A 115,343-nucleotide genomic window follows, 5' to 3' on the forward strand; every position below is an offset into this window, starting at 1 on the left:
ACCTTCCCGGCTTTCCATGCTTTTGTCTCCTGAAGCACTGCTGAAGTGGTGAATGCTGTCGCGTGACGACGATGACGCCGTCCGCCCCGGTGACGCGCGGTGAGGTCGAGGTGGCAGACGCTGTTGGCGCTGCCGGCGCGATTGGCACGGATCGCACGGGTCGCACGAATGGCGCGGGCGGGACCTCCGGTGCTTTTGGCACCTCGGCCGCGGGGGTTCAGCCAATACTCGCCGACGGGGATTACGTCTCGCTGACGAAGGGCCTGCCTGTCGCTGATATCGCTGATTCAAGCGACGGAAAGCTTCTCTTCGTAACAATAGCGCGTCACACAGAATTGACGTTTACGTTAACGTAATTTAAGTGACGAATCGAGTGGGGATGGCCCTGATTCAAGCCAGTCGCCCCCTGTGTGCCGTGTGCCGTGTGCCGTGTGCCGTGTGCCGTGTGCTCGGGTGCTCGGGTGCTCGGGTGCTCGGGTGCTCGGGTGCTCGGGTGCTCGGGTGCTCGGGTGCTCGGGTGCTCGGGTGCTCGGGGCTCTGGGCTCTGGGCTCTGGGCTCTGGGCTCGGGGCACCAGACGCTGATCGTGAGTTCAACGCTGCGGACGCGCAAAAACAAAAGCCTCAGACATTCTCATGTCCGAGGCTTTTACCGTCTCGACGTCGCGACGCACGTTTTTTCAACGCTTGCCACAACGCTTTGACTGACATTGCACGGCGCGCGGGCCGTACAACGCCGGAATTTACTTCTTCGAGCGCAGCTTCGAGATCGCAGCGAGTTGTGCCATCGCTTCGGCCAGTTCGGCCTGAGCAGTTGCGTACTCGATGTTCGATTCCTTGTTCGACAGCGCTTCTTCTGCACGGCGCTTGGCTTCGTTAGCCTTCGCTTCGTCCAGATCCTTACCGCGGATGGCGGTGTCGGCGAGCACGGTCACCGTGCCCGGTTGCACTTCGAGAATGCCGCCTGCGACGAAAACAAAGTCTTCGTTACCTGCTTCGTCCTCGATGCGCACCGCACCCGGCTTGATACGCGTGATCAGCGGCGTGTGGCCGGGCAGAATACCCAGCTCGCCGGCTTCGCCGGGCAGCGCCACAAAGCGCGCCTTACCCGAGAAGATTTCCTCTTCCGCGCTGACGACGTCTACGTGAATGGTTGCCATAATCGCTCCCGTTGAGTGTGATGAAGCGGCAGGCGCGCCAGTCCGGACGTTGCCGTCCTCGCTTCGCTACCCCGCCCCGCAACAGTCACCTGCCGGACTTCGGTGGTGTCTCTCGCGAGACCCCGCCGTTGCCCGGCACTCAACCGTTTACTGCATCTTCTTGGCTTTTTCGAACGCTTCGTCGATCGTGCCAACCATGTAGAACGCCTGCTCCGGCAGGTGGTCGCACTCACCGTCGACGATCATCTTGAAGCCGCGGATCGTTTCCTTGAGCGGAACGTACTTGCCCGGCGAGCCCGTGAACACTTCTGCCACGTGGAACGGCTGCGACAGGAAACGCTGGATCTTACGCGCGCGGGCCACGGCGAGCTTGTCGTCCGGCGACAGTTCGTCCATACCCAGAATCGCGATAATGTCGCGCAGTTCCTTGTAACGTTGCAGCGTCGATTGCACGCGACGGGTCACCGTGTAGTGCTCTTCGCCAATCACGTTCGGGTCGATCTGACGCGAGGTCGAGTCGAGCGGATCGACTGCCGGGTAGATACCCAGCGAGGCGATGTCACGCGAGAGCACGACGGTGGCGTCCAAGTGACCGAAGGTGGTTGCCGGCGACGGGTCGGTCAAGTCATCGGCAGGCACGTACACGGCTTGCACCGACGTGATCGAGCCGGTCTTGGTCGACGTAATACGCTCTTGCAGCTTACCCATTTCTTCAGCCAGCGTCGGCTGATAGCCCACGGCCGACGGCATACGGCCGAGCAGTGCCGACACTTCGGTACCGGCCAGCGTGAAACGGTAGATGTTGTCCACGAAGAACAGCACGTCGCGACCTTCGTCACGGAAGTGCTCGGCCATCGTCAGACCGGTCAGCGCCACGCGCAGACGGTTGCCCGGCGGCTCGTTCATCTGGCCGTACACCAGCGCGACCTTGTCCAGAACGTTCGAGTCCTTCATTTCGTGGTAGAAGTCGTTCCCTTCACGGGTACGCTCGCCCACACCGGCAAACACCGAATAACCGCCGTGTTCCTTGGCGATGTTATTGATGAGTTCCATCATGTTCACGGTCTTGCCCACACCGGCGCCACCGAACAGGCCCACCTTGCCGCCCTTGGCGAACGGGCAGATCAGATCGATAACCTTGATGCCGGTTTCGAGCAGTTCCGTCGACGGCGACAGCTCGTCGAATGCCGGAGCCTTCTGGTGAATCGAACGGGTGTGTTCCTTGGCGATCGGACCGGCTTCGTCGATCGGACGGCCCAGCACGTCCATAATGCGGCCCAGCGTCGGCTTACCGACCGGCACCGTGATCGGCAGACCCGAGTTTTGCACCGTCATACCGCGGCGCAGGCCTTCGGAGGAACCCAGACAGATGGTACGGACCACGCCGTCGCCCAGCTGTTGCTGGACTTCGAGCGTCAGTTCCGAACCTTCCATGGTGAGCGCGTCGTAGATCTTCGGCATGCTGTCGCGCGGGAACTCCACGTCGATAACGGCGCCGATGCACTGTACGATCTTGCCTTCAATCAAAGCAGTACTCATCGCTTTTCCTTTAGATACTCAAATTCATTTCGCCTTACGGCGCATCGGCCCGTGCCACCGCTTACACTGCGGCGGCGCCACCCACGATTTCGGACAGTTCCTTCGTAATCGCTGCTTGACGGCCCTTGTTGTAGACCATCTGCAATTCACCGATCACGGTCTTTGCGTTGTCCGACGCGGCCTTCATGGCCACCATGCGGGCGGACTGTTCCGACGCCATGTTCTCTGCGACTGCCTGATACACGACAGCTTCGACGTAACGCACCAGCAGGGCATCGACGACCGTCTTCGCATCCGGTTCGTAGATGTAGTCCCACGAATGCTGTGCCGGCACCGCGCTCGCTTCTTCCGATTCGCCTTCGAGCTTCTCGGGCAGCGGCAGCAGTTGCTCGACCACGGCTTCCTGCTTCATCGTGTTGACGAAGCGGTTATAAGCCAGGTACACGGCGTCCAGCTTGCCTTCGGCATACGCATCGAGCTGCAACTTCACAGCGCCGATCAGCTTGTCCAGGTGCGGGGTGTCGCCCAGTTGCACGACATGCGATACCACCTTCGCGCCGATACGGTTCAGGAAGCCGAAGCCTTTGCTACCGATGGCGGTAGCCTCGATCTTCAGACCCTGTGCTTCGATTTCCTTCAGCTTGTTCACCACGGCACGCAGCACGTTGGTGTTCAAGCCGCCGCACAGGCCCTTGTCCGTCGTCACCACGATGATGCCGGCGGCTTTCGCGTCGGCATGCTTCACCATGAACGGGTGGTGGTATTCCGGATTCGCCTGGCCCATGTGCGCCGCGATCTGGCGCACCTTGTCAGCGTACGGCCGGGCATGACGCATGCGTTCCTGCGCCTTGCGCATCTTCGACGCGGCCACCATTTCCATGGCCTTGGTGATCTTGCGCGTGTTTTGCACGCTCTTGATCTTGCCGCGAATTTCCTTCATTCCAGCCATTGCTTACTCCTTGTCTCGGCGCGACGTTCGTTGTTGCTTGAACATCGCGCCTTCCCGGGTCCGTTGAATAGTTACCGATTCAACCGGATTAGTAAGCGCCGGTCTTCTTGAAGTCCTTGATCGCAGCGTGCAGGGCAGCATCGTCGTCCTTCGAGAGATCTTTGGTCTCTTCGATACGACCGATCAGCGCGCCGTGGCTGGTCTTCAGAACTTCGCGCAGACCCTTTTCGAACGGCAGAACCTGAGCGATTTCGAGATCGTCCAGATAACCGTTGTTGGCGGCGAACAGCGACACGGCCAGTTCCCACACTTGCAGCGGCGCGAATTGCGGCTGCTTGAGCAGTTCCGTCACGCGGCGGCCGCGCTCGAGCTGCTTGCGGGTCGCTTCGTCCAGGTCCGAAGCGAACTGCGCGAACGCAGCCAGCTCACGGTACTGTGCGAGGTCGGTACGGATACCGCCCGACAGCTTCTTGATGACCTTCGTCTGCGCAGCACCACCCACACGCGACACCGAGATACCGGCGTTAATTGCCGGACGGATGCCTGCGTTGAACAGGTCGGTTTCCAGGAAGATCTGGCCGTCGGTAATCGAGATCACGTTCGTCGGAACGAATGCGGTCACGTCACCGGCTTGCGTTTCAATGATCGGCAGTGCCGTCAGCGAACCGCTTTGGCCCTTGACGGCGCCGTTCGTGAACTTCTCGACGTACTCTTCCGAGACGCGAGCGGCACGCTCGAGCAGACGCGAGTGCAGATAGAACACGTCACCCGGGTAAGCTTCACGGCCCGGCGGGCGGCGCAGCAGCAGCGAGATCTGACGATAGGCCCAGGCTTGCTTGGTCAAGTCGTCATAAATGATCAGCGCGTCTTCGCCGCGATCGCGGAAGTATTCGCCCATCGTGCAACCGGAGTACGGTGCGATGAACTGCATGGCGGCCGAGTCCGAAGCGGTGGCGGTCACGATGATCGTGTACTCCATCGCGCCGTGCTCTTCGAGCTTGCGCACCACGTTCATGATCGACGAAGCCTTCTGGCCGATCGCGACGTAGACGCAGGTCACGCCCTTGCCCTTCTGCGAAATGATCGTGTCGATGGCCACAGCGGTCTTACCCGTCTGACGGTCACCAATGATCAGCTCACGCTGGCCGCGGCCGATCGGCACCATGGCGTCGATAGCCTTCGTACCGGTTTGCAGCGGTTGCGAGACCGACTTACGCCAGATCACGCCCGGAGCAATCTTTTCGATTGCGTCGGTTTCCTTCGCGTTGATCGGACCCTTGCCGTCGATCGGCTGGCCCAGTGCGTCAACGACGCGGCCCTTCAGTTCCGGACCGACCGGCACTTCCAGAATGCGGCCCGTGCACTTGACGGTGTCGCCTTCCGAGATGTGCTCGTATTCGCCCAGAATCACGGCGCCGACGGAGTCGCGCTCGAGGTTCAGTGCCAGACCGAACGTGTTGCCCGGGAATTCCAGCATTTCGCCCTGCATCACGTCCGACAGGCCGTGAATGCGGCAGATGCCGTCAGTCACCGAGATCACGGTGCCTTCGTTACGGACTTCGGCGCCGCTATCGAGACCTTGAATCCGGCTCTTGATCAGTTCGCTGATTTCAGAGGGATTGAGTTGCATATGTGCTCCTGATATTCAATTCTTGCCGTCGCAGGCGTATCGCGCCGGCCTCAGGCCGTCAGCGACGTCCGCATAGCCGCCAGGCGGGCGCGCACCGAAGTGTCCAGCACCTCGTCGCCAACCACCACACGCACGCCACCGATAAGCGACGGGTCTACCGTCACGCTCGGGTTGAGCTTGCAGCCGAACTTGTGCTCGAGGCCCTTGACCAGCGAGGTCAATTGCTCGCCTTCGAGCGGGAAGGCGCTTTCGATCGTGGCGTCTGCCGAACCGGCAGCAGCGTTCTTCAACGCTTCGAACTGTTCGGCGACTTCCGGCATGGCTGCCAGACGGCCGTTCTCGACCACAGCGGCGACGAAGTTGCGCACTTCGGCGTCGGTCGATTTCACGGCGGCGGTCAGCACGTCGACGACTTGCGACGGCGAGACCTTCGGATCGTCGGCCAGATTGGCCACTTCGGGCAGCGCTGCCACTTGCGCCAGTTCGCGCACGAGCTGCGACCAGCGATTCAGATCGCCGGACTTGGCCACGCGGAACAACGCTTCGGCATACGGACGAGCGATGGTTGCGAGTTCGGCCATGATCAGAGCTCTGCCTTGAGTTGGTTCAGCAGGTCGGCGTGGGCCTTGGCGTCAACTTCACGCTTCAGAATCTGCTCGGCGCCCTTGACGGCCAGACCGGCAACTTCTTCGCGCAGCGTCTCACGAACCTTGACGGCCTGATTCTCGGCTTCTGCCTTGGCGTTAGCGATGATGCGAGCCGCTTCAGCCTGCGCCTGAGCCTTGATCTCTTCAGCCACTGCCAGTGCACGCTTTTCGGCGTCGGCGATACGCTTCGCGCCTTCGTCGCGGGCTTCCGCGAGGGCTTGCGTGGAGCGCTTGTTGGCGGCTTCGAGTTCAGCCTTGCCCTTATCGGCGGCAGCCAGACCGTCAGCGATTTTCTTCGCGCGTTCGTCGATAGCCTTGATCAGCGGCGGCCACACGAACTTCATCGTGAACCATGCCAGGATCAGAAACACGACGGTTTGCGCGAACAGAGTTGCGTTTATGTTCACGGTGTTTCCTTTCGGTGATGCGAGTCGATTGGCAAAACAGCGCGCCCCATTGTGCCAGCTGGCTTGGGCGCGCCGTTCTTGTCCAGTTGGCCGCGCGGGTCAATGCGCGACCGGCCGAAAGAAACTTAAGCGAGGCGCGACAGCAGCGGGTTCGCGAAGGCGAACAGCATGGCAACGCCCACACCGATCAGGAATGCAGCGTCGATCAGGCCGGCCAGCAGGAACATCTTCGTTTGCAGCGGGTTCATCAGCTCGGGCTGACGGGCGCACGCTTCGATGTACTTACCACCCATCAACGCGATACCCAGACAGGCGCCGATAGCACCCAGACCGATGATGATGCCGATTGCAATGGCGGTCAGACCCTGGATGTTGGCGATGAAAGCTTGCATGATTACTCCTTTTGGTTAGAGACTTGAAACTTTAAATTTGAAAAACTGGAAAAACCGAAAAACTTAATTTCCGCAACGACCGATCAGTGATGGTCGTGCGCCTGGCCGATATACACCAGCGTCAGCATCATCATGATGAACGCCTGGAGCAACACGATCAGGATGTGGAAAATCGCCCATGCGGTGCCGGCAATGACGTGACCGACAAAACCCAGCACCGACGCATCCGCGCCAAAGCTCCAGATACCGCCCAGCAGAGCGATCAGCAGGAACACCAGTTCGCCGGCGTACATATTGCCGAACAGTCGCATACCGAGCGACACGGTCTTGGCACAGAATTCGATGATGTTGAGCAGCAGGTTCGGGATCCACAGCAGGAAGTGGTTACCGAACGGTGCAGTGAACAGCTCGTGCATGAAGCCGCCTGCGCCCTTGATCTTGAAGCTGTAGAACAGCATCAGGATGAGCACGCCGACGGAGATACCGAGCGTGCCGTTCAGGTCGGCCGTCGGGACGATGCGGTGATGCGTGATGATGGAGCCCAGACCCACCCACTCGATCACCTTCGACGGCAGATCGACCGGCAGCAAGTCCAGCGAGTTCATGAGCGTGACCCAGACGAACACGGTCAGCGCGAGCGGAGCGATGAAGGCACGATTGCCGTGCACGATGCTCTTCGATTGGTCTTCGACCATTTCCACGAGCATTTCGACCGCCGACTGGAAGCGGCCCGGAACGCCAGCGGTTGCCTTGCGTGCGGCCATCCACAACACGAAGCAGCCCAGAACGCCCATCGCGATCGACCAGAACATCGTGTCCCAGTTGATGATCGAGAAATCGACGATGCTAGTCTGAGTCGAGCTCGCAAGGTTTTGCAGGTGGTGCGAAATGTACTCCGACGGGTTCGGAGCGTGGCCGGCTTCTACTGACATAGCGATCAAACACCCAATTATGAAAATCCGCACACGGTAGCGTGTCGACGCGTGAGCGGTATTTCCACCGCTACTTCAGTGCCATCGCAAGCCAATAGACCTTGAGCGTAAGCACAAAGGTGACCAGCAGCGCGACCCAGTGAACCCCGGGAAATGCGAACGCTACCGCCACCAATAACGCAATCGTCGTTGCTACCTTGATCGCCTCTCCCGTCACCAATGCGCCAACGGAGAGACGATCACCTGAAATTCTTAGCCGCAGCGCAAATAACGCGCCCGGGATCCAACCTATCGTTCCACCCAGCAGGGCGGATATCGCCGCGTTTTTTGGCGACGCCGAGAGTATCCACCAGGCCAGTGCCGCAATCAGCGACAACAGCACCTGGGCTCCCACCACCCTGAATGGAGTCACACGGGATGCGCGCCCCACATCGGGACCGAACAGGCGCTCGGCCTGCGCACGCGTGAGCGGAACGATGACTTCTGGCTGCTGCTCGTCGTCCCAAGCCTCTGATGTTGCATGTGCCGGCGCTTGCGGTTTCGGTTCCAAGTTCGACCGTGTTTTATCGGTCATCTCGTTGCCTCCCCGCCCGACTCGTGCAAACGAATGGGCTCTTCAAGCAGTTAAACCCGCGAGATTTTACGGGAAATTACGAAGCTCAGTCAATCTAAACGCGCAACAAATTCGCCGAAACTGCACAGTGCATGCTTCGATTTGGCGCCAACTCTCACGGAGCGCAATTTTCCTCATGGTGCAGCGCGGCATTACGCGCAAACGCCGCACAATCCCCGCAACTGACCTACGTTCCGCGCGCGATCAAACCCATTTCAGTGCAACGAACCCAATGAGCAGTGCCAGCAGATAAAACGGAATCGAAAGGTAGTGAAAGTGCCACCAGATTTTTTTCGATTTCGCCATGCGCAATGCAATCAGGTTCGCCAGCGATCCCACGGCAAGTCCGAAGCCGCCCACCGCCACACCGTGAGCCAGCGCCGGCCAGTTCTGCGTGTACTCCGCGAGCAGGATCGCTGCGGGAACGTTACTGATGAATTGTGACAACACCGCCGCCGCGCCATAGGCCATCGCCCCGCTGGTGAAATCCAGATGTCCCAGTGCGGTGCGCACGAACGGTAACGCCGCGGCCCCCCGCAGCACCACGAACATCAGCACGAAGATCGCGAGCAACAACCAGTCGATGCCGAGCACCGTGTTGCGACGCGCGATCAGCAGCACCACGGCCACCCCTGCACACGCCCACGCGGCGAAGCCGTGATCGGCGAGCGTGACGAAAGCGACGAACAGCGCCAGCGCCGTCCACAGCAACGGCCAGCGCACATCGTGTCGGGGGCCCTGCCGCTGGAAATGCAACGCACGTGAATCAAACGCAAACGCGCACACCGCGAGCAGCAACGCCATGAGCGCGAACGTAATCGGCGTCATCATCACGACGTACGCGCCGAATCCCATGCCGCTGCTTTGCCAGAGGAAGAGGTTCTGCGGATTGCCGAGCGGCGTAAGACTGGAGCCGGCGTTGACCGCCAGCGCGAGGAAGATGATCAGTCGCTCGATGCGTACCGGTGCGATCCGCGCGAGCGACTGCGCGAGCGGCACGACGGCAAACAGCGCGACATCGTTGGTGAGCTGCGTCGATAACGCCGCAGCGAACGTCACCATCAGCAATGCCAGGCGACGCTCCGTGCGAAACGCGCGCAGCAACCGTTGTGCGAGCCAGTCGAGAAAGCCGCTCTGATCGATCGCACGCGTGAGCATCAGCAATCCGGCCAGCGTCAGGATCGTGTGCCGATCGATGCGCCCGAACAGTTCGCCAACGCTCGCCGGTTTCGCGATCTGAAGCGCGACGAATGCCGCGAGCAGAATGAGCAGCACCCTGTCGTCGCGCACACGTTCATACGTTACGCGCAACGCACGCGTGATGCTCGACATGGCGCCAGTCGCGCTCACGGTATCGGCAGAATCGCCCGGATCGCTCACGGCAAGATGATCAGGATACCGAAATTATTAGATTGACTCGGCGCGAATGCGCGCGAGAATGCCGTCGAGCGCGTCGAGGCTGCCGAAATCGATCGTCAGTTGCCCGGCGCCTTTACGGCCGACTTTGATCTTGACGTTCGACGCGAGCAGGTCCGACAGTTCTTCTTCGAGTCGCGTCACGTCACGCCCGCCCTCTTCCGCCGAACGACGACGAATGCCATCGCCTTGCGGCTTGAGCGATGCGTTCACGATGCGCTCGGTGTCACGCACCGACAAGCGCTTGTTCACGACCTGATTCGCCAGCGTGATCTGCGTGGCCGCGTCGACGGAGAGCAACGCGCGTGCGTGCCCCATATCGAGATCGCCGGCGAGCAGCATCGTCTGCACCGGGTGAGCGAGATTGAGCAGACGCAGCAGGTTCGACACTGCGCTGCGCGAGCGTCCGAGCGATTCTGCGGCCTGCTCGTGCGTGTAGTTGAATTCGCCGAGCAGACGCTGAATGCCCTGCGCTTCTTCGAGCGGATTCAGGTCTTCGCGCTGAATGTTTTCGATGAGCGCCATTGCGGCGGCGGCTTCATCGGGTACGTCGCGCACGAGGACCGGAACTTCGGTCAGCCCTGCGATACGGGCGGCGCGAAAACGCCGTTCGCCCGCAATAATTTCGTACTTCTCACCATCGACACGACGCACGAGGATCGGCTGCATCAGCCCCTGCGCGCGAATACTCGCGGCGAGCTCCTGCAACGCCCCTTCGTCCATACGGGTACGCGGTTGATACTTGCCTGCCTGAAGGCGTTCGAGCGGCATCACCGAAGGTGCGCCTTCGGCACTCGCCTCTGCTGCACCGTTGTGGTTATCGGCGTGTGCGCCCAGCAGCGCTTCGAGGCCGCGGCCCAGGCCCTTTTTTTTCAGTGCGTTGGTCTTGGTCGCCATGACAATGCGTTCCTGCGCGAATGCGCCTTACATAGTTTGAATGCGCGCGATCATTTCCGCGCCGAAGTCCAGATACGCCTTCGCGCCGCGCGAGGCGGGATCGAAGACGACGCCCGGCATGCCGTAACTCGGCGCTTCGGCGAGTCGCACATTGCGTGGAATGATCGCGTTGAAAACCTTGTCGCCAAAGTGCGACTTGAGTTGCTCCGACACTTGTTGCTGCAACGTGATGCGCGGATCGAACATCACGCGCAACAGACCGATCACCTTAAGGTCGCGATTCAGATTCGCGTGCACCTGCTTGATCGTGTTGACGAGGTCGGACAGCCCTTCGAGCGCGAAATATTCGCACTGCATCGGAATGATTACGCCGTGCGCGGCGCACAGGCCGTTCAGGGTGAGCAGCGAGAGCGTCGGCGGGCAGTCGATGAGCACGAAGTCGTAGTCGCCGTCGACTTTCTCCAGTGCCTGCTTCAGGCGCGTATCGCGATTCTCCAGCGAGACGAGTTCCACGTCGGCACCGGCCAGTTCGCGGTTCGCCGGCACAACGTCGTAATTGCCCGACTCGGAGCGCTGTGCGCTGTTGGCCACATCGATACCGTCGACCAGCACTTCGTACACGCTCGTCTCGAGCGCGGCCTTGTCGATGCCGCTGCCCATCGTCGCGTTGCCCTGCGGATCGAGGTCGACCAACAAGACACGCTGCCCGTGCGACGCCAGTCCGGCAGCGAGGTTCACCGTGGTGGTCGTCTTGCCGACGCCGCCCTTCTGATTGGCCACGCAGAAAATTTTCGCCATGCCGATGTAGTCCTCCGATTGCTGCCGTGTTGATGCGATTGATGCAGATGATGCCGGGATGCTGCCGGCGAAAGCGAACCTGTCCTGCTGTGCGCTGCGGATGCATCCCGCTAATTCGATTATCTGAGCAAAGCTCAGTTATTGCCTGATGCTGCGTGTCGGCCGGTGTGCGATGCGCCGGCGGAAGTGCTCAGGGCGCGGCCTTCTGCGGCGTCAACACCAGTTTGTCGGTGTCGTAGCCTTGCTTGCGCAACTGGGCACGCATTTGATTCAGTGTGTCGTCGTCGATCTTCGGCGTGCGCGAAAGAATCCAGAGATACTCGCGGCTCGGCTCTCCGACAGCGGCATACTGATAGTCACCGTCGAGCACGATAACCCAGTAGTTCGCCCAAAGCCAGGGAATCCAGCGCAGCCAGTCCGGCGCGAACGTGACCTTGAAGCGTGCCGTGCCGGTACCCTGGCCGTCGGTGCGCGCAACACCGGAATCGCTCGCCCACGAACCGTCCTCCTTGCGACATTTGTTCGTGACATCGATCCTGCCGTCCGGTCGCGCGGCGTACTCCGCCGTCACGTCCGACACACATTTTCGCTCGAAGAAATTCGGGTAGCGTGCTATTTCGTACCATGTGCCGACATAGCGCGCTTTATCGATCTTCTGTACGGGACGCACGCGTGTGGTCAACGATTCCTGACCGGATTGCGCCCACGCCACCGCTGCAACCACCGACAATCCGACCATCACCGCGCCGGCCCAACGAGTCATTCGGGTCATCCCGTTACCTTTACGCGGAGCAAATGACGCTCGGCGTCGAGAAATGGCACATGCAACGCCAGGCGTTCGACGAGCTCACAGCCTTCGGGCAATGCTAACTCGCTCTCGGCGGCGACACCCTTCATCGCCCAGAAGCTGCCCCCGGGGGCGAGCAAATTGCGAGCGAGGGTGACGAAGTCGGACAGCTCGGCGAAGGCGCGCGACACGATGGCGTCGAACGGCGCAGGCACTTCCTTGCCCACGACGAGCGATTCGACGCGGCCGGTCACGACCGTCAGATTGGTCAGCTTGAACGTTGCGCGGGCTTGCGTCAGGAAGGCAGTCTTCTTATGGACGATGTCGTTCACCGTCACCTGCCAGTCGGGACGCACGATCGCGAGCACGACGCCGGGCAGTCCACCGCCGGAGCCCACATCGAGCACATGCGAAATTGGCTCACGATCCAGGCGCGGCAGGATCGACAGCGAATCGAGAAGATGCTTGATGACCATCTGTCGCGGGTCGCGGATCGAGGTCATTTGCAACGAAGCGTTCCACTTCGCCAGCAGCATCTGATAATCGAGCAGGCGCGCCTGTTGTTCGGCATCGATCGACAGACCGAGTCGGTCGATCCCATCGGCCAACAGCGTAGCCAGTTCGTTTCCGCCCGAGGCGGCATGACGCGAAGCAGTCATGAGGTCTCCGCGTCAGGCAGCGTGCTGGCCGCCGTCGTCGCCATCGGCGGCAACGCTGGCGTCGGCATTCGCTTGCTCCGGCGCACGACGGCGACCGAGTCCCTTCTTCAGGTGAATCATCAGCAACGAGATCGCGGCAGGTGTCACCCCCGAGATTCGGGATGCCTGACCCAGTGTCTCAGGGCGTTGCGCGTTCAGCTTCTGACGCACCTCGATCGACAGCCCACGCACATCGTTGTAGTCGATGTTCGCGGGCAGCACGGTGTTCTCGTTGGCTTCCTTGCGCACGATTTCATCGGCCTGACGGTCGATGTAGCCTTGATACTTCACGGCGATCTCGATCTGCTCACGGATCTGGCCGGCTTGCAGCGTATCGTCGGCCAATGCCGTTTCCGGCGCCAGACGTCCGCCCTGCACTGCCATCAACGCGTCGTACCCGACTTCCGGACGGCGCAGCAAATCGGCCAGCGAGTATTCGTGATCGATGACCTTGCCGAGTAGCGGCACGGCATCTTCCGCCGGGAACGTCTTCGGATTCACCCACGTCGATTTGAGACGTTCTGTTTCACGTGAAACAGCGTCGCGTTTGCGGCAAAACGCTTCCCAGCGAATATCGTCGACCACGCCAAGCTCGCGCCCCGCTTCCGTCAGGCGCATATCAGCGTTGTCTTCCCGCAGCGAGAGGCGATACTCCGCACGGCTGGTGAACATGCGATACGGCTCGGAAACACCGCGGGTGATCAGATCGTCGACGAGCACACCGAGGTATGCCTGATCGCGACGCGGGCACCATGCCTCGCGGCCCTGCACTTGCAGCGCGGCGTTGATCCCGGCGAGCAGACCTTGTGCGGCAGCCTCTTCGTAGCCGGTCGTCCCGTTGATCTGGCCGGCGAAGAACAGGCCGGAGATGACACGGGTTTCGAGTGAGCTACGCAGGCCGCGCGGGTCGAAGTAGTCGTACTCGATGGCGTAGCCCGGACGCAGAATGTAAGCGTTCTCCATCCCCTTCATCGAGCGCACGAGTTCGAGCTGCACGTCGAAAGGCAGGCTGGTGGAGATACCGTTCGGGTAGTACTCGTTGGTCGTCAGACCTTCGGGTTCAAGATAGATCTGGTGCGATGTCTTGTCGGCGAAGCGGTGGATCTTGTCTTCGATGGACGGACAATAGCGCGGACCGACGCCTTCGATGACGCCGGTGTACATCGGCGACCGGTCGAGCCCGCCACGAATGATGTCGTGGGTGCGCTCGTTGGTATGCGTGACCCAGCACGGCACTTGGCGTGGGTGCTGCTCGGGACGTCCGAGGAACGAGAAAACGGGGACCGGATCGAGATCCCCCGGCTGCTCTTCGAGGACGGAGAAATTGATGGAGCGGCCATCAATTCGCGGGGGCGTACCGGTTTTCAACCGCCCTTGCGGCAACTTCAACTCTTTGAGTCGAGCGGACAAGGTGATGGCTGCCGGATCGCCGGCGCGGCCACCCACGTAGTTGTTCAACCCCACGTGGATCTTGCCGTCGAGGAATGTTCCGGCGGTCAGCACGACGGCCCGGGCGCGGAAGCGCAATCCGACCTGGGTGATGGCGCCGACGACGCGCTCGCCTTCGACAATAAGATCTTCGACGGCTTGTTGGAACAGCCATAAATTCGGCTGATTCTCAAGACGATGACGGATGGCCTGCTTATAGAGAAGGCGATCGGCCTGTGCACGTGTGGCACGGACCGCCGGTCCTTTGGACGAATTCAATATACGAAACTGAATACCGCCTTCGTCGGTCGCGGCGGCCATGGCCCCGCCGAGCGCATCGACCTCTTTGACGAGGTGGCCTTTGCCGATCCCGCCGATGGAGGGATTGCAGCTCATCTGGCCGAGCGTCTCAATATTATGGGTGAGCAGAAGTGTCTTACAGCCCATGCGGGCCGAGGCGAGCGCAGCCTCGGTGCCGGCATGGCCGCCACCCACCACGATCACGTCGAACTCGGTCGGATAAAGCATCGCAATATTGCCGCTAGCGGCAAACTCTCTGGATTCGGTAATTGCGGAATTATAGCGGTATTGCGATGCATCATTTGTAACCACACAGTTGTTTCACGTGGAACGTGCGTGGAAAGCGACGGTTTTGGGGACTGTTTCACGTGAAACGTCGGCCCCGAAACCACAACCTCAGATCACTCCCTCGCCCTCACCCACCTCCGGGCAGCGAAGATTACCGGTGCCCCGACTGCGTTCCAACTTAAAGTCACTCCGTCAGGGCACCGGCAATCTCCGCCAAGCTTGCGTCCGGGCGCAACCAACGCGGTGGTCCCGTTCGTGTTTCACGTGAAACGTTTGATGGGCGGAGATGCTTTCAAGCGCGCAGCGTGAGATGCCCCCCCGAAACCACAACCTCAGATCACTCCCCCGCGCTTACCCACCTCCGGGCAGCGGAGATTGCCGGTCCCCCGACTGCGTTCCAACTTAAAGTCACTCCGTCAGGGCACCGGCAATCTCCGCCAAGCTTGCGTCCGAGCGCAACCAACGCGATGTTCCTGCTCGTGTTTCACGTGAAACGTTTGATGGGCGGAGATGCTTTCAAGCGCGCAGCGTGAGATGCCCCCCCGAAACCACAACCTCAGATCACTCCCCCGCGCTTACCCACCTCCGGGCAGCGAAGATTGCCGGTACCCCGACTGCGTTCCAACTTAAAGTCACTCCGTCAGGGCACCGGCAATCTCCGCCAAGCTTGCGTCCGAGCGCAACCAACGCGGTGGTCCCGTTCATGTTCCACGTGAAACGTCTGCCGCCCGCAAACGCCAATTTTCGAACCTCGCATCAAATCGATCGAGCCGGATGACTGCCGTGCCTTGCTCGACATTCGGCGCCGGTTGAGCGCAGATATCTCATCTCTAATCGGAGGATTCGTTAGACTTCCATCCCCACTTCCCACTCGCTGTCGACTCGGGCTGCTCCCTTGCCTCCCTGCCGTAAGTACGAACGTATCGACGTCCACTAGCCCCCTCTCGTACTCAAGCCGCCCATGCAAGCTTTGACCTGAAGATGCATTAGGAGACGGTGGCGCTTACGGGGTGGCTTGTGCTCGAAGCAAATAACCCCTCAAGTGACCGCAGCGATCGATGATGATCCGACTGCCCTTCGATAACACGATGGCTCATCGCCGGCATCCTCTTTACGTCCTGGACGACGCCGACCGGGGCTCGCGAGCGCCTTAAGTACGTTCAACGATGCGGTCGCATCAGCATCGACAGAACCGCATGAGCCGGTACCGGGCGACTTGGTTCAAGAAGGATCGGCCGGGCGCGTTACACGTGAAACGTGGGCTTACGTGACACTCGCCCCGCCTGCGCAGCCAATCCGTCCTGATCGTCGATACAGTAAGAAATCACTCGACCCACACGTTCGTTCAGCGATGCACCGGTCCACGTGAAACATGAGTTCAACGATCACCCGATGTAAAACCTGGAGAACACCCCGTTGCCCCTTGAACTAGGCATCGATCGCTCGAACGCATGGCCCTTTGTGAATCCGCAGTTCTGTCTCAGCGCGTGAGCCACCCAACCCTGTTTCACGTGAAACACAAGTCCAGACAGTTCAAGCATCGAACGTGAAGATGTAGTTCCGGCGCTTCCAGTCATCACTGGGTGACATGCAGGTTTGGAAACCGTGGACGTCGGCCCATCCGACCTTTTCGATGAGCGTTTGCGCACTACCGGGAAATGACGCTCACAAGAAGGCTGAAGCTCGCCGAGTTGCCAGGCAACTCACCCCGGAGATTTGAGTAGTGGGGATTGGGGATGCCTTGACGGAGCGACTTTAAAGTTGGAGCGCAGTCGGGGCATCCCCAACCCCCACTGCCCGGGCGAATGGGAGAATCGCGCCGCAATAGCGGGATGTGGTTCAAGCTGGAACGACGAAGCATGAACGGCCCCCCCGGTACAGCCAGTCACGAAACCGGATCACGTCCAGAAATAGCGAGGGCGCATTCCCTGGAAATCTGATTGGTGGGGATCGGCGGTACCCTGACGGAGCGACTTTAAAGTTGGAGCGCAGTCAGGGTACCGCCGATCCCCACTGCCCGGATGGATGAGAGAACGACACCGCGATACCGGCATGTGGTTTAAACCGGAAAGAAGCACGAACGGCAGCTCGTCCAGTAGCAGCGAGACGCCACCAGATCACATTCGGAAATCCCACAGCCGCACTCCCCGGAAATCCGATCAGTGGGGATCGGCGGCACCCTGACGGAGCGACTTTAAAGTTGGAGCGCAGTCAGGGTGCTGCCGATCCCCACTGCCCGGATGGATGAGAGAACGACACCGTGATAGCAGGACGTGGTTCCACGTGAAACACCAGAAGCAAAGAAACAAAACCCACCAACGCAAACTCCAAAGCAAGCCCCACCACAGAACGCCCCGTCCCTCGACGCACCGCGTTATCCACATCCCAACTCCGCCGCACGAAATCCGTTTTCAGGAATTTGCTTTTCTGTGGATAACCCTGCACGTCAATTTCACTCGATTTTCGAAAAAATCCCGCAACCCCTTATTGCGGCAGTGCGCCATGGATTTGAGTTACCCACACATATCCACAAGCAACTGTGAATAAGTGACCTAGCACACAATCGGGATAACTTTCCCGATCCGCCCAAAATAATTGGGGACGGATACCCGACGCGAACGACCGTTCGCTAACCATCGAGGGCGCCGGAAAAGAAAAAGCCCGCCGAACGGCGGGCTTTTGCATCGCTTCCACGCGAAGCCAAATCGGCCAAACCGTCAGGCCGCCTTCTTGGCCAACCCCAGGTAAGTCTCGATGACCTTCGGGTTGGTTGCCAGCTCCTGTGCAGGGCCTTCCAGCGCCAGTTCGCCCGTCTCGATGACGTAGGCATAGTCGGCGACCTGCAAGGCCGCACGGGCGTTCTGCTCGATCAGGAGCGTCGCCACGCCGGTCTTACGCAAATCGTTGATGATGTGGAAGATTTCCTTCACGATCAGCGGCGCCAACCCCAGGCTCGGCTCGTCGAGCATCAGCAATTGCGGCTTGGCCATCAACGCCCGGCCCACGGCGAGCATCTGACGCTCACCGCCCGACAGCGTGCCGGCCTGCTGCACACGACGCTCCTTGAGTCGCGGGAAAAGCTCGTAGACCACTTCCATCTGGTCCAGGAAGTTCTTCTCCCCCGCCTTCTTGCGACGATAAGCCCCCAGCAGCAGGTTGTCCTCGACAGTCATCGTGGAGAACAGCTCGCGCTTCTCCGGCACCAGACACATGCCGCGCGAGACGCGCGCCTCGATGGTCAGCGCCGACATCTCCTGACCAAGATAGGCCACGCTCCCCTTGCTCGAACCGTTGTGCGGCAACGCCCCCATGATGGCGTTGAGCATCGACGACTTGCCCGCACCGTTCGGACCGATCACGGTGACGATCTGCCCCGCGCCAACCCGCAGATGCGCCCCATGCACCGCCTCGACTTTGCCGTATGCGACGGCGAGGTCCTTGACCTCAAGAATCGCGTCTGCCATCACTCCACTCCTCCAAGGTACGCTTCGAGCACCGCCGGGTTCTTCTGCACGTCTTCCGGCAGACCCTCTGCAATCTTGGTGCCGAACTCCATCACCACCAGGTGATCGGTCAGATTCATCACGAAGTCCATGTCGTGCTCGACCAGCAACACGCTCATCCCCTCGTCCTTGAGCTTCTTGAGCAGATCGCCCAGCGCCTGCTTCTCTTTGTAACGCAGACCCGCGGCCGGCTCGTCGAGCAGCAGCAACGTCGGATCGCATGCCAACGCACGCGCAATTTCCAGAATACGCTGCTGACCCAACGCCAGACTGCCCGCTTCGTCGTACATGTGCGCGCCCAGGCCCACACGTTCGATCTGAAGCTTGGCTTCGTGCAACAGCATGGCTTCTTCGTGACGATCCAGACGCAACACGCTGGACCACACACCGCCCTGCGGACGGCGACGCAGCCCGTTCTTGTCACGCAGATACGCACCGATCGCCACGTTCTCGAGCACGCTCATATGCGGCATCAGACGCACGTGCTGGAAGGTCCGGCCAATACCGCGCTTCACGATCTCGCGCGACGGCAGACGGTCGATACGCTCACCCAGGAACGAGATCTCGCCACGCGTGGCCTGCAACACGCCGGTCACGAGGTTGAAGGTCGTCGACTTGCCGGCGCCGTTCGGACCGATCAGACCGACGATCTCGCCCGCCTTCACTTCGAACGACACGTCGTTCACGGCCACCAGACCGCCGAACTCCTTGCGCGCCTTTTCAAGCTTGAGCACCACTTCGCCCACGGCCGGCTTCGGACGATGTCCCAGCGCGTCCGCCTGCTCCGGCGCCTTCGCGACACGACGTGCCGGGAAGATCTTGCCGAAGAACGGCCACACGCCGTCGCGCGCATATTGCAGCAGCAACACCAGCAAGATGCCGAAAACGATGGTCTCGAAGTTGCCGTTCGCGCCCAGCAGCACCGGCAGAATGTTCTGCAAGTAGTCCTTGAGCACCGTCAGGATCGCCGCGCCCAGCACCGCGCCCCACACATGCGACACGCCACCGACCACCGCCATGAACAGATATTCGATGCCGTGGTTCAGGTTGAACGGCGTCGGGTTCACGGCACGCTGCAAGTGCGCGTACAACCAGCCCGAGATCGCCGCGAGGACCGCCGCGTAAACGAAGACAACGACCTTCATCCACGCAGTGTTCACGCCCATCGCTTCGGCCATCACGCCGCCGCCCTTGAGCGCGCGAATGGCACGGCCGGGACGCGAATCCAGCAGGTTCTTGATCGACACCACCGCCAGCACGACCACGATCCAGATCAGGTAGTACATCTGACGCCCGCTTGCCAACTCCAGACCGAACAGATTGATGGTCGGGATGTCGTTCAGGCCGTCGTACTTGCCCAGGAATTCGAGGTTGCCGAACAGGTAGTACAGCGCCAGCCCCCACGCAATCGTGCCTAGGGGCAGGAAGTGGCCCGACAGCCGCATCGTGATCGCACCGATGATGAGCGCGGCACCCGCCGTGATCACCACACCCACGAGCAGACCCAGCCACGGCGAAGCGCCGTAAGCCGTCGTCAGATACGCCGTCGCATAAGCGCCCAGACCGACGAACGCCGCCTGTCCGAACGACGTCATGCCGGCCACGCCGGTGAGCAGCACAAGGCCGATGGCGACAATGCTGTACAGACCAATGTAGTTGAGCAGCGTCACCCAGTATTCAGGCAAACGCACCGGCGCCGGCAGTACCGGCAACACGGCCAGCAGCACCAGGAAAATCAGGAAGTATTTGTTTTTCATTCTGTGGTCCGCCCCGGCTTATTCCTCGTCTTCTTCCACATGCTTGCTCGTGAGCGACAGCCACAGCAGCACCGGAAGGATCAGCGTGAAGACGATGACCTCCTTGTACGCACTCGCCCAGAAGGACGAATACGACTCCAGCAGGCCCACGAGAATGGCGCCGAGCGCCGCGACCGGATAGCTCACCAGACCGCCGATGATGGCGCCCACGAAGCCCTTCAGACCGATCAGGAAGCCCGATTCGTAATAGATGGTCGTGATCGGTGCGATCAGAATGCCGCACAGCACCCCGAGCACCGCCGCCAGCGTGAACGCCAGACGACCGGCCTGCACCGTGCCGATACCGACCAGACGCGCGCCCAGACGGTTCACCGCCGTCGCACGCAAGGCCTTGCCCGAGAGCGAACGATCGAAGTAGAAGTACAGCGCCAGGATCATCACGACCGACACGCCGACCACCCACAGGCTCTGCCCCGACACCATCACCGAACCGATGTTGAAGCTCGCGTCCGAGAACGCCTGCGTGCGCGAACCCTCGGCACCGAACATCACCAGCCCCAGGCCCGTGAGCGCAAAGTGCACGCCGACCGAGACGATCAGCAGCAACAAGGTGCTGGCTTCGGCGAGCGGCTGATACGCCAGGCGGTAAAGCATCGGTCCCATCGGCACGACGAGAAGCAGCGTGACGGCGATCTGCACGAGCATCGGCAAGGTCATCGGCGCAAGCGCCTTGACCACGAAGAACACGGCAATCGGGAACACGAGATATTTGCCCGCAAACACCGGCACAAGGCGACCCGCCAGTTTGCGACGCTCACTGTGACGCAGCAGGCTGGTCGTCTCCACGATGAACGTGCAGATGCCCATCGCCAGAAGCAGCCAGCTCGTCAGCGGAAACTTCTGGGTCTGGAGTGCCGCCAGCGTGAGCGCGCCATACGACACGAACTCGCCCTGCGGAATGAAGATGACGCGGGTGACGGAGAACACCAACACGAGCGCCAATGCCAGCAAGGCATAAATCGCACCCGTGGTGATGCCGTCCTGCGCCAGGATGGCTGCAATCGAAAGATCCATGCTCCTCTCACTTCGTTTGAGTACTTCTTGAACCGGCTGGCGACACAGCCGGTGTGATGCACGGTGTAGCGCGCTGCCACCCCGTTCCCCTTCAGTTCGATACACCTCGCACGGTCCCCGTGTCGCAGCGCAGCGAATTATGAATTGTATAAATCGTTATGCATTGGTAAAACCCGGGTGACTACTGAGATGACGCAATCGTCCGAGCGTTCCGACGCCTCCCGGTCTCCTCCGGAGGCGCCTTCGTGCGCCGGTCACCCGTTACTTCACGTACCTTTTCACAGACTTCTCACGGACTTCTTGCCGTACCGCGTCCTGCCCGCGCCGACCGATCCCATCCAGCCCCGCCGGCTGCCGGGATCACTCGGGCGACCAGGACAACTCAGGCAGTCTTGCGGCGACGTCGCGGCTTGGTCGGCAGCGACGGCGCATCGGCCAGCACTTCCGGCGGCAACGCTTCGCGCACCACGTCGAGCAGCCGGTAGATTTCGGCGAGCGTGTCGCGCCCGACCTTGTCTTCCAGATAGCGATAGCGCTCCTCGACCAGCGGGCCGAGCTTCTTGCACAGGGCGCGGCTCGACGGCGTCAGCGACACCATCACGCGACGCTGGTCTGCCGCCACCCGGCGACGCATGATGAGCCCGGAAGCCTCCATGCGTTCGAGCATGCCCGACAGACTGGGGCTCAGGATGCAGCACTCACGTGCGACCTGCCCGATCTCCATTTCCCCGGATTCGCTATCGTTGACGGCCCGTATGACACGCCATTGTTGTTCCGTGATGTCGTAGCAATTGAGCAAGGGGCGGAATAAGCCCATCACCGCTTCGCGCGATTGCAGCAACACCAGGGATAGGTTGCGGTGTTCGAATTCACCCGTCATGGATTTACGCTCGAAAGGATCGTCCGTTCAGCCCCCCGGCTGCGGCGATCAGGTTGGGACAATGCGGCCTCTCTTGTGCCGCTCGCAAACGCATGTCCTGCCGTCTCTTTGCGATGCGCGAAACTACCACGCTCAAAAAAAACGGGCGCGAACGCCCGTTCTTTCGGCCCGTCTGGTCAAACCGGGCGCTAGTACCGCAGAAATTTTCGATGTGACAGCGGGGCATGCCTGCATGCTATAGGCAGCCCCGACGCGCATCAGTTCGCCAATTTCCACTTGCCGTCGACGATTTGCACCATCACGCGCGAGCGCTGGTCCAGACCGTTGTGGTCGTTCTTGCTCATGTTGAAGATACCGGCAGTGCCCGGCATGTCCTTCACGTTCTCGAGCGCGTCGCGCAGCGCAGCGCGGAATTCCGGCGTGCCCGGCTTGGCCTTCTTCAGTGCGACCGGAATCGTCTTTTGCAGCAGCAGACCACCGTCCCAGGCGTGGCCGCCGAAGGTCGAGATCGAACCGGCGCCATAGGCCTTTTCATAAGCGGCCTTATAGGCGGCAGCCGACTTCTTCACCGGATTGTCGTTCGGCAGTTGCTCGACGACGAGCAGCGGGCCGGCCGGCAGGAACGTCCCTTCGCAGTCCTTACCGCAAACGCGCAGGAAGTCGTTGTTCGCCACACCGTGCGTCTGATACAGCTTGCCCTTGTAGCCGCGCTCCTTGAGCGAGCGTTGCGGCAGCGCTGCCGGCGTGCCCGAACCGGCGATCAGCACGGCGTCCGGGTTCGCGCCCATGACCTTGAGCGTCTGGCCGGTCACCGACGTGTCGGCGCGGTTGAAGCGCTCGACTGCCACGACCTTGATCTTCTTCAGATCGGCGGCCTTCTGGAATTCCTTGAGCCAGCCTTCGCCGTAGGCGTCTGCAAAGCCGATGAACGCGGCGGTCTTCACGCCGTTGTTGGCCATGTGCTCGGCGATCGCCGTGGCCATCAGAATGTCGTTCTGCGGGGTCTTGAAGGCCCACGTGCGCTTTTCGTCCATCGGCTCGACGATGGCAGCGCCGGCAGCCATCGAGATCACCGGGGTCTTCGTCTCGGCAGCAACGTCGACCATCGCCAGCGAGTTCGGCGTGACGGTCGAGCCGAGCACGGCGTCGACGTGATCTTCACTGATCAGCTTGCGCATGTTCTTGACGGCGGTCGTGGTGTCGGTCGCGTCGTCGAGCACGATGTACTGCACCGACTGACCGTCGATGGTCTTGGGCATCAGTGAAATCGTGTTCTTTTCGGGAATGCCCAGCGAAGCCGCCGGACCGGTCGCCGACAGCGACACGCCAATCTTCACCTGAGCGTTCGCAACGCCCGCGACGAGCATTATGGCCGATGCCATGCACAGCAACTTCAGTTTCATTTGGGTCTCCTCACAAAAATTTCGAATTCGTTTTTTTGATACGTCGTTGCGGTCGATGTGACGGATGCGACAGCGTTTGGACATCACCACCACCACATTAACCGACCGCTCAGTCGGTAAATTGTCGCCCATCTTACGGGCACGGATGCCAGTTCGTAAAGTGCGGTTTCCCCACGTGTGGCATCCGCCACAGCGAGCATGCCGTCATCCGCCCCGCGAGCGCAACATCAACCGCGCAAAAAGGCGTCGTAACCGGTCTTCACGATCAGCACCGCAAGCACGGCAAGAAACATCCGCCGCACGAAGCCCACGCCGTGCTTGAGCGCGAGACGGCTGCCGACCTGGCTGCCCAGCACGTTCATGACCGCCATGGCCGCGCCGAGCTGCCACCACACGTGCCCGCTCATGCCGAACAGCAGGAGCGCTGCCAGATTGGTCGCAACGTTGACGATCTTCGAGGACGCCGACGCGTTCACGAAGTCCTGCCCGAACAGGCGTACGAACAGGAACACCAGGAAGCTGCCCGTGCCAGGGCCGAAGAAACCGTCGTAAAAGCCGATGGTGCCGCCCACGGCGATTGCCATGAGGGTCACCCCCGTGCCGCCCTTCACAGGGGCGTGAACGGTGCCGAAATCCTTTTTACGCAGGGTGTAGACCGCCACGGCCACGAGCACGAACGGCAACACCTTGCGCAACACATCGGCCGGGACATGCGTGACGGCATATGCGCCGCAGAACGAGAAGACGAAGGCGGCGAGCGTCGCGGGCAGCACGATGGCCCAGCGCAACTGAATGCCGCGCGCGTAACGCAGCGCAGCCGAGGCCGTGCCCCAGATGCCGGCCATCTTGTTGGTGCCAAAGAGCAGCGGCGGCGCCGCATTCGGGAAGACGGCGAACAGCGTCGGCACGGAAATCAAGCCACCGCCGCCCACGACCGCGTCGACCAGTCCGGCCAGGAAAGCTCCGCCCGCGAGCATCAGCAAATCGCTCAGCGCCCAACTCGTCAACATACATTCCCCATACACGACACCCCGAACCACCGCCCCGCCCCGTGCTGCGCGGCCGGCCAGACGAAAACGGCGAGCATAGCGTTTTTATTCCGCATTGCGCGTACTAAAGCGGTGCGATTCTCGCAACACGGCGTAAAAGCCGGCCCGAACGCCAGTTTTGTGCGGGAAAACGGGGAAACGAAACGAGAAACGAAACGAGAAGCGCGCGAAGCGAGTTCGTTGACGGATACCAACGGAGACGTCCTGAAGCAGACGCTGCGATGAAAGGGACAGGGATGGATGCTGCTCGCCGGCATCGTGAGTGATGCGACCGTGGCGGCCATGGCGTGGCGCCGGGGGAAAGGCTTCACGAACTCGCGAAGCACAATATAAAAAGCGCTGTTGGAGTCTTCTCCAACAGCGCTTTCTTTTTTGGCGGTGCGCGTTATCGCGCTTGTTGTCTCCTCGTTCCTCGCCCCTATATCCTGCTGTGACGCGAACTGAGGGAGAGAATAAAGGAGCACCCAATGCACCACAAGTCAGCATTTACCCCTACGAATTAGGTTTTTTCTGACATTCATGCGCCAGGGTGATGAGCGGACGCCCCACAGGGGTGCATTTCCGCTCAAACGTCTTCCCGATTTCGCTCTTTTCGGGACGCCCAACCTCTCATTTATGACTGCTGCGACATCGCTCTGAAGAACCGGCTACGGGCCGTCAGTTCGCCCACCAGACCGCGCCGGAACGACAGCACGCAGATGATGAAGATCGCGCCGATGACGATCGTCACCGACTCGCCGAGCGTCTGGAACCACGTCACGCCGGTCGCCGTCGCCAGCCAGTTGCCGATATCGCCGAGCTTGTTCTCCAGCACGATGATGACTACGGCACCGACCACCGGCCCGAGCATCGTGCCCAGACCGCCGACCAGCGTCATCAGAATCACCATGCCCGACATCGTCCAGTGAACGTCGGTGAGCGTCTCGAAGCCGAGCACCACGGTCTTGGTCGAGCCGGCCAGCGCGGCGAGCGTCGCCGAGAGCACGAATGCCAGCAGCTTGAAGCGGTCGACGTCGTAGCCGAGCGAGATGGCACGCGGCTCGTTCTCCTTGATCGCCTTGAGCACCTGCCCGAACGGCGAATGCACGATACGCATGATGAGCAGGAAACCCAGCGCACAGATCGCCAGCACCACGTAGTACAGCGTCAGGTCCGAGTCGAGCGGCAACAGGCCGAACAGTGCGCCGCGCGGCACGCCTTGCAGGCCGTCTTCACCCCCGGTGAACGGCGCTTGCAGACAGAAGAAGTAGAACATCTGCGCGAGCGCGAGCGTGATCATCGCGAAGTAGATGCCCTGACGCCGGATCGCCAGCAAGCCGATCACCAGTCCCAGCACGGCTCCTGCCACCACGCCTGCAAGAATGCCCACTTCCGGCGTGAAGCCGAGATTGCGAATCGCATAGCCGGTGACGTAGCCCGCACTGCCGAAGAAGGCGGCGTGACCGAACGACAGCAGCCCCGTGAAGCCCAGCAGCAGATTGAACGCGCACGCGAAAAGCGCGAAGCACAGCACCTTCATGACGAAGACCGGATAGGCGCCGGCGAACGGCGCCACGATCAGGGCAAGCAGCAAAAGGGAATACAGCACGCGTTGTTGCATCGGTTGTTGCATTGTCCGCCCCTTACTTTTGTTTGCCGAACAGCCCAGCCGGGCGCAGCAGCAACACGATCACCATGATGAAGAACACCACGGTCGCCGAGGCTTCCGGGTAGAACACCTTGGTGAAGCCTTCGATCACCCCGAGCATCAGACCCGTGACGATCGAGCCCATGATGGAGCCCATGCCGCCGATCACGACCACCGCAAATACGGTGATGATCATCGACTGCCCCATGAGCGGCGAGATCTGGATGACGGGCGCGGCGAGCACACCGGCGAACGCGGCGAGCGCGACGCCGAAGCCGTACGTGAGCGTGATCATCAGCGGCACGTTCACCCCGAACGCTTCCACGAGCTTCGGGTTCTCCGTGCCCGCGCGCAGGTACGCGCCGATCTTCGTCTTCTCGATGATGAACCACGTCGCGAAACACACCACGAGCGAGGCGACGACCACCCAGGCGCGATAGTTCGGCATGAACATGAAGCCGAGGTTGGTCGCGCCGGACAGCGCTTCGGGTGCGTCGAACGGCTGACCGGACACGCCGTAGATCGAACGGAACACCCCTTCGAGCACGAGCGTAATGCCGAACGTCAGCAGCAGGCCGTAAAGATGATCGAGCTTGTAGATCCAGCGCAGCATGGTGCGCTCGATGACAATGCCGATGACGCCCACCACGACGGGGGCGAGAATCAGCATGACCCAATAGTTGAGGCCGAGATAATTGCCGCCCATCCAGGCGAGCATGGCCCCCAGCATGAACAACGCGCCGTGCGCGAAGTTGATCACGTTGAGCAGGCCGAAAATCACCGCCAGGCCGAGACTCAGCATGGCGTAGAACGAGCCGTTCACAAGTCCCAGCAGCAGTTGGCTCAACAGCGCCGGTAGGGGGATGCCTAGTAATTCCATCGAAATCGATTCTCTGGCAGAAAGGTCGCGACGGGACAGGCGTCCCGCCGCTATCGTTGCATCGTGACTTGTTGACTACGCGATGACGTTGCTGCGCTTACTTGAGCTTGCAGGTCGATTCGGCTTCCGTGGTGAAGGCCTTCTCACCCGGAATCGTGGCAACCACCTTGTAGTAGTCCCACGGCGCCTTCGACTCGGCCTTCGACTTCACCTGCATCAGGTACATGTCGTGGACCATCGTGCCGTCCTTACGGATGTAACCCTTGCTGAACATGTCGTCGATCTTGATCTTGTGGAGCTGCTCCATGACCTTGTCGGCGTCCGTCGTGCCGGCGGCCTGTACGGCCTTCAGATACGTCGTCGTTGCCGAGTAGTCACCGGCTTGCAGGCTCGACGGCATCTTCTTCATCCTCTCGAAGTAACGCTTGGCGAAGGCGCGGGTCTTGTCGTCCTTGTCCCAGTACCAGCTGTCGGTCAGGTACATGCCTTCGGTGTTATCCAGACCGAGCGAGTGAATGTCGTTGATGAACACGAGCAGACCGGCGATCTGCATCTTGCCCTTGATCCCGAATTCCTTCGCCGCCTTGATCGCGTTGATGGTGTCGCCGCCGGCGTTCGCAAGACCGAGCACCTGCGCCTTGGAGTTCGCGGCTTGCAGCAGATAGGACGAGAAGTCCGAAGCGGACAGCGGGTGACGCACCTGGCCGACCACCGTACCGCCGTTGGCCTTCACCACGTCGGACGTGGACTTCTCCAACGCGTGACCGAATGCGTAGTCAGCCGTCAGGAAGAACCACGACTTGCCGCCCGCCTTCACCACGGCCGAGCCCGTGCCGCGCGCGAGCGCAACGGTGTCGTACGCGTAGTGCACGCCATACGGCTGGCACTGGTCGTTGGTGAGCGCGTCGGAGCCGGCGCCGACGTTGATGTAGACCTTCTTCTTCTCGGCCGAGACCTTGTTCATCGCGAGACCGGTACCGGAGTTGGTACCGCCGATGAGCATGTCAACGCCACCACGGTCGAACCATTCGCGCGCTTTCGAGGCGGCGACGTCGGCCTTGTTCTGGTGATCGGCCGTGACCAGTTCTACCGGCTTGCCGAGCACCTTGCCGCCGAAGTCGGCGATGGCCATCTTGATGGCTTCGGCACCGCCCTGCCCGTCGATGTCGGTGTACAGGCCCGACATATCGGTGATGAAACCGATCTTCACCGTGTTGCCATCGGCATGGGCCTGCGAGGCCATTGCCGCAAAACCGAACGCAGCCGCAACGGCCAACGCCTTCATCCGCATCGTCATCTTCGTCTCCTTCGTGGATTTGATCGCCTGGGTCCATCGCCCGGCATGCGCGCTGCGCGTGCGCGCCGGGTAGCTCACCTCATACGCCCAACAACTCGTGCAGCACCGGCATCTTCGTCTCCAGCTCCGGAGCGCCGAAGCGCTCCACGATCTTGCCGTGCTCCATCACATAGAAGCGATCGGCCAGCGGAGCCGCAAAACGGAAATTCTGTTCCACCATCACGATGGTGTAGCCCCGCGCCTTGAGCGTGGTGATCATGCGCGCCAGCGTCTGCACGATCACCGGCGCGAGGCCTTCGGAGATTTCGTCGAGCAACAGCAGATTGGCGCCGGTGCGCAGAATGCGCGCGACTGCCAGCATCTGTTGCTCGCCACCCGACAGACGCGTGCCCTGACTGTGGCGTCGCTCTTTCAGGTTGGGAAACATGTCGTAGATCTCGTCGAGCGACATGCCGCGCCCGCCGTCTTCGCGACGATTGCCGCTCATGCCGATGTACGGCGGCAGCAGCAAGTTCTCCTCGCACGAGAGGCTGGCGAAAATGCCGCGCTCTTCGGGGCAATAGCCCACGCCGTGATGCGCGACCTTGTACGTCGGCAGATGAATCGTCTCCTCACCCCCGATGCGAATCGATCCCTGACGCTGACCGGTCAGGCCCATGATCGCGCGCAGCGTGGTGGTACGCCCGGCACCGTTGCGACCGAGCAGCGTGACGACTTCGCCACGCCCGACCGTGATATCCACGCCGTGCAGGATGTGCGATTCGCCATACCAGGCCTGAAGCCCTTCGACTTCCAGCGCCGGAACGTTCGTCCCGTTCTTGCGCTCGCCACCCTGATTGCCACCGTTACCGTACATAGCCGTCCTCACCCGTGGGCTCCCTGCATTTCGCCTTCCGCCGTGCCCATGTAGGCTTCCATCACTTGCGGATTCTTCGACACTTCGTGATACGGCCCTTCGGCAAGCACCTCGCCGCGCTGAAGCACGGTGATGGTGTCGGAGATGCCGGCAATCACGTTCATGTTGTGCTCGACCATCAGGATCGTGCGACCCGCCGAAACCTTCTTGATGAGCGCAGTGACGCGATCGACGTCTTCGTGCCCCATGCCTTGCGTGGGCTCGTCGAGCAACATCAGTTCGGGCTCCATAGCAAGTGTGGTCGCGATCTCGAGCGCACGCTTGCGGCCGTAGGGCAATTCCACGGTAAGCGTATGCGCGAATTCGGTGAGGCCGACTTCCGCGAGCAGCTCCATCGCACGGGCGTCGAGCTGGCGCAGCGTGCGGCTGCTGCTCCAGAAGTGGAACGCGGTGCCGAGGTTGCGTTGCAAGCCGATACGCACGTTCTCGAGCACGGTGAGGTGCGGGAACACGGCGGAAATCTGGAATGAGCGGATGATGCCGCGGCGCGCGATTTGCGCGGGCGCTTCGCGGGTGATGTCTTCACCGTTGAAGGTGATGGTCCCGGCGCTGGGCACGAGGAATTTCGTCAGCAGGTTGAAGCAGGTCGTCTTGCCGGCGCCGTTCGGGCCGATCAACGCATGAATGGTGCCGCGCGCGACGCGCAGGTCGACCCCGTTCACCGCAGTGAAGCCACGGAACTCCTTGGTGAGTCCGCGCGTTTCGAGAATGAAATCGTTGTTCGCCATGTCTCCTGCCACATTCCTGGTTGGTGGTGCGAAGCATGGGCGAATGCCGCAAGCCTGAGCATCATCGTCTGTGACAACCGCAAGGCAGACCGGTGACGCTATGGTTTGCGTCGTCGGCAGCAGGCCCCGCGTTCCCCGATGGGGCGCCGAATTCTTGGTTCGGTCGCCCATAAGGAATCGTTATTGTGTGTGGTTTGCTGCAACGCGATCATTGGGATTTGCACTAGGCTTCGCACCCTTCGAAACACGCATGCGCACACGCATTGCAGAACGTTCGGTCACATGAGGCGAGCCTGTGCGTAGCCCTTGTGCGACAAGGCTTTTGCGGCACACGCAAATGGGCGCGCGATAGCCGGAATCGATCGGCTATCGTCGCGCGCCTGCCGGCACATTAGGTATTACTACGTAAGTTTTTGGGAAAGCGGGCCAGACGTTGCGAAACACGAGGCGACGATCAGGCAACCCACCCTTCGGTTTTTTGTCGGCGCGCTTTCGTCAGATGGCACGCAAGGCCCCAGGGCGGCCAAAATTTAAGAATATCTCCAAACCCACTATCGACTCCCCATGTAACGATCACTTGGTGCCTGCCGATGCCAACCGTTGCCCCACCAACAGTAGAAATGCCACGGTTTTTTGTCGAGCCAACGGCGGCGACGCGGACACGATTCCGTCTATTCATTTCTCGATTTCGTATATCGATCCAAGTTCCGACTGGATCACATGTTCTGCGCCGACGAACGCTTCGTTAGCAGTGGCGGTCAATTGCACCATCAAGCCGATATGTTCGATGAAGGCATCTATTACTGGCTTCGGAACAAACGAATACATAGCGGCTTGGTTGCCGTCCAGTACGCGATATCGGACATACCTGAAACGACAAATCATTTCTGCTGCATCCCGGGCTCCCATCGAGCCAACTTCCCGGTTCCCGAGACATATCGAAGTCTCGCAAACAATGCGCTATTACGGCATGTCGCCCTAAATGCCGGTGACGCCGTCATCTTCTCGGAAGCCCTGGTTCACGGCACCTTCAAAGTAAAAGACTCGGGCCCCAGACGAAGCGTATTTGCGAGATACATGAACAACCACTCATATTTCAGAAGACCCGCCTCACAGCGCGAGATCAATTCGCTACCGCCCACGCCGAATCACGCCGCAGCACCAAATGCGCAAGTCTTCTCAACAAGTGGGCTCACGGCCCGACAGAAACAATTGGTCGTCGAGCCCGCCTACGCTCGGGGACACGCACCGGTCAGGAGCTGAACCCCCATGGAACCCATTAGCGTCAAGGCAATCGTTCGTAAGCACAACAGCGTCCTCTTTCTGACGAATCCTCGTGGCGAGTTGGAGTTACCTGGAGGGCGCCCGGAAGCTGGCGAATCACTTGAAACCGCGTTAGCCCGCGAATTCGAAGAGGAATGCGGTGTCGCAATAACATCGGCAACCTATGTTGGTAGCCGTTCCTGCGAGGTCGTAACCGGCAAGCGGGTATTGCTCGTGTTCTTTGCGTGCTCCATCTCATCGGACAGCCCGATACTCAGTAACGAACATACGGCCTATGAATGGATCGATGTGACCGCAGGGAAGCCGATCAACATGCCGAACTTTTACTGGATCGCCTGCGCACAACCCAAAGAGATAGCGCCGCAACCGAACCGCCCCCCGATGGCAGCCAGTCATTACCCGTTATTTACGGGCGACGATGATCGGCAACGCCTTTCGATAACGTCCGAGATATACAACGCAGCGAGCATCGAATTCCTTCGACGTTTCACACCGTCGACCGGGCACATGCTCGATGTCGGATGCGGACATGGCCAAATCACGCAATGGCTGGCAACGAACCACCCAGACGCCACGGTTATCGGCATGGACAACAATGCCGAACAACTTGCGGTGGCGAGGTCCGTTGCAATAGCAGCGGACGTCAAAAACATCACATTCGAACACGGCGACATCAATGACATCTTCAGCGTGTTCCCGCCAACTCCAACGTTCGATCTCATTACCTGTCGCTTCACACTATTGCATGTCGCGCACCGCGCGGCTGCAATAGACGCGCTAGTTCAGCTTCTCACCCCATCTGGTGTTCTGATTCTCGAAGAACCATCCTTAGAAAGCCTCTTTTGCATTCCAAACGTAGCCAGCTTTGAACGCGCCAACGCCGCAATAAGCGCGTACGGAAGGACCCAAGGCATCCGCTACGACTGTATCGACGACATTTGGTCACTGATCACAGACATGAACGTCAAGATTCAAGACGCCCGCTTTAGCCAACCGACGATCTGGAAAAAAGAGCACAAGCGACTAGTCAGCCTTTCTTTTAGTCAGTTTTCCCCACGCCTCGTTTCCGCTGGAATACTTGACGCATCGAGCTCACAAAGCATCCTGCAATCACTCGACAACGAGTTCATGAGCGACCTTGTAATCTCCGGCGGATTACGAACGCTTCAGGTTGCGATCTCGAAGCATGAGGTGTCGCCATGACACCGGAAGTTCAGTGCATTTCTCAGGGAATTTACGAGAGAATTCCTGCCGAGGACGTCGTTGGATACTATCGTCGCCCTCACTCTATTCTCGTGTGGGCTGTAGACGGCGCATCAACACTCTCTGAATCTCCATTTACGACATTCAGCGATGTTTCCGACGCGGGTTGGTTCGCGCGAAAAATTTCAGACGCGCTTCCACAACTGGCCTCCCCCTCGTTCACGACATCGAGATTGCAAAATCAACTTCGCACGATAAGGCAGCAATACTTTCTCGCTTCAGGCAAGACAACCCCAATGCATGATTGGCCCGTCGCGGCGGCGACAATTGTGGAGATCGCTACCGACATCCCCACGAAACTTTCTGTGACGATCCATCGTTATGCCGACTGCTTCGAACTGTTTCATCAGGAAAAAATTCCATCAAGTCCCAAGCACAATCGACCCGCTCCGCTCACTCACGCTTTCGACGAGTGGAAACCCCACTCAGGATTTACAGGCGACAGACTTTCGCAGTTGCGATCAAGACGGTCCCAACAACAACGCAACGAGTTCAGTTCTGCACTCACGTTGAACCCCATGAGCGCACTCAACGCTCAAAGGGTTCGCCTAACGCTCAGTACGCCCGCCCAGATTTTGGTGGGTACAGATGGCCTGTCACGCGCGTGGGACACCTATGGGCTGATGACAAAGGAAGAAGCATTGCGACTGGTAGCACAATCAGGACTAGACGCCTTGCTCAACGTCATTCGACATCACGAAGCTTCGCTCGCCTGTCGCCCAGATCGCAAGCGGAGAGACGATGCAAGCGGGATTTTTCTTTCCTTTTCCTAATTTTTTGAGCGAAATTCCCGCCATTCATTTCGTTAAACCCCTCACCGACTCTCCGCCTTCCTAGCGGCACGAATCATGTCGCTGGCGCGCTCCGCAATCATGATCGTCGGGGAGTTGGTGTTGCCGGAGGTGATGGTCGGCATGACCGATGCATCGACCACACGCAGCCCCTGCACACCGCGCACGCGCAGTTGCGAATCGACGACCGCGTTGGCATCGTCATCACGTCCCATGCGGCAGGTGCCGACCGGATGAAAGATCGTCGTGCCGATGTCGCCTGCCGCGCGCCTGAGATCGTCATCGCTCTGAAACGACGGCCCTGGCAGATACTCTCGCGGCTCGTAACGGGCGAACGCCGGCGCACCGACGATGCGACGCGTGAGCTTGATCGCATCCGCCGCCACACGCAGGTCGTCTTCCGTCGACAGATAATGCGGCGCGATGCTCGGCGCGACGCGTGCATCGGGTGAGCTCAGATGCACGTGACCGCGCGACGTCGGACGCAGATTGCACACCGACGCCGTGAACGCATTGAACTTGTGCAATGGCTCGCCGAACTTCTCCAGCGATAACGGCTGCACGTGATACTCCAGATCGGGACGTGCGACATCGTCGCGACTGCGGGCGAATGCGCCGAGTTGCGACGGCGCCATGCTCATCGGTCCACGTTGCGTGAACGCGTACTGCATGCCGATCGTCAGTTTGCCGAGCAGACTGTTCGCGGTGAGATTGAGCGTCTTCGCGCCGCGCAGCTTGTACACCGTGCGCAACTGCAAATGATCCTGCAAATTCTCGCCGACGCCCGGCACGTGCGACACCACGTCGATGCCGAAACCGCGCAATCGTTCGCCGTCGCCAATCCCGGACACTTCCAGCAGATGCGGCGAATTCACCGCACCCGCCGCGAGAATCGTCTCGACGTTGGCGAGCGCCGTGAAGTCTTCGTTGCCCCCGCGATACGCCACGCCCGTGCAGCGCGTGCCGTTGAAGAGCAGACGGCTCACGCTGGCGCCCGTGATCACCGTCAGGTTCGGACGCTGCGACGCCGGACGCAGAAAGCCCTTCGCCGCACTCCAACGCACGCCGCGTCGCTGATTGACTTCGAAGTAGCCAATGCCGAAGTTGTCGCCGCGATTGAAGTCGTCTGTCCGGGGAATGCCGATCTGCTCGGCGGCGTCGGCAAACGAGTCGAGCACGCGCCACGACAGCCGCTGCTGCTCCACGCGCCATTCGCCGCCGCTGCCGTGAAACTCGGTGCTGCCCTTGTAGTGATCTTCGCTGCGACGAAAGAGCGGCAACACGTTGTCCCAGCGCCAGCCATCGTCGCCCGTGGCGTCGGCCCACACGTCGTAGTCTTCGCGCTGCCCGCGCATGTAGATCATGCCGTTGATCGACGAGCTGCCGCCGAGCACCCGGCCGCGTGGATAGGCGAGCGAGCGGCCGTTGAGACCGTCTTCCGCCTGCGTGCGATACAGCCAGTCCGTGCGCGGATTGCCGATGCAGTAGAGATAACCGACGGGGATGTGAATCCAGTGATAGTCGTCCTTGCCGCCCGCTTCGAGCAGCAGCACGGTAACGTCGGGGTCCTGCGTCAGACGATTCGCGAGCACGCACCCGGCCGATCCGGCGCCGACGATCACGTAATCGAAGCGCTCCTGTTTGTCTGAAGGCTTATCTGTATGCAACGCCTGCTTGCTCATTCCCGCATGTCTCCGTCGATGGCGCGGCACTCGCCATGGTGCGGTGCCGGCGCTGGTGCGGCACCCGAGTGGGGTGGACCATCGCCACCCCGCGCGGGTTCATTTTTGATTTACTTCGCCACCGGCATCGTGAACTCGGCCCCCTTCGCGATGCTGTCCGGCCAACGCTGCATCACACTCTTGAAGCGCGTGTAGAAGCGAATGCCCTCTTCGCCATAAGCGTGATGGTCGCCGAACAACGAGCGCTTCCATCCGCCGAACGACTGCCATGCCATGGGCACAGGAATCGGCACGTTGATGCCCACCATGCCGATCTTCACCTGACGCGAGAAAGCACGCGCCACACCGCCGTCGCTCGTGAAACACGATACGCCATTGCCGAACTCGTGCGCGTTGATCAGCTCGATGGCCGACGCCAGATCGGGCACACGCACGACCGCCAGCACCGGTCCGAAGATTTCGTCGCGATAAATGCTCATCTCGGGCGTAACGTGATCGAACAGCGTGCCGCCGAGGAAGAAGCCCTTCTCGTGGCCCGGGACATTGAGGCCGCGCCCATCGACGAGAAGCGTTGCGCCCGCACTCACGCCCTGCCCGATATAGTCCTCGATCTTCGCCTTGTGGGCCGCCGTGACGACCGGGCCCATCTCGGAGGCGTCGTCCACGCCCGGTCCCACGCGCAGCGCCTTCACGCGCGGCACCAGTGCATCGACCAGACGATCCGCCACCTGCCCCACGGCCACCGCCACCGAGATCGCCATGCAACGCTCGCCGGCCGAGCCGTAGGCGGCGCCGATCAGCGCGTCGACCGCCTGATCCAGATTCGCGTCGGGCATCACGACGAGATGGTTCTTCGCGCCGCCCAGCGCCTGCACGCGCTTGCCGCGCTTCGTGCCTTCCGTGTAGATGTACTCGGCAATCGGCGTGGAGCCGACGAACGACAGCGCTTCGACGTCGGGGTGCGCCAGGAGCGCATCGACGGCGACCTTGTCGCCCTGCACCACGTTGAACACCCCGTCGGGCAATCCGGCTTCGCGCAGCAGATCGGCGATCAGCAGACTGGCGGACGGGTCGCGCTCGGACGGCTTGAGCACGAACGTGTTGCCGCAGGCCAGCGCGATCGGGAACATCCACATCGGCACCATCACCGGGAAGTTGAACGGCGTGATGCCCGCGCACACACCGACCGGCTGACGCAGATGCCAGTTGTCGATGCCGCCGCCAATGTTGTCGCTGTGCTTGCCCATGAGCAGGTTCGGCGCGCCGCAGGCGTACTCGACGATCTCGATGCCGCGCGTGACTTCGCCACGGGCGTCGGAGAACACCTTGCCGTGCTCTCGCGTGATGATGCGCGCGAGTTCGTCCTGATGTTCGTCGAGCAATGCCTTGAACTTGAAGAGCACGCGGGCGCGCTTGAGCGGCGCCGTCTCGGACCACGACGGCAGCGCGGCCTTCGCCGCCGCCACCGCGGCATTCACGTCCTGCACGCTCGCCAGCGCGACGCGCGCACTGACCGTGCCCTGCGCCGGATTGAAGACGTCGGCGAACCGTTCGCCGTCACCGGCCACTCGCTGGCCACCGATGTCGTGCTGCACGACGGGAATATCAGCATTGCTCATGTTCGTTCCTTTGGATTTGGCGACGTGGATCGCCGCTCGGTCATCGTTTGCCGCCCTGTCGCGCCTGTCTGCCGTCCCACTTTCTGCCTCGCTCACAAACCGATCCCCCCACCGATGCACTCACCGGCACACGCGACGATGAGCCCCAAGCGTACTGCCGCCCCTCGAAGCAATCCAATGAGAAATTATCAAAAGCAATATAAGATTCCCTTATGTTGATCCCCCGGCCTCGCCGGGGACCTCGGACCCTGCCGACCGCGCCGCCATGGAACTCGCCCATCTCCGTGCCTTTGTCGCCATTGCCCACGAGGGCAATCTCACGCGCGCCGCCCAGCGCCTGCATCTGACGCAACCGGCGGTCAGCCTTCAGGTCAAGGCGTTACAGGAAGCCTTGCGTCTGACGCTCTTTACCCGCACGGCGCACGGGCTGGCGCTCACCCGCGACGCGCAGGCGCTGCTGCCGCTGGCCGAACGCATGCTCGCTGCGCTGTCCGACTTCCAGCAAGCCGCCGGTGCACTGCGCGAAACCGTGCGCGGACGCCTTCGCATCGGCACCATCCTCGATCCCGAATTCACGCGTCTGGGCGGCTTCCTGAAGCGGCTCGTGGAGTCGTATCCCCACATCGAGACGGCGCTGCGGCACAGCATGTCGGGCGACGTGCTGCACCAGCTGGCGCGCAACGAGCTGGACGTCGGCTTCTATATCGGCACGCCCGACCCGGCGCGATTTCACGCGATCACGCTCACCCCGTTCTCCTATCAGGTGCTCGCGCCTGCCGGATGGCGCGAACGTGTCGCCCGGCGCGGTTGGCGCGAACTCGCCGCGCTGCCGTGGATCTGGACGCCGCCGGAATCGGCCCACAACCGTCTGCTCTCGGCCGTGTTCGGCGAGGCCGGGGTTTCGCCCGTCAAGGTGGCGGAAGTGGATCAGGAGCCGTCCATGCTCGATCTGGTGAAGTCCGGCATCGGACTATCGCTGGTGCGCGACTCGATTGCGCTGCGCGAAGCGCGCGCCCACGGTCTGGCGATTGCCGACAGCGTGAGCGTGCCGACCGAACTCACGTTCGTCACACTCGCTTCGCGCCGGGACGAACCCGCCATTGGGGCGGCCCTGCAACTGGTGGCGGCCGTCTGGGCCTGAGCGTCTACCGGGGGCGAAGACACCCGATAGAGGGCGGCGCAACGCCTTTCGTCCGGTTTCCACGTCGAATCAGCCCCCCTCGCGTCACCAATCCGGCGCATAATCCATGCCTGCTCAGGCCTTCGAATTCAGCGCAGTCGAGACATTAGAAAGGCCCACTTCCTCGCAAATCATTCCCATGACGTGGCACGTCCCCCCAACGACGTGCCATGTCGGATCTTCGTCAACGTTCTAGAATTTAATTCTGCTTTCAAGGAGTCGACCATGTCTGATGTGCGAATGGAACGCGATACGTTCGGTGAAATTGCGGTGCCTGCCGATCGTTTGTGGGGGGCGCAAACGCAGCGCTCGCTGCTGAACTTCAAGATCTCGACCGAGAAGATGCCGCGCGAACTCGTGCGCGCACTCGCGCGTGTGAAGCGCGCCGCCGCCGAGGTCAACAAGGACCTGGGCGTGCTCGACGCCAAGAAGGCCGACGCCATCATCAAGGCGGCAGACGAAGTCATCGCCGGCCAGCATGACGACGAATTCCCGCTCGCCGTCTGGCAGACGGGCTCGGGCACGCAGTCGAACATGAACATGAACGAAGTGCTCGCCAACCGCGCCAGCGAACTGCTTGGCGGCGTGCGTGGCGAAGAGCGTCTCGTGCATCCGAACGACGACGTGAACAAGGGCCAGTCGTCGAACGACGTCTTCCCGACCGCCATGAGCGTGGCCGCACTCGACGCCCTCGTGAACCACCTCAAGCCCAGCGTCGATCAGCTGCGCGACACTCTGCACGCGAAAGCGCGCGCCTACGACGACATCGTCAAGATCGGCCGCACGCACTTGCAGGACGCCACCCCGCTCACGCTCGGTCAGGAAATCTCCGGCTGGGTCGCACAGATCGATCACGGTCTGAAGCATGTGAACGACGCGCTGCCGCACGTGGCAGAACTCGCGCTCGGCGGCACGGCCGTGGGCACGGGCCTGAACGCACACCCCGAATTCGCCAAGAAGGTCGCCGACACGCTCGCACGCGACACCGGCCTGCCGTTCGTCACCGCACCGAACAAGTTCGAGGCGCTGGCCGCCAACGACGCCATCGTCCATGCGCACGGCACGCTCAAGACGCTGGCCGCCAGCTTCATGAAGATTGCCAACGACGTGCGCTGGCTCGCCAGCGGTCCGCGTTGCGGCATCGGTGAATTGCAGATCCCGGAAAACGAACCGGGCAGCTCGATCATGCCGGGCAAGGTCAACCCGACCCAATGCGAAGCCATGACGATGCTGTGCGCTCAGGTGCTGGGCAACGACGTGGCGATCAACGTCGGCGGCTCCATGGGCAACTTCGAGCTGAACGTGTTCAAGCCGATGCTCATCCACAACTTCCTGCAGAGCGTACGCGTGCTCGCCGACGGCGCCGTGAGCTTCAACGACAACTGCGCCATCGGTATCGAGCCGAATCGCGCCCGCATCGGCTCGCTGCTCGAAGAGTCGCTCATGCTGGTGACCGCGCTCAACCCGCACATCGGCTACGACAAGGCCGCGCAGATCGCGAAGAAGGCCCACAAGGAAGGCACCACGCTCAAGGCATCCGCCCTCGCACTCGGTCACGTCACGGCCGAACAGTTCGACGCGTGGGTTCGTCCCGAGCAGATGGTCGGCAAGCGGTAAACCGGCACCGCACTACCACCGTCTGCCCGCATGCCTATCTCGCCCCTGCCGCCGCTGCACTGCCTGATCGCGTTCGACGCCGCCGTGCGTCACGCGAGCTTCACCCGCGCGGCAGCGGAACTGAACCTCACGCAAAGCGCCGTGAGCCGGCAGATCGCGCAGCTCGAAGAGTTTCTCGGGCGCGCGCTCTTCACTCGCGAGCATCGCACGCTGCGGCTGACGGTGGCCGGACAACGCTACGCCGAGCAGATTCAGCGTCTGCTCGGCGAATGCGCCGAAGCCACGGCCGATCTCATGAAACGCCGTGGCGATCTGGAACTCACGGTCGCGTGCTCATCAGGCGTCGCCGTGCTCTGGATGACGCCGCAACTCATGCGCTTTCGCGCCGCGCATCCGGACATCAAGATCCGCGTGATCGTGAAAGACGGCATCACGTCGCTCTCCGCGTCCGAATTCGATCTGGGCGTGTACTACGTCCGTAACGATCTGCCGCCCGACTTCGCCGGGCGGCGTCTGTTCGACGAAGAGGTCTTCCCCGTCTGCTCGCCCGCCTATCTGAACGGACGCCAGCTCGCACCGGCCGATCTCGTGAGCGAAACGCTGCTCTTCATCGAAGACGGTCAGCGCAAGTGGATGTCGTGGCCCGACTGGTTCGAGCTGCAAGGCGTGAACGCTCCCAAGTTCCCGCGCATGGTCAGCGCGAACTACTATCCGCTGCTCGTGCAGATGGCCATCGAAGGCGGTGGCATGGTGATGGGCTGGCGGCACATGATCGATCCCTGTCTCGACGCCGGCCTGCTCGTGCCCGCGTGCGATGCGACGGCAAGTCTGGGCGGCGGCTACTACCTCGTGTGGCCTGCCGAGCGTCATGAGCATGCCGCAGCGCGAATTTTCCGCAACTGGATTTACTCGGAAACTCGTTTCCCATCATAGGGGTTACGTGACGTTTCAAAAGTTGCCATGCGCTGCACGCATGGCAACATGCGGAATTATCGCTTTGCCTGTCATTTTGTCTGAACTACTTTCTGTCCTATCCGCGCACGTTTTGTCAGCGGGAATGGCCGACTTTCTCTCGCACGGCCATGCCGACAGACGTGATTCGACAAAAAAGCAGGCGTATTACCGCATGACGTGAACGCAAGACACGCAACGGACGCCACCCATCCTCCGGGAGACCCAGATGCAGGCGACCTACGCAGTGCCTCAAGACAACCTGGCCCGTCAGCGCCGTCACGCGATCGTGGCGACGGTGATCGGCAACGGTCTGGAATGGTTCGACTTCACCGTCTATAGCTTCTTCGCAGCCATCATCGCGAAGCAGTTCTTCCCCACCGGCGACGACCTGTCGTCGTTCCTGCTGGCGGTCGCCACCTTCGGCGTGGGCTTCTTCATGCGCCCGGTCGGCGGCATCGTGCTCGGCATCTATTCCGACCGCGTGGGCCGCAAGGCAGCGCTCTCGCTCACCATCCTGCTGATGGCTGCGGGCACCGCCATGATCGGTCTGGCGCCCACGTACGACCAGATCGGTCTGGCCGCACCGCTCATCATCGTGCTCGCCCGTCTGCTGCAAGGCTTCTCGGCCGGCGGTGAAATGGGCGGCGCCACGGCGTTCCTGACCGAATACGCACCGCCGAATCAGCGCGCGTACTACTCCGCATGGATTCAGTCGAGCATCGGCTTCGCCGTGCTGCTCGGCGCCGCGGTGGGCACGTTCGTGACGACCGAACTCGACAAGGCATCGCTCGAATCGTGGGGCTGGCGCGTGCCGTTCATCGTGGGCATGCTGATCGGCCCGGTCGGCTTCTACATCCGTAACAAGATCGACGAAACGCCGACGTTCCAGCACGCAGAGAAGTCCGACACGCCGCTGCGCGACGTCTTCTCGCAGTACCCGAAGGAAACGCTCGCGAGCTTCTCCATGGTCGTGCTGTGGACGATCTGCACCTACGTGCTGCTGTTCTACATGCCGACGTATGCCCAGCGCGTGCTGCACCTGCCGGCCTCGGACGGCTTCACCGCCGGTATGGTCGGTGGCGCAATGATTCTCGTGTTCGCACCGGTCGTGGGACGTCTGGCAGATCGCATCGGCCGCCGTCCGTTCCTGTCGGGTTCGGCACTGCTGATTCTGGTGCTCGCATGGCCGATGTTCACGTACATCAACGTCGCGCCCGGCCTGCACTCGCTGCTCACGTTCCAGATCGTGTTCGGCCTGCTGATCGCCTGCTACACCGGTCCGATTCTCGCTGCGTTCTCGGAGCTGTTCCCGGCGAAGGTGCTCTCGACCGGTCTGTCGGTGGCCTACAACTTCGCCGTGACGATCTTCGGCGGTTTCGCGGCGCTCATCATCACGTGGCTGATTGCCCGTACGGGCAGCAACATGGCCCCGGCAATCTACGTGATCATCGCCGCCGCCATCAGCCTCGTCGGCACGCGCTTCGTCAAGCCGCTCCCGAAGGCCTGAGTTTCCCCTGAACAAGGCGCGCCCTTTCCCGGCGCGCCTTGTGCTTTTTTCCCCAAGGAATTCCCACATGTCCCCCACGACCGTTACTTTGCTTCGCGGCGGCAACGTGCTCGACGCGGCCGCCGGCCGTCTGCTCGAACGCCATGACGTCGTCATCGAAGGCAACCGCATCACGGCGGTGAGTGCCACGCCGCTCGACGTCGCAGGCGCCACGGTGATCGACGTCGCCGGCAAGACCGTCATGCCCGGCATGATCGATTGCCACGTACACGTGCTCGCATCGCATCCGAACCTCGGCACGAACGCCAGTCAGCCGAACGTGCTCACCGTGCTCAAGTCGCTGCCGATCATGCAGGGCATGCTGCATCGCGGCTTCACGACCGTGCGCGATGCCGGTGGCGCCGACTGGGCGCTGCAACAGGCCATCGAGCAAGGGGTAATTCCCGGCCCGCGTATTTTCCCGTCGGGCAAGGCGCTCTCGCAGACCGGCGGTCACGGTGACTTCCGCCCGCGTAGCGACACACTGGAGCCGTGCTCGTGTGCGTTCCGTGCGGGCGCCATCGGCCGTGTGGTCGACGGTGTCGATCCGATTCGCCTCGCCGTGCGCGAAGAAATTCAGAAGGGTGCGACGCAGATCAAGCTGATGGCGTCGGGCGGTGTCGCCTCGCCGGTCGATCCCATCGCCAACACGCAATATTCGGAAGATGAAATCCGCGCCGCCGTTGCGGAAGCGGAAGCCGCACAGACCTACGTGATGGCCCACGCCTACACGCCGAAGGCGATCGCGCGTGCCGTGCGTTGCGGCGTGCGCACCATCGAACATGGCAACCTGTGCGACGCTGAAACGGCGAAACTCATGGCCGAGAAAGGTGCGTATGTCGTGCCGACGCTCGTGACTTACGATGCGCTGGCCAAGGATGGCGCCTCGCTCGGCCTGCCGCCGGAATCGGTGGCCAAGGTAGAGAGCGTGCAACGCGCGGGCCGCGAATCGCTTTCGATCTATCGTGACGCAGGCGTGAAGATGGGCTTCGGCTCGGACCTGCTCGGCGATATGCACAAGTACCAGTCCGACGAGCTGACGATTCGCGCCGACGTGCTCGGCGCCGCCGAGACGCTGCGCTCGGCAACGGTGATCGGCGCGGAGATTCTGAATCGCGTGGGCGAACTCGGCGTGATTGCGCCGGGCGCGCTGGCCGACGTGCTGGTCGTCGACGGCAACCCGCTCGAATCGATCGACGTGCTCACGGGTCAGGGCGAAGCGATTCGCTGGGTCTTCAAGGACGGTAAGGTCGCAAAACAGCCGTGAAATCGCGATCGCGTCGCAATAACGCCGCACTCACCTCGCGGTAAGGCCACGGTTATCGCGAAGCGCGACAGATCTGTCGGACGATGAAAAAACGCCACGATGCCATGCACATCGTGGCTTTTTTTTGCGCCATCCCCATGGGAATCGACTCTACGCAGCGTGCGCAAAATGTAAAAGCGACACACACACCGAGAGGACTAGTCTCGCCTCATAGAGGCTGAAAACAGGGTGCTCGCCATGACGATCGCTTCGCTAGTCCTTTTCCCCGAACGCCGCATCACTTCGCGGTTCGACATCGCCCCTGCGTTGAGCGACTGGCACGCCGTGAAAGTCAGGCAGCAAGACGTGACACCTCTGGAGGACGGTAGCGATGCCGCGTCGCTGGAGGGGCTTCGCAAGTCCATCCTGAACGAACTGGGTGAGATGGCGACAACGTGGCGATCCATGGGAGCGGCACTGAGTGTCGATATCAGCGATACGTCGTTGCCGGAATCCTTCGGCCCGATCAACGACCTCGCTGCGCAAGTCGATACCGCGTTACGCGAGAACGCCACCGACATCCTCAGCATCGACACGTTGATCGCGAACTTCGACACCGCTATACGGAAGATCTACCGCTCGCGCCAGTTGCCCTGGGGGACGTGGCGATCCGTCGGCTCGCAAAAATCGGTGACGTCGGTCGATGCATTGACCCCTTACGCGCTTGCGGCACATACCGCACTGGGTCACATCGACAAGACCATCAAATTGATGCGCACGGCGCTGGCAGCCGCGCAATGCGCGGAGACACAACACAAGGAGGTCGAGCGCGGCGTTCCGATGTCTCCTGTGGCAATTCTCAAAAACCGGCGCGTCGTCGCACAGGCCTTTGCGAAAGTCGGAAAATTGCTGAACAGCACAACTTTGCTCGTCAATGGAGCGCTTACACGAGCCACGGCGGCCATGCCGCGAGACCGCCGGTACTGGAAAACGAAGATTTCCGTTCTCGTCATCCTCTGTGTGCTGACGGTTGCGCTCGGTGTCGCGTCGGTCATGCTCCCTCCGCTGCTTCCGGCCGTACTCGGACTCGGCCTGGGGCTGAAGTTTTCCGCCGCGCTCATCGGCATTCTCAGCACGACGCACAGCATCTTCAACGTCGTGGGCTACCCGCGCAATCGAGGCTGGACCGACCTCACGAACTGCATTACCAAGGTGCGCAATCTGTATCAGACGCTCAATCAGCAGATCAACGCCAGACAGCTCTTTGAAACCGATAAGGAGACGACCGAAATCACCGGCAAGATCGAGGCGTTGAGCGACGAAATCGACACGCTGGGCGACATGCAGGACGAGATGGCGCAAAAAGTCGATACCCGCAGCCAGCGACCCCGGCACAAATGAGCGCGCCCCCAAAAGGTATCGGTCGTCGAATCTCTCATCTCGAAACTTTTTACAGGACTCTGACCGTCATGCCAAAGATACCCGAATCACCGTTCCACTATGCCCAGCCGGCAGGGATGGGCTACGCCACGCGCGCGAAGGCCATGCATCTGAACATGAGGTTGACGCAAGCGCTTGAGAAGGTGCGCCAATTAAAAGCCGAACAGGCTGCATTGATGCGCGCGCTGGACAACCCGAAGGAATCGCCCCCCACCTCTCCAACGCTGGAAAAGTGCAAGGACTTCATAGGGGACATGGTGAGCTGCGAGCCATCAGGGAAATCCGAGAGTTCCGACGCGCCTGCCTGCGCCTCACAGTCCGCACCGTCCTCGCCACTTTCGCCGCAACCGCCAGGTCTTCGCGCAAGCGCGATGCGAAAAATCCTGCGTGACAGCAATGGCGCGCACGATACCGCGAAGAAGAGCCCTGCGGCCCACTGAATCGACGCCCCCAAAAAAAGCATTGCCCCCTGCGTATCGGGGAACGTTCCGATCCGTCAGGAGGCAAATCACATCGAGGCGCGAATGGCTGATGACGTTATCGCCTGTGCCATCGCAGGCTTACGCCATGGCAGCGACTTCGTCCTACTTCTTCCAACCCGGCGTGACGAACACTGAACGCACGTCGTCCAGCGTTTGCGAGACCGTTTCGCGAGCGCGTTCGGTGCCCGCGCGCAGCATGTCCCACACGTAGTCCGGGTTCTTTGCGTACTCCTCGCGACGCTCGCGCATCGGACGCAGCATTTCCTGCAAGCGCTCTTCCAGACGCGCCTTCACCTTCGAGTCGGCCAGCCCGCCGCGCACATAGTGATCCTTGAGCGCTTGCAGGCCTTCCTTGTCTTCGTCGAACGCGTCGAGATAGGCGAACGCGACGTTACCTTCCAGGTGTCCGGGGTCTTCGACCTTCAGGTGCAGCGGGTCGGTGTAGCACTTCTTCACGGCGGCGCGGATTTCGTCGGGCGTGGAGGAAATGTTGATGACGTTGCCGAGCGACTTGCTCATCTTGGCCTTGCCGTCGATGCCCGGCAGACGTCCGATCGGCGGCACGAGGGCCTTCGCTTCGGTCAGGATCTCGCGGTTCGCCATGCGATTCAGACGGCGCACGATTTCATTGGTCTGCTCGATCATCGGCAACTGGTCTTCGCCGACGGGCACGAGCGTGGCGCGAAAAGCAGTGATGTCGGCCGCCTGGCTCACGGGGTACGTGAGAAAACCGGCCGGAATGTCGCGCTCGAAGTTACGCAGGCTGATTTCCTGCTTGACGGTCGGATTACGCTCCAGACGCGCCACGGTAACCAGATTCAGGTAATAGAACGTGAGTTCGGTCAGTTCGGGCAGCCACGTCTGCACGCAGATGGTCGTGACATCCGGGTCGATGCCGACGGCCAGATAGTCGAGCGCGACCTCAGAGACGTTACGATGCACCTTGTCGCGGCCTTTGCCTTCGTCGTCGGTGTTATCGGTCAGCGCCTGTGCGTCGGCGACCAGGATGAATTGCTTGTACTCGTGCTGATATGCAACACGGTTCTTCAGACTACCGACGTAATGGCCCAGATGCAGCGGGCCCGTCGGACGGTCACCCGTGAGGATCACCTTGCGATCCGCAGGCGCCTTCGAAACACTCATTTTCCTCTCCGTAATCAAGCGTCACTACCCCGAATGGTAGCGCGTCGGCCCGATGACGGTGCAGAAACCCTCCCGCTTCATGCCGTTCCCGCGTCGCGCATGAGCCGCACATGACACGCCGCGCCATGAAAAACGGGGGCCGAAGCCCCCGTGCGGATTGCCGACGTTTGCGGCGAAAGCTCAGCGCGACGTCACGACCGGAATGCCCTTGAGCGATTTGCCGTTGCTGCGGGCGTGCGCGAGCGCCTGTTCGACGGCGTCGCCCGTGGCGGCGGTGATGCCCAGACGCCCGGCAATCGTCGCTTCCACACGCTTGACCATCGCCAGATTCGCCAGCTTCACGTGACCGTAGCCGCGAATCTTCGCCGGCGCTTCGGCCAGCGCGATCGCATCCGCCAGCGTGTCGGCCGACAGACCGCCCAGCGCACGTTCCAGCGTCGTGCGGTAGTCCGCGATCAACTGCCGCTCCATACGGCGCTCCAGCGTGTAACCGAAGACGTCGAGCGCACCGCCACGCAGACCCCGCAGCTTCGCCATACCGCGCAGCACCGGCCACAGCCACGGCCCGATCGTCACCTTCTTCGGTACGCCACCATCCTTGCCGCGCGCGATGAGCGGCGGCGCCATGTGGAACTCGAGACGAAAGTCGCTGCCCGGCTTGCCTTCGAACGTTTCGCCCAATGCGTCGGTGAACGCCGTTTGCGCATAGAGACGCGCCACTTCGTACTCGTCCTTGTACGCCATCAGACGCGAGAGCTGCTGCGCCACCGCGCGCGACAGACGTCCCGGCGCACCAGCCACACGCGTCTCCGCCTCGGCCACGCGCTTCACGAAGGCCGTGAATTGCGACGCGTACGCCGCGCTCTGATACTGCGTGAGCAAGTCCACGCGATGGGCGACGAGCGCGTCGAACGTCATGTCGTCTGCGACGGGGGCGTGCATCGGCGCATGCGCGGCCTTGGCCGTGGTTTCCGTCAGCGCAGCGGGATCGCCCGCCGCCAGACGGCCGATGGCCAACGCCAGGTGGTTCATCGGCACCGCCACGTTGTTCAGTTCGATGGCGCGTTGCAGCGCTTGCAGCGAGACCGGCACCAGGCCGAGTTGCCACGCGTAGCCGAGCATGATGATGTTCGAGCCCATCGTGTCGCCGAGGAAACGCTGGGCGAGCGCCTGTGCATCGCAGGCGTCGAGCTTGTCGTTGCCCGCCGCGTGACGCATCTTCTCCAGCAGCTCGCCGGCATGCAGATTCGCATCGGGGTTCTGCACGAACGTCGCGTTCGGAATTGCGTGCGTATTGACGACCACACGCGTGCGGTCGCGACGCACCGTCTGCAACGCGTCCGCACTCGCGCCCACGACCATGTCGCAGGCGAGCAGCACGTCGGCCTGCTGCGTATCGATACGCACCTGATTGAGCGCCTGCGGCGTGTTCGCGAACCGCACGAACGACAGCACCGCGCCCCCCTTCTGTGCGAAGCCCATGAAGTCGAGCACCGACGCGCTCTTGCCCTCCAGGTGCGCCGCCATCGTGATGAGCGCACCGATCGTCACGACGCCCGTACCGCCCACGCCCGTGACCATGATGTCGAACGGCGCGTCGCCCGCGAGCGCGACCGGTTCCGGCAGCGCGTTCAGACGTCCCTCGAATGCCGCCTGATCGAATGCCGCCGCCAGCGCCTTCTTCAACTGCGCGCCCTTGACCGAAACGAAGCTCGGGCAGAAGCCGTTCACGCAGGAGAAGTCCTTGTTGCACGACGATTGGTCGATGCGACGCTTGCGTCCCATCGCGGTCTCGACCGGCTCGACCGACAGGCAGTTCGACGCCACGCCGCAATCGCCGCAGCCTTCGCAAACGGCTTCGTTGATGAACAGACGGCGGTCCGGATTCGGGAATTCGTTTTTCTTGCGACGACGACGCTTCTCAGCCGCGCACGTCTGATCGTAGATGAGCACGGTCGCGCCGGGAATGTCGCGCAGTTCGCGCTGCACGGCGTCGAGTTCGCTGCGGTGATGAAAGGTCGTGCCCTTCGGGAACTGCCCTTCATGACCGACGTACTTCTCCGGCTCGTCGCTCACGACCACGAGCTTGGCGATGCCCTCGGCTTCGACCTGACGCGCGATCTGCGGCACCGAAATCGAGCCGTCGACCGGCTGGCCGCCGGTCATCGCCACCGCATCGTTGTAGAGGATCTTGTAGGTGATGTTCGCCTTCGACGCGACCGCCTGACGAATCGCCAGCAACCCCGAGTGGAAGTACGTGCCGTCCCCCAGATTCTGGAAGACGTGCGGGCGCTTCGTGAAGTGCGAATGCGCCGCCCAGTCCACGCCCTCGCCGCCCATCTGAATCAGGCCGGTCGTGTCGCGATCCATCCATGACGCCATGAAGTGACAACCGATCCCCGCCTGCGCGATGGAGCCTTCAGGCACCTTCGTCGACGTGTTGTGCGGACAGCCCGAGCAGAAGTACGGCACGCGACGCACGCCGTCGGCCGCATTCGACAGAATCTCGTGCGCCACGAGATCGACCACGCGCTCACGGCGATCCAGTGCCGGACGATGTTTCGCGAGCCACTCGGCGAACACCGGCAACACGCGCGACGGACGCAACTCGCCCAGCGCGGAGAGCAGCGCGCGGCCTTCGGCATCGGTCTTGCCAAGCACGACCGGACGCGTGCCCGAGGTGCGGTTGTAGAGGTACTGCTTGATCTGCTGCTCGACGACCGGGCCCTTCTCCTCGATCACGAGAATTTCCTTCAGCCCGGCAACGAAGGTGTCCAGACGCGACATGTCCAGCGGGAACGACAGACCCACCTTGTAGATGCGCACGCCGGCCGCTGCGAGATCGTCGACGGTGATGTCCAGACGACGCAGCGTCTCCATCAGGTCGAGGTGCGCCTTGCCGCACGTCACGATGCCGATGTCGGCCTCGGGCGACGGCGCAATCCACTTGTCGATGCTGTTCACGCGCGAGAAGGCGCGCACGGCGTCGAGCTTGTCCGCCAGGCGCGCTTCGAGCGCCAGGCTCGGCAGGTCGGGCCAGCGGTTGTGCAGACCGCCCGCCGGAGCGACGTAGTCGAGCGGCTCGGTCCAGTCGGTGCGGATCTTGTCGAGGTCGACGGTACCGCGCGACTCGACCGTCTCGGAGATGGCCTTGAGACCCGCCCATGCGCCGGAAAAACGCGACAGTGCATAGCCGTAGAGACCGAATTCGACCAATTCGCCGATGTCCGCCGGATTGAGCACCGGCATGCTCCACGACATCATCGTGAAGTCGCTCTGATGCGGCATCGACGACGACACGCAGCCGTGATCGTCACCCGCCACCACGAGCACGCCGCCGTGACGCGACGCACCGTAGGCGTTGCCGTGCTTGAGCGCGTCGCCCGCGCGGTCCACGCCCGGGCCCTTGCCGTACCACATGCCGAATACACCTTCGACGGTGCGCTCCGGGTCGGCTTCCACGCGTTGCGTGCCCATCACGGCCGTGCCGCCCAGTTCCTCGTTGATGGCCGGCAGGAACTTGACGCTGGCTGCGTCGAGCAGTTTCTTCGCCTTCCACAACTGCTGGTCCACACCGCCCAGCGGCGAACCCCGATACCCGCTGATGAAGCCGGCGGTGTTCAGGCCACGCGCGGCGTCCAGCTGGTGCTGCATGAGCAGGATGCGAACGAGCGCCTGCGTGCCGGTCAGAAAGATCTGACCGCTGCGCGCCGTCAGGGCGTCGGAGAGCTGGTAGTCGGGATGGGCCAGGGGGTTGGCCGTCGGCGTCGCGAGCGCGGCGCGCATGGGGGCATTCATCGGGTATCTCCTGATCCCCCGCACCGGCCTGTCGCGTCTTCCTGGAATCGACTGGCCGGCACTGCTTCGGGGGCGTTTGTTCTGTTCGTTTCGACGTCAGCGCGCAATGCATGGATAGGCGCAGGTACGGCTCGGATCGACGTCGGTTATGGAAGCAGTGTATGGGGAGGCAGGAGAAAGATTTTTACTATTTCACTCCATCTGGCGCACAATAAGAAGCGTTTATTTCGCAAAAGGCGGTTTTGGAAAATGGAATTACTCGACAACTTCGCCCGCCAGATTCTGCGTCTGTTGCAGATCGATTCACGCCGCTCGGCGCAGGAACTGTCTGAAAACGTCGGCCTGTCCGCGACACCTTGCTGGCGCCGCATCAAGGACATGGAGCAAAGCGGCGTGATCCAGCGCTACACGGTGCTGCTCGACCGCGAAAAGCTCGGCCTGCACGTGTGTGCGCTGGCGCACGTGCAGCTCACGCGCCATACGGAAGGCGGCACCGAGCAGTTCGAGCGCGAGATTCGCTCGTGCCCTGAAGTCACCGAGTGCTACAGCACGACCGGCGAAGCGGACTACATCCTCAAGATCGTGGCGCCGGACATCAAGGCCTACGACGCGTTCTTGCACGAACACATCTTCCGGCTGCCCGCGGTATCGAACGTCAAAACGAGCGTCGTGCTGCGGGAAATCAAGTTCGATACGAGCCTGCCGATCTGACGTCAGTTGTGGCTGTGACATGGGGTCTGACGACTCTGATGGGCCACCGTGCCGCGCCCGCCTGACGTGCAGGGATCCCGGCCTGCGCAGCCCCTGCCTTCAACGTGTACCGATCATGTCGCAGTTCCTTACGATCGGTTCCCATATGTTGACAACACGCCACATTTTCACTTGACGGAGCAGAGAATCTTCGCTAAAAATGCAAATGATTCTCATTTAACCAACGAATCAACGCTCTTCGTCCCAAGGCCGAATCACGACGGCACGGTGGCGCAAGATTTTTCGCCAGCCGCGCCTGCCAGCGTGTAGTGAAGCGTCGAGAGACGCTGCCGACACGCCGATTGCCACGAGCGCTTGCCAGCCAGCAACGGGGTTTTTTGCACTGGGAGCCAGCAGTGAAGCAGTCGTCGAGCGGCGGGGGCCGCGCCTTTGTCATGTCTACGCGTCGGGAGATCGGGGATTCGGGCACGACCGATTCGATCGCCTTCGAGGCGCAACGAATCGGAGCCTCGCGACGCCAGCGTGCGTCCGAGCCACGTCGGCGTCTGCATCCGCTCGCCGGCGCGGTGTTTGCCGCGTTCTGGCTGCCTGCCGCTTTCGCGCAACAGGCGCCGGCCGACGGCTCGGCGCAACCCGCCAGGCCCGGCCAGTCCGTCCAGACCCTTCACCTCGCGCAAACATCGCCCGGCGCTCCGCTGCAACTCGCCGAAGCCAATTTGCGCGAGGTGAACGTGACGGCAACCCGTACGCCGACCGAAGCGGAACGCACACCGGCGTCCATTTCGGTCATCACCGATCAGGATCTCGAAGAACAGCAGGCGCAGGACATCAAGGAAGCGCTACGCTACGAGCCCGGCGTGACCGTGCGTCGCGCGCCGTATCGCCCGGCGTCGGCCGCCGCCGGCGGTGGTCGCGACGGCAATTCGAGCATCAACGTGCGGGGTCTGGAAGGCAACCGCGTCGCGCTCTTCGAAGACGGCATCCGCCTGCCCTCGTCCTACTCGTTCGGCCCGCTCGAAGCCGGCCGTGGCGACTACATGAGCATGGACCTGCTGCGCCGCATCGAAATCCTGCGCGGCCCGGCATCGTCGCTGTACGGCAGCGACGGGCTTACCGGCGTGGTCAACTTCCTCACCAAGGATCCGCAGGACCTGCTCGACGTGTTCGGCAAGTCGACCTACTTCTCGCTGCGTCCGTACTACAACTCGATGGACCGCAGCTTCGGCACGACGGCGCAAGCCGCGTGGGGCGGCGAGCAGTGGCAGGGCATGTTGATCGTCGACGGCAACAAGGGCCACGAACTCGACGGCAAGGGCACCAACGATTCCGCGAGCACCGCGCGCACGACGGCGAACCCGCAGGACACCAACGGCAACTCGGTGCTCGGCACGCTCGTCTTCAAGGCGACACCGTTCTCGACGTTCAAGCTCACGGCAGAAAATGTGCGCCGCCGCACCGATTCGGACGTGCTGTCCGCCGTCGCACCGCCCACCACGCTCGGCCTGCACACGAGCGACCGGCTCGAACGCAACCGCGTGAGTCTCGACTACGACTTCGCCGATGCGTCGCAGTCGTACATCCAGAACGCGCACGCCCTACTCTATTTCCAGGACGCCAAGAACAGCCAGTACTCGTACGAGAAGCGCACTGCGGGCGACCGTACGCGCGACAACACGTACAAGGAGCGCACCGTCGGCGGCTCGTTGCAGGCAGAAAGCAACTTCGAGACGGGCCCGCTCGCGCACAAGCTCGTGTACGGCACCGACGCGAGCCTCGCCTACGTGACCAGCTATCGCAACGGCACCGTGCCGGGCGTGGGTGAGTCGTTCCCGAACAAGGCATTCCCGGACACCGACTACACGCTGTTCGGCGCGTTCCTGCAAGACGAGATGCGCTATGGCGCGCTCACGGTCACGCCGGGTATTCGTTACGACGCCTACTGGCTGTCGCCGAAGCAAAACGATCCGCTGTACGTCTCGCAGACGAGCTCGGGCAAGCTGGTGCAGCCCACGTCGTCGAACGACTCCGCGTTCTCGCCGCGTCTGGCGATCATGTACGAGATCGCCCCGTCGCTGATTCCGTATGTCCAGTACGCACGCGGCTTCCGCACGCCGACGCCCGATCAGGTCAACAACGGCTTCTCGAACCCGATCTTCGGCTACATGTCGATCGCGAACCCGAACCTGAAGCCGGAGACGAGCGATACCGTCGAGCTGGGTCTGCGTGGCCGTCTGGCGACCACGCTCGGCCCCGTCACTTACAGCACCGCCGTGTTCGCGGGCAAGTACCGCAACTTCATCTCGCAGCAGAACATCAGCGGCTCCGGGCGTCCGGGCGATCCGCTCATCTTCCAGTACGTGAACTTCAGCCGCGCCAACATTCAAGGTTGGGAAGGCCGTGCCGCATGGGCCCTCAAGGGAGGCATCACCCTGCGCACCGCCATGGCCTACACGCACGGCACGACCGAAGACGACGGCGCCGCGAGCCAGCCGCTCAACACCATCAACCCGTTCTCGATGGTCGTGGGGGTGCGGTACGAGCCGAACAGCACGTGGTTCGCACAGGCCGACCTGATGTTCCAGGCAGCCAAATCGCAAAGCCAGATCGCCAAGTCCTGTACGGCAGGCACGCAGCAGAACCAGAACTGCTGGGCACCGCCGTCGTCGATCGTGCTCGACCTCTCGGGCGGGTACCACATCAACAAGAACGCGACGATCTATGCCGGTATTTACAACGTGTTCGACCGCAAGTACTGGAACTGGTCGGACGTTCGCAACCTCGCCGATAACTCGACCGTCAAGGACGCCTATTCGGCACCGGGCCGCAGCGTGGCTGTGAGCCTGAAGCTTCAGTACTGATCCCGAGGATCGATTATCGGAACCGCGCCGGCGCGCATGCGACATCAAGCTCTGCCTTTGCACTGATGTCGCCCTGCTATCGAAGTGCTCACGCTGTTTGTTTGCCCGCCGGCGCCTGCTAGCCACTGTCAATCAACGCCAGCCAACACGCTTTCAAGGAATTGCCATGATGACCGCTCAAAACGCCACCTCCTCCGCCCGCCCGGCATTCCCCGCGCTCGCCGACGTCACCCGTCTGCGCAGCGAATTCCAACGTGTGAAGACCGAACAGAACCTGCGCGATCGCGACGCTGCTGCTGCCCTCGGCGTGTCCGAAGGTGAGACCGTCGCGGCCTTCGTCGGTGAGCATGTCGTGCGCCTGCGTCCCGAATTCGTCGAGATCGTCGAAGCGCTGCCCGCGCTCGGGCGCGTCATGGCGCTCACGCGCAACAATGCCGCCGTGCACGAGAAGGACGGTCAGTACGAGAAGCTCTCGCACCAGGGCACCATCGGTCTGGGTCTGGGCAAAGACCTCGACCTGCGCATCTTCTATCACCAGTGGGCGTACGGCTATGCCGTCGAGACGCCGGCGGAAAACGGCCCGCGCCGCTCGCTGCAATTCTTCGACAAATCCGGCACCGCCGTGCACAAGATGTTCCTGCGCGATCACAGCGACGTGGCCGCCTTCGAGGCCCTCGTGGCCCGTTTCCGTGCTGACGATCAGACGCCGGGCCAGCACGTCGTAGCCGCCGATGCACCCAAGACCGAAACGCCCGACGGCGATATCGACGCCGCCGCCTTCCAGCGCGACTGGCTCGCGATGACGGACACGCACCAGTTCTTCGACATGCTCAAGCGCCACGGTGTCTCGCGCTCGCAAGCGCTGCGCCTCGCGCCGGAAGGCCATGCCAGACGCGTGGCGGCCACCTCGGTGCGCGCCCTGCTCGACGACGCGGCCGGCACCGGGCTGCCGATCATGGTGTTCGTCGGCAACGCGGGCATGATCCAGATCCACACCGGCCCGGTGCAGAACATCAAGGTGATGGGCCCGTGGGTCAACGTTCTCGATGCGGGCTTCAACCTGCATCTGCGTGAAGACCTCGTGGATACCGCATGGATCGTGCGCAAGCCGACCGCCGACGGCATCGTTTCGTCGCTCGAATTGCTCGACGCCTCGGGCATGGTCATCGCCATGTTCTTCGGCGAGCGCAAGCCGGGTCAGGCCGAGCGCGAAGACTGGCGCGCCGCGCTGGTTCGCGTGGAAGGCTCGCAAGGTGTTGCGGAGGCCTCGGCGTGAAAACCTCTTTCGACGCGCGCGGCGGTTCGCGGGTATCGCGCCGCGCCTTGCTGACCGGTGGCGCCACGCTCGCGACGAGCGCGTGGCTCGGTGCACTGTGGCCGACCTCACTGGTCCACGCGGCAACGGCAGCGGTCGCCAAAGACGCCCCCAAGCGCGTGATCGTCGCTGGTGGCGCACTGACGGAAATCGTCTACGCGCTCGGCGCGCAGAATCGTGTGATCGCCAACGACCTCACGAGCCTCTATCCCGAAGCGGCTGCCAAGCTGCCGAAGATCGGCTATCTGCGCACGTTGTCCGCCGAAGGCGTGCTGTCGTTGCATCCGGATCTGCTGCTTGCCGGTGCGGAAGCCGGCCCGCCGAACGTGCTGACGCAAATCGAGGCGGCCGGTGTGCCGGTGCAGCATTTCAGGCACGGCTACACGGCGGAACTCGTGCGCGACAACATTCGCGGCGTCGCCAACGCGCTGAAGATGGGCGACGACGGCGCACGTGTGGCGGCGCGCTTCATGTCAGAGTGGATGCAAGCGCGCGGCACGGTGGAGGAAACGTATGGCATCGCGCGACGTCCGCGCGTGCTGTTCATCCTCGGTCACACCGGCAATCAGGTGATGGTGGCGGGGCAGGACACGGCCGCCGACGCCATGCTCGCGTACGCCGGTGCCGAGAACGCCCTGCGGGGCTTCAACGGTTACCGGCCGCTCACCGCAGAGGCTGCCGTGGCTGCACAGCCGGACGTGCTGCTCACGACCACGACGGGGCCGTCTGCCGCCGATCCGAGCGCGTCGTTGCTCACACAGCCGGGGCTGGCGAACACGCCCGCGGGACGTGCCCGGCGCGTCGTCAGTTTCGACGCGCTGTACTTGCTCGGTTTCGGCCCACGTCTGCCGCAGGCCGTCGCCGATCTGGCCAAACGTGTGCACGCCGCATAACAGCGTGTGAAGGCCTGCAAAGGCGCGTGCAGGGACGACGAATGTTGCGCGGGCACCCCTCGTGACATTCCCTCCCTGCCGCCCTGCCGATCCTCCTGAAAACCAGCCATTCGCCAGTGAACGACGCCATGTCAGCCGCTCCTCCGATTCCGAAGCCTTTGTCGTCCAGTCACGACCGGACGACAACGTCGAACGCGGTTTCGTCTTCTCTCGCCACGTCATCCCATCCTTCCAGCTCGCCGGCCAGTTCGCCGGGTCGTCTCGAAGATCGTTCGCGCGATCGGGTTCGCGACAGGGGCGCCGCACGCCGGCGTCCGCCACGATGGATCGTGATGACGGTGCTCGTCGCATTGCTCGCGGCAGCCGTACTCGCCGCCTTGTGCGGCGGCGCTTATCGCATCGCGCCCGGCGAGGCCATCGCCGCGCTGTTCCGGGGGGCGACGGGTGACTTCGTGCAGGATCAGGCGCGCAACGTGATGTTGCAGATCCGTTTGCCGCGCATCGTGCTCGGCATACTCGTCGGTGCAGGGTTCGGCGCGGCCGGGGCGGCATTGCAGGCGCTCTTTCGCAATCCGCTCGCCGATCCCGGTCTGATCGGTGTGGCGAGTGGCGCAGCGCTGGGCGCGGCGGGCGTCATCGTGCTCGGCGGCGTGCTCCTGCCGGCGGCGCTCGCTGCGTCGCTCGGCTTGTGGATGTTGCCGGTGGCTGCGTTTGTCGGTGCGCTGGGTGTCACGGCTCTCGTCTACCGTCTTGCTGCCGGACGCGGGCGTCTCGCCCTGCCGTTGCTGCTGCTCGCCGGTATCGCGATCAATGCGGTCTCCGGCGCGGCCATCGGGTTGCTCACCTATCTGGCCAACGATACGCAGTTGCGTACCCTCACCTTCTGGACGCTCGGCAGTCTCGGCGGCGCACAGTGGTCGATGCTGGCGGTGATCGTCTGGCCCGTCGCGCTGGGCATCGTCGCACTCGCCTCGCAGTGCCGTTCGCTCAATGCGCTGTTGCTCGGTGAAGCCGAGGCGCTGCACCTGGGCGTTGCCGTGCAGTCGGTCAAGCGACGCGTGATGGTGGCCTGCGCGCTGTGTGTGGGCGCATTGGTGGCGTCGAGCGGCATGATCGGGTTCATCGGGCTGATCGCGCCGCACATCGTGCGTCTGGTCGTCGGGCCCGACCCGCGCGCCGTGCTCCCGGCCGCGGCGCTCTTCGGCGCGATTCTCACGCTGCTCGCCGATCTCGTCGCGCGCACCTGGGTCGCGCCCGCTGAATTGCCGCTGGGCATTCTGACGGCACTGCTCGGCGCGCCGTTCTTCCTCATGCTGTTGTGGCGACGTCGCGGACAGTTCGGGTTGTAACGACTCGCCCGGCCTTCCCATACGATATACGACCTCACTCAGCTCCGTCCATCGACGACACCCGGACCTCCCCATGCTCAGCGCCTACGACCTGACGATCGCCCACACCGAATCCCCCGTGCTCGACGGCCTGTCGCTCGACATCCGTCCCGGCGAGTTGCTCGTGCTGCTCGGGCGCAACGGTGCGGGCAAGAGCACGTTGCTCAAGGCACTCGCCGGCGAACCGTTGCCGCCGCGCACACACATGAGCGGCGCGATCACGCTTAACGGCGCGTTGCTGTCGCAATACACCACGTCGGCGCTCGCACGACTGCGTGCCGTGCTGCCGCAAACAGCGCAGTTGTCGTTCCCGTTCAGCGCACTCGAAATCGTCACGATGGGACGGCTGCCGTTTCCGAAAGCGAAGTCGGGAAAGTCGGGAATTCAGCGCAGGAGCGACGAGGAAATCGCCATGCTCGCGCTGGAGCAGGCTGGCGCACTGTCGCTGATGCATCGCGACGTGATGACGCTTTCGGGCGGTGAATGGGCGCGGGTGCAATTCGCGCGAGTGCTGGCGCAACTCTGGCCGGACGACAATGCAACGGCGCCGTCCGTACCGCGTTATCTCCTGCTCGACGAACCAACCGCCGCGCTCGACCTCGCTCATCAACATCACCTGCTCTCACTCACGCGAGAACTGGCGAAGTCCTGGGGATTCGGCGCGATGGCGATCGTGCACGACGTGAATCTTGCAGCGCGTCATGCCGACCGTATGGCACTGCTCGCCGACGGACGCATACTCGCCACCGGCACGCCTCGGGAGGTGATGCGCGCCGATCTCATCGAGACGACGCTCGGACTTCCCGTGCACGTGATCACGCCGCAGAGCCTGCCGGGTCATGCCGCCATGACCGGCGCGTCGGCGGGCGTGCCGTTCGCATTGCCCGCGTAAGTTAGCTCGGGTCAGTTTAGTCAGTTCAGGTCGGCATAAGTCAGTGGCATTCGGCGGATCACGACAGATCAAGCGGGACCGCGCCGAACGCATCGGCATCAAACCGACGGAATGCCATCCTTCGCCACGTTCGCGCGCGCACACAACACGGCGGCGAGATCCCACAGCGCATAACCGACGCTCTTGAAGAGCACGGGGCCGCTCGAACGGAACCGGTCGGGGGTGATGATCGCGTCCATCAGCGGCGCCGCGCGTCCCCAGTCGATCGCCGCGTGCAGCAAATCACCGGCTTCGTGCTTGACCTCCCACGTATCGACCACCAGCGTGCCGCGCACGGCGGCGTCGCGGCACAACTGTGGCGGCAACTCGCGCATGTCGGGACGAATCGCGCCCACGCCGGCCACGAAGATGTCGTCGCGCCAGCGCATCACGTCGGCGTCGGGCAGCACCGGCTCGCTGCTGGTTGTGGCCGTAATCACGATGCTCACCGTACTGAGTACCGGCTCGATGGCATCGACGACGCTCGCCTCGACACCGAGCGTAGCGGCATGGTCCGCCAGCGCATGCGCACGCTCCGGACTGCGCGAATAGATCATGAAGTGCCGCGTGCCCATGCCCGCAGCAAACGCTTCAAGATGCGCCTTCGCCTGCACGCCCGCACCGACGATCAGCACCGGCCCCTTCGGCCTCGGCGCGAATTTGCGCGCAGCGAACAGCGTGACGGCCGCCGTGCGGCGGCCCGTGACGGTCGGCCCGTCGAGCAACATCAGACGCTCGCCCGTGCGCGGATCGAACACCATCACCTCGCCGATGATCGACGGCTTTCCGGCACGACAGTTTTCGGGATGCACGGTGATGTGTTTGGTCATCGCCACATCGCGATTGACGGCGGGCATGACGAGCAGCACGCCACCTCGGCGGCCGCGTTCGGGTTCGGTCAGGGGAAAATGCAGACGCTCGGGCGCGCGGGCCGTGCCCGAGCGCATCTCCATGAGCATGGCCTCGATGCCATCGGCCAACTGGGGATAGGGCAACAGCTGCGCAGTTTGCTGCGCATCCAGCGTGATCATCGATATGTCTCCGCTTCAGGGCGTGCGCCACCGGCGGCAGAGCTTTCACTCGTCGTCGTCACATCGCGTCACGCTTTTTGCCAAGTCTGAATTCAGTGTAGCGCGCATCGTGAGAACGCGTCTGCCACATCAAAATTTAATCGTGACAATTCGTGTCATGGCGTCCACACGCAACGACGGAATTTGCTTATGAGGTCGCCCGCAACATCGCGCACATGCGCTCAGCGGCTCGCATTGCGCATGCGTTTGTCGTCGTTGACGGTCGCACCGCGTACCTCGAAGCGCACGCTGTCGCGAACGGTGCCGGTAGCGTCGACGAGTTCGAGCGTATGCCGCCCCGGCCACGGCAACCAGCCGACACGCGAGGTGCCCGAGAGCGGCTTGCCGTCGAGCCGCCAGGCCGCCCCTTTGGGCCACGCCGCGGCGACCTGGAACCACAATCGCTGGTTCGCTGGCGGAATATCCGGATCGAGCGCGACGATGGTGCCGTCAGTCGGCCCGGCAATGCGCCAGAGCGGGCCGCTGGGCGCCTTCGTCGCGAGCGCAGACAGCGCAATCGTTGGCTGCGACGTGCCCGGCAGGAACCACTCTTCACGCCCGGGTTCGACATGCTCGGCATACTGCACTGCGACATGCTCGACGCCCGGCGGCGGGGCCGGCGGCAGACTCGCCGTGCGGCGATGCAGATAGTCCATCACCCGATGCCAGATCGGCGCTGCGCCGGACACGCCCGAGACATCCCACATCGGCGCACCATCCGCATTGCCGACCCACACCCCGACGGTATAGCGACGCGAATACCCCACGGCCCAGTTATCGCGCATATCCTTGCTCGTGCCGGTCTTCACCGCCGTCCAGTAGCGCGTGGAGAGCGGACTGTCGAGCCCGAACGTGCGCGTTCTCGCCTGACGGTCCGCGATCATGTCCGACACGATGAAGCTCACCTGCGGGGAGAAGACCACGGTGCGTGCGGTATTCCCGGCGCGACTTTTCCCCGTGGACTGGCCGTCATCGGCAGGTGAGCGGGAGGTCGACGTCGCATGCCCATTCATCCGCTCATTCATCCGCTCAGGCATCAGCTCATTCGTGCCGCTCGCCGTACCGCCATTGGCCAGCGCGCGATAAGCATTCGTCAGCGTAAGCAACGTGACGTCGGCGCTGCCGAGCGCCAGACTGAAGCCGTAGTAATCGCCGCTTTGCGTGAGTGGCAGACCCAGCGAGACGAGCGTCTGTGCAAACCGGCGCGGCGTGACCATCACGAGCGTTCGCACGGCAGGCACGTTCAGCGATGAGCCCAACGCCGTGCGCGCACTCACCCATCCCTTGAAGTGACGGTCGTAGTTCTGCGGAATGTACAGACCACCGCCCGTCGGCAAGTCGATGGGCGAATCGTCCAGCAAAGATGCTGCCGTAAGACGTTGCTCGGCAATCGCCTGTGCGTACAGGAAGGGCTTGAGCGTCGAGCCTGCCTGACGCAGCGACGTCACCCCGTCCACCTGCGCCGCAGACGACAACGCCGCGCCCGATGAGCCGACCCACGCCAGAATGTCGCCGCTGGCGTTATCGATCACCACGATCGCACCGTCCTGCACGTTGCGCGAGCGTCCCGGCGTGCTCAACTCGCGCAATGTCTGCTGAAGCGTGCTCACCGCGACGCGCTGAAGGTTCGCGTCCAGCGTGCTGACGATCCGCGTGCCCGCTGGCGGACGACTTGCGCTGAATACGCGACGCGCAAGATGCGGCGCGAGATCGACGGCGTCGCGCGTCCTCATCACGCTGGCCGGACGCGAAAACACCAACTGCGTGTAACCTTCCAGCCCGTTGCAATCGGCGGCCTGTCCCATCTCCTTCAGAATGCCGCACGCCCGCTGCGAGACGCGTGCCGCCGACGCATTCGGCGCGCGCAGCAACGCAACAGCCAGGGCGGCCTCACGGGCATCCAGTCCGACGGGAAGTTTGCCGAAGAGTGTCTGCGAGACCGCGGAAATACCGACCAGCTCGCCACGGAACGGCACGAGGTTCAGATACGCTTCGAGAATCTGGTCCTTGCGCCAGCGCCGCTCCAGCCACACGGCCGTGGCCGCCTGACCGATCTTCTGTGTGACGGAGCGATTGCGCACACTCGGGCGCAGATCGTCGTCGAGCAATCCCGCCAGTTGCATCGTCAGCGTAGAGGCACCGCGCGTTCGCGAGTGCCAGAGATTGCCCCATGCAGCGGCGGCCACGCCTCGCCAGTCGACGCCGCTGTGCTCGTAAAAGCGTTTGTCTTCGGAGACGATCAATGCCTCGCGAAACGCGGGCGATACGTCGGCAAGCGTCACCCAATCGCCCCGCTGCGCCTGCATGTCCGCACGCAGCCGCTGCAACGGTTCGCCACGACGATCCAGCAGAATCCAGTCCGACGCGCGCCAGTCCTGACGCACCTCGTCGAACGACGGTACGGCTTGTGCGGGTGCGGGCGTCACCAGCATGCCGAGCGACAGCACGACGCTCAGCACCGTATGAAAGGCGAAACGTACAGGGTGCCGACGACGAACATCGCCAACGTCACGAACGTCACTGACGTCGCTCTGCACGACCTCCCCGCGCTCCCGGTCTACTGCGCCCATCCGCCTCATCCGTTGCCGATCGTTCATGACCATTTCACTGCGAAGCTTCCTGCGGCGCGCGTGGCACGCCCGATGTGCGCACGGCCATGATCCCCGCGACGAGTAGTAATTGTGCGAGCGCGTACAGAATCCAGATGGCGTACTCCTGCGCGGGAATCGTGCCGACGAATCGTGTGGTACCGATAAGGGCGTCAGAAACGGTGAAGAGCAGCGCACCGACGGCTGCCCACTCTCCGCGCAGATTGGCCAGCAGCGCCGCCGACGCCATCATCGCCAGCACGATGACGTAACACGCGACCGGCGCTTTCAACTCGCCCATGCCCGGCCAGTACATCGCATACGACAGTGCCGCCGCGATCCACACGACGACGATGGCGATTCGATGCCACGCAGGCACCTGCGCCCACGGACGACGCACGCGCCAGAACAAGGCGAAGTAGGCGAGATGCGCCAGCAGGAACGCGCCGAGCCCCATCACGAAGCCCTGTTCCAGTGCCGGTATCGCGAGCAGCACATCACCCGCGCCCGAGAAGATCAGCGCCGCCCACAACCAGACACGTTCACGCCGGTCCTGGTGGTACATCGCGGCGAACAGCAGCAACGCGCACAGCAACGCCTTCGCCACGGCCTGATCCGCGTACGGAGCCCCTCGCAGTGCGAGGGCATAGGCCGTGCCCGCGATGGCGGCAAGCCACCAGAAGCGGCGTGCCTCGCGCGGCAGCGCCGCCGCCGGCGCAAAGAAGTTCGACGTCATGTCAGTCCCTCTCCCGATCGTCTGCGCTCGTCATCTCGCCACTATCCACGTTCGTCGTCCATGTCATCGCTTCCTCAATGCCTCAGTGCCTCGGCTCGTCGGGTCAATTGCGCCGTGCATCTCATCACGCATCACGGCTTCGCGGGCACGACCTGCACCGGCGCGTTCGGGGTTTCGCCATACATCGCAGGTTCGTACATCGCTTCGACACGCGTGGGCGGCGTCGCGAACTTGCCCACGTTATTCAGACGCACGGTGTACTCGATCCGATGCTGGCCCTTCGGCAGATAGTCGTAGTACGCGCGGTAAGCGTCCTGCGCGCGCTCCTCGAACGCCGGCATCGCCCCTTCGCTCTTCTCGCCCTGCGTCGCGATCACCGAATCGCGTCCCAGTCCGCCGCCCAGCACAGTCGCGCCGCCCGGCAGCGGGTCGCTCACCACGACCCAGCGCATATCTGCCTGCGCATCGATATCGAGCCGCACCCGCAACACCGCACCGCGCACGAAGCTGTCGCCCGAGCGATCGGCGGCGTCCTGCACCTGAACGCTGCGCGTCACACGATAGCCGGCGGCGAACGGCGCCTTGAGCGGCACAGCGGCCAGACTCTGGATCGTCGCCCAAGGCTTACCCGCACCGGTTTGCTCCAGACGCAGCACGTCGCGCCCGTTGTCCGCCCCGGCGGCGGCATTCGTGAGCCACGGCAACGACACCGGTGGCGGCACCGTGCCCGCCTTGAGCTTGTCCCAGTCAACGCTTTGCACGCCACCGCTGGTCTGGTTGTCGCGCTGCCACTGGATCGACGTCTGACCCGTGGGCGTATCGCGCTCGAACCGTGCCGAGAAGCGATCCACCGCGAGACCGCCCCAGACGTTGGCGGTCGTCGTCGACCACGCACCGCGCGATTGCAGACCCAGCAGGCCGATCACCAGACGCGGCATCTCGTCCTTCCATGCCGGATTCGCGTTCATCAGCAATGCGAGTCGCGCGGCGTTCGTCTCAGGGCCGACCATGAGCCACCAGAGACCGTCGGTGCCTTGGGTCGAGAAGCCGACGCGCGTGCCCTGGTAAGACAGACGCGCCCGAAGGATCTGCTCGGCCTGTGCCATGCGTTCGGCCCGCTGCGGCGCGTCGGGCAGACGTTGCAGAATCGCGTACCAATCGATCACCGCAGACGTCGGCCAGTCGTTCGGCGCGATAGTGAGCGAGCCGAGCATGCGCGCATTGGCGCGGCCGTAGCGAGACAGCGCCTCGATCGCGCTGAGCTTGCGCAGCGTCAGGTCGTCCCGGGGCGCCCAGAAGCGTCGCGTGAGGCGCCCTTCCACGAACGCCGTCAGACCGTCTTCCATGCGGGCGAGCGCGTCGTCCGGCAGCGCATACGAGGGATCGAGCGCCTTCGCTTCGTTGCTCATCGCCAGCAGATAGGCGGTCAGCGTGTCGCTGCCCTGATTCGCGAAGCCTTCCTGTGGCGGGAAATAGCTCGCGAGGCCGTCTTCGTCGAGATACGACGGCAACGTGCCCATCACCCGCTTCCACTGGGCAATGTCACGCAATCCGAGCGCCTTGGACGCCTGCTGTTCCAGACAGGCATACGGATACAGCTCGAACCAGCGTTTCACGCCCGGCAACCCTTGCGACAGACGCGGCTGCATGTTGATGCGAACGCCACCACGCAGCTTGCCCGTGCTGTCGGTAACCGCCCCGGCGGGCGGCGCCATCGGTAGCGTCAGACTGCCTTCGACCTGCATCAGCACCGACTGCTGCACACTCGCGGGCAATGAGGGTTGAATGTCCTGCCCCACCTTGATCGCGTCACTGGCCGCAGGTGCGCCGGCGGCGGCGGGTGCCTGCGCACTCACCTCCCACAGCACCCGCTGTGCGCGCGTGTCGGCCAGCCCGGTCGGCGCAGTGACCTCCCACGTCACCTCTCGCGATTCGCCCGCCGGCACATCGACACGCTGCGGTGCCAACGTCAACTGTGTCGCCCGAGCCGTCAACTGCACCTGCATGGCGTGCTGCGTCGTATTGCGCACCGTGAACTGCGCGCGGTAGTTGTCGCCCTCACGCACTAGCGGCGGCAATCCCGAGATCAATTGCAGATCCTGCGTGGAGCGAATGGTGGCGGAGCCGGTGCCGAACCAGCCAAGCGCCTGCGTGCCCGGTTTGCCATCATCGGCCACCGCTACGATGCGGAAGCTCGACAGCGAATCGTTGAGCGGCACATCGACCGTGGCCTCGCCCTTGTCGTCGAGCACCACGCGTGGCTGCCACAACAACAAGGTATCGAACAGTTCGCGCGTCGGACTCTTGCCGCCGCCACCGCCAGCGGGCACGGCTTTACGACCGTAATGTCGACGGCCGATGATCTCCATTTGCGCGGTGGCCGTCGTCACGCTGTAGCTGCGGCGCTGCCACATGGCGTCGAGCAGATTCCAGCTGGTGTTCGGCGCCAGTTCCAGCAGCGCCTCGTCCACGGCGGCGACCGCGACTTCGGAGCCGGCGGCGACCGGCTTGCCGTCGGGCTGGGTGACCTTGATGCGCACCTTGGCGTGACCGCGTACCGGGTACGTCGGCGCATCGGGTTTTACGTCCACGGTCAGACGCTGTCCCGCCGTTCCCACGCGCAACTCGGCCAGACCGAAGCGGTAGGCGGGCTTGCCCAGATCCACGAGGCCTGTCGGCGCCTGATACTCACGGCCCTCGTACCAGAAGGCGCGGAACCACTCCAGCGGCTGCTTCCAGCCCCATTGGAAGAAGGAATACCAGGGCACCTCGTGAATACGGCCACGCACTGCCAGCACGGAGACGTAAACGTTGGGGCCCCACGTCGGATCGACCTTGAGGGAAATGTTCGGATCCTTCCCCGAGATTTCCATCGTGCGCGTCTCCATCACGCCTTCACGTTCAATGGCAACCAGCGCGGTGGCCGAACGGAACGGCATGCGCACCTGCAACCTGGCCGTCTCGCCCGGCTCATAGGCACGACGCTCCGGCAGGACGTCCATGCGGTCGGTGTTGTCACCGCCGAACCAGACTTCGCCGCGGCCCGTTACCCACACGCCCGTCGTGGACGTGGTCAGATTGCCCTTCTCGTCCTTCGCCTGCGCGATCAGCGTGATTTCTCCGGGCTGTGACAACGAGACATCGCACGACAACTGGCCGCGATCATCCGTCTTGCCGCTACAGACCTTACCGAGATCCTTGACCTCCGTGCGGTTGTCGTAAGCGTAGAACCCGCCCACCATGCGCTTACGGCTACTGGTCGTGATGCGGGCTTCGGCGCGCACTTCCATCGCCACGCCAGACTTCGGCTTGCCTTGCAGATCGAGCGCCAGCGCCTTGACCGGCAGCTTGTTGGTCACCGACACCCAGCTTTCGCTGCGTACGCCCGTGATCAGATTGGCCGGCCACAGCGTGGCATTCCCGCGAAGCGTCTGAATCTCCCCGTTAGGGTCGGCGAAGCTGGCCTCTAGCACCAGATCGCTCGGACGATCCACCTTCGGCAAATCCTTGAGCGTCAGCGTGCCGGCACCGTTGCGGTCGAGGACCAGTCGCTGCTTGTCAGCCACCAGCTTCTGATCGCTGGAACCTGAGCTTTCGTCATTGCCCTGATCGTCGTCGTCAGCCCCCGACTGCGCCGAAGGCGGACGATAGGGCGTGAAACTGAAATCGTCATAGCCATCGAACGTCAGGTCACGTACTCGCATGAGCGCCGAGACACGAACCGGCAGATTACCGGCCGGTCCGCCCGCCACGTAATTCACCTGCACGTTCACCGGCGCTTCCGTCTTGTTGATGAGCGGTGACTTGGCCGCGTCGCGCACGCCGATGGAACCCGCCAGCACCGGCAAACGGAAAGCCTCGACACGGAAATGCCCGGCATCCAGCGATTGCGGATAGGTCTTCGGACGCGAATCGCTGTCCGTGTAGTCCAGCGTGACGGCATACTCGCCGAGCTTCGCGCCTTGTGGAATCTGGAAAGTGTTCTCTGCCAGCCGACCGTTGCGCCACGTGATGGGCTGCGTGTACGTCTGCCCTGACCCTTGGTGGGTAATCGTCAGTTGTGACGGCAGGCTCACCGGCAGCGCCAGCCCCTGCATCGTTTCCTGACGGATGAAGTGTTTCATCGATACCGTCTCGCCTACGCGGAACAGCATGCGGTCAAACACGGTCTGCGCACGAATCGTCGGGGTGGTGCCACCATCGGTCGGCACATGGAAGCGCCAGGGCTCGATACCGCGATCCCAGTCGGACGACACGAACGCCATGTCCGGATCGTTCCCCTGCGTGCGGGCGACGACGAAATACCCGGAGCGCCCCGTCTTCTGGCAATAGCGATAACGTTCGAGCGCCTTGTCGATTTTCGCCACGCCCGTTTTGTCGGTCACGGCCGACGCTACTTCGCTGCCGTCGCAATCGAGCACGCGCACCTTGGCATTGGCGACAGGTTGGCCCTTGTCGAGCGTAGTGACCCACGCCACGGCGTTCTCACGCCCCATCTTGAAGTGCACACCGAGGTTCGTAACGAGCACCGTGGTACGCACATACATCGGCAACGACTTGCCTAGCAGCGCCGCCCCCAGGGATTGCGACGCCAGCTCCACGACATAGAACCCCGGCTTCTGGAACGGAATGCCGACGACCTCGAACGGGCGCGGATCCTTCTCTTTGGGCACCGGCAACGTCAGCGCCTGAACCCCAGGCAAGCCGGAGAGCAGCGACAGGCTTCGCGTGTCATAACGCGTGATCTTGTCTTCGACGATGGCCGCCGCGTTAGGCCCGAAGGTCTCCCTTGCCGCAGGCGCGCTCAGGATCGACGGCATCTCCTGCGCGATCTGCTTGCGCGTCATCGTGGTCTCGTCGAAGCGTCTTACGCGCGACATCCACGTCATGACGTCGGCGTCATCGTCCACCCGCAGTTGCAGCGTCCGTCCATTCGCACCCTCGCCCGCCACGCCCAGTCCATTGATCTGTAGTGCCGGCTCGACCTTACGTAGCGTGACAGGCAGCATCGGCGGCATGCCCGGCTCGGCAAATCGCTCCACGATGCCAAAGGGCGCCGCCGCAAATTTGGCCAGCGGCGGCATCGTCGCCGTCCTGGTCTTCAACGGGAATTCACTCGCGTTATCGAGCGCGCGGCCGCTGTCATCCACGAAGCCCTTCGGCAACGAAATCGTCAGCTCGGCCTTCTCCGGAAACGGCGCCTCGAAGGTGATGCCGCTCACGCTGGACGAACGGTCCGAATCGTCAAGCTTGGGCGAACGCTCCGCGCCTGCGCCTTGCAGGCGGATCTTGGTCACCATGTCGCGCGCGACCGGCGAACTGAACGACAGACGCAGCGGACGCAACGGCGTGCACGGCGCATTGGCGTTTTCACGCTCGCAACTGAAGCTCGCGGTGAACGGCTCGCGAACCTCATATTCGAAACGGCGTGCCTGCCGGGTCGCAACGCCCGACGGCGTCGCAATCCCGGCGCCCCAGACCAGATGCATCTTCGCACCCGCCGCGAGCGTGCGATTGCATTGCAGCATCACCACGCGCGACGCTTGCTTGTCGAGATTGAACCGCTTGAGCAGCGCCGTACGCGTATCGCCTTCGATCCACTTCACGCCGAGGCGCTCGCCTACCCCCTCGGTCTCGCACCATGCGTTCTGACGCACGCTGGCCGGATCGGCCGCACCGTTGAGCGTGAGAATGAATATCTGGTTTTCGTCGATGGGACCGTACGACGGGCGGATGGACGAGACGGCCGGCCCCCCGGTATTGAATGCGTATTTCGTGGTGCCGGAGAGTGCCGTACCCGACACGGAGGAAAGACCGCTACGCATCTCGACGGCGCATTTCGCCCCCGGTGGCAGCGCGTTTTTGAAGTCATAGACCCAGATCTTGGGTTCGAGCCAGTGGCCATCGCCCGTGAGCGTGGCGTCCGAGCATCGGACGGTGGCAGGCGCTGTCGCCCGAGGGTCGCCGGCAGGCACAATCGCTTCGTCGAACTTCACGACGACCTGATTCACGCTGGCAACTTCACCCTGCGGGCTGACGCTCACGATGCGCGCGGCCTGCGCCGGCGACACCGTAACCAATCCTAGACAAAGCGCCGCCCACGCCAACGGCGCAGCCGGCCAGACGCGTTGCGTTCGGCTATGCATGCCGGACTCCTCCCGGGTTCTGGTGAGGCGATTCTAACCTGCGGTCCTTGGCATTTCGAACCGTTTCCCAACAGAATCAGGGCGGAATTCGATATTTGGGATGGGATACCCGCCTCGCTCGGAAACGTCTGATCGATCCTCTCGGAATTCGTCTCAATCGTCGTATCGATGTCGCGACAATCGTGGCTGCGAAAGCCGCCTATGTCACACTGGCGTCTTTCCGTATTCGCCGCGTGCGTCACACATGTCCGTCGCCTTTCTCCATCCCAAGAAGAACGCGCTGGTCTATCTGGTGAAGATTCTCAGCGGCTCGCTGATCGTCTGGTTTGGCCTGCGTGCAGCAGGCTTTCCCGAACCCTACTGGGCGATGATCTCGCTCATCATCGTGACGGAGCCCGATCCGTTACAGGCGCGCAGCAACTTCAAGGCGCGCTCGATCAACACGATTACCGGTGCGATCGTGGCGTGTATCGTCTTGCTGGTGATGGGGCCGGGACTGGCGGCGATGCTCGTGGGAATCACGATCGCCACGCTGGCCGCGATGCTGGTGCAGAACTATCCGGCGAACTGGCGGCTCGGACCAGCCACGGTAGTGATTCTGATGTCGGCGGCGCTCAGCGGACAGGGGCAAGGCCTGCACGAAGAACTGAGCCTCGCCATGCTGCGCGTGATCGAAGTGCTGGTCGGCTCCACCGTCGCACTCATTCAGTCGCTGATTTACGGACGCTACGTGAAGCCCCTGCTGATGCCGGAGGACTGACGCTGCGCTGTATCCCGAAAAGCGAGGCGGCGAGTGCCGCCTGCGCTCAGCGCTGCGCCGGCCGGTTGTTCGACAGGTAGCTCAGCGGCAACGCGTTGCTGCGCTTGAAGGCGCTCAGCACGATGTTCGAGCGCACGTTCTCTACGCCCGGCACCTGCATCAGCCGCTTCATGACGAATGCCGACAAGGCGTTCAGATCCGGAACGACGATCCTCAGCAGGTAATCGGCCTCGCCGACCACCGCGTGACATTCGAGCACCTCGGGCAGCAGATCGATTTCTGCCTGGAATCGCTCGATGACCTGATCGCCATGGTGCTGCAAGCGCAGCGTCGTGAAAGCCGTTACCGCCAGGCCCAGCGCCTCGGGCCGCAATACCACGCGATACCCCTCGATGACCCCTGCGGCTTCGAGCCGTTGCAGGCGTCGACCGATCTGCGACGCCGACAACGCCACATGCTCCGCCAACTGATGATGGGTGGCCCGTCCTTCCTTCTGCAAGGCGTCCAGAAGGGCCAAATCGAAGCTATCCAGATCAAGCATGACGATTCTCCGCAATAAATCACATTTTTATGCGAAATTTATGCAAACGACTTTCACCACAGGCGCATTATGCGCCCATTTCGCGTGACATGCGCAATACACTTTCAAACATTGTCATCGCTTGATTGAGTCGTTCGTATCATGTCCCTTACCGCCATGCTCCAGGAGCAATTCGACGCAGGTCTCTCGACCCGCCCCGACTTCACCATCGATCAACCCGTCGAACAGTACGGCGCGGTGGATCACGCGGTGTGGCAGCAGCTCTACGAACGCCAGACGGCCATGTTGCCAGGCCGCGTCTGCGATGCTTTCATGGATGGCATTCGTGCTCTGGACATGGACGCGCGTCGTGTGCCCGAGTTCGAACGCCTGAACGAAAAACTGATGGCGGCAACCGGCTGGCAGGTCGTAGCGGTACCCGGACTCGTGCCGGATGACGTCTTCTTCGATCACCTCGCCAATCGGCGTTTCCCGGCCACATGGTGGATGCGTCGCCCCGACCAGCTCGATTACCTTCAGGAACCCGACTGCTTCCACGACGTGTTCGGTCACGTGCCGCTGCTTGCCAATCCGGTGTTTGCCGACTTCATGCAAGCGTACGGCAAAGCCGGCACGCTCGCGCAATCGCTCGGCGCGCTGCCGCTGCTGGCGCGCCTGTACTGGTACACCGTCGAATTCGGTTTGATGCGCGACGGCGACGGGCTTCGCATTTATGGCGCGGGCATCGTCTCGAGCCGGGGCGAAACCGAATTCTCGCTGACGTCGCGCGAGCCGAATCGCATCGGGTTCTCGCTCGAACGGGTGCTGCGCACGCAATACCGCATCGACACCTTCCAGCAGACGTACTTCGTGATCGACGACTTTGCTCAGTTGTTCGACGCCATGCGTGCCGATCTGCCGGCACTGTTCAAGGCGTTTGCCGCACAGCCGTCGTTCGAGGCCAACGCGCGTCGGCCAGACGACGCGCGGATTCTGCTGCCGGCATGATGGCATGGCCCGGAGCGTTCCGGGTCATCGCCTCCAAAAACGTCCATCGCCCGTATTCAGCGCACCCTCGACAGCGCCTGAACGTACTTTTTCCAGTTTGGCACGCGCTATCGGAAAGCGCTTACACACGTGCACCGCCAGCCTGTGGAACAATGGTCGAGTCTCACAGTGCCTTGAAAGGAATGCCATGACAACACGACTCACATCCGAGGAACGCGCCACGCTGACCGAAGTGCTGCCCGAGTGGCACCAGGTGGTCGGCCGCGACGCCATCCAGCGCAGCTTCACGTTTCACGACTTCAACGAAGCGTTCGGCTTCATGACGCAAGTCGCGCTCAAAGCGGAAAAGATGGACCATCACCCGGAGTGGTTCAACGTCTACAACCGCGTGGACATCACCCTATCGACCCATGATGCCGAAGGCCTGACCGAGCGCGACGTCAAGCTGGCACTGGCCATCGACCAGTTTGCCGGCGACCGGACGTCGCGCTGATCCTTCCTGTCGCGTTCCTTCCCTCACGCGCTCAGCGCTTCGGCGCGAGCAGCGTGCCGCGACAGGCCTTGCTGCCACAGTGGCAGGCGTATTCGCGTTTGAGCTTTTTGGTGTAGCGGGCGTCGATCACCAGACCGTAGTCGTAAAACAGTTCTTCGCCCGCTTCAATATCGCGCATCGCATAGATGTAGACGCGCTCCCCTTCCTCCCGCGCCTCGCAGTTCGGCGCGCAGGCGTGGTTGATCCAGCGTGCATTGTTGCCGTCGACCTTGCCGTCGATACAGCGGCCGTCTTCCAGGCTGAAATAAAAGGTGTGCGTCGGATGATCCGGATCGTGCGGATGGCGACGCAACGCCTCGCGCCACGAAATGATCTCGCCCTTGTACTCGATCACGCGATCCCCTTTCTTGAGTCGCTTGATCGCATACACACCCTTTCCGTGGACGCCTGACTTCCTGACTTCGATTCTGCGCTTGGCTGCCATCTCTATGCGATGAGGTTTCGTGGATGCAAAAAAGCGCAGTGTACAGGCACGCGACGGTCATGTGCGTGACAGCCCCTGACGAAAAAAAACGTCACCCGGTCGCGGATGACGTTCTCCCCCTGATTCGCGCCGCTCGGGCATCATGCCCGAGCGTGCCGATGCCAACCCGTCGCTCAGCTCTTGCTGTAGAGCTTCCAGACTTTGTTGCGCGTGGCGATTGACGCTTCGACATGCGCATTGCAATCGAGCGCGAGTCGCGAATCGTCGTACGTGGTGTTGAAATGATTGCAGTGATAGGTGCCTTTGCCACGCGCCGACATCTCGAAGTGCTCGCACGTCAGACACATGCGCTGCTGTGGCATATCACCGCGGATTTCCGCCGTGGAGATGAGCTTGACGAGCATGCGGTACAGCTGAGCCCGATCTTTTTCGCTCAGCAGATCTGCGGCCGTCGTCACGAAGCTCGCCCATTGCGATGCCCGCTTGGCGGACGTGCGGCCTTTCGCGGTCAGACGCAGCGCCAGCGCACGACCGTCGTTGGCGTCCCGGCGCTTTTCGACGAGTCCCTTGCTCTCGAGCGTACTCACGGCCTCACTGACCGTGGCCGATGTCAGGGCGGCGTCTTCCGCGATCTCGCCCAATCGCATCGGCACGCCGCGCATGAGCAGGAGCGTGAGAATCTCACCCTGCGTCGGCGTCAATCCAGACAGTGCCGCGCCTTCCCAGGCGTGGCTCCGTAACGCAGTTCCCATGCGCAACAAACCTGCCGTTACGCGTTTGGAGAGCGCTTCATCAAGTGGGGTCGGGGTAGCCATGATTTTCGTTAGGATTTCTAAAAACTATACGTCGATAAAACAGCTTGTCAAATGAACTCACGGGCGGTGCATCACACGTCTCTACCTTGTGCATCGTATATTTTGGCGCCCCGCCCGGGGGAAACCCTAAGCTACTTCCGTGTCGATACTCGACGGCGAGTCGCTGTTGAACGCGCCGCCCCACCACGATTCCATTGTGTGTTCTGAGTTTAATTTTGGCGTATCAGTTCTTGTACTGATCTCCCAAATCCTACTCATGATGTTTACAAAATATTGGTGTCCTGTGCACTTGCGCGGCGAAGCGACGCACCGAAAAAATCATTTCGCATCCCATGCGAATTACACCGCTCACTGAATTGGTGTAACGCATCGCGGCGTATCGAAGCGCGTCGTACCCCGCACCAATTCTCAACTGTCTCGCAAAGCCTCATCCGACGCGGCTCGTAGCCCTTAGCGATGCATTTCGCGAGCGCAACGTCCCCGTTACGTCCCCAATGAAAATCTCTTGATATTCGAGACATCCGCGCGTTTCGAGCGATGCGACGAATGCTCGCAGACCACCCTGCGTTTCGGACAGAACGCAAATGATTTGAAACACAACCGCCGGTCGTCAGTCGTCGGCAGTCGCATCGCGTGAGAAAAAAGGGAAAGAACTGATCGGCGAGTCCGAAAGCAGCCGCTTCGAGACTCGCGAATTGAGAAATTTGACGGTACGGACGATGTCGCTCGTTACGGTCAGCAAAACCAACATCATTCACTTCTTGCACCACGTACGGCAGGTCGGGAAAACAACGTGGCGCGATTGTAGCCGCGAACCGGTCAACCAGTCCGAGAACGTCAAAATTATCCACAAAACCGTGTTTTCGAGGGTGTATTGCACAATATTTAGGCGCCTGTGGATAACTTTCTGGATAAGTTATCGGACTAGTTGTGCATGGGTTCGGGATAAGTCGCGAATCTTTCCACAGGGGTCAAAATCTGTTCAGAGTTGTTCTTCGGATACCCGCTGTTTGTCCATCCAGTTCTCAATCCGGCAACTTCCTGTTTACACAACGTTAACTGTGGTTATCCACAGGAGTTGGCTGCCTTTGTTAACTACTACTATGTATACATACAGTAAACCTATTAAAACCTTAAAACCTTGCTACGAGCGGCGCAAAAACGGCAAAACCCTGTCGTCCTGAACAGTGGAAAACGCAGCGCTTGCGATGCGTGATCGGTCCCACTGACGACCTCGGGATAAGCCTCTCGTAGGGCTTTGCCCGCGAGGGCGGCACTAACCGGATGCGAATCCTGTGGTGTGCCGCACAGCCGCCCCCACGGCGTCACCACAGACGACCGCATCCGGGAACGCGCGACACAAACCCTCCAGGCAAGAAAAAACCCCGCCTTGGCGGGGTTTCGTCACACCGATCGCCTAACGACCGGTATCGGGCTACAAAGCACGTTCAGGGGGTGCTGCCCATCGCAGGCATTGCTGCCGGACCATCTCGTTGAGCGATTTGGCGTCTGCATGAACCTCACGCAGCCACACGGCATCGTTTTTACCGGACGCCACCAACTGGCGAATCTCCTCGCATGCACCTTCGGCTTCAAGCGCCGCCGCATGCGGTTTAATGAGCTCGAGCGTCTTGGTAATGTGATCGCCGAGCATCGACCGCTCACCGGTCTGCGGATCCACGTAAGCGCCTTCCAGACCGAACCGGCAGGCTTCGAAGCGGTTGAACGTGTAGACCAGATAATCGTCTTCACTGAGCTCGAACGGACGCTCGTTGAGCAGATAGTGGGCCAGAGACTGGATATAACAGGCGATAGCGGCCGCGCGACCTACTGACAAGGGGGTATCCATCACCCGGACCTCGATCGTCCCAAAACCCGGTTTAGGACGAATATCCCAGTAGAAGTCCTTCATGCTCTCGACAACGCCGGTCTTCACCATCTTGTCGAAATACGTCTCGAAATCCGACCACTTGAGCACGAAAGGTGCACGACCCGACAGCGGGAAGGCGAAAACGGAGTTCAGACGGGCTGAGTGGAAGCCGGTGTCCACCCCCTGCACGTACGGCGACGAGGCCGACAGCGCGATGAAATGGGGGATGTAACGCGACATGGCGTGCAGGAGGTACAACGCGCTGTCCGGATCGGGGCAACCGATGTGAACGTGCTGGCCGAAAACGGTGAACTGCTTGGCCAGGTAGCCATAGAGTTCGGACAGAAAGTGAAAGCGCGGGGAATCGTAGATCGTCCGCTCGCTCCAGCGCTGAAATGCGTGGGTACCGCCCCCACACAACCCGACGTTGAGCTGCTCGCTCGCGGCCACGAGCACGTCGCGCACGCGCGTGAGCTGGGAGACGGCGTCGCTGTGGTGATGACAGATGTCGGTCGATAGCTCGATCATGCTTTCTGTCATTTCCGGCTTGATATCACCCGGATGCGACTCCTTGGCGACCAGACGCATGACGTCAGCCGCCGCTTTGGTCAGATCGTAATCGTGACGATTGACGATCTGCATTTCCAGCTCTACCCCGAAGGTGCAGGGCTTTGAGGGAACGAATGCTTCTAATGACATGGCTTAATCCTTCCGTTCACCGACAAGGGCCAATGCCCAATAGACCACCAGCGGGCCGGCCAGTTGCAGCAACGCGATGGTGCACATCACCACGGCCTTGAGCATCGGATCGAACTGCGGATAGATGTCGTACGTGTCGGCAACGAGTACGAACGCGAGACTGGCCATCGGGCACAACGACAATCCGAGCGCGACGGCCTGCTTGTAACTGATACCGGCCTGATGGGCGACGGCCACCGTGCCCACGACCTTGGCTACGCCGCGAACGATGATGATCGCCAGCGCCGCCAACCCGCCGAGTACCAGGTATTCCCATTGAAACGCCAGCGACGTCAGCACGAACAGCACCACGGCGAGCAGCCATCCGGCCGTGCCGAAGTACGCCGGCCACAGTTGCGGGCGCTCATCCAGATTCCGGAAGATGATCCCGGCGAGCAGCAGCGTGAGCGAGTTCGGCAGCTTGAGCATGTGCACCAGCGCGACCATCAGCATGATCAGCCCGATGAGCATCACGAAGGCGTGGTGGTCCTGGCTGCCGAACTTGCGAAAGACCAGGTTGCAGGCCTTGGCCAGCACGAACGCCAGCACGATCGAGCCGATGAGCAGGTAGAGCGGGTGGAACAGCACGACCCAGAAGCTGGAGTGATAGGCCTGGTGCATCCAGCCGTAGACCAGCTTGACGGCCACGACCGCGTACACGCTATTGAGCGCCGCGAGCGCCAGCAGACGCTCCGTCACCTGCCCCTCGGCACGCAACTCGTTCTTCAACTGGATCACGACCGCAGGCGACGTCGCCATGCTGATGGACGCGATGAGGACCGCCGTGAGCGGCGACACGCTGAAGACACGCAAGACCGCGTAGACCGCGATGAACGTGAGCAAAGCTTCCAGCGCACTCGTGACGATGATCCAGGGATTGGCCCGCATCCATTTCAGGTTCAGGCGGCTGCCCAGTTCGAACAGCAGCAGGCCAAGCGCCAGGTCGATCAGCAGCCGGATGGCCGCGCTCGTTTGCGCGTCCAGCATGGAAGACAGACCCAGGGTGCCACCGACCAGCCCGACCACGGCGTAACCGGTGATGCGCGGCAGGCGCAGTCTCCGGAAACAGATTTCCCCGGCGAGACCGGCAAATACCAATGCCAGCCCGGCGAAGAAAACGGGATCGGGCGCCGGCGGCCAGCCCGGAAAAAGGGACAGTTCCGACGTCATTAATGCTCGCTTTGCGCCGCTTGACGGCGCATCAAGTGGTGAAAAGGAAAGAAAGTCGCGCGCGGGGTTGCAGATGAAGGACAAATGCGCGACGGACCCGAAGGGTTGGGGTCATTTTGCCACACTCGGTTTTTACGCCCTTCAAACGGTCGTCGAGATGGCCGGAGGCCCGCCGTACGGGCATGTCGGGGGAGTACGTCGCGGGAAGGCAGTTCCTGTCGCTGCCAACCCGGGACGTCGACAGTCTTCGAGCACTTGATAATGCCGGGGGTAGCCAGAAAGTACGGGGGCAAGCGCCGGCAGGGCGCGCCGCCCCCGCATGGGGCGGGCTTTGCACCGCTATAGGGTCAGATTCGATTTATCGAGACGGTCCACCATTTTCAGAAAATGGACGTGTTGAGCCGCAGCGCTACCGCTCCGACGGGGCGCGAATAACGGGCTGAACGGGGTTTCATCTGACGATCCTGGCGAGAGCGTAGCCAGACGGCCGCTGAACTTGGAGACAACGCCATCCCGGGCATTCGGCGCCTAATGTGTCTCAGGCCTTGCGCAGCGCCTGCATGAGATAGCGTGCCGGATCGATGGCGTCGGCCAGATCGCTACCGATCGGCCACGGTTCGCCTTCGATCTGGCTGGCGACGAGCTCCGCACACAGCGACGCGAACACCAGTCCGCGAGAGCCGAACGCAAAGCTGGCGTACAGGCCGTCCAGCCGTGGCAGATCCCGCAGATGCCCCCCGGACAGACGTCGCCGCAGCGGCTCGATGGCCGCGACATCCGGCAGTTGCCCGGCCATCGGCAGACGATCCGGGACGAGTGCCCTGAAGGCCGTGCGTCCGCCCAACTCGGCGGCGGCACTCTCACTGGCCAGTCCACCGTCGCCAAAGGCCGCTGCGTGTGCGGGCAGCAAGGCGGCTAGCCGACGCAGGTTGGCCTGATGATCGGCTAGACGGATCTCCTCGGCGGGATCATCGAATCCGTAGGTCGCCCCGGTGATGGGCCCGGCGCCGCCCAGCAGCGATGGCGCGACATAACCGTCGCCACAAACCGGCACACGAAGCTCGGGCAGCGCGTCGGGCGGAAGGAACGTCAGTTGCCCGCGAACCCGTCTGACCGGCATGTACGTCGGGTCGAGGTACGGCGCCAGCAGCTTTTGCGAGAGGTCGGCCGCGGTCACGATCGCCACATCGGCGGTGGTCAGTTCGCGTCCGGTGTCGTCGAACGCCGTCCAGCGGCCGTCCTCACGTCGCGCCAGCCGTTCGACGCTCACACCATAGCGCGCGTCCAGCGACGGCCCTGACGCCACCAGCTCGGCGCGGCACAACATGGCCGGGGCGAGCCAGCCGCCTTCCGGATACCACACCCCCCCGTGGGCCAACGTTTCCCCGGCGAGCGCCGACGCCTGCGCCACGTCGACCCACTTCGCATACGCCTCCGGATACGCGTGCGCTTCCATGACCTGCTGCAACGCCTGCGCCTCGGTGTCGGACGTGGCGACCTGAAGCAGGCCGTCGGCGTGTCCGGGCAGGCCGCCCGGGAGCGTTCGCCATTGCGAGAGCGCGTAGAGGAAACCGGCGCGCGTCAGGCGCGACAGCACGTTGTCATCGGCCGAGAGTTGCGGATGGAAGACGCCTGCGGGATTGCCTGACGCCGCCGTCCCCGGGGCTTGCGCCCGCTCGAAGAGCCGAACGCGCCAGCCGCGTGCGATGAGGCGTCGCGCCATCGCTGCCCCGGCCATCCCCGCACCGACGACGATCGCTTCACGCGTGTGCTGCGCCCGTGGCGTGCGGGCAGCAGGCGGATCGTAACGGCGCATGCGGTACGGCGGCGCATAGGGTCCGGCGAGCATCGAGCGTTTTGGCCCGTACCCGTGATGACGGATGACCTGAAAGCCCGCGGCGATCAGATCGCGACGGACCTGTCCGACGGCGGTGTACGTCGCCAGCGTCGCTCCATCGCGCGCCAGCCGACCGAGCGACTTGAAGATCTCCAGCGTCCAGATGTCGGGGTTCCGTGACGGGGAGAAGCCGTCGAGATAGAAGGCGTCCGCCCCCACGCGCAGCGACGGCAGCAGATCGGTCGCGTCGCCGAACCCCACGCTCAGCACCACGCCCGGGGCGAGGTCCAGCCGGTGCCAGCCGGCAACCGGCAAAGGCCATACTTCGCACAGCCGTTGCACCAGCGGCGCGAGTTCCGTCATGCCGGGCTGCACGAGCATCGGTTCGAGCGTGCGGCGCAGATCCAGCGGACGGAACGGATATTTCTCCACGGACACGAAGTGCAGCCGGGCGGGACGTTGGGGATCGTCGCGCCAGGCCGCCCACGTCGCGAGGAAATTCAGGCCCAGACCGAAACCGGTCTCGACGATCACGAATTGCTCGCGCCCCCGCCAGCGCTCAGGCAAGCCATTGCCACCGAGAAAGACGTACCGCGCCTGGCCGAGCGCACCGCCCGTGCTGTGATAGACGTCTTCGAAGGCGTCTGAATACGGGGTGCCGTCTTCCGTCGTGGACGGTTGCGCCGGTGTGATCGGGACACTGCCCGGACGGCGGCTCATTCGCTTCCCCGCTCTTCGGTGACGATTTCGATCAGCCCCGGCAGTGACACCACGCCCAGCCACTCGCCGTCGGCGCCCGTCACGGGCACCCAGTCGGCGTGCATCTTGCCCACCGAGCGCAACGCGCTGACCAGCGCCATGTCGCCGTCGAGCGCCTTGCAGGGCGTGACGATCTCCGTCCAAAGTTCCGGTTTGCCTGTCGCCTGACGTCGCCACCAACTGGCGGCGTCGAGCGTGCCGATCAGGCGGCCATCCTGCGCGCGCACCACAAGGTTGCGGTAGCCGGTGTCGACGAAGCGCTCGCCAATGGCATCCGAGCTGTCGGCGGCGCTCACGACGGCATCGTTATTGTCGTTATCCACGGCTAGCGACGAGAGCCGCATCTCGCTGCCCTCGCCCGTCATCGACAACCAGCGGCCAGCCACCTGATTGCGACGCAGCGACTTCGCGTAGACCGAGTCGGCGCGCAGCGTGTGCGCCGTCAGATAGGCGGTCACGCAGGCCAGCATGAGCGGCAGGACGACCTGATAACTCAGCGTCATCTCGAAGATCATCAGAATCGACATCAGGGGGGCGTACGTCGTGGCCGCAAGAAACGCCCCCATACCGACGACCGCGTAACTGCTCGCCACCGACGCCGTTGCCGGGGCAAGCGCGTTCATCGCGATGCCGTAAAGACTGCCGAGCGCGGCGCCGACGAAGAGCGTGGGCGTGAAGACCCCGCCGACCCCCCCGGACCCGGCGGACGACGCCGTCGCCAGCACCTTGAACACCAGCACCATTGCGAGCGCCTGCCAGGCCCAATGCGTGTGCAGGATCGAGTTCACCACGCTGTAGCCGTTGCCCCAGACCTGCGGCACCTGCAACGAGAGCACGCCCACGATCAGGCCGCCGAGCGCGAGCCGCAGGAACAGCGGGATGGGCAAGGCCCCGAAGCGCGCCTTGGCGGTGTCGAGCAGGCGCAGGAACAACGGTGCGAGCACGCCGGCCAGCACGCCGAGGCCCATGTAGAACAGGACTTCCCAGCCGGAGACGAAGTCGAAGCGCGGCATTTGATAGACCGCGTCGTAGCCGAGGAACTGGCGGATGACGATGTTGGCGATGACCGACGCGACGACCAGCGGCCCGAGCGTTGCCGTCGAAATGGAGCCGTAGACGATCTCGGAGATGAACAACGCGCCCGCGATCGGCGCGTTGTAGGCCGACGTGATACCGGCCGTGGCGCCGCAAGCGACCAGCAGACGCAGGCGCTCGGGCGGGAACGCCAGGATGCGTCCGACGAGTGAGGCGAACATCGCGGCGAGCTGCACCATCGGCCCTTCCCGGCCGATCGATGCTCCGGAAGCGACCGAGCACAGCGACGACAGACTCTTGACGAGCGTTTGCCGCAGACTGAGCACGCCCGTGCCGATGGCGATCGCCTCCATATAGTCGTCGGAGCCCTTCTTGGGCACCCACAGCGAGGCGTACTGAAGAATCAGGCCGGCGACGAGCCCGCCGGCGGTCGGCAGCAGCAGACGCTGCCACCAGTTGAGGTCCTGCGCCAGCTCGACCATGCCGCTGTGGTGTCCGGCGAGCAGAAATTGCAGACCCGAGAGCGCCTCACGGAACGCGACGGTCGCCAACGCCCCCAGCAGTCCGACGATGCCGGCCAGCAGCAACGTGATTTGCAAGGTGTTCGGCGCGAATTGACGTCGCACCCACACGACGACGGGCAATTTGGCCCAGGCGGACACGGCTGACACGGATAGGAGGCGGTTGTTGTCGTAGTGGGCCTCATGGTATCGACCGACGCCTTTTTTTGAAAGCGCACCGCCGGACGATCAAATTGACCGTGGAAACTGAATAATGCTCAGGTAAAGCATTTTTCGTCAGGGTATCGGTGCCGTTTCGGCGCATCGCTCGATGTCGATTGGGTGTCGTCGATCCGTGATCGATTTTGGCCTTTCCGGATTGCCCCGATTTTTCACGTCCGATGGATTTTGCGGACCTTTCAAACGGGGCCGGGCGACGGCCAATTTCTGAACATGATTCAGATAAAGGTAAATTTCGAGGCCTGAAGCGAGTTTGTGAGAGGGCTTTTTGGCGCTTTGGCGCATGCGCGGCCTTCAGCGAGGCCGCTGATGGCATGGCTCTCCATGGCCCTGTCTGGCGGCCTAACGCCTGTACTCCCCCGATTTGCCCATCCGCCGACACGAACCCAGTGACGGTGCGCCCTTCCGGCCTTGGGTATTGCGAGTCATCGCCTGCCCGGCCCCTCATGGACATCTTCAATGCCCCATCACATCGCTGGTCACATTCCACGCGGTGAAATAGAATGGCGCGCAATCGAATTGGAACTCAAGCGTAATACCCGAATGGCAGTTAGCAAAAAGGCCGCACAAAAATCGCCCGTGCGTCTGGAAGATCAACTGGGCTTCGCGTTGTACTCGGCATCGCTGGCGATGACAAAGGCCCACAAGCCGATGCTCGACCGACTGGGTCTGACCTACTCACAATACCTCGCCATGGTCGTGCTCTGGGAGCAGGACGACATCGCCGTCAATCAGTTGGGCGCGCGTCTCGGTCTCGACTCGGGCACGCTCACGCCGTTGCTGAAAAGACTGGAAATCATGGGACTTTTGACGCGGCGTCGTGGCGAAGAGGACGAACGTCAGGTGTTCATCGACCTGACGCCGCGTGGCGTGAGTCTGCGTCGTGAGGCGCGTCAGGTGCCGGCGCAAATTCAGGTCGCCACGGGGCAATCCGATACCGCGCAAAAGACGCTTCGCAACCTGTTGTTGCAATTGCGCGATACGCTCACCGACGTCTGAAAAAAGAAAACGCGCGCTTCCGTACGGAAAAGCGCGCGTCATTTAGTTGTGCGCAATCTAATGCGCCATCGTCGAAAACTCAGTGTGCGGGCATGAGCATTTCCATCCCGTCGATTTTCTCCACGGTGTAACCGGCATCACGCCAGGCATCCAGTCCGCCGAGCAGCGGACGCACTTCCGCAAACCCCTGCTGACGCAGTTGCTGGGCCAGTTTCGCGGCCGTCACCTCGTTGGGACAGGCACAGAACACCACGATGCGGCGATCGCGAGGGATATCCCGCAGTTTCTCGGTGATTTCGTCCGGCTCGATGGCCAGCGCCCCCGGAATCGTGAAGGGATCGACGGCGCGGCGTGCGGCGGAGCGCACGTCGATTACGACCGGCGTGATCTCGTCCTTCATCCAGCCTTCGAGCGTCTGTACGCCGATACGGGCCATGCGCAGCGAACGCAGCAGGCGGTAACGGTTCAGCCAGCGATTGAGCAGGTACAGTGCGAAGACCAGCACCACCAGCCACAGCACGCCGCGACCGAGCGTGTCGAACGCATCGAGCACGGCCACGATGTGCGACGCGAAGCCCACGCCGAGCGCCACGGCGACACCCGACCAGAGCACCGCGCCAATGGCGTCGTACAGCAGGAAGGTGCGCCACGACACGCCGAGCGCCCCGGCCATCGGCACCGACAGCGCGGAAAGCCCCGGCACGAAACGGGCAAACATCAGCACGCGCACGCCGTGACGTCCGATCGCCCCTTCCGTGCGGCTCACACAGGTGTCCGGCGAGATGGACAGACGGCACATCAGACGCAGGATGTGGTGACCGTAGCGACGTCCGGCGAGAAACCAGAGCGCGTCGCCGAGCAATGCGGCGAAGACCGCGAGGGCGATGATCAGCAGCGGCGAGAACAGCGACGTCGATGCCGTCACGATGAGCGTGGGATAGGCCGGCAGCGGCAGCCCCAGCGCCTGTCCGAAGATATTCAGGAAGACGAGCCAGAGCCCGAAGCGGGCGATCATATCGAACAACATGCCGGGTACCTGTTGGCGGATGAGGGTTGGCCGAAGCGCGGCCGCAGACGACGAATGCGCGCCAGTCGGCGCGCAAAGTTGCATGTTACTGCCGGGCTGTGACGGCCAGAAGCCGTGAAGCCGAAAAGTATTGTTGCTTTTCTGGAACGATCGCCTCAAAAGCGACGGCGACCTGCTGCAATCGTCCCGATAGCGCGTGATTCCATGGCCTACGTGGCAGCAATCACCCGAGCACAAGCGGCAGCCGGCGAGCGTTCAGCCTGTCATTGACGCGCCATCAGTGCCCCATCGCCGCCGACGCCCCCCGCTTCGGCCGGGTCAGCCAGACCAGCGCGGCCATCGCGAGGAAAACATACCCCGACAAATGGAAGATGTCGTTCGTCGCCAGCATGAAGGACTGGCGTGTCACCAGATCATTGAGCATGCCGAGATCGGCGCCGTTCGCCAGCCCCAACCCCTGGCGCAACTGATCGAGGTAGCTCGTCGTGGCATCCGAATACGGGGTGACGTGTTCGGCGAGCCGCGCGTGATGGTAGATGGCGCGGTCCTCCCACATTGTCGTGCTGACCGCCGTGCCGATGGCGCCGGAAAGCGTACGGAAGAAGTTCGACAGGCCGGAGGCGGCCGCAAGACGGTCGTCCGAGATGCTGGAGAGCGTGATGGTCGTGACCGGCACGAAGAAGCAGGCGATACCGATGCCTTGCACCAGCCGTGGCTCGATGACCTTCGCAAACGACAGATTCAGCGCGAAATGCGAGTTCCAGAATGACACCCCGGCAAAGACGAAGAACGCGAACGACGCCACCGCCCGCAAATTCAGCCGGTTCATGTTTTGCCCGATGATCGGCGACAGCACGAGCGCCAGCAGACCCACGGGCGCTGTCGCCAGCCCGGCCTTGCCGGCGGTGTAGTCCATCACCGTTTGCAGCCATAGCGGGAAGATCACCACCGAGGCGAAGAACGTCATGAAGCCGAACGAAATCACCACGACGCCGAGCGCAAAGTTGCGATCCTTGAAGAGCGTGAGGTCGACGATCGGCTTGTCCGACGTCAGCTCCCACAGGATCAGGAACGACAGGCAGATCGCGGCGGTGAGCGCGAGCGTGACGATCAGACTGTTGTTGAACCAGTCGCGGTCCTTGCCGAGGTCGAGCATCATCTGCAACGAGCCGACGCCGATGGCCAGCAACGCGAGTCCGATCAGATCGATGGGCAGCTTCTGCGTCTTCGTTTCATGACCGCGCAGCAGGAGGAAGCATGAGATTGCCGAGAACAGGCCGACGGGCACGTTGATGTAGAAGATCCAGGGCCACGTGTAGTTGTCCGTGATCCAGCCGCCGACCACAGGACCGAAAATCGGCGCGACGATCACCGTCATCGCCCATAGGCCAAGCGCCAGCCCGCGTTTCTTCTCGGGGAAACTGCGCAGCAGAATGGTCTGCGAGAGCGGCACCATCGGGCCGGACACGAGCCCTTGCAGCAGACGGAAGAAGACGAGCGACTCCATGTTGGGCGCGAGGCCGCACAGCATCGACGCAATCGTGAAGGCCGTGACAGAAAGCACGAACAGTTTCGCTTCGCCCACGCGCCTTGCCAGCCATCCGGTCAGCGGCACGGCGATGGCGGCGGCCACCGCGTAGGAGCTGATCACCCACGTCCCCTGACTGTTCGAGACGCCGACACTCCCGGCGATGGTCGGCACGGCAACGTTCGCGATGGAGGTGTCGAGCACCTCCATGAACGTGCCGAGCGCGAGCCCGACGGTCAGGATGGCCAGTCGCCCGCCGGTGAGCGGCGCGCCGGTCGGCGCGGCGGCGGAGGTTGCGGTGGCAGCGTCTGCCATGTGATGCGTCTCCCTGAAATGACGGCCGGCGCCCGTGGCGCCGCACGATCGATGTCTTTCCCGGATGGTGCCGCACATCCCGCGCGTTGTGCGACGCGGGTTTGGAAGCGAGTCTCTAAATCGTCAGGAAGCGCTCGTAACTGTCTCGCAACTCGTCACGTCTTGCGTGAATCACGCGTCCCGTAAGGGTTTGCGGTCGGTGCGGTTCATTGGCTGCGCGCCGGCTGCGGCGATTCGTCCAGTTGGGCCGAACGCCGGACGGTTTTACCTCTTGACGCCGTAGGGGCGGCAGGATTGAATCGCCCGTAGCGCCCGACGTTTGCCATGCTGCGTCGCTGTCCACGGGTGCTGTCGTCACGCCGTCCGTTGTCTCGCAGGCTCAAATAAGAAACTCTCGTCCCTTCGCCCAACGGCGGTCCGGCGAAAAGAAAAACCACAGGATAAGCCCATGCAGCCAGGTAGCGTCGTTCCCCTGTATTACAGCGAGTTCCTTGTCCTGCTGTCCTTCGTGATATCGGCGCTGGGTGCCTATGTCGCGCTGGTGGCCGCGTCGCGGATTCGCGACGAGGACGGACGTATCAGCGCCGGCTATGTCATTGTGGCGGCGTTCGCGCTCGGGGGCATCGGTATCTGGGGCATGCATTTCATCGGCATGGCCGCGCAACGCATGCCCTTCCCCGTCACCTATTCGCTCTGGCCTACGCTGGGTAGCCTCGTGCTGGCAGTGATCGTCTCCGGACTGGCGCTCTGGTACGTCGCGCGGGCGCCGTATCGAAACGCACTGCAATGCGCCGTCGGTGGCGTGGGGGCGGGTCTGGGCGTTGCCGGCATGCATTATCTCGGCATGAGTGCGGTGCGCACGCAGGCGTACTTCGAATGGGACACGACGATCATCGCGCTCTCGGTGCTCATCGCCATCGTGGCGGCGAGCGTGGCGCTATGGCTGGCGTTCCATCTGGAGACCAGCCTGCAACGTGCGCTGGCGGCGCTGGTCATGGCGGTGGCAGTGTGCGGGATGCATTACACCGGCATGCGCGCGGGCACGATCATCTGCACAGCGGAGACACGCGCGCAGGTCAGCCTGCGCTTGCAGGGCGATACGCTGCCGTACGGGGTATTCGTGATCGCGTGCGTCGTGCTGATGGCGATGGCCGTGCTGCTGTATCGCACTTCGCGCAAGCGGCGCGAACGCATGGCGGCGCGTCTGGACGCACTGATGCGTCAACGGGCGGGGCACGTCTGACCGGTTGCGGCAACGTGCAAGACATCTCGCGGAATTCGGAATTGGCGTACGGAATGCGTTGAACGAGCGCATTGCACGTCGTCACAATACAAAACGCCGGCCCCTCGTAAGACGGGCCGGCGTTTTGTTGGGTCAGGCTTTCAGAGCGTCTGACGACGCTGCACCACGATCAGTGCAGAATCGGGCTTCCGCTGATGGGCATGACATCGCCTGTTTCGATCAGGTCGACGATATCGAACGGTTCAGTGTTGAGTTCGCGCGACGCGCCGGGTTGGCCGGCGTACCACTTAACCATCGCCATGTGACCCAGCACACGGGTCACGATGCCAACGGCACCACGCGGCACTGCGATGTGATTGGATTTGACGATCGATCCGACTTGCACTTGAGCCTCCTGCGAATGACGAGAAACCGATGCGCCGACCGGCCGGCCGGTGCATCGTCATCCGACTATACCGTATTGCGTTGACGGCATTGCCGATTTCTCGGGTGAGGTCTCGAAAAAGCCTTCCGGCTGCCCGCCGTGATGCTCGGCCAGCACGCGGTAATGCGGCCCGCGCGGTGTCCGTACCGAATGGACGAGCACATAACCATCGCACTGCCAGACCAGCGGCGGCGGAGACAGGTCGGAGGGCGCGCGACGCGCGTGACGCAACAGGGAGACGTGCGGACGAAACGCTTGCGTCACGACGCGTGCGCCGGTCGCTCGCCACTGCGAGAGCAGCGCGTCGCGTGTGGCGAGGAGATTGTCCGGCACGCTCGGCGCGCCTGCCCAGACGATCTTTCGGTCGGACCAGTAGCCGAGATGATCGAACGTCAGCGTGAATGGATCGAGCGGCGTGCGCTGCATGAGCCCGAGCAACACGGGCAGACGTGCGGGGTCGACCTCGTCGAGGAATGCGAGCGTCAGATGCAAGGTCTGGGCGCGAAGTACGCGTCCGCCGCATTCTGCATGGGCCGACCGGGCCCAGTCGTGAAGCTGCGCACGTACGCCCGGCCCGGGCCACAAGGCAAGGAAGAGTCGCATGAGAACACCAGGGAGTGGATCCTGCTGATGATTCTCATAGTAGGCGGGAGATCCGGCGAATTCCAGCCGGACAAACGGCAGTGGATCGGCACGATGGATTGTGCCGGCGTTGTGCTGGCGCCGACGAACTTCAGACGGGGCAATGCCGTGCGAGGCGCTGCCCGGACATCACGCCAGGCAATCTTCGTCGCCCAGGCGAGTTACCGGCCGCAGATCAGTTCGTCGAAATACCCGGGGTGATGCCACGGCGACCGCGACGCGGCGTGTCGGCCGGTTTCTCTTCGGGCTTGGCCTGCACAGGCGGACGCATGATGCTGTTCCAGTTGTTCTGGATGGCGGCGTCGGCGCTGTCACGGGAGACGGCGCGTGAGATGTCGGCCGTCGGGTTGAATGCTGACGCACCACCCGCCGGGGCCGATCCGCCAACACCCGTGGCGCCGTTCGCCGGTGCGGGCGTGTTTTGCGCGTGAGCGTGCGGCGTGACGGCCAGTGCCGTCACGAAAACGGCGGGAAGCATCCACCACAGCGACTTGCGCAACAACGCGAGCGAGGGGATGTAATGGGCAAAGGGGGCATTGGAGGCAACGCGGACAGTCGACTTGTGGGCCATCGGAAATCTCTAGCGAGAAGACGTAGACGCCGGTTCGCTCGCCTCGCAGGGGCGACGTCGGCCGACGTCCGTCACATCGCAATTATCGTTAATGTCGCTACGGGATCAGTAGCTGCCGGGCGGCGGCTTCCAGCCCGGGGGCGGAGGCGGTGGTGGTGCATAGCGCTGAACGGGTTGCGACGACACCATGTCGCCGCGCACAGGAACGCGATTGCCGGAGGCATACATGCACTGAACGTAGGCCTGATCATAGCGGCTTTGGGTCAGATATGCAGACGACTGCGCGTTGCCGGCGCCCACCGCGCCGCCTGCGAGCAGGCCTGCACCCGCACCGATGGCGGCACCTGAGCCGCCACCGATGGCGGCACCGGCCGCAGCGCCGAGGGCGGTACCGAGCACGGCGCTGCCGATGGCACTGTTGTTGGCTGCCGTGGTGGCGTCGATGCCGCCGTTCTGGCCGGAGGCGTACTGGCGGCAGTTGAAATCGTCCTGACGGAACTGATCGAACGATTTCCCCGTACCGGGAAGCGCCATGAGGCTCGGCCCGGTGGGCACGACGACACAGCCGGCGAGTGTGGCAGCGGCGATTGCGATGGCGACGGGGGCTACGAGGCGCGGCATGCGGACGCGGCGCGCGGGTGCTGCGCCATGCGTCATTGGCGTCGCTGGCGTTGTTTGCGCGTCAGGTCGGGTCAATTGGCTGGGTGATTCGAATGACATCACGTGTCTCCCGATCAGTTCGACGCCGGTTGCGCGGGCACTTCGCGCCATCCGGCAGGACACGTTTTCACGTAGGGATAGTAGGCACCGGCCTTGTCGCAGTAGTACCAGGTGTCGCTGCTCGCACCGGGCTGATCGTTTTGCGCGCCGGGTTGCGGTTGCTCGACGTATTGCTGCGGTTGGCTGGGGACGACGACGAGCGGCGGTGCGTAGTAAGGCGTGGGTGCGGCGTAGGGATAAGCGTACGGATACGGGTAATAGCCGGGGCCGACCCAAACGCGCACGCCGCTATGCCAGGCGAAGGCGCTGCTGCTGGCCATCGCGGCGGCCACGGCGACGAAGCCGAGGACTACAGGAAGACGTTTCACGACACAGACCTCGAAGAACGAACTCCGGGCGCGGTGGATTCCGCCTCGCGGACGAGCGTCGAATGCGAGTTGGGTGAAACCGGTGCGATGGCATTCGAAGCCATCCATTCATCCGTCCGACGATGAAGATCGTCGCACACCGATTTCGACCTGAGTCGACGCAACGCCGCCCTGGAGTTGACGCCTCAGAGTCTAGGCCTGACACCCCTGCCGGGCAATTACGACGCCTGTTAGAAGTGTTTCAAAGCATTACGTTTTTGCGTGGATGTTTCCTGAATGAGGAGCCTTCTTCGAGGGGACTGAGTGTCAGCGGGCCGGTGCGTTCCGATGTCGGCGGCGGCGTATCACGGGGATGGGATCGACGCGCCGCCGACGCCATTTCGCTGCGGTATGTGCAGGCGGCTACATGTCGTTACACGACGGTCGGCCGTCTTAAGATCCGCTTAAGCTTGCCGCCGCAAACTGGCCTCGTGACTCGCACCCGTCGCATCATCGGTGCGAGGCGCATGACACTTATCACACGCATCGCTCGCACCACTCGCGTCGCTCATAGGGGCACATCATGAATCAGCAGGAATTGCAGACACTTCAGGGCTTTCTGACTCAACTTACGCAAGCGCAGGCTGGCGTCAAGGACGAGCAGGCGGAGGCATTGATCGCCGATGCCGTGCGTCGTCAGCCGGACGCGGCGTATCTCCTCGTGCAGCGTGCATTGCTGCTCGATCACGCACTGGTGTCCGCACGCGCGCAGATCGCGACGCTGCAATCGCAATTGCAGTCGGCGCAGGGCGGCGGCGCACACGACAGTTTCCTCGGCGGTGCCAACACGTGGGGGAACGCGGGGAACGGAGGGTATGCAGCGGGGGCGGCGGCACCGACAGCGGCGGCGGGGTATGGCAACGCGGGCGCGGGTGCAGCACCGGCTCAAGCACCGGCCCAGTACCCGACGCAGATGCAATCCCCTGCGCAGGCGCAACCGGCTCCACAAGCTGCCCCGCCGGCACAACGTTCGGGATGGTTAGGCGACGGCGCCCGCAGCACGCTCGGCAGCATCGCGACGACCGCCGCGGGCGTGGCCGGCGGCGCTTTCCTGTTCCAGGGCATCGAGAGCCTGTTTCACCGCAACAGCGGCGGCGGCTTCTTCGGTCAACCGGCGATGGGCGGATTGGGCAGCGGCATGATGCCCTCGGAGACGATCATCAACAACACGATCTACGAGAACGGAAACGGCGGTGGGAACGGTGGGGGAAGCGACAACAACTTCCTCGACACGTCGAACTCGGACTTCTCGAACATCGACGACGGCCTGATGGACACCGGTGATTACGACGACGATTCGAATTACGTTTGAGCGACCAACGGCGCGGGTGCATGAATAGCACTCGCGTCGATATCACTTCCCAATACAAAACCGACTGAAGATCACGCCAAGCAAATCGTCCGAAGTGAATTCGCCGGTAATCGTGCTGAGTTGCTCCTGCGCGAGACGTAGTTCTTCGGCGAAGAGATCGAGTGCGCTTGCGTTCTGACGCGCATGCGCATCCGCCATCTCGATGTGATCGCGTGCCGCGCGAAGTGCCGACAAATGACGTTCGCGCGCCAGAAACACGCCTTCGTTACCCGCCTGCCATCCGGCAATCCTGAGCAGTTCCGCGCGCAGGAAGTCGATCCCCTGCCCGCCTTTTGCCGACAAGCGCACGCCCAGCGGCGCCGTGCCTTCCGCCGGTAATACCGTCGCCGGTTCACCCGCCAGATCCGTCTTGTTGTACACGCGCACGATGGGCACGTGCTTCGGCAGTTGCGTTGCGATGACTTCGTCTTCGGGCGTCATGCCGGTGCGCGCATCGAGCAGATGCAGGACCGCATCCGCCTTCGCGATCTCGCTCCAGCTACGCGCGATGCCAATGCGCTCCACTTCGTCTTCCGTCTCCCGCAAACCCGCCGTGTCGATGATGTGCAGCGGAATGCCATCGATCTGAATTGTCTGTTGCACCTTGTCGCGTGTGGTCCCGGCAATCGGCGTGACGATCGCCAGCTCGGCACCGGCCAGCGCGTTGAGTAACGACGACTTGCCGACGTTCGGCTGCCCCGCCAGCACGACGTTGATCCCCTCACGCAACAACGCTCCCTGCCGCGCTTGCGAGAGCACCTGCGCCAACTGCGCGCGAATGCGTTCGAGTTGACCGAAGGCGTCCGCTGCCTCCAGAAAATCGATTTCCTCTTCCGGAAAATCGAGCGTCGCTTCGACGAGCATGCGCAGATGAATCACCAGATCCACCAGCGAATGAATCTCGCGCGAAAACGCACCGTCCAACGACCGGCTCGCCGAACGTGCCGCCGCTTCGGTGCTCGCTTCGATCAGATCCGCCACCGCTTCGGCCTGCGCCAGATCGAGCTTGTCGTTCAGAAACGCGCGATGCGTGAATTCGCCCGGCTCGGCAAGACGCACCCCAAGCGTCGCCCCTTCGTCGATACAACGCTGCAACAGCAGTTGCAGAACGATCGGGCCGCCGTGACCTTGCAGTTCCAGCACGTCCTCGCCGGTGTACGAATTCGGACCGGGGAAGTACAGCGCGATGCCGCGATCCAGTGCGTCGCCGGCACCGTCGAGGAACGGCAGATACGACGCATGACGCGGCTTGAGCGGTTGCCCGACCAGACGCGCGATGACACGTTGCACGGCGTCGCCGCGATGCTTGCCGAAGGACACGCGCACCACGCCGATGCCGCCGCGTCCGGGAGCGGTGGCGATGGCAGCGATCGGGACGCTTGCAACGGCAGAGGTGGAGGCAGTAACGCTCATGGAACGATTCGTTGAAAAACAGTGGCTTATTTTGACATGCACCAAACAAAACCGCCCGCGAGAGACTCGCGGGCGGCCAGGTCTTTCAGACGGTCAGACGTCAATCGTCAGGCCGCCTTTTCCTTCTTCTTGGTCCCGAGCATTCGGTTGATCGACCATTGCTGCGCGATCGACAACGTGTTGTTGACCACGTAGTACAGCACCAGACCGGACGGCAGGAAGAGGAACATCACCGAGAAGATCAGCGGCATGAACATCATCATCTTGGCCTGCATCGGATCCGGCGGCGTCGGGTTCAGCTTCGTCTGGATGAACATCGACACGGCCATCAGCACCGGCAGGATGTAATACGGATCCTGTGCCGAGAGGTCATGAATCCAGCCCAGCCACGGCGCGCCGCGCATTTCCACCGACGAGAGCAACACCCAGTACAGCGCAATGAACACCGGGATCTGAATCACGATCGGGATACAGCCGCCGAACGGATTGACCTTCTCGGTCTTGTACAGCTCCATGAGCGCGGCGTTCATCTTCTGCGGATCGCTCTTGTAGCGTTCGCGAAGCGCCTGCATGCGCGGCGTGATTTCCTTCATGCGCGCCATCGACTTGTAGCTTGCTGCCGACAGCGGGAAGAACACCAGCTTGATGATCACGGTCACGGCGATGATCGCCCAACCCCAGTTACCGATCAGCGCGTGCAGCTTCGAGAGCAGCCAGAACAGCGGCTTGGCCAGAATCGTGAAGTAACCGTAGTCCTTCGTCAGTTCCAGACCCGGCGCGATCTGTTCGAGCATGTGCTCTTCCTGCGGGCCGGCGAACAAACGTGCATCGACCGTCTGGCTGCCGTTCGCGGGAATGCTCGCGAGCTGCTCCTTCACGCCGACACGATACAGACCGTTGTCCAGCTTGCCGATGTAGTTGTCGCGTGCAACACCTTCCTTCGGAATCCAGGCGGTAGCGAAGTAATGCTGCACCATGCCGATCCAGCCATCGCTGGACTGCTTGATGTACTTCGCCTTGTCCTTATCGATGTCGCTGAACGTGATCTTCTGGAACTTCTCGTCGCTGCTGTAGACCGTCGGGCCCGTGAACGTGTGCGAGAACTTCGCGCCGCTGATTTCGCGGCCGTCACGCACCAGTTCCATGTACAGCGTCGGCTTGATGGCGGCGTCGGTCTTGTTGACGATCGTGTTCGACACGTCGATCACGTAGCTGCCGCGATGGAACGTGTAGGCACGCACCAGTTGCAAGCCGCCCTTGACCGGCGATTCGAACTTCACGGTCAGCGTGTCGCCCGTCATCGTGGTCGGGCCCGGCACCAGCGTGAAGATGTCGTTGTGGTTCGGGAAATCGCCGCCGATCAGACCCGTGCGAGCGAAGTACTGATGGCTCGGGGTGTTGTCGAACAGCACGACGTGCTTGTCGGCTTCGTCGGCATCCGGCCACTTCGTGAGCGCCAGGAACGACAGCGTGCCGCCTTGCGTGCTGATGTCGGCTTCGTAGACGTCGGTCGTGATGCGAACCTTCTGCGCGGTGGCGGCAGCCGGTGCGTTACCCGGTGCGTTGCCTGCGGCAGCGCCGGCGTTGGCCGATTGCGGCAGGTCGTTAGCCGCCGTCTGGTTGGCGCCCGTCGCGGCCGGGGCGGATGCCTCGGGCGTCGGGAAGAACAGCGACGAATGGCCATTGGCGCGTTGCCAGTTGTCGAAAAGCATCACGACAGACAGCGCGAAAATGACCCAGAGTACGGTGCGTTTGATGTCCATGCGGTAACTCGTGGTGGACGAAACTCAGGAATGGCCCGGCGCGCGGCGCGTTACTGCCGATGCGGCCGCGGGCCCGGACGAGACCGTCTGCCTGGCTCGCGACGTGTCGTTTCCGGCGGCCTTGTCGGCGCCATCGGCGTTTTGGTCGGGAACGTTACAGACGTGTCGAGCCGGCGGCACGGGATCGAAACCGCCGGGGTGAAACGGATGACAGCGGCATAGACGCCTGGCCGCGAGATAAGTGCCGTAACCGGCACCGTGCTCGACGATGGCCTCGCGTGCGTAGTCGGAGCAGCTCGGATGAAAGCGGCAACGGTTCCCCAGCCAGGGACTGATCACCAGCTTGTAACCGCGCAGGAGCAACAACAGCACGCTTCGCATCTCGATTCCGCCTGTCAATCCGGCCGAGGTGGCCGGGAGGGCGGCGCATGCCCGGGGTCGGGCGCTACCGTGTGGGGACTAACTACCTTCCGTCTTGTCGTCGGAGGCGCGGCGCTTGCGGGCGGCCTTTTCGGCTGCGTCGAAGAGCTGCGCGAACTCGGTCTGGCACAGTGTGTTCAACACCGGCGCCGCCGCCGCTGTATACGTCCCCTTGTCGAATCGCCGGGTCAGTCGCAATACGAAATCCCAGCCGGCCAGTGCCGCACGACGCTGGCGGAACATCTCGCGCGCCTGACGTTTGATCAGATTGCGAGTGACCGCACGCGGTGCGTGCTTCTTGCCGACGACAATGCCGATGCGGCCTTCTTGAGGCGTGGCATCGGCAGAGGTGTCCGGCGCATCTTCGCGCCAGCGCATATACAACACGAAGTGCGCGCTGCGACGCAGGGGGCGCAAACTAAAAACGGATGAAAACTCATCCGTTTTGAGAAGTCTGGCGGCCTTGGGAAACCCCAGAGCCGGGACTTCGCGCCTTGCGGACTTAACGCGCAAACCGCGGTATGACCGAGAACCGCGATTAGACGGCCAGGCGCTTACGGCCCTTGGCGCGACGAGCGGCGATGACCTTGCGGCCGCCACGGGTCTTCATGCGAACCAGGAAGCCATGGGTGCGCTTGCGGCGCGTCACGGAAGGCTGAAAAGTACGTTTCATGATGCACTCACTGTGTGAAAAAATTCCCGCGCAGCAGCATCGTAAAACGCCACAAGGACACCGTGAAAACCTGCAAATTCAAGGACTTTCACGCGCATCCCAGCCGTCGGGAGTTGGATAGGAATCCGGTTATCTTTCTAACGAACCCGCTATTTAATCGGCTTTTCCGTTGTGTGTCAATAGGTTAGCCATCGCCCCCGCTGCGCCCGCGCACGATCGCCGCCCGGGTTGTCGCAGATACGCCATCCGGCAGCCTCAAGGCTGTGGATAATGGCGCGAAATGCCTGTGTCGTCATTTTGTGCCAGTGGATAAATGGGAATGTGGGCAGATTTCCCGGGCGTCGCGGCAAATCGTCGCAATTGCCGGGCATTTGCGCAGGCATCGTGCGAACGCAGGCGGGTTAACGCGGTCCGCCCGCCCGGAGATGCGCGTGCTGTGGGCATTCCTGTGGATAACTCGCTTTGCCGACGCTTTGGCGGTAAAATCCCCCATCAATTTTTTTCCCAGCAGAGTACCGGTGACGTCGCCATGTGGATAGCGCGCCGGGTTTTGTCGTCTGCGCGCGCCGGAGGAGCCGGCCGCACGCGCGAGATGGAACCCGAACGCAGCGCCGTGGTTCGCGTCCTGCCGGACTTCTGCAATGCGCCGCTGGTCCGACTCGACCTTTGCCGGTGACCCGTTCCGATCCAGTCTGGGACAGGGAAACCGCTTGGTTTGGCACGTTTCGTCCCCATATCTGATGTAACGGATAGTGGGCGAAAAAGTGCCAGACCGATGTCGTCGGATGGGCTCCGCGCCACCTGGATACACGCTGCATGAACGATTTCTGGCAACACTGCGCGACCCGTCTCGAACAAGAGCTCACGCCCCAGCAATTCCGCACCTGGATCAAACCGCTGGCGCCGCTCGACTTCGACGAACAGGCGCGCACGCTCAAGATCGGCGCGCCCAACCGCTTCAAGCTGGATTGGGTGAGGAGCCAGTTCTCCGGGCGCATCCAGACCATGGCGTCGGACTATTGGAACGCCCCGATCGAAGTGACGTTCGTCCTCGATCCGAAGGCGGGTCTGCGCGTGCCCTCCTCGACCCCTGCTCCGGCACCCGCCCCGACGCCGAGCGTCGCACCGGCCCCCGTGCCGACGAGCGTCGCGCGTGCCAACCCGGCCGCCGCTGCCGCGCAGGCTGCGGTCGCGGGTGGTCATGCGGCCGATACGGCGTCGCTCGACGGGGAGCGTCCCGATCTGGAAGCGAGCGAAGCCGAGGCGGTGCGTCGCAACTGGCGGGTGACGCCGCAGGAGCCGGTTCAGGTCGGTGAAGTCGAGTCGATCTATGAGCGCTCGAAGCTCAACCCGGTGCTGACCTTCGACAATTTCGTCACGGGTAAATCGAACCAGCTGGCCCGCGCCGCGGCGATTCAGGTCGCGAACAACCCGGGTACGTCGTACAACCCGCTGTTCCTGTATGGCGGCGTCGGTCTCGGTAAGACCCACTTGATTCACGCCATCGGCAACCAGTTGCTGGCCGAGAAGCAGAACCCGCGCATTCGCTACATCCACGCCGAGCAATACGTGTCAGACGTGGTCAAGGCGTATCAGCGCAAGGCCTTCGACGAATTCAAGCGTTACTACCATTCGCTCGATCTGCTGCTGATTGACGATATTCAGTTCTTCTCGGGCAAGAGCCGTACGCAGGAAGAATTCTTCTACGCGTTCGAGGCGCTGATTGCGAACCGTGCGCAGGTGATCATCACGAGCGACACGTACCCGAAGGAAATCACCGGCATCGACGACCGGCTGATTTCGCGCTTCGATTCGGGGCTGACGGTGGCCATCGAGCCGCCAGAGCTCGAAATGCGCGTGGCGATCCTGATCAAGAAGGCGCAGGCCGAAGGTGTGGGGCTCTCGGAGGACGTGGCGTTCTTCGTCGGCAAGCACTTGCGCTCGAACGTCCGTGAACTGGAGGGCGCGCTGCGCAAGATCCTGGCGTACTCGAAGTTCCACGGTCGCGAGATCACGATCGAGCTGACGAAGGAAGCGCTGAAAGATCTGTTGACGGTTCAGAATCGTCAGATTTCTGTCGAGAACATCCAGAAGACGGTCGCCGATTTTTACAATATCAAGGTCGCCGACATGTATTCGAAAAAGCGGCCTGCCAATATTGCACGGCCGCGGCAGATTGCGATGTATCTGGCGAAGGAGCTGACGCAGAAGAGCCTGCCGGAAATCGGCGAACTGTTCGGCGGACGCGACCATACGACCGTGCTGCACGCGGTACGCAAGATTGCAGAAGAGCGGGGCAAGGACGCGCAGCTCAACCACGAGTTGCACGTGCTGGAGCAGACGCTCAAGGGGTAACGGACCGGTTGGGGTCGGCGTCACAGCCGACGAATTCTCAGGGTGTCGGGCGGGGTTGCCCGGATCCCTGTGGATAAGCTGGGTGCGGTTTGGGGGGAACTGGGGTTTTCGGGCACAATAGCGGATCGGCGCACAATGCGTCCCCGGCTCGTCCACAGCGTTTTTCGCCCTGTTATCCCATCTGCAAGCGATTGATTGATAAGGGAATCTTCGGGTTTTCAGCAGAAACTGGCACCCGTTAACAGTTACTACGAAGGATAAATATGCAATTGGTCAAAACTCAACGAGACAATCTGCTGCGGCCGCTGCAAATTGTGAGTGGCATCGTCGAGCGTCGCCACACGTTGCCGATTCTGGCCAATTTGCTGATTCGCAAGCACGGACAGGACATTTCCTTCCTGTCGACCGATCTCGAGTTGCAGATCACGACCACCGCTGATTGCGGTGCCGGCGCCGATGACGTGGCGACGACCGTGGCCGCGCGCAAGTTGCTCGACATCCTTCGCAACATGCCGGACGCCGAAGTCGCGTTGTCGCTCTCCGACAAGCGTCTGACGGTGCAGGCCGGCAAGAGCCGTTTCCAGTTGCAGACGCTGGCGGCCGAAGATTTCCCGACGGTGGCTGAGGCCAACGACTACGCTGCGAGCTTCGCGCTGCCGCAGCGTGCGTTCCGCCAACTGCTGGGCATGGTGCACTTCGCCATGGCACAGCAGGACATCCGTTATTACCTGAACGGCATGCTGCTGGTGGTCGAGGGCGAGAAGATCGAAGCCGTGGCGACGGACGGTCACCGTCTGGCGTACTGCAATACGACGATTGCGGGCGAGAAGTTCGCGCGTCAGGAAGTGATCATCCCGCGCAAGACGATTCTCGAATTGCAGCGTCTGCTCGAAGACATCGACGATCCGGTGCAGATCGACGTGGCGCCGAGCCAGGTCAAGTTCCGTTTCGCGAACGTCGAGCTGGTGTCGAAGCTGGTCGAGGGCAAGTTCCCCGACTTCAACCGAGTGATCCCGAAGGGTTACAACAAGAGCTTCGTGATCAGCCGTGAAGAGCTGCATCGTTCGTTGCAGCGCGCGGCGATCGTGACGTCGGACAAGTTCAAGGGTGTTCGTTTCCTGGTGAGCGAAAACCAGTTGAAGATCAGCGCGAACAACACCGAAAACGAAGAAGCGCAAGAAGAAATCGAGATCGATTACACGGGCGAGTCGGTGGACATCGGCTTTAACGTGACGTATCTGCTCGACGTGCTGTCGAACCTCAAGGTCGAGCAGGTGAAGGTCAGCCTCGGCGACGCCAATTCGAGCGCGCTGATCACCCTGCCTGACAACGACGAATTCAAGTACGTCGTCATGCCGATGCGCATTTGAGCGGCTTGTCCGCCATACGCGCCGTCACACATGCGCGAAGGGGCCGAGCGCCCCTTTGGCGTTTCTAGAGAATTATCCTTTTGCGGGATAAGCGGCCTTCGGAGCGCCAAAAGCGTTCGGGGGGCGGCAGGTCATGAAGCAGTAATTCGTCAGAAATGACGCAGTAACCGGAAGATTGTCATGAGCGAACAGCAAAAGCAGGCCGAAAGCGGCTATGGTGCAGCCTCCATTCAGATCCTCGAGGGTCTGGAGGCTGTGCGCAAGCGTCCCGGCATGTACATTGGCGACACGTCGGACGGTACGGGTCTGCATCACCTGGTTTTCGAGGTGCTGGACAACTCGATCGACGAGGCGCTTGCGGGTTACTGCGATGACATCCACGTGATCATTCACGCGGACAATTCCATTTCCGTGACGGACAACGGTCGCGGTATTCCCACGGGCATCAAGTTCGACGACAAGCACGAGCCGAAGCGTAGCGCGGCGGAAATCGTGATGACGGAGCTGCACGCCGGCGGCAAGTTCGACCAGAACAGCTACAAGGTGTCGGGCGGTCTGCACGGTGTGGGTGTGTCGTGCGTGAACGCGCTCTCGTCGTACCTCAAGGTCACCGTGCGTCGCGACGGCAAGAAGCACTTCATGGAATTCCACCGTGGCGTGCCGCAAAACCGTGAGATCGAGATGGTCGACGGCGTTGAGACGTCGCCGCTCAAGGTGTTGGGCGACACGGACAAGCGCGGCACGGAAGTGCACTTCCTGGCTGACGAAACGATCTTCGGCAAGGTCGAATTCCACTACGACATTCTCGCCAAGCGCATGCGCGAGCTGTCCTTCCTGAACAACGGCGTTCGCATTCGTCTGACGGATCAGCGCACGGGCAAGGAAGACGATTTCGCATTCGGTGGCGGCGTGAAGGGCTTCGTCGAGTACATCAACAAGTCGAAGACGGTGCTGCACCCGACCGTCTTCCACGTGATGGGCGAGCGCGACGGCATTGGCGTGGAAGTCGCCATGCAGTGGAACGACAGCTACAACGAATCGGTGCTGTGCTTCACGAACAACATTCCGCAGCGTGACGGCGGTACGCACTTGACCGGTCTGCGTGCGGCGATGACGCGCGTGATCAACAAGTACATCGCGGAGAGCGAGATCGCCAAGAAGGCCAAGGTCGAGACGACGGGCGACGACATGCGCGAGGGGTTGACCTGCGTGTTGTCGGTGAAGGTGCCTGAGCCGAAGTTCTCGTCGCAGACGAAGGACAAGCTGGTGTCGTCCGAAGTGCGTGCGCCGGTGGAAGAGTACGTGGCGAAGGCGCTGGAGGATTTCCTGCAAGAGACGCCGATCGACGCGAAGATCATTTGCTCGAAGATCGTGGAAGCGGCGCGTGCGCGCGACGCGGCACGCAAGGCGCGTGAAATGACGCGTCGTAAGGGCGTGCTCGACGGCGTGGGTCTGCCGGGCAAGCTGGCGGACTGCCAGGAGAAGGATCCGGCGCTGTGCGAAATCTACGTGGTCGAGGGTGACTCGGCAGGCGGTTCGGCAAAGCAGGGTCGCGACCGTAAGTTCCAGGCGATTCTGCCGCTGCGCGGCAAGGTGCTGAACGTCGAGAAGGCGCGTTTCGACAAGCTGATTTCGAGCGAGCAGATCGTGACGCTGATTACCGCGCTGGGTTGCGGTATCGGCAAGGACGACTACAACATCGACAAGCTGCGTTATCACCGCATCATCATCATGACCGATGCTGACGTGGACGGTGCGCACATCCGTACGCTGTTGCTGACGTTCCTGTACCGTCAGGTGCCGGAGCTGATCGAGCGCGGCTACGTGTACATTGCGCAGCCGCCGCTGTACAAGGTCAAGCACAACAAGGACGAGCGTTACATCAAGGACGAGTCTGAGTTGGGTCAGTACATGCTGAAGCTGGCGCTGAACAATGCGGAGCTGGTGCCGACGACGGGCGCAGCCCCGATTTCGGGCGATGCACTGGGCGAATTGACGCGCAGCTATCAGTTGTCGGATGGCGTGATCGAGCGTCTGAGCCGCGTATATGAGGCCTCGGTGCTGACGGCGGTGACCGAGGGCGTCGACATCGATCTGACCAACGAAGAAGTCGCGAAGCGATCGGCGGCGGCATTGGAAGCGGCGTTGAGCAATGACCCGCTGGCGCCTGAGATCACGATCACGGCGGTGACGGAAGACGTCGAGAATGCGGACCCGGTGGTGTCGTTGCGTGTGGAGCGTCGTCATCATGGCAACGTGAAGGTCAGCGTGATCGATCCGGACTTCCTGCAATCGGCGGATTACGCGCAGTTGCAGAAGACGGCCGAGACGTTCAAGGGCCTGATTGGCGAAGGTGCGACGATCAAGCGCGGTGAGCGTTCGCAAGCGGTGACGAACTTCAAGTCGGCGATGAAGTGGCTGATGGCCGATGCGGAGAGCAAGGTCTCGAAGCAGCGCTATAAGGGCCTGGGCGAGATGAACGCCGAACAGCTCTGGGAAACGACGATGGACCCGACGGTCCGCCGCCTGCTCCGCGTTCAGATCGAAGACGCCATCGCCGCCGACGGCATCTTCACGACGCTGATGGGTGACGATGTTGAGCCGCGTCGCGCGTTTATTGAGAGCAACGCGCTGCGGGCTGGGAATATTGATGTTTGATTGAGTCTGTAGATAGACGCATAACCTGAGAAAAAAGGACCCATAAGTTGAGAAACTTATGGGTCCTTTCGATTGGTAGAGTTGATTTATCGAATTCGTCGTCGGGTCCCGGTGGTATCCGAAGACCTTCCAAACAGGGGCAATCACATCTCTCCGCGCGACGCATACGAAATGCGGAATCTGGCAAAGTTAGTGGCGGTACGTAGCGAGGAAAAGTTTTGCGGCCTGGGCAGCCCGGAAAGAAGCTGGCACTGTTTTCCGCGAGTTGGCAATGAAAATCGCGTCGGGATTACAATATCGACCGACTTATACGGTGGGTACGCCCGCCGACCAGAACCCAGACCAAATGCCTGACTTGAAATCCGTGGCTTCATTCGCGAAATCACGCCCACCGCGCCGAACCTTGAGTTCGGCGGAGCGGCTGCGGCTGCTCGCGCGGATGTTCACGCGGCCGGTATTTGCAGATATTGCGCGGTCTGGAAACTGGCAGGTCGCACTCGGGTTTCTGGCGGAGCATGAGCTGTTGACGGCGGCCAAGGGCCAGCCGTTGGCATCGTTATTCGAGTCTGCATGGCTCGAGATTCGACGCGCATACCGCAACGAGTTCGTCTACAAGACGGAAATTGCCGGCCGGATAGTGTTTGGCAGGCACAGTCCGAACACTGCATCGCTGCACGTGGAACTTCCCGTCGGGCGCTCAATCGTTGACGTTGCGGTCTTCAACGGCACGTCGACGGCCTACGAAATCAAAACTGAATTCGATACGCCGCGACGCCTCACTACACAGACATCGGACTACCTGGCTGCGTTTGACCGTGTTTGCTTGGTGACCCATGCGCGCTGTGCGGAAAGCTACGCTGAAATCGTTGACCCGCGCGTTGGTGTCCTTGTCCTGACCGAGCGGGGTTCCCTGAAACAGATTCGCGAGCCCTTGACAAACTGCAATAACGTAGTACCCCAAACCATATTTAGCTGTCTTCAGAAAGCCGAATATATCGATGCTGTTTCGATGAAAACCGGCACGCCGGTAGTGAAGCCATCAGGGATTATTCAAGCCTATTGCGGCGAGGTCTTCAGAGAGTTTACTCCCTTGGAGGCGCATGCTATCTTCGTCGATGCATTAAGAAAAAGGAAAACTGACGGGGAAACCGTGCGCTTTGTGACCGCGCTGCCGGAGAGTTTGCGCGTGCTGGGCTACGCCACTCCGTTATCAGGGCGCCAGAGAGAAACCGCACTCTCTGCGTTGAGAGAGAGCGTCGGCTTCCAGCTCACCTGAGGCCCTCTCTCTGCCCGCATGGCGGAATGCGAGGGGGCTAAACTTTGTACTTTCCTTTTCTCTACGCTCGGCAGTCGGAGATGTTGGCGTTACGTTCGTTGCGTGGTGACTACCCGCTTCGAGACATCGTTATTCCCATACTCGAGCCGGTCAATCGCGCACACGCGCCCCTGCAGCGACTACTGAACGATTTCGGGGAGGCTGATGACAATCTGATTGTCATTACGAACCCCGACCAGCACCAGTTCCATGGCCGCGGCCTCGACGGCTGGATTGAGCCTATCAAAGCTGCTATCGACGCGCACGATTCGCTTATTCCTGGCCTGCTGTGCTCGCAAGCGACGACTGCGGAGCAAATCAGAGATTTCCTCGCGCAATATCGCGACCGCGACGTTGCACTGCTGTACTTGAATGCCCGGCTGTCGGACGCTCAGGTACAACGGCTGGCCGAAAGAGCGAACATTCGATTCCATATCAACCTGCACGAGCGGACGAGCGCGGCGCATCGAGCGATGCTTCCTCGTGAAAAGGTTGTGGACGTACGCGACGACTTCCAACGCAAAGCGCGCAATGCCGACTACGTCGGTATCGAATTCTTCACCGACCGACACCTGAACTATCAGCAAGGAGCGGTGGGATTCGGCGATTACACAATCCTCGGGGCAACGTTTGAAGCGGGCGGCGGGCCTGCCGCCGCGGTGGCGATACACGGCGCGTTCAAGGAGCGAGGTGGAGACGTGTGGGTTGAACACTTCGTTTCCGACGACGTTGAACTCAACGTTGGCACAGTCGGCGAAAAATTCCTCCAGGCCGCGGGGAAACTTGTCGCGCGCGCTCGGCAGTTTCCGCGAAAGTTCGGCAACGACCGAGCGTTGCAGGATTACGCTGACGACGTCGCGGCACAGCACTACCCTGGGTTGGGGAAGAGCAAAGAACGGCAGATTTATCACCATGTCGCTCTGATGCATCAACTGCTCACGGGCCGGCTCTAAGCGACTCGAGCCCCCATGGCGCTGCGGAACCTTAGCAGCGCGGCCGCTGTGGTCATGCCGCGCCCGCGCGTGGTATCCCGACTTACGCGCGCAGGTTGAAGCGCTCGTGCTCGTCGCGCGGCGGCAAGGGGCGACATCCGTCACCCACCGTAACTCAATCAGCCTCACGCTGGGTCTGCATCGGTCCTTCACCACCGCCGTCGCGGCTTCTTGAGCAACGTCTAGTGTCGGCCGCAACGCGCGTGACATATCGGAACGGAAGACTCTCGCGTAGGTGCGGAATCGTAAGACGGGCTGCCTTAGAAGAAGCGGTCTGACAAAATATATCTACGCGAAGAGAAAGAACGTGTGGCATGTTTGCCTGGGATGCGCCTTCACTCAGCCGCCACCCAAACCACTACGGTATGGAGCCGGCCTCGCCCGGCAGACTTTCGTTCCGCGCCTCTGCCTTCGCCAGCGCGCCGGATTTCTCAGAACTTCCCCCCAGAATCCGGTGTCCCCTGCGCGCTGGTGCTTGTCGCCTCGTCCGCGCAGGCGGCAATTACTACATCACCGAGGCCCATCGATGGATGGGGCGGCCCTTCTATCCGGCGGCGTGGCGCTCGGCGGAAGCACGTAGAGTCTTGCATAAGAGTATATGCATCTCCGATGGGCATGAAATGCGAATGGATTTGGATGGTCGATGTGCCAGGCAGATGATGGGAAGAGGACCTAAGCTAACAGGAGAGCGCTGTCACTCACGCTCATCGCGGGGAGTGAGCCTGCCACGCCAAAAAAGGAGAACGATGATGTCGTCAGAAAATCAAATCGCCCTGGACATTGCGCTTCGCAAGTTTCACGAGCTCGGATTGGCAGATGGCGACCTGGGCTATGAGTATTGGTATCGAGTTGCCCAACTGCTCAAGCGGGCAGCCGGGATGCAGTCGGAAATCGATGCACTGTCGCGAGAGCTCGAAAAGTGCCGCGCGATGCAAAGTAATCCATATCGGCGCTCGCTCAAAAAGGCCTAGCCCGGCATGTCGGACGTGGGTAGCCGGATTTTCGCGTAGTAGGGCAAAAGTTTTGCGGGCACTCTGACGCGTCTCTTGTACGCCTTTCTCTGAACGAGCGCCTGTCAACTGGTCTGCAAGTCAGGCCATGCCCAATGTGTTTGGTTGGTCTATATCGGGCTCAATGCGCGAGATGGCGGTCAGCCACCGCCCACTCCGAACTCTCCGACAAAGTCCCTGGTATTTGAAAGCGCTAGTTGGTACTCAGGCGGTGTCTGTCTGGCCGGCTCAGTGGCAATGCGTAGGTCTTGGACCGTGTACCCAACCAAGCATCGGCGTACTCGCAATGTTCTGCTTTCCTCGCCGCCTAGGTACTCGTCCCGAAGAAGCCGGGCTTGCCCGTCCGGTAGACCTGGATGAGCTTGCACGATTAGTTTGACGAACTCGGACCAGTCCTTGTCCGTCTGCGCGGCGGCCGGCGCTGGTTCAGCATCGAGAGCAGCTTGCGCGATGCGTCCTAGCGCGAAGTCTCGAAAGGCTTGCCGTTGTACACACCATGCACGAGCGTGCCACCGGCGCGCAGCTCGAACGAGCACATGCGGGTAGACAAGGCGGTCCTGGCCTTCCGGGGCTGCCAGCGACCGATAGCGGATGCGGAGCCCTACGCGTCTACGGCAGGCCTGAGTGATGATGGCAAAGAGGGCTGGGCGGACCGGTGCCAAATCAAGTCGTAGGTCTTCGACCGTGGAGTAGATGTGTGAGGCGCCAAGCTTTTGAATCAGTTGCAGGTACTCGTCAGGGCTTTTGCCGGCCAGCCTTGGTCGGAACGACTGTGTGGCGGTGATGGGCGCGTACGGCGTGGCTCGCGTGACCGTATCGGTGAACTCCGCCAAGAACGCCGCCAGCAGGCGGCTGGCCTGTACGGACTGGATGCCGAACACCTCGCGCAGACGACTGTTATCAATTTCGCCTTCCCAACGAAGCAGCAGTTCCATGTCTCGCAGGCGCAGCTGCGCTGGGGTAAGTGGCATGCCCATATGTTATCTTGCAAGATAAATTATCCTTGAAGATAATACTTCAAAAGTGCATGGACCAGACAAGGTCCAGTGGGAGCAATCAGCCTTGATACCGTCTGACCTGTTGCCGGACCCCATGACCCCACCAGCGGGTCATCCTGTGTTCTTTGAGGCTGAGCGTCAGCGGTTCTTCCGTGCCCTGAACAGCTCTCGCCGGGAGCTTGTGGCTGCTTGCCTACGGGCACTCTATGACCGACTGCACGGCCCTATGGCTGACTATGCCCACAACCTCACGCGGGATGCGCTGCGCGAGCTCCTGCTGCCGGTTGTTCGGCAGTACCAAAGCGTCAAGGCGCAAGAGGGTGGCGACGATGAGCTGAGCAGAGCGGAAGCCGATGACCCGCAGGCGCTCGTCGGCATGGTCATCCGGGCACTGCTAACCGACGCTTGGCTGGAGCAATTCGCCGACCGCACCGGCCTCGTCACGGCCTTCCGATTCTCTCGACCAGGGAAGCTGTTCGCGGAGGCCCTCTGGTCGTTGGACCGCCCGAGCCGCAGCCGGCAACGGAACATGCGGGGCTGTCGCAATGCATTGGAGGCGGCACTCTCCGACCGAGGTGACGCGCACGACCTAGTCGACGCTTACGAGTACGCCGAGAAAGTCATCGAGGATTTGACCGATGGCATCGACTACTTCCAGGAGCTGGTCCGGCACCTGATGCAGACCGCTTCGGTGCAAACGCAATGGAGCGAGTTCGTCGAGTTCCTGGACCGCTTCCAGCGTGACTATTCCAAGCAGCTCACTGCCGATAACGCAATGCTTAACCGGCAGGCCATCGTGCAGAAGCTGGAGCGGCTTCGTCTCGTCCCCGAGGCCAAGTTCAATCGGATGGACGAACAGCTGCGAGACATTGCCCATTGGGCCGTGAAGGAATACGTGGGCACGTCCGTCTATGACTGGCTACTGACCCGCATTGAAGACATCGTCGATGCTGCGTGCCAGTCGAAGCAGCCTGGCTTCCTGAAGGCCATGGAGACTTACCTCAAGCGGGTCAATGGCTTGGCGCTGCAGTCGATGATGCTGCGCGCAGGCCAGACCCGGCATGCCTACCTTGCTGCGATTCAGCAGGTCGCAGAGGCCTCCAAGGAGCAACAGGACCAGCTGCTCATGCACATCGGGCAGTTTCTGGCGCCAGCTGAGGTGCGGTTGCTGGACCCCGCAAGCTTCAAGCTCCGGACGGCCGCCCAGCGCCGCAAGGCGGTCACGATTTCCGTTCGGCCGCGACCCTCTCGCGAAGAGCGCTTGGCTGCTGCTATGGCCCGCGCCGAAGCGGAGGCCTTCTCCATCCCCAACGAAGAGGTTGCTCAGCTGCTTCGGCGCGACCTGCGCATCTTTCAGCATCCCATTCGAGTCTCAGCGCTCCCAACGGCCACCGCCCGCGACACCCTCCGTGCCATGCAGGCCGTGGAAGCGGTTCGAAGCGAGGTCGGCGCAGACCTGTCCATCAAGAAGCTGCCCACCCCCTTGGAAAACGGGCTCTACAGCGGCAACGACTACGAGATTGACCTCAAAAAATGAGCCTCCTGTCGCACGTCAACGAACAACTAGCGCTTGCCAACATCAAGCCAGACCGGTTCCGGGAAATCATCAACCGCCTGATGGCTTACGGTGCCATCGTGCGTGAAGAGGACCGGGTTGAGCAACTGCTGTATGACGACGCAAGGCGCGTCGAGGGCTTGCTGGAGGACTACTTCGACATTGCTGGCTTCCGTTTGCACCACGACAGCAATAATCAGTTCTATCGCCTCTACGTGGCGGGCGCCGTAGTCGATGGACTGCCTGAGGACATCCTGGAGCCGACGCCATCGCTGCGGACTCGGGTGTCTCCCGACTTCGTTGCGATGGCCCTTGCTCTGCGCTTCCTGTACCAGAACAAGCTCAATACGGGCGACATCCAGCCCCAGGGCGAAGCGCTGGTTAGCTTCGAGGAAATCGCGGCCACCATGCAGACGCAATTAAAGCGTCCTCTGCCGAACGGCATGGGCGACAAGATGACCTTGCTGGCCGAGTTGAAGCGGCATCGCCTGCTCAGCTACACGGCCGAGTTTTCGATTTCGGATGAAGACGCGCTGCTCGCAATCCGGCCAACCATCCTGGGCATCGTGTCCAACGACGCGCTGAGTGCAGCTCTGGAATCAGAAGGCGTGGTTGACCAAGAAACGTCCGTCGAGGAGAGCGACCAATGAAGCTCGACCGCTTGGTTCTTGTGAACTGGGGACAACTGCAGCCCGGCAACTACGAGCTGGGAAACATGACGCTGCTCACTGGCCCAACGGGTGCGGGCAAATCGACGATGCTCGATGGTCTTCAGACCATCATGACGGCAGCCTACCAAGGTATCGTGGCCTACAACCCTGGCCAAGAGGAAGTTCAGCAAAACCATCGCCGCGGCAAATCCAAACGCACCCTTGAATCCTTCGTGGTCGGCGCTGAGTACAGCCTCTTCTCTCGGCCGGCAGGTGCCCAAGGCTACCTCGCGGCGGTCTTTCGTCCAGGGCCCGAGGACGGCTCGGCCAAGATGTTCACTGCGCTCGTAGCAGCCTCGGCGCGCGTGGACGGCTCAGGAGAGCGGCGAGACGCGAAGCTGGAGCGTCTCGTTCTGGTCATCGTCGAAGACGCTGCGCTGTCGGTCGAACAGTTCTTTGAGGACATGGACCAAGGTATCTGTGTGCCGGTCGAAGACATCGTCAAGCGACTGAGGGCTAAGTACCCGAAGGTCATCACCTACGACGACCACAAGCGCGACTACCTCAGCGGGCTTTATGGCAGGTTCCGCGGGCGCATGTCCATTCCCTGGGACGAGGCTCAGAACGCGGCTCGGGCATGGTCGCAGTCGATTGCCTACAAGCCCATCGGCTCGGTTCATGACCTGGTTCGGGACGACATCCTTGAGTTCGATGGAAAGCTGCTGCAGGAGAGCATCACCCGCATCAGTGACCTGATGCGCCAGGTGACGAGCTTGAAGGTTGAAGGCAAGCGCATTGAAGCGACCGTCACTCGACTTCGCGAGCTGAAGGAGGTCATCGGCAAGACGACAGCTACCTTCGAAGAGCAGGTCCAACATGACTTGCTCTTGGCGAAGATGCAGCTGGCAGCGGACGAAGAGCGCGTCGCTTTCGAGCGGAAGAAAATCAAGGATGACAGCGCGCTGGCCGACCAATACGAGCTCAAGGCCAAGACCGAAGCGCAGTTGAAGCGCAACGTTGATAGCAGCCGCATTAATATCGCAGCGAAGTTGAGCGGCATTCCGGCCCACACCGAGAAGAATATGCTTGACGAGCGCCTAGAGCGGGCGACGTCCGCCGCGCGCGCCAAGCTCGCTGAACTGCATGCAGGTCTCCTCGCTGCAGCACACATCAAGAACACCGGTGACTCTATCGTCAAACGGCCAGTGCCGGAACAGTTCCCGAAGCTGGGCGCGTCTGTAGACGTCGTGGCCAAGGCCCTTGCATCCACCAATGTGGACCGGCTGGCCGGGCTGCTCAATTCCGTGGCGGACGCAAACGGTGATGACGTCCTGTCAGTAGAGAAGCTGTTTCAGTTGGCCGCCGCATTTGACGGCATCGACGTCGGCCTGGGCCAGCTGCATAACTCGTTGGTCGGTACCGAGGACAGCGTGCTCATGGCGGTCGCTGCTGAATCGACATCCCTCGGCCAACGCGTGGAGGCCGCTAAGAAGGAGCGCGGCGAGCTGGCTGACCGCAAGCAACGTCTTGCGGCAGGTGCTGGCAACTACAACCGGGACACCGTCCTCGCGCTGGAGCGCATTCGAGAGAGGCTTCCCGACGCGGGTGTCCAGGTGTTGTGCGACCTCGTCGAGCCGGTGTCCGAAGCGTGGCAGGGCGCCATCGAGGGCTACATGGACGGCGCGCGCTTCAATTTCATCGTCAAGCCGGACTGGGAAGCTCGCACGATTGACTTCCTGCAGTCCTGGGGTTCGCGCTCGAAGGTCGTTCAAGGCAAGCGATGCTTGGAGCGTGCCGACCAGTCTCGTGTGCCGAGCACTTCCATCATCCACGAGTTGCGCACCGACCACCCTATCGCGCGGGCCTACCTCATCGAGCAGTTCGGGTCTGTCGTAAAGGTGGCAGACTCCGAGGAGCTGCGGCGGACCCCGCGCGGCCTCACCACGGACGGCAAGGGTAGTGGCGCGATGACGATGTTCATCTGCGAACGACGTGACTTTGTACTTGGTCGCAAGGCTCGTGAGCGGGCGCTGCAGACCACCACCGAGAAGCTGGAAACCGTTGACCGTGACATCCAGGCGCTAGAACAATCCCAAGGCACGTTAGATGGCTTCCGGAGAGTGCTCACATCGCTGAAGGAACCGCCCTTTGATGCGGCACCCTTGGCGCAGCATGCCGGCGACCTAGACGCCACACGTCTGACGCTGTCGCAGCTCGACTTGACCGAAGTCGAACAGTTGAGGGCGGAGCTGGCTCGACTGGAAGAACTCATCCGAGTACATGATTTGGAAATTGAGGCGGCCAAGAAGGCAGTCACGCTGGCCGAGCAGCGCATCATGGCTGCGGACGCCGTCATCAAGCGCATCAACGAGGGCCGGGACGCTCGCTTCCAAGAGCGCGAAAACCAGATTCGCCGCCTGAAGCACCTCTGCGAAGCGAACTCAGAGAAGACGTACACGGTGATGGCCCAAGAGGTGGACGACCTCATTGCGTCTCACACGTACGACTTCCCTGCCGTCCAAGCACGGCTTGGCCATCTGCGTACGCAACCCGAAAAGCTCTTGGGCGACGTGCGCGAGATGCTGGCGGAGTACAACGCTGCTGTTCGTGCGGACGAACGCTTTCAGGCCGCGCTGCCGCACCTTACGGATGCGCTATCCTTCGACCCCTACTACGGTCCCCTGGTCCTCCTCGGGCGCTCGGTCAGCACGCTTCACAACGAGCTGGAGAGTATCGGGCTGTACAACAACCGCGCGAAGATTGAGGAAGCGGAACGCTCTTTCCACGACGTCTTCACCAAGCAATTCTGCGTTGAAATCAAGAGCAAGGTCGACGATGGCGTGCGGATGCTGCGCCAGTTGAACGTCGAGCTCGAGAAGCTGAAGTTTGGCACCGACCGCTTCAACATCGACTGGTCAAAGTGGGAGCCCGAGTTCCAGGAGTATTACGGCTTCTTCTCAGCCGTTGCGGAACTGGCCGATTCGCCGGAAGCGGTGGACTTGTTTGGGGAGACGGAGCTTTCGCCTAAGCACGTCGAGGTCCGTGACCGCCTGGTCAAGCTACTCCTGGACCAAGACCAGGACAGGGCTGGGCGCGAGTTGCTGCGCATCGCTGACTACCGCAACTACCGACGCTACGAAATCTGGAATGATTCGGACAGCGGCGGCCGCATCGCCCTGTCGACGTGGGGGACGGGCTCTGGTGGTCAGTTGGAGACGCCGGCGTACATTGTGCGCGCCGCCGTTGTGACCAACCGCCTGCGCCTGTTCGAGAAGGGCGCCAGCTTGAAGTTGCTTGTTAGCGACGAGTCTTTCTCTCGCATGGACGAGCCGCGTGCACGTGCCGTCCTGCGGTATCTGCGAGATAGCATGGGCCTGCAGCTAGTCAGCGCCATGCCGACCAAGCACGCCGGCGCGCTGCGCCCTGAGTTCGACCGCGAGTTCAGCTTCAGTCGGATGAACGTGCCAGACAACGGTGAAATTGACTTCGTCTCCGAGTGCGATGAGCGCCTCTTCAAGAAGGACCGCATGCGCGAGGTCTGGGAAGCGCAGCGTCAAGAGGTTCGCGAACAAGCTAAGCTGCTCTTTGATGCGGCAGAGCCTGAAGAAGTCACGGGAGCTGCGAAGTGACAGAGCAGCCGCTTTGGCTTCAGTCTTCGCCTGTACAGCAGCTGCTGAACCTGCTCGTGGACCGAATGGACTCTGCCGAGCAAAGGGGAAGCGCTCGTACCCAGTCGGTCGCTCTCTGGGAGCGGACTTGGCCGGCTCTCTACAACGCGCAGCGGGAGTCGGAAAAGGAGGAGCTTTGGGGCCATGCCGTCGAGTTGGTGCGTTGGGGGTGGCTCACGGTCAAGCCAGCCGGCGCTATCCGCTCCCGCTCTGGCTATGCCGACTCGCCGCGAGTCACGGTTGCCAACGAGGTCGAGGTGAGAAGGACGGTTGGTCGCGCACAGCGCGTCAAGTCCCCAGCGGAGCGCTGGCGCGAGGCTGTCCGCGACGGGCTCCAGGGGGCCGCCGAGGTCAAGGCCGCTGTCTCGGAGTTTTGCATCGATATGCCGGACCACACTATGACAGAGGTTGTCGAACGGCTGAACGAGCTCCCCGCTCTAGCCGGCAAGCCCATGCTGCTCCGCGAAGTCTCCTCTCAGCTGTTCTGGGGCATGTCGAAGGTCCTGGACAAGCGGCAGGGCCTCGTCGCCGCAGTCTTAGGTGTCGATGAGTGCCCATTTCCGGAGTCTCCGATTCAGCTGCAGGTGTTCCTGCCGCCGGCGGGCTGCCGGGGCGTGCTGTTCATCGAGAACCTCATGAGCTTCGAGCGCGCCATTCGCTCGACGAGCTCGGCGTTCGACGGGCTGACGCTGGTCTACGCGTCAGGCTTCAAGGGAAGTGCTCAGCGGCTGCGCACGCCGGATGGTTGCTCGCTCTTCTACGCGGCGCGTGGCGGCATCAGTCAAAACCTTCGAGATGGCTTCGAGGCCTGGCTCTTTGACAAGGATGTCATTCCGGCCTTCTTCTGGGGGGACCTGGATTGGTCTGGCATGCGCATCCTGTCTGCTATGCGCACAAGTTTCCTCGGCCTCACGGCTTGGGAACCAGGCTACTCCCAGATGCTGGCCGCTCTCATAGAAGGCAAGGGGCATTCACCGGAAGCCGCCGACAAGCAAGGACAGAAGGCGCTAGGCACCTCCGGTTGTGCCTACGCGGACGCCCACCTGATACCCGCCCTGCAGTCCTACGGAAGGTTTGTTGACCAGGAGCAAATCAACCCATAGCGTCCCTCTATGCGGCGGCGACCTTGAAAGAACAATGAAAACCTAGGAACAACATGACCGAAACTGCCTTCTACGTCCTCGTTGCGCTGAGCATTGTTTCGCTGGTGCTGCTGTTGGCGCTGTTGCTGCGCAAACAGTCCGGATGCCAGCGGTTATGCACCTGCTCATTCTCGTACGCGGATTGATTGAGATCGACCTTGATGAGAGTTTCTGCCATTTCTCGCTCCTGGTAACAAACGCCAGTGGGGGGCACCAGCGATTCAATTGACGCCGGGCGGCGCCGGATTCACACAGAGAGGTATTCGAGCAACTTCTGACATCAACTACACAGACGAACAACGCACAACGAACGCAAGCTGCTACAGCAGATAAATACAGACATGCTACGTACAAATGTGACGAACTGAGACAGTCCAGCAAAATCCGTACGCAAGCGCTTCAAAAAGCACAAACACTTCGTACTACGTCAAATCACAGCACGAACTACCGTGTTTCCCCTGATTTTTATAATTTCAGATCATATCGCGATCCTAATTGGTGCAAAATACTTTCCCTGTACAAGAATAAGCACCATCAATGGGCATCCGAGATGAAATATCAATCACTTGACGACTTTCTGCGCGCCACCGGCGAGCGCAATCCCGGTCAACCGGAGTTCCTGCAAGCGGTCACGGAGGTGATGGAGAGCCTCTGGCCGTTCATATCGAAGCATCCCAAATACGCCGAGCACGGCCTGCTCGACCGTCTCGTCGAGCCGGAGCGCACCGTCATGTTCCGCGTCTCGTGGGTCGACGATCATGGTGACGTGCAGGTCAATCGCGGGTATCGCATCCAGCACAGTTCGGCCATCGGGCCGTACAAGGGCGGCCTGCGCTTTCACCCGTCGGTGAATCTTTCCATCCTCAAATTCCTCGCCTTCGAGCAGACGTTCAAGAACGCCCTCACCACGCTCCCGATGGGCGGCGGTAAAGGTGGCTCCGATTTCGATCCGAAGGGTAAGAGCCCGGGCGAAGTCATGCGCTTCTGTCAGGCGTTCGTCAGCGAACTCTTCCGTCACGTCGGCAGCGATACGGACGTGCCGGCGGGTGACATCGGCGTCGGCGGCCGTGAAGTCGGCTTCATGGCCGGCATGATGAAGAAGCTCTCCAACCGTGCCGATTGCGTCTTCACCGGTAAGGGGTTGTCGTTCGGCGGCTCGCTGATTCGTCCCGAGGCGACCGGCTACGGCACGGTGTACTTCGCCGAAGAGATGCTCAAGCAAACCGGGCGCAGCTTCGACGGCCTGCGCGTAAGCGTCTCCGGCTCAGGTAACGTCGCGCAATACGCCGTGGAGAAAGCGATGGCGCTCGGCGCGACGGTCGTGACCGTCTCGGATTCGAGCGGCACCATCGTCGACGAAGACGGCTTCACTACCGAAAAGCTCGCCGAGTTGATGGACGTGAAGAACCACCACTACGGACGCGTCAGCGATTACGCCAAGCGCACCGGTGCAAAGTTTCTCGCGGGCGAGCGTCCGTGGCATATCCCGGTGGACGTCGCGCTGCCGTGCGCCACGCAGAACGAACTCAATGCCGACGACGCCGAAACGCTGATCGCGAACGGCGTGATCTGCGTCGCGGAAGGCGCCAACATGCCGTCGACCAACGAGGCTGCCAAGCGCTTCGAAAGCAAGGGCATTCTGTACGCGCCCGGCAAGGCCAGTAACGCCGGCGGGGTTGCGACATCGGGTCTTGAGATGAGCCAGAACGCCATGCGCATCTCGTGGCCGCGCGAGGAGGTCGATGCGCGTCTGCACGACATCATGCGCAGCATTCACGAAGTCTGTGTGCAGCACGGTCGTCGCGCCGATGGCTCGGTGAGCTATGTCAACGGGGCCAATGTCGCTGGCTTCGCCAAGGTCGCCGACGCGATGCTCGCGCAAGGCGTGATTTGAGCTAGACACCATGCCCGAATCCAACCCCCCTTTCGGTTCCAACGACGCCGACGACGTTATCGAACACAATCGCGCCGCGTGGGATCGCCAGGCGGCGACGCAATGCGAATGGTCGCGCCCGGTCAGCGCTGAAGTCATTGCTGCCGCACGCGACGGCCAATGGGACGTGCATCTCACGCCCTCCGCGCTCCCCGTCGGCTGGTTGCCCAACGACGTCCGGGGCCTGCGAATCCTGTGTCTCGCCTCGGCAGGCGGCCAGCAAGCCCCGGTATTGAGCGCAGCGGGCGCCGACGTCACCGTGCTGGATATCTCGTCCGCACAACTCGCGCAGGACGACAGGGTCGCGCGTCGCGAGGGTCTGACGCTCACGACCCTGCAAGGCGATATGCGTGACCTGTCGATGTTCGACGACGGCGCGTTCGACATCATCTTCCATCCGGTGTCGAATCAATACGTGCCGGACATCCGTCCGGTGTGGCGCGAATGTTTCCGTGTGCTGCGACCCGGCGGACGCCTCCTGAGCAGCTTCTTCAACCCGGTGGTGTTCGTCGCAGACCGCAACCCGCAGGACGCCGGGCAAGGCATCATCCGCCCGCGCTTCAAAGTGCCGTACTCGGACGTGCGCGATCTCTCGCCCGATGCCCTCGCCGCGAAACAAGCCAAAGGCGACGCCCTGGTTTTCGGTCACAGCCTCAGCGAGCAGATCGGCGGACAGCTCGACGCGGGGTTCCTGCTCAAGGGCTTTATCGAAGACGACCAACCCAATCCACGATTCGTCATCGATCGCTTCATGGCGACGTTCGTTGCCACTTACGCGGTGAAGCCTTGAACGGGAATCCAGATATCCAGTGTCCCCGTACCCGTCACCGGATCGAAGTCCGCGCTGTAGCGCTCGAAGTCGGGGGCGTCGGCGGCTTGTAAACCGGACGATAGCAACCACTGGTAGATGCGACGACACCGGCCGTGTCCTTCGCTACCCGGCTTTCATCAATCGCCAGAAGGTCGTCCGGCTGATGCCCAGCGAGCGCGCCGCAGCCGCGCGATTGCCGCCCGCCGCCTGCAACGCGGCAAGGGCGGCCTCACGCGTGACGGCTTCGTGACGCTCTCCGGCATCGTCCTCGCTCTCCCGCTGCAAATCGCGGTCCGGCGCACGTGCATGCGTCAAACGCGCCAACTCCGGAAATACCTCATGCAGTGTTTGCGCATGCGCGGCGACGTCGTTGTCGAGATAGATCGCCGCGCGTGCAAGCAGGTTCTCCAGCTCGCGCACATTGCCCGGCCAGTCGTAGCGATCGAAGAGCGGCGAGAGCACGTCGAGGATGGGTTTCATCACGCGG

Annotated in this window: 93 protein-coding genes (2 of these 93 cut by a window edge); 34 read left to right on the top strand and 59 right to left on the bottom strand. The window is 62.2% G+C overall.

Annotated elements, in window-relative coordinates:
- From C5N93_RS19065 to C5N93_RS28480, 28 genes are all read right to left on the bottom strand, one after another.
- A protein-coding gene (locus C5N93_RS19065) for an AMP-binding protein (RefSeq protein WP_242560507.1) crosses the window boundary here: on the bottom strand, positions 1-18 show its 5' end (the start). 1,701 nt of this gene lie to the left of the window's left edge; only the first 18 of its 1,719 coding nucleotides appear in the window; the start codon lies at positions 16-18; its stop codon lies beyond the left edge, outside the window.
- Between the two features lie 723 nt (positions 19-741).
- The gene (locus tag C5N93_RS19070) at positions 742-1,158 is read right to left on the bottom strand and encodes a F0F1 ATP synthase subunit epsilon (RefSeq protein ID WP_069341120.1); all 417 of its coding nucleotides are present in this window, start codon (positions 1,156-1,158) and stop codon (positions 742-744) included.
- 147 nt (positions 1,159-1,305) lie between these two features.
- Entirely contained in the window at positions 1,306-2,697 is a 1,392-nt protein-coding gene (gene atpD / locus C5N93_RS19075; protein WP_069341119.1) for a F0F1 ATP synthase subunit beta, read from the bottom strand.
- A gap of 61 nt (positions 2,698-2,758) precedes the next feature.
- Positions 2,759-3,646, bottom strand: a complete 888-nt coding sequence (gene atpG / locus C5N93_RS19080; RefSeq protein ID WP_069341118.1) for a F0F1 ATP synthase subunit gamma — start codon at positions 3,644-3,646, stop codon at positions 2,759-2,761.
- 88 nt (positions 3,647-3,734) lie between these two features.
- Positions 3,735-5,276 carry a F0F1 ATP synthase subunit alpha gene (gene atpA, locus C5N93_RS19085; protein ID WP_150722843.1) on the bottom strand — a complete coding sequence of 514 codons (1,542 nt, stop codon included), beginning with the start codon at positions 5,274-5,276 and terminating at the stop codon, positions 3,735-3,737.
- A gap of 50 nt (positions 5,277-5,326) precedes the next feature.
- A complete protein-coding gene (locus tag C5N93_RS19090; protein WP_069341116.1) occupies positions 5,327-5,857 on the bottom strand; it encodes a F0F1 ATP synthase subunit delta in 531 nt (176 codons plus the stop codon).
- A gap of 2 nt (positions 5,858-5,859) precedes the next feature.
- Positions 5,860-6,330, bottom strand: a complete 471-nt coding sequence (locus C5N93_RS19095) for a F0F1 ATP synthase subunit B (protein ID WP_069341115.1) — start codon at positions 6,328-6,330, stop codon at positions 5,860-5,862.
- Between the two features lie 125 nt (positions 6,331-6,455).
- On the bottom strand, positions 6,456-6,722 hold the full coding sequence (atpE, locus tag C5N93_RS19100) for a F0F1 ATP synthase subunit C (protein WP_044457493.1): 267 nt from the start codon (positions 6,720-6,722) through the stop codon (positions 6,456-6,458).
- Between the two features lie 83 nt (positions 6,723-6,805).
- Positions 6,806-7,654 carry a F0F1 ATP synthase subunit A gene (gene atpB, locus C5N93_RS19105; RefSeq protein ID WP_069341114.1) on the bottom strand — a complete coding sequence of 283 codons (849 nt, stop codon included), beginning with the start codon at positions 7,652-7,654 and terminating at the stop codon, positions 6,806-6,808.
- Positions 7,655-7,724: 70 nt separating this feature from the next.
- The gene (locus C5N93_RS19110; protein WP_069341113.1) at positions 7,725-8,228 is read right to left on the bottom strand and encodes an ATP synthase subunit I; all 504 of its coding nucleotides are present in this window, start codon (positions 8,226-8,228) and stop codon (positions 7,725-7,727) included.
- A 243-nt stretch (positions 8,229-8,471) separates the two neighbouring features.
- Complete coding sequence (locus C5N93_RS19115; protein ID WP_277990390.1) at positions 8,472-9,599, bottom strand: SLC13 family permease; 1,128 nt, start codon at positions 9,597-9,599, stop codon at positions 8,472-8,474.
- Positions 9,600-9,674: 75 nt separating this feature from the next.
- On the bottom strand, positions 9,675-10,580 hold the full coding sequence (locus C5N93_RS19120) for a ParB/RepB/Spo0J family partition protein (protein WP_242560509.1): 906 nt from the start codon (positions 10,578-10,580) through the stop codon (positions 9,675-9,677).
- 27 nt (positions 10,581-10,607) lie between these two features.
- The gene (locus tag C5N93_RS19125) at positions 10,608-11,378 is read right to left on the bottom strand and encodes a ParA family protein (protein ID WP_242560510.1); all 771 of its coding nucleotides are present in this window, start codon (positions 11,376-11,378) and stop codon (positions 10,608-10,610) included.
- A gap of 190 nt (positions 11,379-11,568) precedes the next feature.
- Positions 11,569-12,141, bottom strand: a complete 573-nt coding sequence (locus tag C5N93_RS19130) for a lipocalin family protein (protein ID WP_240493458.1) — start codon at positions 12,139-12,141, stop codon at positions 11,569-11,571.
- A gap of 5 nt (positions 12,142-12,146) precedes the next feature.
- Positions 12,147-12,824, bottom strand: a complete 678-nt coding sequence (gene rsmG / locus C5N93_RS19135; protein WP_242560511.1) for a 16S rRNA (guanine(527)-N(7))-methyltransferase RsmG — start codon at positions 12,822-12,824, stop codon at positions 12,147-12,149.
- A gap of 12 nt (positions 12,825-12,836) precedes the next feature.
- On the bottom strand, positions 12,837-14,819 hold the full coding sequence (gene mnmG, locus C5N93_RS19140) for a tRNA uridine-5-carboxymethylaminomethyl(34) synthesis enzyme MnmG (RefSeq protein WP_242560512.1): 1,983 nt from the start codon (positions 14,817-14,819) through the stop codon (positions 12,837-12,839).
- Between the two features lie 2,777 nt (positions 14,820-17,596).
- On the bottom strand, positions 17,597-18,343 hold the full coding sequence (locus C5N93_RS19145) for an ABC transporter ATP-binding protein (protein ID WP_046290218.1): 747 nt from the start codon (positions 18,341-18,343) through the stop codon (positions 17,597-17,599).
- The gene (locus C5N93_RS19150; protein WP_069341107.1) at positions 18,343-20,139 is read right to left on the bottom strand and encodes a branched-chain amino acid ABC transporter ATP-binding protein/permease; all 1,797 of its coding nucleotides are present in this window, start codon (positions 20,137-20,139) and stop codon (positions 18,343-18,345) included. The genes C5N93_RS19145 and C5N93_RS19150 overlap by 1 nt, the downstream gene beginning before the upstream one ends.
- Positions 20,140-20,157: 18 nt before the next feature.
- Complete coding sequence (locus C5N93_RS19155) at positions 20,158-21,213, bottom strand: branched-chain amino acid ABC transporter permease (protein WP_069341106.1); 1,056 nt, start codon at positions 21,211-21,213, stop codon at positions 20,158-20,160.
- 382 nt (positions 21,214-21,595) lie between these two features.
- The gene (gene hpaR / locus C5N93_RS19160; protein WP_242560513.1) at positions 21,596-22,093 is read right to left on the bottom strand and encodes a homoprotocatechuate degradation operon regulator HpaR; all 498 of its coding nucleotides are present in this window, start codon (positions 22,091-22,093) and stop codon (positions 21,596-21,598) included.
- 257 nt (positions 22,094-22,350) lie between these two features.
- Positions 22,351-23,496 (bottom strand): ABC transporter substrate-binding protein, encoded by a 1,146-nt coding sequence (locus tag C5N93_RS19165; RefSeq protein WP_242560514.1) that lies wholly within the window; start codon positions 23,494-23,496, stop codon positions 22,351-22,353.
- A 227-nt stretch (positions 23,497-23,723) separates the two neighbouring features.
- Positions 23,724-24,506, bottom strand: a complete 783-nt coding sequence (locus tag C5N93_RS19170) for a TSUP family transporter (protein WP_069341103.1) — start codon at positions 24,504-24,506, stop codon at positions 23,724-23,726.
- A 652-nt stretch (positions 24,507-25,158) separates the two neighbouring features.
- A complete protein-coding gene (locus tag C5N93_RS19175; RefSeq protein ID WP_069341102.1) occupies positions 25,159-26,157 on the bottom strand; it encodes a branched-chain amino acid ABC transporter permease in 999 nt (332 codons plus the stop codon).
- 10 nt (positions 26,158-26,167) lie between these two features.
- Positions 26,168-27,052: a branched-chain amino acid ABC transporter permease gene (locus C5N93_RS19180; RefSeq protein WP_242560515.1), complete on the bottom strand. Its 885-nt coding sequence runs from the start codon at positions 27,050-27,052 to the stop codon at positions 26,168-26,170.
- A gap of 97 nt (positions 27,053-27,149) precedes the next feature.
- Positions 27,150-28,343 carry an ABC transporter substrate-binding protein gene (locus C5N93_RS19185; RefSeq protein WP_242560915.1) on the bottom strand — a complete coding sequence of 398 codons (1,194 nt, stop codon included), beginning with the start codon at positions 28,341-28,343 and terminating at the stop codon, positions 27,150-27,152.
- 85 nt (positions 28,344-28,428) lie between these two features.
- Positions 28,429-29,205 carry an ABC transporter ATP-binding protein gene (locus C5N93_RS19190; protein WP_150720601.1) on the bottom strand — a complete coding sequence of 259 codons (777 nt, stop codon included), beginning with the start codon at positions 29,203-29,205 and terminating at the stop codon, positions 28,429-28,431.
- 8 nt (positions 29,206-29,213) lie between these two features.
- Positions 29,214-29,993, bottom strand: a complete 780-nt coding sequence (locus C5N93_RS19195) for an ABC transporter ATP-binding protein (RefSeq protein WP_069341099.1) — start codon at positions 29,991-29,993, stop codon at positions 29,214-29,216.
- A gap of 675 nt (positions 29,994-30,668) precedes the next feature.
- Positions 30,669-30,902, bottom strand: coding sequence for a hypothetical protein (locus C5N93_RS28480; protein ID WP_242560946.1), 234 nt, complete (start codon positions 30,900-30,902; stop codon positions 30,669-30,671).
- On the opposite strand from C5N93_RS28480, the gene C5N93_RS19205 reads away from it, so the two are divergent.
- The 3 genes from C5N93_RS19205 to C5N93_RS19215 are packed head-to-tail and all read left to right on the top strand — an operon-like array spanning position 30,828 to position 33,313.
- Positions 30,828-31,256: a phytanoyl-CoA dioxygenase family protein gene (locus tag C5N93_RS19205; RefSeq protein WP_347403321.1), complete on the top strand. Its 429-nt coding sequence runs from the start codon at positions 30,828-30,830 to the stop codon at positions 31,254-31,256. The two genes, C5N93_RS28480 and C5N93_RS19205, sit on opposite strands and share 75 nt — an antisense overlap.
- Positions 31,257-31,262: 6 nt before the next feature.
- Positions 31,263-32,480, top strand: coding sequence for a methyltransferase domain-containing protein (locus tag C5N93_RS19210; RefSeq protein WP_242560516.1), 1,218 nt, complete (start codon positions 31,263-31,265; stop codon positions 32,478-32,480).
- Positions 32,477-33,313, top strand: a complete 837-nt coding sequence (locus C5N93_RS19215; RefSeq protein WP_242560517.1) for a hypothetical protein — start codon at positions 32,477-32,479, stop codon at positions 33,311-33,313. The genes C5N93_RS19210 and C5N93_RS19215 overlap by 4 nt, the downstream gene beginning before the upstream one ends.
- 41 nt (positions 33,314-33,354) lie before the next feature.
- On the opposite strand, the gene C5N93_RS19220 is transcribed toward C5N93_RS19215, so the two are convergent.
- Entirely contained in the window at positions 33,355-35,013 is a 1,659-nt protein-coding gene (locus C5N93_RS19220) for a GMC family oxidoreductase N-terminal domain-containing protein (protein WP_242560518.1), read from the bottom strand.
- A 110-nt stretch (positions 35,014-35,123) separates the two neighbouring features.
- Positions 35,124-36,632, bottom strand: coding sequence for a CoA-acylating methylmalonate-semialdehyde dehydrogenase (locus C5N93_RS19225; RefSeq protein ID WP_069341097.1), 1,509 nt, complete (start codon positions 36,630-36,632; stop codon positions 35,124-35,126).
- Positions 36,633-36,897: 265 nt separating this feature from the next.
- On the opposite strand from C5N93_RS19225, the gene C5N93_RS19230 reads away from it, so the two are divergent.
- The 7 genes from C5N93_RS19230 to C5N93_RS19260 all read left to right on the top strand — a co-directional run bounded on the left by C5N93_RS19230 (position 36,898) and on the right by C5N93_RS19260 (position 45,055).
- Positions 36,898-37,773, top strand: a complete 876-nt coding sequence (locus tag C5N93_RS19230; RefSeq protein WP_242560519.1) for a LysR family transcriptional regulator — start codon at positions 36,898-36,900, stop codon at positions 37,771-37,773.
- A 264-nt stretch (positions 37,774-38,037) separates the two neighbouring features.
- Entirely contained in the window at positions 38,038-39,429 is a 1,392-nt protein-coding gene (gene fumC, locus C5N93_RS19235; RefSeq protein WP_242560520.1) for a class II fumarate hydratase, read from the top strand.
- Between the two features lie 30 nt (positions 39,430-39,459).
- Complete coding sequence (locus tag C5N93_RS19240; RefSeq protein WP_242560521.1) at positions 39,460-40,362, top strand: LysR substrate-binding domain-containing protein; 903 nt, start codon at positions 39,460-39,462, stop codon at positions 40,360-40,362.
- A 247-nt stretch (positions 40,363-40,609) separates the two neighbouring features.
- On the top strand, positions 40,610-41,890 hold the full coding sequence (locus tag C5N93_RS19245) for an MFS transporter (RefSeq protein WP_242560522.1): 1,281 nt from the start codon (positions 40,610-40,612) through the stop codon (positions 41,888-41,890).
- A gap of 67 nt (positions 41,891-41,957) precedes the next feature.
- Complete coding sequence (locus tag C5N93_RS19250) at positions 41,958-43,196, top strand: amidohydrolase family protein (RefSeq protein WP_242560523.1); 1,239 nt, start codon at positions 41,958-41,960, stop codon at positions 43,194-43,196.
- A 237-nt stretch (positions 43,197-43,433) separates the two neighbouring features.
- On the top strand, positions 43,434-44,576 hold the full coding sequence (locus C5N93_RS19255; RefSeq protein WP_242560524.1) for a hypothetical protein: 1,143 nt from the start codon (positions 43,434-43,436) through the stop codon (positions 44,574-44,576).
- 68 nt (positions 44,577-44,644) lie between these two features.
- Positions 44,645-45,055, top strand: coding sequence for a hypothetical protein (locus tag C5N93_RS19260; protein ID WP_242560525.1), 411 nt, complete (start codon positions 44,645-44,647; stop codon positions 45,053-45,055).
- A gap of 144 nt (positions 45,056-45,199) precedes the next feature.
- Here the strand turns inward: C5N93_RS19260 and trpS are convergent, their stop codons facing one another.
- Both trpS and C5N93_RS19270 read right to left on the bottom strand, forming a co-directional pair.
- On the bottom strand, positions 45,200-46,240 hold the full coding sequence (trpS, locus tag C5N93_RS19265) for a tryptophan--tRNA ligase (RefSeq protein WP_242560526.1): 1,041 nt from the start codon (positions 46,238-46,240) through the stop codon (positions 45,200-45,202).
- 180 nt (positions 46,241-46,420) lie between these two features.
- Positions 46,421-50,038 carry an indolepyruvate ferredoxin oxidoreductase family protein gene (locus C5N93_RS19270; RefSeq protein ID WP_242560527.1) on the bottom strand — a complete coding sequence of 1,206 codons (3,618 nt, stop codon included), beginning with the start codon at positions 50,036-50,038 and terminating at the stop codon, positions 46,421-46,423.
- A gap of 249 nt (positions 50,039-50,287) precedes the next feature.
- Here C5N93_RS19270 and C5N93_RS19275 point away from each other — a divergent pair, with 249 nt between their 5' ends.
- The 6 genes from C5N93_RS19275 (at position 50,288) to C5N93_RS19300 (ending at position 58,095) form a co-directional block, all read left to right on the top strand.
- Positions 50,288-50,749, top strand: coding sequence for an Lrp/AsnC family transcriptional regulator (locus tag C5N93_RS19275; RefSeq protein ID WP_044457521.1), 462 nt, complete (start codon positions 50,288-50,290; stop codon positions 50,747-50,749).
- A 434-nt stretch (positions 50,750-51,183) separates the two neighbouring features.
- Entirely contained in the window at positions 51,184-53,607 is a 2,424-nt protein-coding gene (locus C5N93_RS19280; protein WP_242560528.1) for a TonB-dependent hemoglobin/transferrin/lactoferrin family receptor, read from the top strand.
- 166 nt (positions 53,608-53,773) lie between these two features.
- Positions 53,774-54,883, top strand: coding sequence for a ChuX/HutX family heme-like substrate-binding protein (locus C5N93_RS19285; protein WP_242560529.1), 1,110 nt, complete (start codon positions 53,774-53,776; stop codon positions 54,881-54,883).
- Positions 54,880-55,815: an ABC transporter substrate-binding protein gene (locus tag C5N93_RS19290; protein WP_242560530.1), complete on the top strand. Its 936-nt coding sequence runs from the start codon at positions 54,880-54,882 to the stop codon at positions 55,813-55,815. Before C5N93_RS19285 ends, C5N93_RS19290 begins: the two co-directional genes overlap by 4 nt.
- A gap of 332 nt (positions 55,816-56,147) precedes the next feature.
- Positions 56,148-57,164, top strand: a complete 1,017-nt coding sequence (locus C5N93_RS19295; protein ID WP_139133107.1) for an iron ABC transporter permease — start codon at positions 56,148-56,150, stop codon at positions 57,162-57,164.
- Between the two features lie 73 nt (positions 57,165-57,237).
- Positions 57,238-58,095, top strand: a complete 858-nt coding sequence (locus C5N93_RS19300) for a heme ABC transporter ATP-binding protein (protein ID WP_242560531.1) — start codon at positions 57,238-57,240, stop codon at positions 58,093-58,095.
- A gap of 98 nt (positions 58,096-58,193) precedes the next feature.
- Here C5N93_RS19300 and C5N93_RS19305 read toward each other — a convergent pair whose 3' ends face one another.
- The 4 genes from C5N93_RS19305 to C5N93_RS19320 all read right to left on the bottom strand — a co-directional run bounded on the left by C5N93_RS19305 (position 58,194) and on the right by C5N93_RS19320 (position 68,674).
- Positions 58,194-59,165, bottom strand: coding sequence for a delta(1)-pyrroline-2-carboxylate reductase family protein (locus C5N93_RS19305; protein ID WP_242560532.1), 972 nt, complete (start codon positions 59,163-59,165; stop codon positions 58,194-58,196).
- Between the two features lie 221 nt (positions 59,166-59,386).
- On the bottom strand, positions 59,387-61,636 hold the full coding sequence (pbpC, locus tag C5N93_RS19310; RefSeq protein ID WP_242560918.1) for a penicillin-binding protein 1C: 2,250 nt from the start codon (positions 61,634-61,636) through the stop codon (positions 59,387-59,389).
- A gap of 172 nt (positions 61,637-61,808) precedes the next feature.
- Positions 61,809-62,528 carry a lysoplasmalogenase gene (locus C5N93_RS19315; protein ID WP_242560533.1) on the bottom strand — a complete coding sequence of 240 codons (720 nt, stop codon included), beginning with the start codon at positions 62,526-62,528 and terminating at the stop codon, positions 61,809-61,811.
- A 131-nt stretch (positions 62,529-62,659) separates the two neighbouring features.
- Complete coding sequence (locus C5N93_RS19320) at positions 62,660-68,674, bottom strand: MG2 domain-containing protein (RefSeq protein ID WP_242560534.1); 6,015 nt, start codon at positions 68,672-68,674, stop codon at positions 62,660-62,662.
- A 244-nt stretch (positions 68,675-68,918) separates the two neighbouring features.
- On the opposite strand from C5N93_RS19320, the gene C5N93_RS19325 reads away from it, so the two are divergent.
- Positions 68,919-69,434 carry an FUSC family protein gene (locus C5N93_RS19325; RefSeq protein ID WP_069341082.1) on the top strand — a complete coding sequence of 172 codons (516 nt, stop codon included), beginning with the start codon at positions 68,919-68,921 and terminating at the stop codon, positions 69,432-69,434.
- Between the two features lie 46 nt (positions 69,435-69,480).
- On the opposite strand, the gene C5N93_RS19330 is transcribed toward C5N93_RS19325, so the two are convergent.
- The gene (locus C5N93_RS19330) at positions 69,481-69,975 is read right to left on the bottom strand and encodes an Lrp/AsnC family transcriptional regulator (protein ID WP_069341081.1); all 495 of its coding nucleotides are present in this window, start codon (positions 69,973-69,975) and stop codon (positions 69,481-69,483) included.
- A gap of 141 nt (positions 69,976-70,116) precedes the next feature.
- On the opposite strand from C5N93_RS19330, the gene phhA reads away from it, so the two are divergent.
- Together phhA and C5N93_RS19340 are read left to right on the top strand one after the other, a co-directional pair.
- Positions 70,117-70,962, top strand: coding sequence for a phenylalanine 4-monooxygenase (gene phhA / locus C5N93_RS19335; protein WP_242560535.1), 846 nt, complete (start codon positions 70,117-70,119; stop codon positions 70,960-70,962).
- A 187-nt stretch (positions 70,963-71,149) separates the two neighbouring features.
- Positions 71,150-71,455, top strand: a complete 306-nt coding sequence (locus C5N93_RS19340) for a 4a-hydroxytetrahydrobiopterin dehydratase (RefSeq protein ID WP_150720623.1) — start codon at positions 71,150-71,152, stop codon at positions 71,453-71,455.
- Between the two features lie 31 nt (positions 71,456-71,486).
- Here C5N93_RS19340 and C5N93_RS19345 read toward each other — a convergent pair whose 3' ends face one another.
- The 6 genes from C5N93_RS19345 to C5N93_RS19370 form a co-directional block, all read right to left on the bottom strand.
- Positions 71,487-71,939, bottom strand: coding sequence for an SET domain-containing protein-lysine N-methyltransferase (locus tag C5N93_RS19345; RefSeq protein WP_069341078.1), 453 nt, complete (start codon positions 71,937-71,939; stop codon positions 71,487-71,489).
- A gap of 173 nt (positions 71,940-72,112) precedes the next feature.
- Positions 72,113-72,754 carry a MarR family winged helix-turn-helix transcriptional regulator gene (locus tag C5N93_RS19350; RefSeq protein ID WP_069341077.1) on the bottom strand — a complete coding sequence of 214 codons (642 nt, stop codon included), beginning with the start codon at positions 72,752-72,754 and terminating at the stop codon, positions 72,113-72,115.
- A gap of 1,435 nt (positions 72,755-74,189) precedes the next feature.
- Positions 74,190-75,323, bottom strand: a complete 1,134-nt coding sequence (locus C5N93_RS19355) for a YbdK family carboxylate-amine ligase (protein WP_242560536.1) — start codon at positions 75,321-75,323, stop codon at positions 74,190-74,192.
- 3 nt (positions 75,324-75,326) lie between these two features.
- Entirely contained in the window at positions 75,327-76,532 is a 1,206-nt protein-coding gene (locus C5N93_RS19360) for a cation:proton antiporter (protein WP_150720625.1), read from the bottom strand.
- 538 nt (positions 76,533-77,070) lie between these two features.
- Complete coding sequence (gene mnmC / locus C5N93_RS19365; RefSeq protein WP_242560537.1) at positions 77,071-79,089, bottom strand: bifunctional tRNA (5-methylaminomethyl-2-thiouridine)(34)-methyltransferase MnmD/FAD-dependent 5-carboxymethylaminomethyl-2-thiouridine(34) oxidoreductase MnmC; 2,019 nt, start codon at positions 79,087-79,089, stop codon at positions 77,071-77,073.
- Positions 79,086-80,795: a ClcB-like voltage-gated chloride channel protein gene (locus C5N93_RS19370; protein ID WP_242560919.1), complete on the bottom strand. Its 1,710-nt coding sequence runs from the start codon at positions 80,793-80,795 to the stop codon at positions 79,086-79,088. The genes mnmC and C5N93_RS19370 overlap by 4 nt, the downstream gene beginning before the upstream one ends.
- A gap of 651 nt (positions 80,796-81,446) precedes the next feature.
- Between C5N93_RS19370 and C5N93_RS19375 the strand changes: the two genes are divergently transcribed.
- The gene (locus C5N93_RS19375) at positions 81,447-81,902 is read left to right on the top strand and encodes a MarR family transcriptional regulator (protein WP_242560538.1); all 456 of its coding nucleotides are present in this window, start codon (positions 81,447-81,449) and stop codon (positions 81,900-81,902) included.
- Between the two features lie 79 nt (positions 81,903-81,981).
- On the opposite strand, the gene C5N93_RS19380 is transcribed toward C5N93_RS19375, so the two are convergent.
- The gene (locus C5N93_RS19380; protein WP_242560539.1) at positions 81,982-82,929 is read right to left on the bottom strand and encodes a DedA family protein/thiosulfate sulfurtransferase GlpE; all 948 of its coding nucleotides are present in this window, start codon (positions 82,927-82,929) and stop codon (positions 81,982-81,984) included.
- Between the two features lie 277 nt (positions 82,930-83,206).
- The gene (locus C5N93_RS19385) at positions 83,207-84,772 is read right to left on the bottom strand and encodes a DHA2 family efflux MFS transporter permease subunit (RefSeq protein ID WP_242560540.1); all 1,566 of its coding nucleotides are present in this window, start codon (positions 84,770-84,772) and stop codon (positions 83,207-83,209) included.
- A gap of 448 nt (positions 84,773-85,220) precedes the next feature.
- On the opposite strand from C5N93_RS19385, the gene C5N93_RS19390 reads away from it, so the two are divergent.
- On the top strand, positions 85,221-86,015 hold the full coding sequence (locus C5N93_RS19390) for an MHYT domain-containing protein (protein WP_069341070.1): 795 nt from the start codon (positions 85,221-85,223) through the stop codon (positions 86,013-86,015).
- Between the two features lie 169 nt (positions 86,016-86,184).
- Here C5N93_RS19390 and C5N93_RS19395 read toward each other — a convergent pair whose 3' ends face one another.
- The 5 genes from C5N93_RS19395 to C5N93_RS19415 all read right to left on the bottom strand — a co-directional run bounded on the left by C5N93_RS19395 (position 86,185) and on the right by C5N93_RS19415 (position 88,740).
- The gene (locus tag C5N93_RS19395) at positions 86,185-86,400 is read right to left on the bottom strand and encodes a hypothetical protein (protein WP_069341069.1); all 216 of its coding nucleotides are present in this window, start codon (positions 86,398-86,400) and stop codon (positions 86,185-86,187) included.
- 57 nt (positions 86,401-86,457) lie between these two features.
- A complete protein-coding gene (gene thpR, locus C5N93_RS19400) occupies positions 86,458-87,042 on the bottom strand; it encodes an RNA 2',3'-cyclic phosphodiesterase (RefSeq protein ID WP_242560541.1) in 585 nt (194 codons plus the stop codon).
- A gap of 214 nt (positions 87,043-87,256) precedes the next feature.
- Positions 87,257-87,652 (bottom strand): hypothetical protein, encoded by a 396-nt coding sequence (locus C5N93_RS19405; RefSeq protein ID WP_150720632.1) that lies wholly within the window; start codon positions 87,650-87,652, stop codon positions 87,257-87,259.
- 105 nt (positions 87,653-87,757) lie between these two features.
- Positions 87,758-88,273 carry a hypothetical protein gene (locus tag C5N93_RS19410; protein ID WP_242560542.1) on the bottom strand — a complete coding sequence of 172 codons (516 nt, stop codon included), beginning with the start codon at positions 88,271-88,273 and terminating at the stop codon, positions 87,758-87,760.
- A gap of 113 nt (positions 88,274-88,386) precedes the next feature.
- The gene (locus C5N93_RS19415) at positions 88,387-88,740 is read right to left on the bottom strand and encodes a hypothetical protein (protein WP_242560543.1); all 354 of its coding nucleotides are present in this window, start codon (positions 88,738-88,740) and stop codon (positions 88,387-88,389) included.
- Positions 88,741-89,302: 562 nt separating this feature from the next.
- Between C5N93_RS19415 and C5N93_RS19420 the strand changes: the two genes are divergently transcribed.
- Positions 89,303-90,091, top strand: coding sequence for a DUF2076 family protein (locus C5N93_RS19420; RefSeq protein WP_242560544.1), 789 nt, complete (start codon positions 89,303-89,305; stop codon positions 90,089-90,091).
- 42 nt (positions 90,092-90,133) lie between these two features.
- Here the strand turns inward: C5N93_RS19420 and mnmE are convergent, their stop codons facing one another.
- The 5 genes from mnmE to rpmH all read right to left on the bottom strand — a co-directional run bounded on the left by mnmE (position 90,134) and on the right by rpmH (position 94,399).
- Positions 90,134-91,543, bottom strand: a complete 1,410-nt coding sequence (gene mnmE / locus C5N93_RS19425) for a tRNA uridine-5-carboxymethylaminomethyl(34) synthesis GTPase MnmE (RefSeq protein ID WP_242560545.1) — start codon at positions 91,541-91,543, stop codon at positions 90,134-90,136.
- A gap of 107 nt (positions 91,544-91,650) precedes the next feature.
- A complete protein-coding gene (gene yidC, locus C5N93_RS19430; protein ID WP_150720637.1) occupies positions 91,651-93,306 on the bottom strand; it encodes a membrane protein insertase YidC in 1,656 nt (551 codons plus the stop codon).
- Positions 93,307-93,330: 24 nt separating this feature from the next.
- The gene (yidD, locus tag C5N93_RS19435) at positions 93,331-93,687 is read right to left on the bottom strand and encodes a membrane protein insertion efficiency factor YidD (protein ID WP_150720638.1); all 357 of its coding nucleotides are present in this window, start codon (positions 93,685-93,687) and stop codon (positions 93,331-93,333) included.
- Positions 93,688-93,765: 78 nt separating this feature from the next.
- Positions 93,766-94,203, bottom strand: coding sequence for a ribonuclease P protein component (gene rnpA, locus C5N93_RS19440; RefSeq protein ID WP_242560920.1), 438 nt, complete (start codon positions 94,201-94,203; stop codon positions 93,766-93,768).
- A gap of 61 nt (positions 94,204-94,264) precedes the next feature.
- Complete coding sequence (gene rpmH, locus C5N93_RS19445) at positions 94,265-94,399, bottom strand: 50S ribosomal protein L34 (RefSeq protein ID WP_010806664.1); 135 nt, start codon at positions 94,397-94,399, stop codon at positions 94,265-94,267.
- A gap of 816 nt (positions 94,400-95,215) precedes the next feature.
- Between rpmH and dnaA the strand changes: the two genes are divergently transcribed.
- The 6 genes from dnaA to C5N93_RS19475 all read left to right on the top strand — a co-directional run bounded on the left by dnaA (position 95,216) and on the right by C5N93_RS19475 (position 104,060).
- Positions 95,216-96,754, top strand: a complete 1,539-nt coding sequence (dnaA, locus tag C5N93_RS19450) for a chromosomal replication initiator protein DnaA (protein ID WP_150720641.1) — start codon at positions 95,216-95,218, stop codon at positions 96,752-96,754.
- 263 nt (positions 96,755-97,017) lie between these two features.
- A complete protein-coding gene (dnaN, locus tag C5N93_RS19455; RefSeq protein ID WP_046290265.1) occupies positions 97,018-98,124 on the top strand; it encodes a DNA polymerase III subunit beta in 1,107 nt (368 codons plus the stop codon).
- A gap of 180 nt (positions 98,125-98,304) precedes the next feature.
- Positions 98,305-100,782, top strand: coding sequence for a DNA topoisomerase (ATP-hydrolyzing) subunit B (gene gyrB, locus C5N93_RS19460; RefSeq protein ID WP_242560546.1), 2,478 nt, complete (start codon positions 98,305-98,307; stop codon positions 100,780-100,782).
- A gap of 271 nt (positions 100,783-101,053) precedes the next feature.
- Positions 101,054-102,058 carry a sce7726 family protein gene (locus C5N93_RS19465; protein ID WP_242560547.1) on the top strand — a complete coding sequence of 335 codons (1,005 nt, stop codon included), beginning with the start codon at positions 101,054-101,056 and terminating at the stop codon, positions 102,056-102,058.
- A 44-nt stretch (positions 102,059-102,102) separates the two neighbouring features.
- On the top strand, positions 102,103-103,050 hold the full coding sequence (locus C5N93_RS19470) for a sce7725 family protein (protein WP_277990377.1): 948 nt from the start codon (positions 102,103-102,105) through the stop codon (positions 103,048-103,050).
- Positions 103,051-103,835: 785 nt separating this feature from the next.
- Positions 103,836-104,060: a hypothetical protein gene (locus tag C5N93_RS19475; protein ID WP_235195564.1), complete on the top strand. Its 225-nt coding sequence runs from the start codon at positions 103,836-103,838 to the stop codon at positions 104,058-104,060.
- Positions 104,061-104,239: 179 nt separating this feature from the next.
- Here the strand turns inward: C5N93_RS19475 and C5N93_RS19480 are convergent, their stop codons facing one another.
- On the bottom strand, positions 104,240-105,034 hold the full coding sequence (locus tag C5N93_RS19480) for a WYL domain-containing protein (protein WP_242560549.1): 795 nt from the start codon (positions 105,032-105,034) through the stop codon (positions 104,240-104,242).
- 289 nt (positions 105,035-105,323) lie between these two features.
- Here C5N93_RS19480 and C5N93_RS19485 point away from each other — a divergent pair, with 289 nt between their 5' ends.
- The 4 genes from C5N93_RS19485 to C5N93_RS19500 are packed head-to-tail and all read left to right on the top strand — an operon-like array spanning position 105,324 to position 112,073.
- Positions 105,324-106,634 carry a Wadjet anti-phage system protein JetA family protein gene (locus C5N93_RS19485; RefSeq protein WP_242560550.1) on the top strand — a complete coding sequence of 437 codons (1,311 nt, stop codon included), beginning with the start codon at positions 105,324-105,326 and terminating at the stop codon, positions 106,632-106,634.
- Positions 106,631-107,302 carry a DUF4194 domain-containing protein gene (locus tag C5N93_RS19490; RefSeq protein ID WP_028731313.1) on the top strand — a complete coding sequence of 224 codons (672 nt, stop codon included), beginning with the start codon at positions 106,631-106,633 and terminating at the stop codon, positions 107,300-107,302. Before C5N93_RS19485 ends, C5N93_RS19490 begins: the two co-directional genes overlap by 4 nt.
- The gene (locus C5N93_RS19495) at positions 107,299-110,931 is read left to right on the top strand and encodes an SbcC/MukB-like Walker B domain-containing protein (protein WP_242560551.1); all 3,633 of its coding nucleotides are present in this window, start codon (positions 107,299-107,301) and stop codon (positions 110,929-110,931) included. The genes C5N93_RS19490 and C5N93_RS19495 overlap by 4 nt, the downstream gene beginning before the upstream one ends.
- Entirely contained in the window at positions 110,928-112,073 is a 1,146-nt protein-coding gene (locus C5N93_RS19500) for a DUF2220 family protein (protein ID WP_242560552.1), read from the top strand. Before C5N93_RS19495 ends, C5N93_RS19500 begins: the two co-directional genes overlap by 4 nt.
- A gap of 70 nt (positions 112,074-112,143) precedes the next feature.
- On the opposite strand, the gene C5N93_RS19505 is transcribed toward C5N93_RS19500, so the two are convergent.
- Entirely contained in the window at positions 112,144-112,290 is a 147-nt protein-coding gene (locus C5N93_RS19505; RefSeq protein ID WP_242560947.1) for a hypothetical protein, read from the bottom strand.
- A gap of 372 nt (positions 112,291-112,662) precedes the next feature.
- Between C5N93_RS19505 and gdhA the strand changes: the two genes are divergently transcribed.
- Both gdhA and C5N93_RS19515 read left to right on the top strand, forming a co-directional pair.
- Entirely contained in the window at positions 112,663-114,006 is a 1,344-nt protein-coding gene (gdhA, locus tag C5N93_RS19510) for an NADP-specific glutamate dehydrogenase (protein WP_242560553.1), read from the top strand.
- A gap of 10 nt (positions 114,007-114,016) precedes the next feature.
- Positions 114,017-114,835, top strand: a complete 819-nt coding sequence (locus C5N93_RS19515; RefSeq protein WP_242560554.1) for a class I SAM-dependent methyltransferase — start codon at positions 114,017-114,019, stop codon at positions 114,833-114,835.
- Here the strand turns inward: C5N93_RS19515 and C5N93_RS19520 are convergent.
- Positions 114,817-114,954, bottom strand: coding sequence for a GyrI-like domain-containing protein (locus C5N93_RS19520; protein WP_301232501.1), 138 nt, complete (start codon positions 114,952-114,954; stop codon positions 114,817-114,819). The genes C5N93_RS19515 and C5N93_RS19520 overlap by 19 nt on opposite strands.
- A gap of 25 nt (positions 114,955-114,979) precedes the next feature.
- Positions 114,980-115,343: the final stretch of a propionate catabolism operon regulatory protein PrpR gene (gene prpR, locus C5N93_RS19525; RefSeq protein WP_242560556.1), read on the bottom strand. It continues 1,646 nt past the right edge of the window; the window shows 364 of its 2,010 coding nt (coding positions 1,647-2,010); its start codon lies beyond the right edge, outside the window — the gene reads right to left on this strand; its stop codon occupies positions 114,980-114,982.

It is taken from the genome of Pandoraea sp. LA3 (assembly GCF_022696215.1).
Lineage (GTDB): Bacteria > Pseudomonadota > Gammaproteobacteria > Burkholderiales > Burkholderiaceae > Pandoraea > Pandoraea capi.

Bases quoted from the DNA above. Each gene is read 5' to 3' on its own strand.
- C5N93_RS19175 (WP_069341102.1), bottom strand. From the start codon at position 26,157: ATGCAACAACCGATGCAACAACGCGTGCTGTATTCCCTTTTGCTGCTT.
- C5N93_RS19475 (WP_235195564.1), top strand. From the start codon at position 103,836: ATGATGTCGTCAGAAAATCAAATCGCCCTGGACATTGCGCTTCGCAAG.
- C5N93_RS19185 (WP_242560915.1), bottom strand. From the start codon at position 28,343: ATGCGGATGAAGGCGTTGGCCGTTGCGGCTGCGTTCGGTTTTGCGGCA.
- C5N93_RS19150 (WP_069341107.1), bottom strand. From the start codon at position 20,139: ATGAAAAACAAATACTTCCTGATTTTCCTGGTGCTGCTGGCCGTGTTG.
- atpD (WP_069341119.1), bottom strand. From the start codon at position 2,697: ATGAGTACTGCTTTGATTGAAGGCAAGATCGTACAGTGCATCGGCGCC.
- atpA (WP_150722843.1), bottom strand. From the start codon at position 5,276: ATGCAACTCAATCCCTCTGAAATCAGCGAACTGATCAAGAGCCGGATT.
- pbpC (WP_242560918.1), bottom strand. From the start codon at position 61,636: ATGCTGGTGACGCCCGCACCCGCACAAGCCGTACCGTCGTTCGACGAG.
- mnmE (WP_242560545.1), bottom strand. From the start codon at position 91,543: ATGAGCGTTACTGCCTCCACCTCTGCCGTTGCAAGCGTCCCGATCGCT.
- C5N93_RS19125 (WP_242560510.1), bottom strand. From the start codon at position 11,378: ATGGCGAAAATTTTCTGCGTGGCCAATCAGAAGGGCGGCGTCGGCAAG.
- C5N93_RS19285 (WP_242560529.1), top strand. From the start codon at position 53,774: ATGATGACCGCTCAAAACGCCACCTCCTCCGCCCGCCCGGCATTCCCC.
- C5N93_RS19130 (WP_240493458.1), bottom strand. From the start codon at position 12,141: ATGACTCGTTGGGCCGGCGCGGTGATGGTCGGATTGTCGGTGGTTGCA.
- C5N93_RS19155 (WP_069341106.1), bottom strand. From the start codon at position 21,213: ATGGATCTTTCGATTGCAGCCATCCTGGCGCAGGACGGCATCACCACG.
- C5N93_RS19115 (WP_277990390.1), bottom strand. From the start codon at position 9,599: ATGTCGAGCATCACGCGTGCGTTGCGCGTAACGTATGAACGTGTGCGC.
- C5N93_RS19505 (WP_242560947.1), bottom strand. From the start codon at position 112,290: ATGGCAGAAACTCTCATCAAGGTCGATCTCAATCAATCCGCGTACGAG.
- dnaN (WP_046290265.1), top strand. From the start codon at position 97,018: ATGCAATTGGTCAAAACTCAACGAGACAATCTGCTGCGGCCGCTGCAA.
- C5N93_RS19330 (WP_069341081.1), bottom strand. From the start codon at position 69,975: ATGCTTGATCTGGATAGCTTCGATTTGGCCCTTCTGGACGCCTTGCAG.
- C5N93_RS19350 (WP_069341077.1), bottom strand. From the start codon at position 72,754: ATGGCTACCCCGACCCCACTTGATGAAGCGCTCTCCAAACGCGTAACG.
- C5N93_RS19170 (WP_069341103.1), bottom strand. From the start codon at position 24,506: ATGTTGACGAGTTGGGCGCTGAGCGATTTGCTGATGCTCGCGGGCGGA.
- C5N93_RS19375 (WP_242560538.1), top strand. From the start codon at position 81,447: ATGGCAGTTAGCAAAAAGGCCGCACAAAAATCGCCCGTGCGTCTGGAA.
- C5N93_RS19180 (WP_242560515.1), bottom strand. From the start codon at position 27,052: ATGGAATTACTAGGCATCCCCCTACCGGCGCTGTTGAGCCAACTGCTG.
- rpmH (WP_010806664.1), bottom strand. From the start codon at position 94,399: ATGAAACGTACTTTTCAGCCTTCCGTGACGCGCCGCAAGCGCACCCAT.
- atpB (WP_069341114.1), bottom strand. From the start codon at position 7,654: ATGTCAGTAGAAGCCGGCCACGCTCCGAACCCGTCGGAGTACATTTCG.
- C5N93_RS19240 (WP_242560521.1), top strand. From the start codon at position 39,460: ATGCCTATCTCGCCCCTGCCGCCGCTGCACTGCCTGATCGCGTTCGAC.
- mnmG (WP_242560512.1), bottom strand. From the start codon at position 14,819: ATGCTTTATCCGACCGAGTTCGACGTGATCGTGGTGGGTGGCGGCCAT.
- C5N93_RS19360 (WP_150720625.1), bottom strand. From the start codon at position 76,532: ATGACGTCGGAACTGTCCCTTTTTCCGGGCTGGCCGCCGGCGCCCGAT.
- C5N93_RS19145 (WP_046290218.1), bottom strand. From the start codon at position 18,343: ATGGCAGACGCGATTCTTGAGGTCAAGGACCTCGCCGTCGCATACGGC.
- C5N93_RS28480 (WP_242560946.1), bottom strand. From the start codon at position 30,902: ATGGGAGCCCGGGATGCAGCAGAAATGATTTGTCGTTTCAGGTATGTC.
- C5N93_RS19120 (WP_242560509.1), bottom strand. From the start codon at position 10,580: ATGGCGACCAAGACCAACGCACTGAAAAAAAAGGGCCTGGGCCGCGGC.
- C5N93_RS19325 (WP_069341082.1), top strand. From the start codon at position 68,919: ATGTCCGTCGCCTTTCTCCATCCCAAGAAGAACGCGCTGGTCTATCTG.
- C5N93_RS19390 (WP_069341070.1), top strand. From the start codon at position 85,221: ATGCAGCCAGGTAGCGTCGTTCCCCTGTATTACAGCGAGTTCCTTGTC.
- C5N93_RS19270 (WP_242560527.1), bottom strand. From the start codon at position 50,038: ATGAATGCCCCCATGCGCGCCGCGCTCGCGACGCCGACGGCCAACCCC.
- dnaA (WP_150720641.1), top strand. From the start codon at position 95,216: ATGAACGATTTCTGGCAACACTGCGCGACCCGTCTCGAACAAGAGCTC.
- C5N93_RS19165 (WP_242560514.1), bottom strand. From the start codon at position 23,496: ATGAAACTGAAGTTGCTGTGCATGGCATCGGCCATAATGCTCGTCGCG.
- C5N93_RS19110 (WP_069341113.1), bottom strand. From the start codon at position 8,228: ATGACCGATAAAACACGGTCGAACTTGGAACCGAAACCGCAAGCGCCG.
- gyrB (WP_242560546.1), top strand. From the start codon at position 98,305: ATGAGCGAACAGCAAAAGCAGGCCGAAAGCGGCTATGGTGCAGCCTCC.
- C5N93_RS19090 (WP_069341116.1), bottom strand. From the start codon at position 5,857: ATGGCCGAACTCGCAACCATCGCTCGTCCGTATGCCGAAGCGTTGTTC.
- C5N93_RS19255 (WP_242560524.1), top strand. From the start codon at position 43,434: ATGACGATCGCTTCGCTAGTCCTTTTCCCCGAACGCCGCATCACTTCG.
- C5N93_RS19495 (WP_242560551.1), top strand. From the start codon at position 107,299: ATGAAGCTCGACCGCTTGGTTCTTGTGAACTGGGGACAACTGCAGCCC.
- C5N93_RS19195 (WP_069341099.1), bottom strand. From the start codon at position 29,993: ATGGCGAACAACGATTTCATTCTCGAAACGCGCGGACTCACCAAGGAG.
- C5N93_RS19340 (WP_150720623.1), top strand. From the start codon at position 71,150: ATGACAACACGACTCACATCCGAGGAACGCGCCACGCTGACCGAAGTG.
- C5N93_RS19410 (WP_242560542.1), bottom strand. From the start codon at position 88,273: ATGCCGCGCCTCGTAGCCCCCGTCGCCATCGCAATCGCCGCTGCCACA.
- C5N93_RS19220 (WP_242560518.1), bottom strand. From the start codon at position 35,013: ATGAGCAAGCAGGCGTTGCATACAGATAAGCCTTCAGACAAACAGGAG.
- yidC (WP_150720637.1), bottom strand. From the start codon at position 93,306: ATGGACATCAAACGCACCGTACTCTGGGTCATTTTCGCGCTGTCTGTC.
- C5N93_RS19280 (WP_242560528.1), top strand. From the start codon at position 51,184: ATGTCTACGCGTCGGGAGATCGGGGATTCGGGCACGACCGATTCGATC.
- mnmC (WP_242560537.1), bottom strand. From the start codon at position 79,089: ATGAGCCGCCGTCCGGGCAGTGTCCCGATCACACCGGCGCAACCGTCC.
- C5N93_RS19480 (WP_242560549.1), bottom strand. From the start codon at position 105,034: ATGGAACTGCTGCTTCGTTGGGAAGGCGAAATTGATAACAGTCGTCTG.
- C5N93_RS19295 (WP_139133107.1), top strand. From the start codon at position 56,148: ATGACGGTGCTCGTCGCATTGCTCGCGGCAGCCGTACTCGCCGCCTTG.
- C5N93_RS19515 (WP_242560554.1), top strand. From the start codon at position 114,017: ATGCCCGAATCCAACCCCCCTTTCGGTTCCAACGACGCCGACGACGTT.
- C5N93_RS19490 (WP_028731313.1), top strand. From the start codon at position 106,631: ATGAGCCTCCTGTCGCACGTCAACGAACAACTAGCGCTTGCCAACATC.
- C5N93_RS19405 (WP_150720632.1), bottom strand. From the start codon at position 87,652: ATGGCCCACAAGTCGACTGTCCGCGTTGCCTCCAATGCCCCCTTTGCC.
- C5N93_RS19190 (WP_150720601.1), bottom strand. From the start codon at position 29,205: ATGTACGGTAACGGTGGCAATCAGGGTGGCGAGCGCAAGAACGGGACG.
- C5N93_RS19070 (WP_069341120.1), bottom strand. From the start codon at position 1,158: ATGGCAACCATTCACGTAGACGTCGTCAGCGCGGAAGAGGAAATCTTC.
- C5N93_RS19275 (WP_044457521.1), top strand. From the start codon at position 50,288: ATGGAATTACTCGACAACTTCGCCCGCCAGATTCTGCGTCTGTTGCAG.
- yidD (WP_150720638.1), bottom strand. From the start codon at position 93,687: ATGCGAAGCGTGCTGTTGTTGCTCCTGCGCGGTTACAAGCTGGTGATC.
- C5N93_RS19305 (WP_242560532.1), bottom strand. From the start codon at position 59,165: ATGATCACGCTGGATGCGCAGCAAACTGCGCAGCTGTTGCCCTATCCC.
- atpG (WP_069341118.1), bottom strand. From the start codon at position 3,646: ATGGCTGGAATGAAGGAAATTCGCGGCAAGATCAAGAGCGTGCAAAAC.
- C5N93_RS19300 (WP_242560531.1), top strand. From the start codon at position 57,238: ATGCTCAGCGCCTACGACCTGACGATCGCCCACACCGAATCCCCCGTG.
- C5N93_RS19420 (WP_242560544.1), top strand. From the start codon at position 89,303: ATGAATCAGCAGGAATTGCAGACACTTCAGGGCTTTCTGACTCAACTT.
- C5N93_RS19230 (WP_242560519.1), top strand. From the start codon at position 36,898: ATGGAACTCGCCCATCTCCGTGCCTTTGTCGCCATTGCCCACGAGGGC.
- C5N93_RS19380 (WP_242560539.1), bottom strand. From the start codon at position 82,929: ATGTTGTTCGATATGATCGCCCGCTTCGGGCTCTGGCTCGTCTTCCTG.
- C5N93_RS19210 (WP_242560516.1), top strand. From the start codon at position 31,263: ATGGAACCCATTAGCGTCAAGGCAATCGTTCGTAAGCACAACAGCGTC.
- C5N93_RS19225 (WP_069341097.1), bottom strand. From the start codon at position 36,632: ATGAGCAATGCTGATATTCCCGTCGTGCAGCACGACATCGGTGGCCAG.
- hpaR (WP_242560513.1), bottom strand. From the start codon at position 22,093: ATGACGGGTGAATTCGAACACCGCAACCTATCCCTGGTGTTGCTGCAA.
- fumC (WP_242560520.1), top strand. From the start codon at position 38,038: ATGTCTGATGTGCGAATGGAACGCGATACGTTCGGTGAAATTGCGGTG.
- thpR (WP_242560541.1), bottom strand. From the start codon at position 87,042: ATGCGACTCTTCCTTGCCTTGTGGCCCGGGCCGGGCGTACGTGCGCAG.
- C5N93_RS19355 (WP_242560536.1), bottom strand. From the start codon at position 75,323: ATGTCATTAGAAGCATTCGTTCCCTCAAAGCCCTGCACCTTCGGGGTA.
- C5N93_RS19485 (WP_242560550.1), top strand. From the start codon at position 105,324: ATGGCTGACTATGCCCACAACCTCACGCGGGATGCGCTGCGCGAGCTC.
- phhA (WP_242560535.1), top strand. From the start codon at position 70,117: ATGTCCCTTACCGCCATGCTCCAGGAGCAATTCGACGCAGGTCTCTCG.
- rsmG (WP_242560511.1), bottom strand. From the start codon at position 12,824: ATGACTGCTTCGCGTCATGCCGCCTCGGGCGGAAACGAACTGGCTACG.
- C5N93_RS19315 (WP_242560533.1), bottom strand. From the start codon at position 62,528: ATGACGTCGAACTTCTTTGCGCCGGCGGCGGCGCTGCCGCGCGAGGCA.
- C5N93_RS19385 (WP_242560540.1), bottom strand. From the start codon at position 84,772: ATGGCAGACGCTGCCACCGCAACCTCCGCCGCCGCGCCGACCGGCGCG.
- C5N93_RS19345 (WP_069341078.1), bottom strand. From the start codon at position 71,939: ATGGCAGCCAAGCGCAGAATCGAAGTCAGGAAGTCAGGCGTCCACGGA.
- C5N93_RS19320 (WP_242560534.1), bottom strand. From the start codon at position 68,674: ATGCATAGCCGAACGCAACGCGTCTGGCCGGCTGCGCCGTTGGCGTGG.
- C5N93_RS19250 (WP_242560523.1), top strand. From the start codon at position 41,958: ATGTCCCCCACGACCGTTACTTTGCTTCGCGGCGGCAACGTGCTCGAC.
- C5N93_RS19215 (WP_242560517.1), top strand. From the start codon at position 32,477: ATGACACCGGAAGTTCAGTGCATTTCTCAGGGAATTTACGAGAGAATT.
- C5N93_RS19465 (WP_242560547.1), top strand. From the start codon at position 101,054: ATGAAAATCGCGTCGGGATTACAATATCGACCGACTTATACGGTGGGT.
- atpE (WP_044457493.1), bottom strand. From the start codon at position 6,722: ATGCAAGCTTTCATCGCCAACATCCAGGGTCTGACCGCCATTGCAATC.
- C5N93_RS19245 (WP_242560522.1), top strand. From the start codon at position 40,610: ATGCAGGCGACCTACGCAGTGCCTCAAGACAACCTGGCCCGTCAGCGC.
- trpS (WP_242560526.1), bottom strand. From the start codon at position 46,240: ATGAGTGTTTCGAAGGCGCCTGCGGATCGCAAGGTGATCCTCACGGGT.
- gdhA (WP_242560553.1), top strand. From the start codon at position 112,663: ATGAAATATCAATCACTTGACGACTTTCTGCGCGCCACCGGCGAGCGC.
- C5N93_RS19260 (WP_242560525.1), top strand. From the start codon at position 44,645: ATGCCAAAGATACCCGAATCACCGTTCCACTATGCCCAGCCGGCAGGG.